The sequence below is a fragment of the Streptomyces sp. NPDC038280 genome, assembly GCF_055600045.1.
Map to the genome: position 1 here is coordinate 351,661 of NZ_JBVJYZ010000001.1, position 113,151 is coordinate 464,811.

General features: G+C 71.1%; 98 protein-coding genes and 1 tRNA gene (1 of these 99 only partly in view). 57 read left to right on the forward strand and 42 right to left on the reverse strand.

What is annotated here, in order from left to right:
- Positions 1-243: 243 nt before the first annotated feature.
- From ACZ7J0_RS01565 to idi, 3 genes are all read left to right on the forward strand, one after another.
- The gene (locus ACZ7J0_RS01565) at positions 244-1,185 is read left to right on the forward strand and encodes a cation diffusion facilitator family transporter (protein ID WP_470882957.1); all 942 of its coding nucleotides are present in this window, start codon (positions 244-246) and stop codon (positions 1,183-1,185) included.
- Between the two features lie 180 nt (positions 1,186-1,365).
- A complete protein-coding gene (locus ACZ7J0_RS01570; RefSeq protein ID WP_470882958.1) occupies positions 1,366-2,640 on the forward strand; it encodes a GNAT family N-acetyltransferase in 1,275 nt (424 codons plus the stop codon).
- Between the two features lie 133 nt (positions 2,641-2,773).
- Positions 2,774-3,367, forward strand: coding sequence for an isopentenyl-diphosphate Delta-isomerase (idi, locus tag ACZ7J0_RS01575; protein ID WP_470882959.1), 594 nt, complete (start codon positions 2,774-2,776; stop codon positions 3,365-3,367).
- On the opposite strand, the gene ACZ7J0_RS01580 is transcribed toward idi, so the two are convergent.
- On the reverse strand, positions 3,342-3,839 hold the full coding sequence (locus tag ACZ7J0_RS01580) for an ATP-binding protein (protein ID WP_470882960.1): 498 nt from the start codon (positions 3,837-3,839) through the stop codon (positions 3,342-3,344). The two genes, idi and ACZ7J0_RS01580, sit on opposite strands and share 26 nt — an antisense overlap.
- Positions 3,840-4,082: 243 nt before the next feature.
- Between ACZ7J0_RS01580 and ACZ7J0_RS01585 the strand changes: the two genes are divergently transcribed.
- Positions 4,083-4,826 carry an enoyl-CoA hydratase/isomerase family protein gene (locus ACZ7J0_RS01585; RefSeq protein ID WP_470882961.1) on the forward strand — a complete coding sequence of 248 codons (744 nt, stop codon included), beginning with the start codon at positions 4,083-4,085 and terminating at the stop codon, positions 4,824-4,826.
- Positions 4,827-4,871: 45 nt separating this feature from the next.
- Here the strand turns inward: ACZ7J0_RS01585 and ACZ7J0_RS01590 are convergent, their stop codons facing one another.
- A complete protein-coding gene (locus tag ACZ7J0_RS01590; RefSeq protein WP_470882962.1) occupies positions 4,872-5,510 on the reverse strand; it encodes a DJ-1/PfpI family protein in 639 nt (212 codons plus the stop codon).
- Between the two features lie 35 nt (positions 5,511-5,545).
- Positions 5,546-6,517: a GlxA family transcriptional regulator gene (locus ACZ7J0_RS01595; protein ID WP_470882963.1), complete on the reverse strand. Its 972-nt coding sequence runs from the start codon at positions 6,515-6,517 to the stop codon at positions 5,546-5,548.
- Between the two features lie 112 nt (positions 6,518-6,629).
- Here ACZ7J0_RS01595 and ACZ7J0_RS01600 point away from each other — a divergent pair, with 112 nt between their 5' ends.
- A complete protein-coding gene (locus tag ACZ7J0_RS01600) occupies positions 6,630-7,490 on the forward strand; it encodes an SCO6745 family protein (protein WP_470882964.1) in 861 nt (286 codons plus the stop codon).
- A gap of 92 nt (positions 7,491-7,582) precedes the next feature.
- On the forward strand, positions 7,583-9,979 hold the full coding sequence (locus tag ACZ7J0_RS01605; protein ID WP_470884089.1) for a Tex family protein: 2,397 nt from the start codon (positions 7,583-7,585) through the stop codon (positions 9,977-9,979).
- 439 nt (positions 9,980-10,418) lie between these two features.
- On the opposite strand, the gene ACZ7J0_RS01610 is transcribed toward ACZ7J0_RS01605, so the two are convergent.
- The 6 genes from ACZ7J0_RS01610 to ACZ7J0_RS01635 all read right to left on the reverse strand — a co-directional run bounded on the left by ACZ7J0_RS01610 (position 10,419) and on the right by ACZ7J0_RS01635 (position 18,316).
- Positions 10,419-10,817: a hypothetical protein gene (locus ACZ7J0_RS01610; protein ID WP_470882965.1), complete on the reverse strand. Its 399-nt coding sequence runs from the start codon at positions 10,815-10,817 to the stop codon at positions 10,419-10,421.
- Positions 10,814-11,548, reverse strand: coding sequence for a 2-phosphosulfolactate phosphatase (locus tag ACZ7J0_RS01615; RefSeq protein WP_470882966.1), 735 nt, complete (start codon positions 11,546-11,548; stop codon positions 10,814-10,816). Before ACZ7J0_RS01615 ends, ACZ7J0_RS01610 begins: the two co-directional genes overlap by 4 nt.
- Positions 11,548-13,185 (reverse strand): ABC-F family ATP-binding cassette domain-containing protein, encoded by a 1,638-nt coding sequence (locus ACZ7J0_RS01620; protein ID WP_470882967.1) that lies wholly within the window; start codon positions 13,183-13,185, stop codon positions 11,548-11,550. Before ACZ7J0_RS01620 ends, ACZ7J0_RS01615 begins: the two co-directional genes overlap by 1 nt.
- A gap of 67 nt (positions 13,186-13,252) precedes the next feature.
- Positions 13,253-14,977 (reverse strand): BCCT family transporter, encoded by a 1,725-nt coding sequence (locus ACZ7J0_RS01625; protein ID WP_470882968.1) that lies wholly within the window; start codon positions 14,975-14,977, stop codon positions 13,253-13,255.
- A gap of 70 nt (positions 14,978-15,047) precedes the next feature.
- Entirely contained in the window at positions 15,048-16,331 is a 1,284-nt protein-coding gene (locus ACZ7J0_RS01630) for a M14 family metallopeptidase (protein WP_470882969.1), read from the reverse strand.
- Positions 16,328-18,316, reverse strand: a complete 1,989-nt coding sequence (locus tag ACZ7J0_RS01635) for a Xaa-Pro dipeptidyl-peptidase (protein ID WP_470882970.1) — start codon at positions 18,314-18,316, stop codon at positions 16,328-16,330. The genes ACZ7J0_RS01630 and ACZ7J0_RS01635 overlap by 4 nt, the downstream gene beginning before the upstream one ends.
- Before the next feature lie 201 nt (positions 18,317-18,517).
- Here ACZ7J0_RS01635 and ACZ7J0_RS01640 point away from each other — a divergent pair, with 201 nt between their 5' ends.
- The gene (locus tag ACZ7J0_RS01640) at positions 18,518-20,056 is read left to right on the forward strand and encodes a M1 family metallopeptidase (protein WP_470882971.1); all 1,539 of its coding nucleotides are present in this window, start codon (positions 18,518-18,520) and stop codon (positions 20,054-20,056) included.
- A 197-nt stretch (positions 20,057-20,253) separates the two neighbouring features.
- A complete protein-coding gene (locus ACZ7J0_RS01645; RefSeq protein ID WP_470882972.1) occupies positions 20,254-21,300 on the forward strand; it encodes a LacI family DNA-binding transcriptional regulator in 1,047 nt (348 codons plus the stop codon).
- Positions 21,301-21,405: 105 nt separating this feature from the next.
- On the opposite strand, the gene ACZ7J0_RS01650 is transcribed toward ACZ7J0_RS01645, so the two are convergent.
- Complete coding sequence (locus tag ACZ7J0_RS01650) at positions 21,406-24,201, reverse strand: glycosyl hydrolase (protein ID WP_470882973.1); 2,796 nt, start codon at positions 24,199-24,201, stop codon at positions 21,406-21,408.
- Between the two features lie 263 nt (positions 24,202-24,464).
- On the opposite strand from ACZ7J0_RS01650, the gene ACZ7J0_RS01655 reads away from it, so the two are divergent.
- The 4 genes from ACZ7J0_RS01655 to ACZ7J0_RS01670 all read left to right on the forward strand — a co-directional run bounded on the left by ACZ7J0_RS01655 (position 24,465) and on the right by ACZ7J0_RS01670 (position 29,155).
- Positions 24,465-25,784 (forward strand): ABC transporter substrate-binding protein, encoded by a 1,320-nt coding sequence (locus ACZ7J0_RS01655; RefSeq protein WP_470882974.1) that lies wholly within the window; start codon positions 24,465-24,467, stop codon positions 25,782-25,784.
- 101 nt (positions 25,785-25,885) lie between these two features.
- Positions 25,886-26,875, forward strand: a complete 990-nt coding sequence (locus ACZ7J0_RS01660) for a carbohydrate ABC transporter permease (RefSeq protein WP_470882975.1) — start codon at positions 25,886-25,888, stop codon at positions 26,873-26,875.
- The gene (locus tag ACZ7J0_RS01665; protein WP_470882976.1) at positions 26,872-27,708 is read left to right on the forward strand and encodes a carbohydrate ABC transporter permease; all 837 of its coding nucleotides are present in this window, start codon (positions 26,872-26,874) and stop codon (positions 27,706-27,708) included. The genes ACZ7J0_RS01660 and ACZ7J0_RS01665 overlap by 4 nt, the downstream gene beginning before the upstream one ends.
- A gap of 49 nt (positions 27,709-27,757) precedes the next feature.
- On the forward strand, positions 27,758-29,155 hold the full coding sequence (locus ACZ7J0_RS01670; RefSeq protein ID WP_470882977.1) for a GH1 family beta-glucosidase: 1,398 nt from the start codon (positions 27,758-27,760) through the stop codon (positions 29,153-29,155).
- On the opposite strand, the gene ACZ7J0_RS01675 is transcribed toward ACZ7J0_RS01670, so the two are convergent.
- The gene (locus ACZ7J0_RS01675) at positions 29,127-29,999 is read right to left on the reverse strand and encodes an oxygenase MpaB family protein (RefSeq protein ID WP_470882978.1); all 873 of its coding nucleotides are present in this window, start codon (positions 29,997-29,999) and stop codon (positions 29,127-29,129) included. The genes ACZ7J0_RS01670 and ACZ7J0_RS01675 overlap by 29 nt on opposite strands.
- A 213-nt stretch (positions 30,000-30,212) precedes the next feature.
- On the opposite strand from ACZ7J0_RS01675, the gene sph reads away from it, so the two are divergent.
- From sph to ACZ7J0_RS01705, 6 genes are all read left to right on the forward strand, one after another.
- A complete protein-coding gene (gene sph, locus ACZ7J0_RS01680) occupies positions 30,213-31,175 on the forward strand; it encodes a sphingomyelin phosphodiesterase (protein ID WP_470882979.1) in 963 nt (320 codons plus the stop codon).
- Between the two features lie 78 nt (positions 31,176-31,253).
- The gene (locus ACZ7J0_RS01685; RefSeq protein ID WP_470882980.1) at positions 31,254-32,228 is read left to right on the forward strand and encodes a cation diffusion facilitator family transporter; all 975 of its coding nucleotides are present in this window, start codon (positions 31,254-31,256) and stop codon (positions 32,226-32,228) included.
- A 103-nt stretch (positions 32,229-32,331) separates the two neighbouring features.
- Positions 32,332-34,578, forward strand: coding sequence for an MMPL family transporter (locus ACZ7J0_RS01690; RefSeq protein ID WP_470882981.1), 2,247 nt, complete (start codon positions 32,332-32,334; stop codon positions 34,576-34,578).
- Between the two features lie 139 nt (positions 34,579-34,717).
- Positions 34,718-35,599 (forward strand): PP2C family protein-serine/threonine phosphatase, encoded by an 882-nt coding sequence (locus tag ACZ7J0_RS01695; RefSeq protein WP_470882982.1) that lies wholly within the window; start codon positions 34,718-34,720, stop codon positions 35,597-35,599.
- A 90-nt stretch (positions 35,600-35,689) separates the two neighbouring features.
- Positions 35,690-36,679 carry an MASE1 domain-containing protein gene (locus tag ACZ7J0_RS01700; RefSeq protein ID WP_470882983.1) on the forward strand — a complete coding sequence of 330 codons (990 nt, stop codon included), beginning with the start codon at positions 35,690-35,692 and terminating at the stop codon, positions 36,677-36,679.
- 83 nt (positions 36,680-36,762) lie between these two features.
- The gene (locus ACZ7J0_RS01705; protein ID WP_470882984.1) at positions 36,763-37,884 is read left to right on the forward strand and encodes an IS630 family transposase; all 1,122 of its coding nucleotides are present in this window, start codon (positions 36,763-36,765) and stop codon (positions 37,882-37,884) included.
- 23 nt (positions 37,885-37,907) lie between these two features.
- Here the strand turns inward: ACZ7J0_RS01705 and ACZ7J0_RS01710 are convergent, their stop codons facing one another.
- The 3 genes from ACZ7J0_RS01710 to ACZ7J0_RS01720 form a co-directional block, all read right to left on the reverse strand.
- Complete coding sequence (locus ACZ7J0_RS01710; protein ID WP_470882985.1) at positions 37,908-39,365, reverse strand: aldehyde dehydrogenase; 1,458 nt, start codon at positions 39,363-39,365, stop codon at positions 37,908-37,910.
- 294 nt (positions 39,366-39,659) lie between these two features.
- Entirely contained in the window at positions 39,660-40,118 is a 459-nt protein-coding gene (locus ACZ7J0_RS01715) for a hypothetical protein (RefSeq protein WP_470882986.1), read from the reverse strand.
- Positions 40,119-40,245: 127 nt separating this feature from the next.
- Positions 40,246-40,725 carry a macro domain-containing protein gene (locus ACZ7J0_RS01720; RefSeq protein WP_470882987.1) on the reverse strand — a complete coding sequence of 160 codons (480 nt, stop codon included), beginning with the start codon at positions 40,723-40,725 and terminating at the stop codon, positions 40,246-40,248.
- A 161-nt stretch (positions 40,726-40,886) separates the two neighbouring features.
- On the opposite strand from ACZ7J0_RS01720, the gene ACZ7J0_RS01725 reads away from it, so the two are divergent.
- Positions 40,887-41,627 (forward strand): MerR family transcriptional regulator, encoded by a 741-nt coding sequence (locus ACZ7J0_RS01725; RefSeq protein ID WP_470882988.1) that lies wholly within the window; start codon positions 40,887-40,889, stop codon positions 41,625-41,627.
- A 109-nt stretch (positions 41,628-41,736) separates the two neighbouring features.
- Here ACZ7J0_RS01725 and ACZ7J0_RS01730 read toward each other — a convergent pair whose 3' ends face one another.
- The 4 genes from ACZ7J0_RS01730 to ACZ7J0_RS01745 are packed head-to-tail and all read right to left on the reverse strand — an operon-like array spanning position 41,737 to position 47,542.
- Complete coding sequence (locus tag ACZ7J0_RS01730) at positions 41,737-43,914, reverse strand: 3-hydroxyacyl-CoA dehydrogenase NAD-binding domain-containing protein (protein WP_470882989.1); 2,178 nt, start codon at positions 43,912-43,914, stop codon at positions 41,737-41,739.
- A 44-nt stretch (positions 43,915-43,958) separates the two neighbouring features.
- Positions 43,959-45,173: an acetyl-CoA C-acetyltransferase gene (locus tag ACZ7J0_RS01735; protein ID WP_470882990.1), complete on the reverse strand. Its 1,215-nt coding sequence runs from the start codon at positions 45,171-45,173 to the stop codon at positions 43,959-43,961.
- A gap of 46 nt (positions 45,174-45,219) precedes the next feature.
- On the reverse strand, positions 45,220-46,362 hold the full coding sequence (locus ACZ7J0_RS01740) for an acyl-CoA dehydrogenase family protein (protein ID WP_470882991.1): 1,143 nt from the start codon (positions 46,360-46,362) through the stop codon (positions 45,220-45,222).
- 52 nt (positions 46,363-46,414) lie between these two features.
- A complete protein-coding gene (locus ACZ7J0_RS01745; protein ID WP_470882992.1) occupies positions 46,415-47,542 on the reverse strand; it encodes a CaiB/BaiF CoA transferase family protein in 1,128 nt (375 codons plus the stop codon).
- Between the two features lie 147 nt (positions 47,543-47,689).
- Here ACZ7J0_RS01745 and ACZ7J0_RS01750 point away from each other — a divergent pair, with 147 nt between their 5' ends.
- Positions 47,690-48,199, forward strand: coding sequence for a DinB family protein (locus ACZ7J0_RS01750; protein ID WP_470882993.1), 510 nt, complete (start codon positions 47,690-47,692; stop codon positions 48,197-48,199).
- An 85-nt stretch (positions 48,200-48,284) separates the two neighbouring features.
- Positions 48,285-49,463, forward strand: a complete 1,179-nt coding sequence (locus ACZ7J0_RS01755) for a saccharopine dehydrogenase family protein (protein WP_470882994.1) — start codon at positions 48,285-48,287, stop codon at positions 49,461-49,463.
- Between the two features lie 10 nt (positions 49,464-49,473).
- Here the strand turns inward: ACZ7J0_RS01755 and ACZ7J0_RS01760 are convergent, their stop codons facing one another.
- From ACZ7J0_RS01760 to ACZ7J0_RS01770, 3 genes are all read right to left on the reverse strand, one after another.
- Positions 49,474-49,851 (reverse strand): VOC family protein, encoded by a 378-nt coding sequence (locus ACZ7J0_RS01760; protein WP_470882995.1) that lies wholly within the window; start codon positions 49,849-49,851, stop codon positions 49,474-49,476.
- 90 nt (positions 49,852-49,941) lie between these two features.
- The gene (mmpA, locus tag ACZ7J0_RS01765) at positions 49,942-50,073 is read right to left on the reverse strand and encodes a morphogenic membrane protein MmpA (RefSeq protein ID WP_470882996.1); all 132 of its coding nucleotides are present in this window, start codon (positions 50,071-50,073) and stop codon (positions 49,942-49,944) included.
- 97 nt (positions 50,074-50,170) lie between these two features.
- Entirely contained in the window at positions 50,171-50,884 is a 714-nt protein-coding gene (locus ACZ7J0_RS01770; RefSeq protein ID WP_470882997.1) for an endonuclease V, read from the reverse strand.
- Between the two features lie 79 nt (positions 50,885-50,963).
- Between ACZ7J0_RS01770 and ACZ7J0_RS01775 the strand changes: the two genes are divergently transcribed.
- Entirely contained in the window at positions 50,964-51,263 is a 300-nt protein-coding gene (locus ACZ7J0_RS01775) for a YciI family protein (RefSeq protein WP_470882998.1), read from the forward strand.
- A 34-nt stretch (positions 51,264-51,297) separates the two neighbouring features.
- Here ACZ7J0_RS01775 and ACZ7J0_RS01780 read toward each other — a convergent pair whose 3' ends face one another.
- The gene (locus ACZ7J0_RS01780; RefSeq protein ID WP_470882999.1) at positions 51,298-52,398 is read right to left on the reverse strand and encodes a WD40/YVTN/BNR-like repeat-containing protein; all 1,101 of its coding nucleotides are present in this window, start codon (positions 52,396-52,398) and stop codon (positions 51,298-51,300) included.
- A gap of 226 nt (positions 52,399-52,624) precedes the next feature.
- Between ACZ7J0_RS01780 and ssgD the strand changes: the two genes are divergently transcribed.
- From ssgD to ACZ7J0_RS01820, 8 genes are all read left to right on the forward strand, one after another.
- The gene (ssgD, locus tag ACZ7J0_RS01785) at positions 52,625-53,041 is read left to right on the forward strand and encodes a spore wall synthesis regulator SsgD (protein ID WP_470883000.1); all 417 of its coding nucleotides are present in this window, start codon (positions 52,625-52,627) and stop codon (positions 53,039-53,041) included.
- A gap of 308 nt (positions 53,042-53,349) precedes the next feature.
- A complete protein-coding gene (locus ACZ7J0_RS01790) occupies positions 53,350-54,990 on the forward strand; it encodes an ABC-F family ATP-binding cassette domain-containing protein (protein WP_470883001.1) in 1,641 nt (546 codons plus the stop codon).
- A gap of 174 nt (positions 54,991-55,164) precedes the next feature.
- Positions 55,165-55,941 (forward strand): dimethylargininase, encoded by a 777-nt coding sequence (ddaH, locus tag ACZ7J0_RS01795; RefSeq protein WP_470883002.1) that lies wholly within the window; start codon positions 55,165-55,167, stop codon positions 55,939-55,941.
- 124 nt (positions 55,942-56,065) lie between these two features.
- Positions 56,066-57,040 carry an acyl-ACP desaturase gene (locus tag ACZ7J0_RS01800; protein WP_470883003.1) on the forward strand — a complete coding sequence of 325 codons (975 nt, stop codon included), beginning with the start codon at positions 56,066-56,068 and terminating at the stop codon, positions 57,038-57,040.
- Between the two features lie 129 nt (positions 57,041-57,169).
- Positions 57,170-57,580: a hypothetical protein gene (locus ACZ7J0_RS01805; RefSeq protein WP_470883004.1), complete on the forward strand. Its 411-nt coding sequence runs from the start codon at positions 57,170-57,172 to the stop codon at positions 57,578-57,580.
- Positions 57,573-58,799, forward strand: coding sequence for a hypothetical protein (locus ACZ7J0_RS01810; protein WP_470883005.1), 1,227 nt, complete (start codon positions 57,573-57,575; stop codon positions 58,797-58,799). The genes ACZ7J0_RS01805 and ACZ7J0_RS01810 overlap by 8 nt, the downstream gene beginning before the upstream one ends.
- An 8-nt stretch (positions 58,800-58,807) precedes the next feature.
- A complete protein-coding gene (locus tag ACZ7J0_RS01815; RefSeq protein WP_470883006.1) occupies positions 58,808-59,554 on the forward strand; it encodes a hypothetical protein in 747 nt (248 codons plus the stop codon).
- A 56-nt stretch (positions 59,555-59,610) separates the two neighbouring features.
- On the forward strand, positions 59,611-59,865 hold the full coding sequence (locus tag ACZ7J0_RS01820) for a WhiB family transcriptional regulator (protein WP_470883007.1): 255 nt from the start codon (positions 59,611-59,613) through the stop codon (positions 59,863-59,865).
- Between the two features lie 62 nt (positions 59,866-59,927).
- Here ACZ7J0_RS01820 and ACZ7J0_RS01825 read toward each other — a convergent pair whose 3' ends face one another.
- Entirely contained in the window at positions 59,928-60,725 is a 798-nt protein-coding gene (locus ACZ7J0_RS01825; protein ID WP_470883008.1) for a VOC family protein, read from the reverse strand.
- 234 nt (positions 60,726-60,959) lie between these two features.
- On the opposite strand from ACZ7J0_RS01825, the gene ACZ7J0_RS01830 reads away from it, so the two are divergent.
- Both ACZ7J0_RS01830 and ACZ7J0_RS01835 read left to right on the forward strand, forming a co-directional pair.
- Positions 60,960-61,892 (forward strand): hypothetical protein, encoded by a 933-nt coding sequence (locus ACZ7J0_RS01830; protein ID WP_470883009.1) that lies wholly within the window; start codon positions 60,960-60,962, stop codon positions 61,890-61,892.
- A 180-nt stretch (positions 61,893-62,072) separates the two neighbouring features.
- Positions 62,073-62,354 (forward strand): hypothetical protein, encoded by a 282-nt coding sequence (locus tag ACZ7J0_RS01835; protein ID WP_470883010.1) that lies wholly within the window; start codon positions 62,073-62,075, stop codon positions 62,352-62,354.
- A 141-nt stretch (positions 62,355-62,495) separates the two neighbouring features.
- On the opposite strand, the gene ACZ7J0_RS01840 is transcribed toward ACZ7J0_RS01835, so the two are convergent.
- Positions 62,496-63,506, reverse strand: a complete 1,011-nt coding sequence (locus ACZ7J0_RS01840; protein ID WP_470883011.1) for a multicopper oxidase domain-containing protein — start codon at positions 63,504-63,506, stop codon at positions 62,496-62,498.
- Positions 63,507-63,705: 199 nt separating this feature from the next.
- Between ACZ7J0_RS01840 and ACZ7J0_RS01845 the strand changes: the two genes are divergently transcribed.
- Together ACZ7J0_RS01845 and ACZ7J0_RS01850 are read left to right on the forward strand one after the other, a co-directional pair.
- Positions 63,706-66,201 (forward strand): ThuA domain-containing protein, encoded by a 2,496-nt coding sequence (locus tag ACZ7J0_RS01845; protein ID WP_470883012.1) that lies wholly within the window; start codon positions 63,706-63,708, stop codon positions 66,199-66,201.
- Positions 66,198-68,423 (forward strand): OmpL47-type beta-barrel domain-containing protein, encoded by a 2,226-nt coding sequence (locus ACZ7J0_RS01850; RefSeq protein ID WP_470883013.1) that lies wholly within the window; start codon positions 66,198-66,200, stop codon positions 68,421-68,423. The genes ACZ7J0_RS01845 and ACZ7J0_RS01850 overlap by 4 nt, the downstream gene beginning before the upstream one ends.
- Before the next feature lie 27 nt (positions 68,424-68,450).
- On the opposite strand, the gene ligD is transcribed toward ACZ7J0_RS01850, so the two are convergent.
- Entirely contained in the window at positions 68,451-69,470 is a 1,020-nt protein-coding gene (ligD, locus tag ACZ7J0_RS01855; protein ID WP_470883014.1) for a non-homologous end-joining DNA ligase, read from the reverse strand.
- A 52-nt stretch (positions 69,471-69,522) separates the two neighbouring features.
- Between ligD and ACZ7J0_RS01860 the strand changes: the two genes are divergently transcribed.
- Together ACZ7J0_RS01860 and ACZ7J0_RS01865 are read left to right on the forward strand one after the other, a co-directional pair.
- Positions 69,523-70,593, forward strand: a complete 1,071-nt coding sequence (locus ACZ7J0_RS01860; protein WP_470883015.1) for an ATP-dependent DNA ligase — start codon at positions 69,523-69,525, stop codon at positions 70,591-70,593.
- A gap of 393 nt (positions 70,594-70,986) precedes the next feature.
- Positions 70,987-71,268, forward strand: a complete 282-nt coding sequence (locus ACZ7J0_RS01865) for a hypothetical protein (RefSeq protein WP_470883016.1) — start codon at positions 70,987-70,989, stop codon at positions 71,266-71,268.
- A gap of 10 nt (positions 71,269-71,278) precedes the next feature.
- Here the strand turns inward: ACZ7J0_RS01865 and ACZ7J0_RS01870 are convergent, their stop codons facing one another.
- Positions 71,279-71,716, reverse strand: a complete 438-nt coding sequence (locus tag ACZ7J0_RS01870; protein ID WP_470883017.1) for a YchJ family protein — start codon at positions 71,714-71,716, stop codon at positions 71,279-71,281.
- Positions 71,717-71,923: 207 nt separating this feature from the next.
- On the opposite strand from ACZ7J0_RS01870, the gene ACZ7J0_RS01875 reads away from it, so the two are divergent.
- A complete protein-coding gene (locus tag ACZ7J0_RS01875) occupies positions 71,924-73,705 on the forward strand; it encodes a hydroxysqualene dehydroxylase (RefSeq protein WP_470883018.1) in 1,782 nt (593 codons plus the stop codon).
- Between the two features lie 45 nt (positions 73,706-73,750).
- Complete coding sequence (locus tag ACZ7J0_RS01880; protein ID WP_470883019.1) at positions 73,751-75,097, forward strand: 6-phospho-beta-glucosidase; 1,347 nt, start codon at positions 73,751-73,753, stop codon at positions 75,095-75,097.
- Between the two features lie 32 nt (positions 75,098-75,129).
- Here the strand turns inward: ACZ7J0_RS01880 and ACZ7J0_RS01885 are convergent, their stop codons facing one another.
- From ACZ7J0_RS01885 to ACZ7J0_RS01895, 3 genes are all read right to left on the reverse strand, one after another.
- Positions 75,130-75,936: an SAM-dependent methyltransferase gene (locus ACZ7J0_RS01885; protein ID WP_470883020.1), complete on the reverse strand. Its 807-nt coding sequence runs from the start codon at positions 75,934-75,936 to the stop codon at positions 75,130-75,132.
- Positions 75,937-76,013: 77 nt separating this feature from the next.
- A complete protein-coding gene (locus ACZ7J0_RS01890) occupies positions 76,014-76,250 on the reverse strand; it encodes a DUF397 domain-containing protein (protein WP_470883021.1) in 237 nt (78 codons plus the stop codon).
- A complete protein-coding gene (locus tag ACZ7J0_RS01895) occupies positions 76,251-77,114 on the reverse strand; it encodes a helix-turn-helix domain-containing protein (RefSeq protein ID WP_470883022.1) in 864 nt (287 codons plus the stop codon).
- A 253-nt stretch (positions 77,115-77,367) separates the two neighbouring features.
- Here ACZ7J0_RS01895 and ACZ7J0_RS01900 point away from each other — a divergent pair, with 253 nt between their 5' ends.
- The 4 genes from ACZ7J0_RS01900 (at position 77,368) to ACZ7J0_RS01915 (ending at position 80,090) form a co-directional block, all read left to right on the forward strand.
- Positions 77,368-77,856 carry an ATP-binding protein gene (locus tag ACZ7J0_RS01900; protein WP_470883024.1) on the forward strand — a complete coding sequence of 163 codons (489 nt, stop codon included), beginning with the start codon at positions 77,368-77,370 and terminating at the stop codon, positions 77,854-77,856.
- A gap of 38 nt (positions 77,857-77,894) precedes the next feature.
- The gene (locus ACZ7J0_RS01905) at positions 77,895-78,311 is read left to right on the forward strand and encodes a hypothetical protein (protein WP_470884091.1); all 417 of its coding nucleotides are present in this window, start codon (positions 77,895-77,897) and stop codon (positions 78,309-78,311) included.
- Between the two features lie 134 nt (positions 78,312-78,445).
- Positions 78,446-79,288 (forward strand): metallophosphoesterase family protein, encoded by an 843-nt coding sequence (locus ACZ7J0_RS01910; RefSeq protein WP_470883026.1) that lies wholly within the window; start codon positions 78,446-78,448, stop codon positions 79,286-79,288.
- Between the two features lie 88 nt (positions 79,289-79,376).
- On the forward strand, positions 79,377-80,090 hold the full coding sequence (locus tag ACZ7J0_RS01915) for a class I SAM-dependent methyltransferase (RefSeq protein WP_470883028.1): 714 nt from the start codon (positions 79,377-79,379) through the stop codon (positions 80,088-80,090).
- A 41-nt stretch (positions 80,091-80,131) separates the two neighbouring features.
- On the opposite strand, the gene ACZ7J0_RS01920 is transcribed toward ACZ7J0_RS01915, so the two are convergent.
- Together ACZ7J0_RS01920 and ACZ7J0_RS01925 are read right to left on the reverse strand one after the other, a co-directional pair.
- The gene (locus ACZ7J0_RS01920; RefSeq protein ID WP_470883029.1) at positions 80,132-80,980 is read right to left on the reverse strand and encodes an SMP-30/gluconolactonase/LRE family protein; all 849 of its coding nucleotides are present in this window, start codon (positions 80,978-80,980) and stop codon (positions 80,132-80,134) included.
- Between the two features lie 28 nt (positions 80,981-81,008).
- Positions 81,009-81,779 carry an IclR family transcriptional regulator gene (locus tag ACZ7J0_RS01925; protein WP_470883030.1) on the reverse strand — a complete coding sequence of 257 codons (771 nt, stop codon included), beginning with the start codon at positions 81,777-81,779 and terminating at the stop codon, positions 81,009-81,011.
- Positions 81,780-82,043: 264 nt separating this feature from the next.
- Here ACZ7J0_RS01925 and ACZ7J0_RS01930 point away from each other — a divergent pair, with 264 nt between their 5' ends.
- The 7 genes from ACZ7J0_RS01930 (at position 82,044) to ACZ7J0_RS01960 (ending at position 90,520) form a co-directional block, all read left to right on the forward strand.
- The gene (locus ACZ7J0_RS01930; protein WP_470883032.1) at positions 82,044-83,198 is read left to right on the forward strand and encodes a mandelate racemase/muconate lactonizing enzyme family protein; all 1,155 of its coding nucleotides are present in this window, start codon (positions 82,044-82,046) and stop codon (positions 83,196-83,198) included.
- Positions 83,195-84,205 (forward strand): zinc-dependent alcohol dehydrogenase, encoded by a 1,011-nt coding sequence (locus ACZ7J0_RS01935; RefSeq protein ID WP_470883034.1) that lies wholly within the window; start codon positions 83,195-83,197, stop codon positions 84,203-84,205. The genes ACZ7J0_RS01930 and ACZ7J0_RS01935 overlap by 4 nt, the downstream gene beginning before the upstream one ends.
- Before the next feature lie 57 nt (positions 84,206-84,262).
- Positions 84,263-85,240, forward strand: coding sequence for a hypothetical protein (locus tag ACZ7J0_RS01940; protein ID WP_470883036.1), 978 nt, complete (start codon positions 84,263-84,265; stop codon positions 85,238-85,240).
- A gap of 3 nt (positions 85,241-85,243) precedes the next feature.
- Positions 85,244-86,353, forward strand: coding sequence for a multiple monosaccharide ABC transporter substrate-binding protein (gene chvE / locus ACZ7J0_RS01945; protein WP_470883038.1), 1,110 nt, complete (start codon positions 85,244-85,246; stop codon positions 86,351-86,353).
- Positions 86,354-86,373: 20 nt separating this feature from the next.
- Positions 86,374-87,909 (forward strand): multiple monosaccharide ABC transporter ATP-binding protein, encoded by a 1,536-nt coding sequence (mmsA, locus tag ACZ7J0_RS01950; RefSeq protein WP_470883040.1) that lies wholly within the window; start codon positions 86,374-86,376, stop codon positions 87,907-87,909.
- Positions 87,910-87,919: 10 nt separating this feature from the next.
- Entirely contained in the window at positions 87,920-89,152 is a 1,233-nt protein-coding gene (gene mmsB / locus ACZ7J0_RS01955; protein WP_470883042.1) for a multiple monosaccharide ABC transporter permease, read from the forward strand.
- 129 nt (positions 89,153-89,281) lie between these two features.
- Positions 89,282-90,520, forward strand: a complete 1,239-nt coding sequence (locus ACZ7J0_RS01960; RefSeq protein ID WP_470883044.1) for an ROK family transcriptional regulator — start codon at positions 89,282-89,284, stop codon at positions 90,518-90,520.
- Positions 90,521-90,529: 9 nt separating this feature from the next.
- Here ACZ7J0_RS01960 and xylA read toward each other — a convergent pair whose 3' ends face one another.
- Positions 90,530-91,699, reverse strand: coding sequence for a xylose isomerase (gene xylA / locus ACZ7J0_RS01965; RefSeq protein WP_470883046.1), 1,170 nt, complete (start codon positions 91,697-91,699; stop codon positions 90,530-90,532).
- Positions 91,700-91,843: 144 nt separating this feature from the next.
- Here xylA and xylB point away from each other — a divergent pair, with 144 nt between their 5' ends.
- The gene (xylB, locus tag ACZ7J0_RS01970; protein ID WP_470884093.1) at positions 91,844-93,337 is read left to right on the forward strand and encodes a xylulokinase; all 1,494 of its coding nucleotides are present in this window, start codon (positions 91,844-91,846) and stop codon (positions 93,335-93,337) included.
- Positions 93,338-93,482: 145 nt separating this feature from the next.
- The gene (locus ACZ7J0_RS01975) at positions 93,483-93,896 is read left to right on the forward strand and encodes an SRPBCC family protein (RefSeq protein WP_470883048.1); all 414 of its coding nucleotides are present in this window, start codon (positions 93,483-93,485) and stop codon (positions 93,894-93,896) included.
- Positions 93,897-94,029: 133 nt separating this feature from the next.
- On the opposite strand, the gene ACZ7J0_RS01980 is transcribed toward ACZ7J0_RS01975, so the two are convergent.
- Positions 94,030-95,262, reverse strand: coding sequence for an FUSC family protein (locus tag ACZ7J0_RS01980; protein WP_470883050.1), 1,233 nt, complete (start codon positions 95,260-95,262; stop codon positions 94,030-94,032).
- 143 nt (positions 95,263-95,405) lie between these two features.
- On the reverse strand, positions 95,406-95,897 hold the full coding sequence (locus ACZ7J0_RS01985; protein ID WP_470883052.1) for an ATP-binding protein: 492 nt from the start codon (positions 95,895-95,897) through the stop codon (positions 95,406-95,408).
- Between the two features lie 154 nt (positions 95,898-96,051).
- On the opposite strand from ACZ7J0_RS01985, the gene ACZ7J0_RS01990 reads away from it, so the two are divergent.
- A complete protein-coding gene (locus ACZ7J0_RS01990; protein WP_470883054.1) occupies positions 96,052-96,873 on the forward strand; it encodes a helix-turn-helix domain-containing protein in 822 nt (273 codons plus the stop codon).
- On the forward strand, positions 96,870-97,118 hold the full coding sequence (locus ACZ7J0_RS01995) for a DUF397 domain-containing protein (protein ID WP_470883056.1): 249 nt from the start codon (positions 96,870-96,872) through the stop codon (positions 97,116-97,118). The genes ACZ7J0_RS01990 and ACZ7J0_RS01995 overlap by 4 nt, the downstream gene beginning before the upstream one ends.
- Positions 97,119-97,209: 91 nt before the next feature.
- Here ACZ7J0_RS01995 and ACZ7J0_RS02000 read toward each other — a convergent pair whose 3' ends face one another.
- The 5 genes from ACZ7J0_RS02000 to sucC form a co-directional block, all read right to left on the reverse strand.
- Positions 97,210-98,538 (reverse strand): autotransporter outer membrane beta-barrel domain-containing protein, encoded by a 1,329-nt coding sequence (locus ACZ7J0_RS02000; protein ID WP_470883058.1) that lies wholly within the window; start codon positions 98,536-98,538, stop codon positions 97,210-97,212.
- 185 nt (positions 98,539-98,723) lie between these two features.
- A tRNA-Leu gene (locus tag ACZ7J0_RS02005) sits at positions 98,724-98,811 on the reverse strand.
- A 169-nt stretch (positions 98,812-98,980) separates the two neighbouring features.
- Positions 98,981-100,549: an aldehyde dehydrogenase family protein gene (locus tag ACZ7J0_RS02010; RefSeq protein ID WP_470883060.1), complete on the reverse strand. Its 1,569-nt coding sequence runs from the start codon at positions 100,547-100,549 to the stop codon at positions 98,981-98,983.
- A gap of 118 nt (positions 100,550-100,667) precedes the next feature.
- On the reverse strand, positions 100,668-101,585 hold the full coding sequence (gene sucD, locus ACZ7J0_RS02015; RefSeq protein ID WP_470883062.1) for a succinate--CoA ligase subunit alpha: 918 nt from the start codon (positions 101,583-101,585) through the stop codon (positions 100,668-100,670).
- 14 nt (positions 101,586-101,599) lie between these two features.
- Positions 101,600-102,730 (reverse strand): ADP-forming succinate--CoA ligase subunit beta, encoded by a 1,131-nt coding sequence (sucC, locus tag ACZ7J0_RS02020; protein WP_470883064.1) that lies wholly within the window; start codon positions 102,728-102,730, stop codon positions 101,600-101,602.
- Positions 102,731-102,920: 190 nt separating this feature from the next.
- On the opposite strand from sucC, the gene ACZ7J0_RS02025 reads away from it, so the two are divergent.
- The 4 genes from ACZ7J0_RS02025 to ACZ7J0_RS02040 all read left to right on the forward strand — a co-directional run bounded on the left by ACZ7J0_RS02025 (position 102,921) and on the right by ACZ7J0_RS02040 (position 109,494).
- Positions 102,921-104,603 (forward strand): thiamine pyrophosphate-binding protein, encoded by a 1,683-nt coding sequence (locus ACZ7J0_RS02025; RefSeq protein WP_470883065.1) that lies wholly within the window; start codon positions 102,921-102,923, stop codon positions 104,601-104,603.
- 12 nt (positions 104,604-104,615) lie between these two features.
- Positions 104,616-105,845, forward strand: a complete 1,230-nt coding sequence (frc, locus tag ACZ7J0_RS02030) for a formyl-CoA transferase (RefSeq protein WP_470883067.1) — start codon at positions 104,616-104,618, stop codon at positions 105,843-105,845.
- Complete coding sequence (locus tag ACZ7J0_RS02035; RefSeq protein WP_470883069.1) at positions 105,845-107,986, forward strand: acetate--CoA ligase family protein; 2,142 nt, start codon at positions 105,845-105,847, stop codon at positions 107,984-107,986. Before frc ends, ACZ7J0_RS02035 begins: the two co-directional genes overlap by 1 nt.
- A 119-nt stretch (positions 107,987-108,105) precedes the next feature.
- Positions 108,106-109,494, forward strand: a complete 1,389-nt coding sequence (locus ACZ7J0_RS02040) for an OFA family MFS transporter (protein ID WP_470883071.1) — start codon at positions 108,106-108,108, stop codon at positions 109,492-109,494.
- A 79-nt stretch (positions 109,495-109,573) separates the two neighbouring features.
- Here ACZ7J0_RS02040 and ACZ7J0_RS02045 read toward each other — a convergent pair whose 3' ends face one another.
- The 3 genes in view from ACZ7J0_RS02045 to eboE are tightly spaced (at most 49 nt apart) and all read right to left on the reverse strand, a layout consistent with a single transcriptional unit that may run on beyond the window.
- On the reverse strand, positions 109,574-110,635 hold the full coding sequence (locus tag ACZ7J0_RS02045) for a sugar phosphate isomerase/epimerase family protein (RefSeq protein WP_470883073.1): 1,062 nt from the start codon (positions 110,633-110,635) through the stop codon (positions 109,574-109,576).
- 49 nt (positions 110,636-110,684) lie between these two features.
- On the reverse strand, positions 110,685-112,079 hold the full coding sequence (locus tag ACZ7J0_RS02050) for a nucleotide pyrophosphatase/phosphodiesterase family protein (RefSeq protein WP_470883075.1): 1,395 nt from the start codon (positions 112,077-112,079) through the stop codon (positions 110,685-110,687).
- A protein-coding gene (gene eboE / locus ACZ7J0_RS02055; protein WP_470883076.1) for a metabolite traffic protein EboE crosses the window boundary here: on the reverse strand, positions 112,076-113,151 show its 3' portion. 118 nt of this gene lie beyond the right edge of the window; the window shows 1,076 of its 1,194 coding nt (coding positions 119-1,194); its start codon lies beyond the right edge, outside the window; its stop codon occupies positions 112,076-112,078. Before eboE ends, ACZ7J0_RS02050 begins: the two co-directional genes overlap by 4 nt.

Genomic DNA, 113,151 nt, shown 5'->3' on the forward strand with positions numbered 1-113,151 from the left:
CCGAGAGGGAGAACGCGCGGAGGTCCCGAGGAACGAGGGACCGAGCACGATCGACCATCGGCGCACGCTCACGGCGCCCCGGAGGCGAACCGAGCCACAAACGAGCCGAAGGGGCGCGCGGGCGCCGAGAGGGAGAACGCGCGGAGGTCCCGAGGAACGAGGGACCGAGCACGATCGACCATCGGCGCACGCTCACGGCGCCCCGGAGGCGAACCGAGGCACGAGAATCCGGGAGGCGTCCTCATGGGGGCTGGGCACGATCACGGGCATACGCATGGCGGGCCGCTGCCGACCGGCACCGCGGCCCACGCCTATCGGGTGCGGCTGCGGGTCGCACTGGCCATCACGCTCTCCGTGATGGTCGTGGAGATCGTCGGCGGTGTCGTCGCCGACTCTCTCGCTCTGATCGCCGACGCCGCCCACATGGCCACCGACGCCGTGGGCCTCGCGATGGCCCTGCTCGCCATCCACTTCGCCAACCGCCCGGCGTCCGCGAACCGTACTTTCGGATTCGCCCGGGCCGAGATCCTCGCCGCGCTCGCGAACTGTCTGCTGCTCCTCGGAGTGGGCGGCTACGTGCTCTACGAGGCGGTGCAGCGGTTCATCGAGCCGGCCGCGACCAAGGGCGGTCCGGCCATCGTCTTCGCCCTGATCGGTCTGGCGGCGAACATGGTCTCCCTCTCGCTGCTGATGCGCGGCCAGAAGGAGAGCCTCAATGTGCGCGGCGCCTATCTGGAGGTCCTCGCGGACGCCCTGGGCTCGGTGACCGTGCTGATCGCCGCGGGCATCATCCTCGCCACCGGCTGGCAGGCGGCCGACCCGATCGCCTCACTGGTCATCGGCCTGATGATCGTGCCGCGTACGGTGAAGCTGCTGCGCGAGACGCTCGACGTGCTCCTGGAGGCGGCCCCCAAGGGCGTCGACATGGCGGAGATGCGGGCCCACATACTGGCGCTGCCGGGTGTGGAGGACGTCCATGACCTCCACGCCTGGACGATCACGTCCGGGATGCCGGTGCTCTCCGCGCATGTGGTCGTCGCCCAGGACGTACTGGACTCGATCGGGCACGAGAAGATGCTGCACGACCTCCAGGGGTGCCTCGGCGACCACTTCGACGTGGAGCACTGCACGTTCCAGCTGGAGCCGAGCGGCCATGCCGCGCATGAGGCCCATCTCTGTCACTGATCGCTGCTACGTTTTCCGCGGAGACATTCGCGTCTCGGATGTGTGGAGAGGAGCTGGCTCGATGACCGTCGCGATGGAGGCTGCCCCCAGCAGCGCCCGGTCCGGCTTCAGCTTCCCGGGTCCGCGGTCGACCTGATCCCAGACGTCGGCCGGGACCCTCTCACTCAAGGGTCTCCCACGTTGTCCGACAACACCTCTTCCTCTCCTTCCTCCTCGTCCTCCTCCGTCGACGCCTTCTTCACGCTGCACCACGGTCTTCCACGGCAGGGCCCCGGTTCCGACGACACCACCCGCCGGCTGCTCTCCCTGGCCGGGCCGCTGCCGTCGCGTCCGCGCGTCCTCGACCTGGGTTGCGGCCCGGGCCGTGCCTCGTTGCTGCTGGCCGCCGAGGCCGGCGCGGAGGTGACGGCGGTGGACCGCCACGAGCCGTTCCTGGACGAGCTGCGGTGCGCCGCCGACGCTCGCGGGCTTGGTGACGCCATCAGGACCATGAACGCGGACATGGCTGACCTTCCCTTCCCGGACGGGTCCTTCGACCTCGTCTGGGCGGAGAGCTCCGCGTACTGCATCGGTTTCGACACCGCCCTGCGCTCCTGGCGCCGGTTGCTCGCCCCCGGGGGGACGCTGGTGCTCACCGAGTGCGAGTGGACGGTGGACGAGCCGAGCCCGGACGCGCGCGCGTTCTGGGAACAGCACTGTCCTCTGCGTACCTCCGCCGCCGACATGGCGGCGGCGACCGCGGCCGGTTACCACGTCCTCGCCGTGCTGCCCCAGCCGGAGAGCGACTGGGAGGAGTACTACGGGCCGCTCGGCGAGCGTGCGGACGCCGCCGACCCGTCGCTTCCCGGCATGGCCGAGGTGGTCGCCGCCACCCGGGCGGAGATCGCCATGCGCCGTGACCACGGCTGGGAGTACGGCTACACCGGCTATGTGCTGCGGCCGGCGGACCACCGCTGGCGCACCCGGCCGGAGTCCGAGGCGGACATCCCGTCCGTCCGGGCGGTCAACGCCGCCGGCTTCGAGACGGCTCAGGAGGCGGCTCTCGTCGACGCCCTGCGCGCCGACGCGACCGCCTGGTTGCCTGGCCTGTCGTATGTCGCCGAGGCTCCGGACGGCACGGTCGCGGCGTACGCCCTGATCACCCGGTGCCATGTCGGGGGCGTGCCCGCCGCGGCGCTGGCGCCCGTCGTGGTCGCCCCCGCCCATCAGCGCGCCGGCGCGGGGCAGGCGGTCGTCCGGGCGGTGCTGGACGCCGCCCGACTCGCCGGTGAGCGGCTGGTCCTGGTACTCGGTCATCCGGAGTACTACCCGAGGTTCGGTTTCGTACCGGCTTCGACGTACGGCATCCGGGCGCCGTTCGAGGTGCCGGACGAGGCCATGATGGCGCTGTTCCTCGACGGTTCCGGGCCTGGGCCGCGGGGCACGATCCTCTATCCGGACGCCTTCGGAGTCTGATCCGACGTCCGCTCCCGCCGCGCTCCGGCGCGACGGGAGCGGACATGCCCGGCGGGCGAAGTACGGACAAGCCGGGTTTGTACGGCAGACTGAGGTGGCCCCACAGGGCCGAGGACCGATGCGAAGGATGGTTATGCCGACCACACCAGCCACCGCGGCGCACAGCTCGTCGAACGGAATCCAGCCGTCGATCATGCTTGAACTGGTCGATGAGGACGGCAATACCATCGGCACCGCGGAGAAGCTGTCCGCCCATCAGGCGCCGGGGCAGTTGCACCGGGCGTTCTCCGTGTTCCTCTTCGACGAGTCGGGCAGGTTGCTGCTCCAGCGCCGCGCGCTGGGCAAGTACCACTCCCCCGGGGTCTGGTCGAACACCTGCTGCGGCCACCCGTACCCCGGCGAGGCGCCGTTCGCGGCCGCCGCCCGGCGTACGCAGGAGGAGCTGGGGATCTCGCCGTCGCTGCTCGCCGAGGCGGGGACCGTGCGCTACAACCACCCGGACCCGGCGTCGGGCCTGGTGGAGCAGGAGTTCAACCATCTCTTCGTGGGCATGGTCCAGGCCCCGCTGCGGCCGGATCCGGACGAGGTCGGCGAGACGGCGTTCGTGACGGCTCAGGAGCTGGCCGAGCGGCACGCCGCGGCGCCGTTCTCGGCCTGGTTCATGACCGTGCTGGACGCCGCGCGCCCCGCCATCAAGGAGCTCACGGGGCCGGCCGGGGGCTGGTGACCAGCTGCGGAGGGGGCGGCCCGGCGGCCTTGAGCGGCAGCGCCGCCCAGATGATCTTGCCGCCGCTCGCGGTGTGCTCGACATCGCACGTGCCGCCCGCCTCCAGAGTGATCTCCCGCACCAGCAGCAGTCCGCGGCCGCCCGTCTGGGCGTCGTCCGCCTCGAGCGCCTTCGGCCGGTACGGGTGGTTGTCCTCGACGGACACCCTGATCCACTCCGCGCCGATCGCCACCTCGACCGCGATCTCCGGGGAGAGCACGGCCGCGTGCCGTACGGCGTTGGTCACCAGCTCGGAGACGATCAGCAGCAGCCCTTGGACGAGGTCGTCGTGGGCCGGCACCCCCTGGCGGTTCAACAGGTCCCGTACGGCGTGCCGGGCCTGCGGCACCGAGACGTCGACCGCGGGAGCGGTGAAGCGCCAGACCCCTTCGTACGACGGCGGCCGTGCGGGGACGCTCCCGCCGCTCTCCATAGTCCGGCTCCCACCCTCGTGCTCGATTGTCGCCACGGACCGAGTGTTGGGAATGGGCTGGTCCGTACCGACCTACTGACCAGAAGTCGACACGTATCGATGGATTCTGACCGAGTACGCACAAGAGAATCAGTTAGGCGACTGGTTCTGCCCCTCCGTTGACGGCTTCGCGGCCTGTTCGCCGCACTGCACGCCGACGCCCCGACCGGCCCCCGCTCGACGTGCCCGGATAGCATCCGGCGCATGGAGCCGCAGCTGGAGCACACCGTCGCGGACGGCGTCGCCACCCTAGTGATCAGCAACCCCGCCAAGCGCAACGCCATGACGGCGGGCATGTGGCGGGCGCTGCCCGACCTGCTCGCCGTGCTCGCCTCCGACCGTGGCGTACGGGCCCTCGTTCTCACCGGCGCGGGCGACACCTTCTGCGCCGGGGCCGACATCTCCACGCTCCGCGAACCCGGCGACGAGCAGCAGTCCCTGGCGGTGCGGGCCGAGGAGGCGCTCGCCGCCTTCCCGAAGCCGACACTCGCCGCGGTGCGCGGCTACTGCGTGGGCGGCGGCAGCCAGCTGGCGGCGGCCTGCGACCTCCGCTTCGCCGAGGAAGGTTCACTCTTCGGGGTCACTCCGGCGAAGCTCGGCATCGTCTACCCGTCCTCCTCCACACGGCGGCTCGTGTCGCTGGTGGGGCCGTCGGCCGCCAAGTACCTGCTCTTCTCCGGGGAGTTGATCGACAGCGAGCGGGCGCTGCGCACCGGTCTGCTGGACGAGGTGCTGCCCGCGGGTGGACTGGACAAGCGGGTGGCCGAGTTCGTCCGGGTCCTGGTGTCGCGCTCGCTGCTGACGCAGGCCGCTGCGAAGGAGTTCGCGTCGGGCCGCACGGACCGGGACGCCTACTGGTCGGAGCGGGCACGCGGCAGCGGCGACACCGCCGAGGGTGTCGCCGCCTTCCTGGAGCGCCGGGCTCCGCGCTTCACGTACGACGGCTGACGCGCCGGGACCGTCCCAGGTCGTGTCCGGAATGCCGGACACTCCCTAGTCGGCGAGGACCTGCTCCGCCTGCCCCCGCCACTGGGCGACGATCTCGGCCGGGGCCTTCTCCGGCGAGCCCGCGTCGTACGGCGGCTGCGGGTCGTACTCGGTGAGCAGCTGGACCGTCTGGGCGACCGCGTCGCCGCCGATCCGGCCGAGCAGGTGGAGCGCCATGTCGATGCCGGAGGACACCCCGGCGGCCGTGACGTACTTGCTGTCGAAGACCACGCGCTCGCCGGTCGGCTCGGCCCCGTGGGGCACCAGTTCATCGAGGGCGAGCCAGTGGGTGGTGGCCCGGCGGCCCTTGAGGAGTCCCGCCCCGGCGAGGATCAGGGACCCGGTGCACACCGAGGTGGTCCAGGTGCTGGTGGCATCGGCCGCGCGGACCCAGTCGAGGATCGCCGCGTCCTTCATGGCCTCGCGGGAGCCGGGACCCCCGGGGATCAGCAGGATGTCCGGAGCAGGCACCTCGGCGAGGGTCTTGTCCGCGACGAGGGCGAGGCTCCCCTGGTCGCCGCGCACCGGGCCGGTCTCCTTCGCGACGAAGACGGTCTCGGCTCCGGGGAGCCGGGCGATCAGCTCGTACGGGCCGACGGCGTCAAGGGTGGTGAAGCGGTCGTAGAGCAGGACGGCGATCTGCATGGGATCCCTTTTCGTTCCGGTGGATGGATGGCGGGTCAGTGCGTGCGTTGCAGGGGTGCGTGGAAGCGGCGGCGGTACTCGGCGGGCGCGGTGCCCAGCGCCTTCGCGAAGGCCCGGCGCATCGCCTCCGGGGTGCCGTAGCCGGCCGCTCTGGCGACCTCCTGGACTCCGTCGGTGGTCTCCTCCAGGAGACGGCGGGCGTGTTCCAGTCGGACGCGGTCGACGTACCGGCCCGGCGTGGTGCCGGTCTCCGCCTGGAAGGCGCGGGCGAAGTGGCGCGGTGAGAGCCGGGCGCGGGCCGCCAGGGCGTCGACGGAGAGATCGCCGTCGGGATGTTCGGTGATCCACGCCTGGAGCTCACGCAGCGGCTCGCGCCGGGCGGTCTGGGCGGCGAGCTGGGCGCTGAACTGGGCCTGGTTGCCCGGCCTGCGCAGAAAGACGACCAGGTGACGGGCGATGGTGAGGGCCGCCTCCCGGCCCATGTCCTCCTCGACCAGGGCGAGCGCGAGGTCGATGCCGGCGGTCACGCCGGCAGATGTCGAGAGCTTTCCGTCCCGCACGAAGATGGGGTCGGGGTCCACGTCGACCTCGGGGTAGCAGCGGGCGAGGTGGTCGCAGACCACCCAGTGGGTGGTCGCCCGGTGACCGTCGAGGAGTCCCGCCTCGGCGAGCAGCAGGGCGCCGGTGCACACCGACACGAGCCGTTCGGCGCGCGGGGCGTGCTCCCGCAGCCAGTCGATCAGCCGGGGGTCGGGGTGCCGCGTGCCGTGGCCGCCCGGGACGAGCAGGGTGTGCGGTTCCTCCGCGTCGGCGACTGCGGAGTCCGGCAGCAGACGAAGGCCGCTCTGGGTGCGCACGGGCGCGCCGTCCAGGGAGGCGGTGCGGATCGGGTACGCGGCGAGGTCCCCGCCGAGCCTGCCCGCGCCGGCGAACACCTCCACCGGGCCGGTCACATCAAGGCTCTGGACGCCGTCGAAGAGGACGACGAGCACGGGTCGCTGCGTCATGCCTCTCATCCTTCGCCGGACGGCGGATGGCCGCAACGACGAGGACCCCACCTTTTCTGCCATGGGGGCTCCGGGGCTTTCCGCCGTACCGACCAGTCGGTAACGTGCGGTCATGACTTCTCTGCCCGCGCGCGCCGCACGTCGCTGTCACCACGTCCTGAACCCGTTCCACTCGACGCACTACTTCTCGCCCGACTGCGAGCGCGAGTTCGCCGCGATCGGCGTCGAGGACATCGCCGCCGGCCGGATCGCCGCCCGCAGCGCCGCGCTGGGGGCGGTCGGGCCCGGCACGGTCGCCGCCGCCTTCTACAACTACAACCACGAGCTCCTCTCCCGTTATCTGCCGGCCGTGTGGGAGGCGGCCTCGCCCGCGACGGTCCTGGAGGCGCGGCTGCGGGTCGTCGACACCACCCTGCGGCGGCTCCTCGGCGACGCCGTGGAGTCGGCGGAGATGAAGGAGGCGGCCGGACTCGCCCTGCGCGCCACCGAGGCGTGCACCCGCCACGCCAGGCCGCTGTACTCCGCGCACGCCGACCTGCCCGTGCCGGAAGCCCCGCACCTCGCCTACTGGCACGCCACCACACTGCTGCGCGAGCACCGCGGCGACGGCCACCTGGTCGCCCTGCTGTCCGCCGGGCTCGACCCGGTGGAGGCGCTGGCCAGCCACACCGCGACGGGCAAGGGCATGGCGCCGCGCTGGATCCTGGGCACCCGCGGCTGGCGACGCGCCGACTGGGAGGCGGCGGTGGAGCGGCTGCGCGAGCGCGGACTCCTGGACACCGAGGGCGAGTTGACGCCCGAGGGCGCCGCCCTGCGCGACGAGGTCGAGGAGCACACGGACCGGCTGGACTCCGCCCCGTACGAGCACCTGGGCGCCGCCGGCGTCGAGCGGCTCACCGAGCTGGGCCGCGGCTTCCTGGGCGCCGCGGTGGCCGCCGGTGCCTTCCCGGCAGACCTCATCGGCAAGGGCTGAGCGCCGCGCGGTGGGGGGCTTGCGGCACTTCCGGCGCCGAACCGGCAGAATGCAGGCTCATGCTTGAGGCACGAGAAGGCGAGTCGGGACACGTGACGACGTCCATCGAAGGCAGGATCGCCGAGGAGCTCGGCGTACGGGAGCGGCAGGTGAAGGCGGCCGTCGAGCTGCTCGACGGCGGTTCGACCGTGCCGTTCATCGCGCGCTACCGCAAGGAAGCGACCGAGATGCTCGACGACGCGCAGCTGCGCACGCTCGAGGAGCGGCTGCGCTATCTGCGGGAGCTGGAGGAGCGCCGGGCGGCGGTCCTCGACTCCGTGCGCGAGCAGGGGAAGCTGACCGACGATCTGGCGGCGCGGATCCGGGCCGCCGACACCAAGGCGCGACTGGAGGACATCTACCTGCCCTTCAAGCCCAAGCGCCGCACGAAGGCGCAGATCGCGCGCGAGGCGGGGCTGGAACCGCTGGCCGAGGGCCTGCTCACCGATCCGTCGGTGGACCCGCTCGCGGCGGCCACCGCCTTCGTGGACGCCGACCGGGGCGTCGCGGACGCCCAGGCCGCGCTGGACGGCGCCCGGGCCATCCTCACCGAGCGGTTCTCGGAGGACGCCGACCTGATCGGCGAGCTCCGCGAGCGGATGTGGACACGGGGACGGCTCGTCGCCAAGGTGCGCGAGGGCAAGGACGACGCCAAGGAGGGGCCGGGCGCGAAGTTCGCCGACTACTTCGACTTCGCCGAGCCGTTCACCGCGCTGCCCTCGCACCGCGTCCTCGCGATGCTGCGCGGCGAGAAGGAGGACGTCCTCACCCTCGAGCTGGAGCCCGAGGAGCCCTCGGACACCCCCGGGCCCTCGACGTACGAGGGCATGGTCGCCCGGCGCTTCGGCGTGGCGGACCGGGGCAGGCCCGGCGACAAGTGGCTCGCCGACACGGTCCGCTGGGCCTGGCGGACACGGATCCTCGTCCACCTCGGCATCGATCTGCGGCTGCGGCTGCGGACGGCCGCCGAGGACGAGGCGGTCCGGGTCTTCGCGGCGAACCTGCGCGATCTGCTGCTGGCGGCGCCGGCCGGGACCCGGGCGACCCTTGGGCTCGACCCCGGTTTCCGCACGGGTGTGAAGGTCGCCGTGGTCGACGCGACGGGCAAGGTCGTCGCCACCGACACCATCTACCCGCACGTCCCGGCGAACAAGTGGGACGAGGCACTCGCGAAGCTGGCGCGGCTCGCCAAGGAGCACGCGGTCGAGCTGATCGCCATCGGCAACGGCACGGCGTCCCGGGAGACCGACCGTCTCGCGGCCGAACTCTGCGAGAAGCACCCGGAGTTGAAGCTCACCAAGGTGATGGTGTCGGAGGCGGGCGCCTCGGTGTACTCCGCGTCCGCGTTCGCCTCGCAGGAGCTTCCCGACCTCGATGTGTCCATCCGCGGAGCGGTGTCCATCGCGCGGCGGCTGCAGGACCCGCTCGCGGAGCTGGTGAAGATCGACCCCAAGTCGATCGGTGTCGGCCAGTACCAGCACGACCTGTCCGAGGTGAAGCTCTCGCGCTCCCTGGACGCGGTCGTCGAGGACTGTGTGAACGGTGTCGGCGTCGACGTCAACACCGCGTCCGCGCCGCTGCTGGCGCGGGTGTCGGGCATCGGGGCAGGACTCGCCGAGAACATCGTGTCCCACCGCGACGCGAACGGGCCCTTCCGCTCGCGCCGGGCGCTGAAGGACGTGGCGCGGCTCGGGCCGAAGGCGTACGAGCAGTGCGCGGGGTTCCTGCGGATCCGCGGCGGCGACGATCCGCTGGACGCGTCCTCCGTCCACCCGGAGGCGTACCCGGTGGTGCGACGGATGGTGAAGACGGTGGGCGGTGAGGTCGCCGCCCTCATCGGCAACACGGCGGTCCTGCGGTCGCTGCGGCCCGACACCTTCGTGGACGAGACGTTCGGCCTGCCCACCGTCACGGACATCCTGCGCGAACTGGAGAAGCCGGGGCGGGACCCGCGTCCGGCGTTCAGGACCGCCACCTTCAAGGAGGGCGTCGAGAAGATCGGCGACCTGGCGGCGGGGATGATCCTGGAAGGCGTCGTCACGAACGTGGCGGCGTTCGGCGCGTTCGTGGACATCGGCGTCCACCAGGACGGCCTGGTGCACGTCTCGGCCATGTCGAAGACGTTCGTCAAGGACCCGCGGGACGTGGTGAAGCCCGGTGACGTGGTGCGGGTGAAGGTCCAGGACGTCGACATCCCGCGCAAGCGGATCTCGCTGACGCTGCGCCTCGACGACGAGGCGGCGGACGCCGCCCCGAAGCGGGAACGGGAGCGCGGGGGCCGGCCTCCGCAGCAGCGTCAGGGCGGCGGCGGCCGTGAGCGCCGGGGCGGTGGCGGTCAGGGCGGCGGCCGCGAGCGCGCCCCCCAGACGCCCGCCCCCTCGAACAGCGCGATGGCCGACGCCCTGCGCAAGGCGGGCCTGCTGAACGAGAAGGGGCGCGGCGGGCGGTAGCCCCAGCCGGGTGCTGGGTGGGCCCTCTCAGGGGCCCACCCGGCGGGCGGCGGCGGGCCCGTCGCGTTCGCCTTGCCGAGACCGACGCACCGGCCTCGGAAGGATCGCCTCCTGCATCCCCCGGCGGGAAGGCCCGACCCCGCCAGCACCGGGCATGGTGGCCGGGCCCCGCACGGCGACACCCCCGGGAGGAAGGGACACGCCTGCCACCCCCGCAGGAAGGCCCGACCCAGCGCCAGCACCAGTCCTCGCCGGCCCGACCCTGGGCGGCGACACCCCCGCGCGGCCGAGACCCGCGCGGCTGAGACACGTCTGCCACCCCGCAGGAAGGCCCCACCCGGCCGCGGGCGGCCCGGGCGGCGGCGTTCGTTGGGCGGGCCGCGTCGGGGAGGGGCGTCGTGGCTGGGCGCCTGGAAGGTCCGCGCGGGGGCCCAGGGGATTACGGCGTCGGCAGGAAGCGCAGGGCCCATTCGGCGCGGGACGCCGTCGCGAAGTCGGGGTCCTTCGTCAGCGGCTGGAGCTGGGCGCGGGCCTCGGTGGGGTTCGACTGGACCAGGTCGACGATTTCGGCGGCCAGGGCGTCCTGGTCGTCGCCGAGGTCGACCGCCGAGGCCCGGATCAGCACGGGCAGCGCCTCCGCCCCGGCGATGGCGGCGAGCACTCCCCCGAGCAGCTCCCGCGCGTAGGCGTTCCGTTCGCTGAGGGCGCGGTCCAGTTCGGCTTCGAGCCGCGGGACGAGGGCGCGGTCGCCCGATGCCGCGATCTCGTCGGCGAGGTCGATCGTCTCGTCGACGTCGGCGTCGACGTCGTCCAGCAGCCGGATCAGCCGGTCGATCATGCGTGCTCCCTGAAGGCGCCGTCCCGCAGGACGGGGACGGTGGTCGAGGTGTCGAGTTCGGCCGCGACGGCGACGTCCTGCGGGAAGCCGTACTCGTGCAGTTCGCGGCCCGACTCGCAGGCGTGCAGGACGGACACCGGATCCGCGGTGGAGTCCCAGGCCGCGGCGGCCGCGGCCGCCTCCGGCGAGAGGTCGTACGGACCGCCTTCCCGGCGCAGTGCCGAGAGGACCGCGCCCGCGCCGAGAAGGTCCTCCAGCGCCGGGCGCAGCGAACCGTCGGGCCACCGTTCCCCGGAGGCGACGACGGCCAGGGGGCGCTCCTTCGAGCCGTACCCCTGCCGCGTGAGCCACCGGGCGACGGCCGCGCTGTTGCGCAGCGAGGCGGCGACGACGGTCGCGTTCCCCGCCTCCGCCGCGATCGTGGAACCGTTCGGGGAGGGCAGGACGAGGCGCGGGGTGTACGGGGCGGCGCGCAGGGCGGCCGGCGAGAGCGTCCACGGCGTGCCGGGACCGGCCTCGCTTCGGCCCACGGCCAGGGCCGCGCCCATCCGCTCGGCGTGGGCGGCGGCGCGGGCGTCCCGCCAGCGGTGGGGGAAGACCTCGGTGCCGGCCTCCACGGCCACGCCCACGGACGTGGTGAAGGAGAGCACGTCGACGACGACGAGACAGCTCACCTCCCCCGCCAGGTGCCGGGCGCCGACCGGGCCCCACGCGAAGTGGACCGTCGGCATCAGTGCTCGGTGACCTTGCCCGCCGCGACCTCGACGCGACGGGTCGTGTGGACCGCGTCGAGCATCCGGCGGTCGTGGGTGACCAGGAGCAGTGTGCCGGTGTACGTGTCGAGGGCCGACTCCAGCTGTTCGATCGCCGGAAGGTCGAGGTGGTTGGTGGGCTCGTCCAGGACGAGGAGGTTCACGCCCCGGCCCTGGAGGAGCGCGAGCGCGGCGCGGGTGCGTTCGCCCGGGGACAGGGTGGTGGCCGGGCGCAGCACGTGCTCCGCCTTCAGGCCGAACTTGGCGAGCAGCGTACGGACCTCGGCCGGTTCGGTCTCGGGCACGGCCGCGCAGAACGCGTCGAGCAGCGTCTGCGAGCCGTGGAACAGCTTGCGGGCCTGGTCCACCTCGCCGACGACGACGCCCGATCCGAGCGTGGCGTGGCCCGCGCCGAGCGGGACCCGGCCGAGCAGGGCGCCGAGGAGCGTGGACTTGCCCGCGCCGTTCGCGCCGGTGATCGCGACCCGGTCGGCCCAGTCGATCTGCAGCGAGGCCGGGCCGAAGTGGAAGTCGCCCCGGTGGATCTCGGCGTCCCGGAGCGTGGCGACGACCGAGCCGGAGCGCGGGGCGGCGGCGATCTCCATCCGCAGCTCCCACTCCTTGCGGGGCTCGTCGACCACGTCGAGGCGTTCGATCATGCGCTGCGTCTGGCGGGCCTTGGCGGCCTGCTTCTCGCTCGCCTCGCTGCGTGCGTTGCGGCCCAGCTTGTCGTTGTCGCCGGCCTTGCGGCGGGCGTTCTTGACGCCCTTGTCCATCCACGAGCGCTGCATGTGGCCGCGGGCCTCGAGCGCGGCCTTCTTGCCCGCGAACTCCTCGAAGTCCTCGCGGGCGTGCCGGCGGGCGGTGTCGCGCTCCTCCAGATAGGCGTCGTAACCGCCGCCGTAGAGGGTGATCTGCTGCTGCGCGAGGTCGAGTTCCAGGACCTTGGTGACGGTACGGGTGAGGAACTCGCGGTCGTGGCTGATGACCACGGTGCCGGCGCGCAGCCCCTGGACGAAGGTCTCCAGCCGCTCCAGGCCGTCCAGGTCGAGGTCGTTGGTCGGCTCGTCGAGGAGGAAGACGTCGTAGCGGGAGAGGAGGAGGGAGGCGAGCCCCGCGCGGGCCGCCTGGCCGCCGGAGAGCGAGCTCATCGGCTGGTCGAGGCCGACGGTGAGACCGAGGGTGCCGGCGACCTCCTCCGCACGCTCGTCGAGGTCGGCGCCGCCGAGGGCGAGCCAGCGCTCGAGGGTCGTGGAGTAGGCGTCGTCGGCCCCCGGGGTGCCGTCGACGAGGCCCTGGGTGGCCTCGTCCATCGCGCGCTGCGCGGCGGCCACGCCGGTACGCCGGGCCAGGAAGTCCCGTACCGTCTCGCCCTCCCGGCGCTCCGGCTCCTGGGGGAGGTGGCCGACGGTGGCGGCGGGCGGGGAGAGCCGCAGCTCGCCCTCCTCGGGGGTGTCGAGTCCGGCCAGCAGCCGCAGCAGGGTCGACTTGCCGGCGCCGTTGACGCCGACGAGGCCGATCACGTCTCCGGGCGCGACGACGAGGTCGAGCCCGGAGAAGAGGGAGCGCTCGCCGTGGCCGGCGGCGAGGTTCTTCGCGACGAGGGTTGCAGTCATCAGGAGACGAATTCTAGGCGGCGGTGGGGTGGGGGTTGCGCCGGGAGGGTGGGCGCGGTCCACCGGCTCACTCGCCCTTCGGCTCCTGGTCCGGCGACGCCGGCTCGATCCGCAGCTGGAAGTCGCCCTCGTACTTCTCGTGGCCCGCGATCACGGCCAGTTCGACTGCCTCCTCCGCGCGCTCGCCCCGCACGATCAGCGGGTCGTCCCGCAGGTCCCGCATCAGCGCGACGCACATGGCGGCCATCACGATCACGAACGGGGCCGCGGCCAGGATGGTCAGGTTCTGGAGGCCGGCCAGGGCGTCGCCCTTGCCGTTGCCGATGAGCAGCATGACGGCGGCGACGGCGCCGGTGACCACGCCCCAGAAGACGACGACGGCCCGGGTCGGCTCGAACGCGCCCTTCTGGGAGAGCGTCCCCATCACGATGGACGCGGCGTCCGCGCCGGAGACGAAGAAGATGCCGACCAGGATCATCACCAGCAGGCTCATGACGGTGGAGATCGGGAACTCCTGGAGCAGGCCGAAGAGCTGGCCCTCCGGTGTCGTCTCCTTGGCGAGCTCGCCCCGCTCGGCCAGCTTCATCGACGTGCCGCCGAAGATGGCGAACCAGACGAGGCTGACGGTGCTGGGGACGAGGATGACGCCGCCCACGAACTGGCGGATCGTCCGTCCACGGCTGATCCGGGCGATGAACATGCCGACGAAGGGCGTCCAGGAGATCCACCAGGCCCAGTAGAAGACGGTCCAGGTGCCGAGCCAGTCGGCGACGGCCTTGCCGCCGGTGGCCTCCGTGCGCCCGACGAGCTGGGGCAGGTCTGCCAGGTAGGCGCCGATCGACGTCGGCAGCAGGTCGAGCACGATGATCGTCGGGCCGGCGATGAAGACGAAGAGGGCGAGCACGACCGCCAGCACCATGTTGGTGTTGGACAGCCACTGGATGCCCTTCTCGACGCCGGAGACGGCGGACAGGACGAAGCAGACGGTGAGGACGGCGATGATGGCGACGAGCAGGCCCGTGCTCGCCTTCTCCATCCAGTTCAGTTCGTGGAATCCGCTGCCGATCTGCAGGGCACCGAGGCCCAGGGAGCACGCGGAGCCGAAGAGCGTGGCGAAGATGGCCAGGATGTCGATGACACGGCCCGGGACGCCGTACGCGTGCTTCTCGCCCATGAGGGGGACGAAGACGGCACTGATCGTCTGGCGCCTGCGGCGCCTGAAGGTGGAGTAGGCGATCGCCAGTCCGACCACCGCGTAGATGGCCCAGGGGTGCAGGGTCCAGTGGAACAGGGTGGTGGCCATGGCGGTCTGCATCCGGTCCGCCGCGTCGGCGGGGTGGGTGCCGGGCGGCGGGGTGCCGAAGTGCGCGAGCGGTTCGCTGACTCCGTAGAACATGAGGCCGATGCCCATGCCGGCGCTGAACATCATCGCGACCCAGGACACCGTGTGGAACTCGGGCGCCTCGGACTCCTGGCCGAGGGTGATCCGTCCGTAACGGCTGATCGCCAGCCAGAGCGCGAAGACGACGAAGCCGGAGGCGGCCAGCATGAACGCCCAGCCGCCGTTGTGGATCAGGCCGTGCAGCATGGAGCTGGAGACGCTCTCCAGCGAGTCGGTGGCGACCGCGCCCCAGACGACGAAGGCCACGGTGAGCACCGCCGTGACGCCGAACACGATCCGGTCGGTCGCGGGGCGCTTGGTCTCATGCGGGTGACGCCCCGGAAGAGAGGCCGTCACCGGCAGCTTTCCCCGGTCGGCCGGCTGCTGTTCCTCCTGCGACACGAGCGGCACCTTTCACATGAGGAGGGAAGCGGAGTTTTCCACTCCACTCCCCTACCACATGTGACCTACCTCACTCGCCTCAACAGGCGGTGACCGGCTGACCAGTGGTGAGACGGTAGGCCGCGCGCTCGTCGAGCAGCAGCGCCACGAGGTCGCGCCGTGACTGCCGAAGCGGTACGAACGCCCCGTCCCCCGCGGGCCGGGAGATCACACCGTGCAGCGCGAGTTCGTCCCTGACGTCGGCGTACTGCGTGGCGTCCAGCCGGTATCCGCAGGGCGGGTCCTGGAGGATCTCGGCGGGTTCCGCCGGGTCGTTGTCGGCGCCGCCGAGATAGACCGGGCCGCTGTCGGTGAACCCGGCGCGCCAGGCGGCCGAGGTGGCCGCCTCGATCCCGGCCCGCCGCTCGTCGACGTACGAGAACGCGCCGTCCAGGGCGGCCAGTTGGGAGCCGACCCGGCGCCGGTTGTTGTGCGCCGGGTCCTTCTTGTCCGCCTCCGTCAGGGGCTCGACCCGGGTTTCGACGAGCAGGCCGACGGAGTGCTTGACGCCGGCCGTGTTGCGCAGGATGCGCTCCTGGCCGTCGCCCGCGACCTGCTTGAGGGGTTCGCCGGTGACCGGGTCGGTCCAGATTCCGTAGATGCCGCTGCTGAAGCCCGCCTCCCCCGCCGCGGGGCGCACATGGCTCTCGGAGAGTGTGCGGGCCTCGGCATGGACACGGTCGTCGGTGTTGAGGTTGCGCGGCCAGAGCGCGAGCAGGTCCTTGTCGTAGTACGGCGTGGTGCCTCCGTACTCGTGGAGGTCGTAGATCACGTCGGGCCGGCGGTCGCGGATGACGGCGGCCAGGGCCCGGCCCTCGGCGGTCTTGAGGGCGATGTGGTCGCGGTTGATGTCGACGCCGTCGGCGTTGCCGCGGGTGTCCGCCGCCCGGCCGTCGGGGTTGGCGGTGGGGACGACGAGGACGGTCGTACGGGAGAGGAAGCGGCGCGTCTCCCTGTCCTCGGCGTAGCCGAGGTCGCGGACGGTGGTGAGACAGGCTTCGCGGCCGGACGGTTCGTCACCGTGCTGGCTGCAGATCAGCAGGAGGATGTTCTCGGTGCGGGCGGTGCCGATGGTGACCAGCTGGAGCGGCCTGCCCTGGCCGGTGGAGCCGATGGTCCGCGTCGAAACGCGGTCGCTCCCACGGTCGACGGCGGCGAGGAAGGCCTGCTCCTCGGGCTGGGTGGTCCAGCGGGCGCCCGCGGTGCTCTCGAAGCCGGTGCGCGGAGGGGCGGAGCCGGCCGCCTGGGCGGGGGCGGTGACCAGCGGCAGGGCGAGCGCGGCGGCGGTGACGGCGAGCGCGAGCGTGCGGGCGAGGGGCCTCATCGCGTTCCTCCGGGGATCGGGCGGTGGGAGCGCGGCGCGGCCACACCGCTGTCGAGATGGCCGGGGCGCGGGGCCGCGGCGCCGGAAGTGGCGCGTACGAAGGAGGCCGCACCACCGACCAGCGGCACCCGCGCCGTGGTGCGGGCGAGGTCCAGCGTCAGCGTGGGGGTGGAGGCGGGCGGGTCGATGAGGTCCTTGTCCGTGCCGCCGATGATCAGGGCGAGCCGGTGCCCGGCCGGGACGACATGGTCGCTCGCCGCGAGGTCGATGGTGAGCGTGTACGCCCTGCCGGGGGTCAGCGGGCGGCCCTTGCGGGGGTCGGCCCACGTGCCGAGGTCGGCCCAGCCGCGGCTGAAGACGGTGTGGCCGACGGCGGCGGCCGCGGCCCTCGTCTCCTTGAAGCAGGCACTGTCTCCGGTCGTGCTCGCCCCCCAGCAGGTGCGTTCGGGGAGCGTCGTGATGCCTTCGCCGGTGGCCGTGTAGTCCCGGATCGTGTCGGGGCCCAGGTCGACGAGGACGGCGGAGAGGTGGGCGCTGGTGGTGGTCGGGGTCGCGGTGACCGTGACCTTCGAGGACCCGGAAAGACGCAGGTCCTTCGTCAGCGAGCGGGTGATGAACCCGGCCTTCGAGGAGGTCGGCTGATCGATGTGGGCCGCCCAGTCGGTCTCACCCAGCTTCGGGTCGTCCGTGAAGGTCTCGGCGGCGCCGGGCTTCGCCGGGGCCAGGCCGAGCGTGCCGACACCGGCGGCGGCTCCCGTACCGGGTCGCAGGGTGGTGGCCGCGGTGGTCCTCGGCGGCCAGGAACGGTCGGTGGTCCACCGGTCGGGGGACCTCTCGATGTCGGCCATCGGCTCGCGGTCGATGCCGTTGTCGTAGCCGAGGAGGTAGTGGTCGAACCAGCGGTGGAGGGTCGGGACCCACACGGCGCGGCGGAAGTCGAACGGGTCGACGTGCCCCGTCTGGGAGAGCCAGATCTTGCGTGCGACGCCCTGTCCGGCGAGGGCGTCCCACCACTGACCGAAGTGCTTGGTACGGACGTTGAGGTCCTGCATGCCGTGGACGACGAAGACGCTGGCCCGGACCTTGGCGGCGTGGCGCACATAGTCGCGCGTGTCCCACAGCGGGGTCCGGTCGCCCGTGCGCGGGGCGCCCTCGATCAGGCGCTGCTGGACGGCCGCGCAACGCCCCCGTGCCTCGGGGGTGTCGACGTAGTCGGAGAGCCACTCGGGGCCGGAGTCGTAGAGCGGGGCGCCCTGGGCGAAGTAGTAGTCGTACCAGGAGGAGATGGCGCCGATCGGGACGATCGTCTCCAGGCCTTCGACCCCGGTCGCGGCGACGCCGTTGGCGATGGTGCCGTCCCAGCTCTTCCCGATCATGCCGGTCCTGCCCGTGGACCAGCTCGTGGCCCGCGCGCGGTCGGAGCCCGTACGGGTGGTGTAGCCGCGTGCGCGGCCGTTCAGCCAGTCGACGACGGCCTTGGCGGACTGGATGTCCGAGGGTCCTCCGACGTCGTCGCAGCCGTCGGAGCGACTGGTTCCGGCCAGATCCACGGCGACGAAGGCATAACCGCGCGGGACGAAGTAGTTGTCGTAGAAGAGCGGGAACTGCACCGGATCGCCGTTGCTGTCGTAGGTCTTCTTCTGGCTCTCGTTGCCTCGTCCGCAGCAGGCGTAGTACGGACTCGCATCCATGATCACGGGTACCTTGCGGCCGCTCGCGGAGGCTTCCCGCGGGCGCACGATGTCGACGGCGACCCGGTCGGCGCGGCCGTCGGCGTCCCCGTCGAGACCGGTGTCCACCCAGACGGACTCACGGATGGCGTCGTCGTAGGAGTAGACGGGCCTGGATTCCCCGGCGTGGCCCCGGGGGACACCGGTCGCGGCGAGCGCGCCGGACGACGGGGCCAGTGCGGTCATCAGGGCGGCCACGGCCGCCACCACCAGCGTTCTGCACGACAACGGGGTTCTCCGCGCGGATATCGGCATGGGCGGACCGTACTGGAGTGAACTCCCGTGCAAAAGAGGGCAGTCGGCGGACCATCGCGACTGAAGGGGCACCCGGGTCGATGGCGGTTCATGTCCGCCAAATGGCGATCGTGTGACAGAAGGGGCCATGGACATGACTGCGCGCGAAGGGGCTGAATAGTCTTCAAGAGATCTTCCGGTCCTACCACTTGGAGAGCTTCCGTGCACCGCAGACTGATCGTCCCGAGCGCTCTCGCGGCCTCCCTGCTGCTGGCGATCCCGGCATCGGCCGCCGACTACGTTCCGGGCACCCCGGGAATCGGCGACCCCTATTACCCGGCCAGCGGCAACGGCGGATACGACGTATCCCACTACGACCTCCGGCTGACGTACCAGCCGGAGACCGATCTGCTGGAGGGCACGGCAACGATCGTCGCCACCACCAAGCAGAACCTCTCCCGCTTCAACCTCGACCTCGGCCTGAAGGTCAGCGAGGTGCGGGTGAACGGCAAGAAGGCGGGGTTCACCGCCTCCGGGGCCCATGAGCTGGAGGTCACCCCGGTCACGCCGCTCGACAAGGGCAGGACCGTCTCGGTCGTCGTCCGCTACGCGGGCAAGCCCTCCGAGCTGAAGATCGACGGCTGGACGGCGTGGCACCGCACCCCGGACGGCGGCGTCGCCGCCCAGGAGCCGGACTCGGCCGTCTGGTGGTTCCCGTCCAACGACCACCCGCTGGACAAGGCCACCTTCGACGTCTCGGTCTCGGTGCCGGACGGTACGCAGGCGATCAGCAACGGCACCCTGCAGTCGCAGTCGTCGAAGCTCGGCCGGACCCGCTACAACTGGCGCTCCAACAAGCCCCAGGCCACGTATCTCGCCACACTCGCCATCGGCAAGTTCGACATCACCACCGACAAGACCGCGAGCGGTCTGCCCGTGCTCAACGCGTACAGCAGGGACCTCGGCGACAACGCGGGCGCGGCGCGTGCCTCCATCGAGCGCACCACCGAGGTGGCGGAGTGGCTGGAGGAGGTCTTCGGGCCGTACCCGTTCAACGCGCTCGGCGGTTACGTTCCCAATGTGACCAGCGGCTTCGCGCTGGAGACGCAGACCAGGCCGTTCTACAGCCCGCGCCAGTTCGCCAATGGCGCGAACGTCTCCGTGGTGGTCCATGAGCTAGCCCACCAGTGGTACGGCGACAGCGTCTCCGTCGACGGCTGGAAGGACATCTGGGTCAACGAGGGCTTCGCCCGCTACAGCCAGTGGCTGTGGTCGGAGAAGGAGGGCGAGGGCACGGCCCAGGAGCTCGCCGACTACGTGTACGCGCAGCGGGCGGCGGACGACCCGTTCTGGACGGTCAAGCCGGGGGACCCGGGCCCGGACAAGCAGTTCGACATCGCCGTCTACGACCGCGGAGCGCTCGCCCTCCAGGCGCTGCGCAACGAGATCGGGGACGAGGACTTCTTCGCGATCCTCAAGGGCTGGCCGGCCGAGCGCGCCTACGGCAACGCGAAGGTCTCCGACTTCGTGACGTACGCGGAGAAGGTGTCGGGCAAGCCGCTCGCCGGACTCTTCGACACCTGGCTGTACCAGCCGGAGAAGCCGGCGGCGTCGGCTGCCGCCGGGGCGAGGATCGCCGGGTCGGGGGCGGCGACGCGCTCCGGCCCGTCGGCCGGGTCGGCGGCGAAGCCCGTCCAGCCGAAGTCGTGGAAGAAGATCGCCGCGACGAACACGGTGCACGAGCACGGCCACGGTCACTGAGGTCCGCGCGGCGTCCGGACCGACGCCGCCGGCGCCGTCCGCCCCACGGAGGGGCGGGCGGCGCTTGTGCGCGCGGGCCAGGCGGGCCATCGTCATGAGAGCGCTCTCACCGCTCGCGGAACCGGATACCCTCTCTGGTGTACGGAGGTCCCGACCTCCCGTACGGTCCGCCCGCCGCGCCCGACGAGGAGCATCCGTTGTCCGATCCGACCTCTGGGTCCCGTCCCACCCTGGAAGCCGTCGCGGCGCGCGCCGGAGTCTCCCGGGCGACGGCCTCCCGTGTCGTGAACGGCGGCGCGGGTGTCCGCCGGCCCCTGGTGGAGAAGGTCAGCCGGGCCGTCGAGGAACTCGGCTACGTCCCGAACCACGCGGCCCGCTCCCTCGTCACGCGACGGAACGGCGCGGTCGCCGTGATCATCGCGGAGCCCGAGTTCCGGATCTTCTCCGACCCGTTCTTCGAGCAGCAGGTCCGTGGCATCAGCCGTGAGCTGACCGCTCACGACGCCCAGTTGGTGCTGCTCTGGGTGGAGGGCTCGGGCGACTACGACCGGATCGCCCGCTATCTCGGCGGCGGCCACGTCGACGGCGCGCTCGCCTTCTCCCTCCACAACGACGACGAACTGCCCTCGATCATCCGCCGGGTCAACGTGCCCACGGTCTTCGGTGGCCGGCCGGGGTGGCCCGGAGCCGACGCCGAGCTCGCGGTGCCGTACGTCGACTGCGACAACCGGGGAGGCGCCCGGCAAGCGGTGCGCCATCTGCTCTCCCTGGGGCGTGAGCGCATCGCGCACATCGCGGGCCCGCGCGACCAGACCTCCGCGATCGACCGGATCGACGGCTACCGCGACGTCCTCCTGGACGCCGGTTCCGCCCTGATCGCCCATGGCGACTTCACCGAGGAGAGCGGCGCGCGGGCGATGGCGGAGCTGCTGGACCGCGGTCCCGCGCCGGACGCGGTCTTCGCCTCCAACGACCTGATGGCGTGCGGAGCCCTGCGGGTGCTCCGCGAGCGCGGTCTGCGCGTGCCGGAGGACGTCGCGGTGGTCGGCTTCGACGACATGGTGCCGGTCGCCGAGTCGGCCCTGCCGCCGTTGACGACGGTCCGTCAGGACATCGAGGGGATGGGCCGGTTGATGGTGCGACTGCTGATGCGTGTGCTGAACGGCGACGAGGACGAGCCCGGGGCGGGCGCCCCGGGCTCGGTGATCACTCCGACGGAACTGGTCCGCCGGGCCTCGGCCTGAAGCCGGAGACCGTTGTCACCCGGCCACCACTCCGGGCCGCGGCTCCTGGTCACTGCTCGCGGTCACTGCCGGCCGGCCGCCGCTCCTGACCGCTGCCGCTTCCGGCTACTCGTACGGAATGACGAGGACGGACCGGTCCGTGCCGGTCCGGAGCTTCGCCGTGCCGTTGCCGATGGCGTGCCACACCTCGAGGCGTACGGTGCCACCCCGCAGGTCGCCCAGCGCACCGGTCGCCGACTTCAGGCCGCGGGACTGGTCGTACTCCTCCCATCCCGTCACCGGGTCGGTCGCGAAGTAGTGGTACGTCTCGGTCCGGTCGAAGGTGCCGTCGCCGGTGAGGTCGTAGCTGATCCTGGCCTGCTGTCCGAGACCGACCGTGGCGCCCGCGTCGACCTGGAGGCGGAAGGCGGTGACGGCACCGGCCTTCAGGGTGCCGTTGACGTTCTTCGCCTCGTAGACGAGGGGCTGGTGCGGTGTGCCGTCGTAGTTGGCCCCTCCGGCGGAAGCGAGGGTGTCGCTGCCGGCCGTGGCGCCGGTGGCGGTGGTGAGGACACCGCCGGTGCGCAGCTGGAAGGTGTTGCCGGTGGACGGGCCGGGGTCCGGGTCGGGATCGCCGCCGGTTCCGGTGCCGGTGGCCGTGGAGCGCGCCGGCACGGTGAGCTTGGCGCCGTCGGAGAAGGTGACCGTGCGCGCGGTCGAGCCGTGGTTGTGCGCCGCGTACGTCCGTACCGTGCCCTTGGTGAACACCGCCGAGGTGGCGAGGTCACCGGTCACGGTCGCGTCGGGTGCGCCCAGCGCGTCCAGGGTCGAGATCCAGTGGTAGGTATGGGCCTTGGACTCGCCCTGCTCGGGGGTGTATCCGGCGTTGCCCGCGTCCCACTTCGCCTTCGCCGCCGCCGGGTCGGCGAGCGCCTGGAACTCCCAGAGGATGTCGCGCCACTCGACGGCCGGGCCGCCGTTCTCCCGTTCCATCTCGGCGAGATTGCGCCGGATGGCGGCCTTCTCCCCGGCCAGATGGAGCGAACCTCCCGTCACCGGGAGCACGTTGATGCCGTGGATCTCTTCGGGATTGGCCGTCCACCAGGTGGCGTACGCGGCGCCGCTTCCCCACACCATGCCGGCCGTGTCATGCCCGAAGGACGACGGGAAGACCTGCTGGTCGGCGTCGAACCAGTACTGGGCGATCGCCTCGGACTCGGTGGTCAGCAGATAGACGCCGAGATCCCGCAGTGTGGCGTCACCGGTGGCCGAGCCCCAGAGCACCAGGCCCGCGCTGAGGTTGGTGGACTCCGACGAGGACTCCTGGTTGTTGCCCGCGGCGAAGCCCTGGTGGCCCGAGGCCCAGCTGTGGCCGGCGTACACGTCGAAGCCGCGCAGGAACGGGAAGGCGGTGTCGGTGCGGCTGGGGTTGGCGGCGTCCCGCACGAGCGCCTTCACCATGCCGCCCCAGGCGGATTCGGCGGCCCACGCCGGGTCGTACTGGGCGACGATCGCCGCCGCGTAGACGTAGTACGAGTAGTGGAAGTGGTGGTCGTTGAGTTCGGTGTCGCTGCCGTAGGACGCGGGGTAGCCGGTGAGCGTCTTCCAGTTCCTGTCGTAGGAGAACTCGTTCGCGCCGCCCGCCGTGAACCAGTCCTGCAGCCGGCCCTTGAGAAGTCCGAGCAGCTTGTCGCGGGTCGCGCTCTCGCCGATCTGGTCGGCGGCCGGGACGAGCTGCGCGAGGCGGCCGAGCGCCTTGCCGGTCCAGTAGGTGTCGGTGGCGCCGGAGAAGGGGTCGGCGGCGTTCGCGGCCTCGTTCAGATGGCCCCTGAGCCTGGCCGCGTCCGTGCCCGCCGACCTGGGCAGCCCCGGCAGCACGGCCGCGGCCTTCTGCGTGGTGGTGAAGGTGGTGGAGGCGCGGACCTTCATGGCGCCGCGCGGTGAGACATAGGTGTACGGCGTGAGCGGATCGGTGCTGTGCAGCCACTGGTGGCGGTAGAGCGCCTGGAGCGTACCGGTCTCACCACCCTCCTGGGCCTGGGTGGTGAGGGTGTAGGTGGCGCCGACCTGCCCGCCGCCGTAGCTCCAGGTCGCCTTCGACCCGGTGACGAAGCTGAAGGCGTACTTCCGGTAGGTGGCGAGGGCGTCCGTGGAGGGCAGCACGGCCAGCGAGAAGTAGTCCTTGGCACCCAGGCCGGCGGTGAGGGTGGAGCCGGAGATGTTCCAGTCGCTGCCGGTCGGGGCGAACAGGGCGTAGTGGTGGCCGGCCACCGTGATGCCGAGGACGTTGCCCTGGTCGGCGAAGACGGTGGGCGCGGTGGCGGTCGTGATCTGGGCGCTGCCACCGGTGCCCTTGGCGTATACGAAGGGCAGGCCGTGGCCGATGGTGGTGCGCAGGGTGCGGGTGCCGTCGGACCAGTACGGCGTGACGGTCCAGTCGGACCAGGCGTCGGCCTTGGTGTCCGGGGAGTTGAGCCCGCTCAGGCCGAGGGTGAGATCGCGCTTGTGGGCGAACTCGTACTGGCGGCCGTCGCCGACGATGGCGGCGGCTGTCGGGTAGCCGATGTCCAGGCCGGCGGCGGTGGCCTGGTAGGTGAGGGGGTGGCCGTACATCGGGGTGGAGTAGGGGTTGTCGCCGTAGCGCTGGAAGGCCAGTGACGACCACCAGTCGTTGGTGGGCACGGGCTTGCCCTGGGCGGCGGGGGTGACCTTGGGGAGGACGGGCGCGCCGGTGTTGGTGGTGGGGCCCGAGGTTCCCGCGGGGCGGGTGTCGGAGTAGCTGCCGGAGCCGACGGGGACGGTGGCGGCGGCGGCCGGGGCCGCGGCGGGGCCGGCCAGGCCGGCGGTGGCCAGGGCGGTGACCAGGAGGATCGCGGCGGTGGCTCTGCCGCGGGCGGCTGATGGGGCGCGATGGGCTGGCATGGACGGCACCTCGAAGTGGTGGGGGAAAGGGCGTCCGAGAGCGCTCTCAGATGGCGAGGAACGTAAAACTCCTGAAACGCGCCTGTCAATACACCCGGCAGCAGGGGGACTTGGGTCGAAGGCCAAGCCGTTATGCGTTCGACTCTTGACGGGAGGGGGCTGGAAGGGGCACGCTCCAGACGCATTCCTGAGAGCGCTCTCAGACCCTGTTTGGCCGGTCAGGACGCGCTTTCGCTCCCGCACGAAGCCAAGGGAGGCTTCCCATGCCCATCGCCCGAGCCGCCAAGAGAGCCGCCGTCAAGAGGGCCGCCGTGCGCCTCGGCGCGGTCGCCCTCAGCGGGGCCCTGCTCGCCGCCTGTGGATCCGGCTCATCGGACAGCGCGTCCGACGGCGCGGGCGGCAAGGTCACGCTCACCGTCGACCTCTTCGGCTCGTTCGGCTACAAGGAGGCCGGGCTCTACGCGCAGTACGAGAAGCTCCACCCCGGCGTCACCATCAAGCAGACCGACACCGAGGACGAACAGGACTACTGGAAGTCGCTGCAGACCCGGCTCGCGGGCGGCGGCGGCCTCGCCGACGTCCAGGCCGTCGAGGTCGGCCGGATCGCCTCGGTCACCCAGCAGCAGGCCGACAAGTTCGAGGACCTGAAGAAGTACGGCGCCGACAAGCTCAAGGGGGAGTTCGCCGAGGCCAAGTGGTCCGCGGCGACCACCAAGGACGGCCGCGTCCTCGGGCTCGGCACGGACGTCGGCCCCGAGGCCATGTGCTACCGCAGCGATCTGTTCAAGCAGGCCGGGCTGCCCACCGATCGCGCGCAGCTGGCCGCCAAGTGGTCCACCTGGGACGGCTATCTGGAACTCGGCAAGCAGTACAAGGCGAAGGCTCCGGCCAAGAGCGCGTGGCTGGACAGCGTGGGCAGCCTCTTCACGATCATGATCGGCCAGGAGAAGGAGCGGTACTACGACGCCTCCGGCGCGCTGGTCTACGAGAACAATCCGGCGGTCCAGGCCGCCTGGGACGCCTCCACCGAGGCGGCGAAGGAAGGGCTGAGCGCCAAGCTCGACCAGTGGTCCCCGCAGTGGAACCAGGCCTTCTCCTCCGGCTCCTTCGCCACCCTCCCCTGCCCCGCATGGATGCTCGGGTACATCAAGGGCCAGGCCGGCGACGCGGGCAAGGGCAAGTGGGACATCGCCAAGCTGCCCGGCGGCGCCGGAAACTGGGGTGGCTCGTATCTGACCGTCCCGCGCGCGGCCAAGCACAAGAAGGAGGCGTACGAGCTGATCCAGTGGCTCACCGCCCCCGAACAGCAGGCCGCGCTCTTCCGCAAGCAGGGGAACTTCCCCTCGTCGACCGGTGCCATCGCCGAGGTCGCCGACGCGAAGGACCCGTACTTCTCGGGCGCGCCGATCGGGCAGATCTTCGGAGACGCGGCGAAGGCCGCCCCGGTGCAGGTCCTCGGCATCCACGACAAGAACGTCGCCGACCAGATCACCAACGCGCTCAGCGAGGTCGAGCGGAAGGGCACCTCGCCGGAGAAGGCCTGGTCGAACGCGAAGAAGGGTGTCGAGAACGCCACCGGCTGACCCGGGTACCGGGGGCCGGCCTTCCCCCTCCCCCGCCGGCCGGTCCCCGGTTCCCGACTCCGGTCCCGACACCCCCGTACCGACTCCCGAAGGGCCGCACGATGACCCTCACCGCACCGGCCGGAACGGCGACCTCGCCGCCTCCGCGCCCCGTGCGCCCCGTGCCCGCCGCACGCCGCGCCTGGCGCACGCTCTCGCCGTACGCCTACATCGCCCCCTTCTTCACCCTGTTCGCCGCCTTCGGCCTCTTCCCGCTGATCTACACCGCGTTCGTCTCGCTCCACCGGGTCGAGCTCCAGACGCCCGGTGACATGCGGTGGCGGGGACTCGGCAACTACGCCGCGCTCTTCACCGACGAGTTCTTCTGGATCGCGCTGCGCAACACCTTCACCATCGGGGTGATTTCGACCGTCCCCCAGCTGGTGATGGCCCTGGGCCTCGCGCATCTGCTCAACTACAAGCTGCGCGGGCGGACCTTTTTCCGTACGGCGATGCTGCTGCCGTACGCCACGTCGGTCGCCGCCGCGACGCTCGTCTTCGCCCAGCTCTTCGGCCGCGACTTCGGACTGATCAACTACTCCCTGGGGCTCCTGGGGTTCGGCCCGGTGGACTGGCAGACGGGCACGGTCGCCTCGCAGATCGCCGTCTCCTCGATCGTCGTCTGGCGCTGGACGGGCTACAACGCGCTGATCTATCTGGCGGGGATGCAGTCGATCCCGTCCGAGCTGTACGAGGCGGCGGAGATGGACGGGGCCTCGCGTTGGCGGCAGTTCCTCCATGTCACCCTGCCCGGGCTGCGTCCCACGATCGTCTTCACCACCGTCGTCTCCACCATCGGCGCGACCCAGCTCTTCGGTGAACCCCTGCTCTTCGAGGGGTCGATATCGGGCGGCATCTCGCACCAGTACCAGACGCTCGGCCTCTACATGTACGAACAGGGGTGGGGCTTCTTCCACCTGGGACGGGCCGCCGCCATCGCCTGGGTGATGTTCCTGCTGATCCTGCTACTGGTCGGCGTCAACGCCCTGATCGCGCGCCGCCGTTCCCTCAGGGACAGCGCGCCCAAGGACCGCGGGGAGGGTTCCCGATGACCTCGCGCGCAGGACGCACCCTGCACGGCGGGAAGCTCGCGTACGCGTTCCTCGCCGTCGCCGTACTCGTCTCGGCGTTCCCCTTCTACTGGACGATCGTCGCCGCCAGCCGCTCCAACGCCGATCTGGCGAAGGTGCCGCCGACACTGCTGCCCGGACCGAACCTGATCCGCAACGTCGAGGCGGTGATGGAGGAGGCGGACATCGGCAAGGCCCTGCTCAACTCCCTCATCGTCTCCGGCTCCATCACCGTCGGGACGGTGCTGTGCTGCACGCTCGCGGGCTTCGCCTTCGCCAAGCTGCGTTTCCGCGGCAGGGGCGCGCTGCTCGCGGTCACCGTGGGGACGATGATGATCCCGCCGCAGCTCGGGGTGATCCCGCTCTTCATGCTGATCGCGAAGCTGGAGTGGGTGAACCAGCTCCAGTCGGTCATCCTGCCCGGTCTGGTGTCGGCGTTCGGTGTCTTCTTCATGCGGCAGTTCCTGGTGCAGTCGCTGCCCGACGAGCTGATCGAGGCGGCGCGGGTGGACGGCGCGTCCACGGCACGGATCTTCTGGTCGATCGTCGTGCCGATCGCCCGTCCCGGGATGGCCGTGCTGGGACTGCTGACCTTCATGGCGGCCTGGAACGACTTCTTCTGGCCCATCGTGGCGCTCTCGTCGCAGGAGCCGACCGTTCAGGTCGCGCTGCGCCAGCTGGGCGGCGGTTATGTCCACGACCAGTCCGTGATCATGGCGGGCACTCTGCTGGGCACCCTGCCGGTGCTGCTGGTCTTCGGTCTCCTGGGCCGGCAGATCGTCGGCGGCATCATGCAGGGCGCCGTCAAGGGCTGACCCTTCCTCACCTTCTCTCCTTCACACGCCTGTTGGGAGCCTCCACCTGATGACAGCGCTCGACGCACGCCCCGCGGCCCCCACCCTGGCTTTTCCCGCCGGGTTCCGCTGGGGCACGGCCACCGCCGCGTACCAGATCGAGGGCGCGGCCGCCGAGGACGGCCGCACCCCGTCCATCTGGGACACCTTCAGCCGCACACCGGGCCGGGTCCGCAACGGCGACACCGGTGACATCGCCGCCGACCACTATCACCGGATGCGCGAGGACGTCGCGCTGATGAGGGAGCTCGGCGTCACCGACTACCGCTTCTCGGTCGCGTGGCCACGCGTCCAGCCGACGGGGCGCGGGCCGGCCGTCCAGAAGGGCCTGGACTTCTACCGAAGGCTTGTGGACGAGCTGCTGGGCTGCGGCATCCGGCCGGTCGCGACGCTCTACCACTGGGACCTCCCCCAGGAGCTGGAGGACGCGGGAGGCTGGCCGCACCGGGAGACCGCCGAGCGGTTCGCCGCCTACGCGGGGATCGTGGCGGAGGCACTGGGTGACCGCGTCGCGACCTGGACGACGCTCAACGAGCCGTGGTGCGCGGCCTTCCTGGGCTACGGCTCGGGTGTCCACGCCCCGGGCCGCACGGAGCCCGCGGCCGCCCTGCGCGCGGCCCACCACTTCAATCTCGCGCACGGCCGCGCCGCCCAGGTGCTGCGGGCGGCCCTGCCGTCGTCCGCCGAGATCTCACTGACGCTCAACCTCCATGCGGTGCGGGCCCGTTCGGACTCCGACGCGGACCGGGACGCGGCCCGCCGGATCGACGCGGTCGGCAACCGGATCTTCCTCGACCCCGTCTTCCACGGCCGGCTGCCCGCCGATCTGGTGGCGGACACCTCGTCCCTCACCGACTGGTCCTTCGTCCGGGACGGCGACCTGGAGGTGATCTCCACGCCGATCGACTCGCTCGGCATCAACTACTACTCCCCCACGGTCGTCGGGGCCGGAAGCTGCGAGACCCCGTCGCCGTGGCCGGCCGCCGAGGACCATGTCCGCTTCCTTCCCGCCCCCGGTCCGCGCACGGCGATGGACTGGCCGGTGGACGCCGACGGGCTGTACGAGCTGCTGACCCGGCTGCGGGACGAGCTGCCCGGCACTCCGCTGGTGATCACGGAGAACGGCGCGGCCTACGACGACTACGCCGACCCGTCCGGCGCGGTGCACGACCCGGAGCGGGTCGCCTATCTCCACGCCCATCTCGCGGCCGTGCACCGGGCCATTGGGGACGGCGCCGATGTCCGGGGCTACTTCCTGTGGTCGCTGCTCGACAACTTCGAGTGGGCCTACGGGTACGGCAAGCGGTTCGGGATCGTCCATGTGGATTTCGCGACCCAGCGCCGCACCCCGAAGGACAGCGCGCGGTGGTACGCGGACGTCATCGCCCGGGGCGGCCCGACCGGCTGAGCCGGTCGCGGCGGCGCGCCTCACGGGCGAGCGGCAGGTAGCGCAGGCGCTCGGGGAGTACGGGAACCACGGCCCGTACGACCCGGGCGAACCGGCGCAGTCTGCGTTCCTGCCCGTCCGTCCAGGGCAGCCCGATCGCCTCACGTGCGTCGGGCGGCATGAGGCCGACGGTGACGAAGGCGCGGAAGCGGGCGAGCGGTGGCAGGATCAGCGGCCACAGCGCCTTCAGCAGGAGCCTCACGGGCAGGGGCCCCCCGTTGGGCGGGGGCACGGGCTGGTCGGTCGCGGTCAGCTCCCGCACCACCGCGGTCGGCTCCAGTTCGTCGGCGAGGACCTTGCGGTAGTACGGCCAGAACTCCTCGATCGTCTGGGGCATGTCGCGGTCGTGGATGCCCAGGACGCGACCGACCTGGAGCCACTCCGCGTACAGCTGCCGCTCCTGTGCCGGGGTGAGGGGCCGGGCCAGGTAGCGCAGGCCGTGCTGGTAGACGGGGAAGCCGGTGGCGTGGACCCAGGCGTAGTTCGCGGGGGTGAGCGCGTGGTAGGGGCGGCCACGGGTGTCGGTGCCCTGGATCGTCCGGTGCAGCCTTCGCAGGCGGCGCCCCTCCTCGGCCGCGGCCTCGCCCCCGTACACCCAGAGCTGCGCCGACCTCAGGGAGCGCTCTCCACGGCCCCAGGGGTCGGTGCGGAAGACGGAGTGTTCGTCGACACCGGCGCCGACGGCGGGATGGGCGACCTGCATGGTGAGGGCGGCCGGCAGCATCAGCAGGGCGCGGACGTCTCCGGCGACGCTCCACAGCACCCCGCCGGTCGGCGGAGGTACGGGGTCTTCGGCCCTGGTCATCGGTGCTCACCTCGCTCGTGCCCCTCCAGTATGCGAGGGGCCGGCCAGGAAGAGTTCCCGGGTCGGACGCGACCCGGCAAGATTCCCGGCATCCGGAGGCTACCGGAAGGTAACCGTGGCTGATTTGATGTGCGGCGCCGGTCCAACCCCCCACCAGAAACGGGAGTTCCTGTGCCGCATGCCCCGCTCCACCGCCGGATATCCGGTGCGGTCGTGTCCACGGCCCTGTCCACCGTGCTCGCCGCCGCCGGCCTGGCCGCGGCCGCGCCGTCGGCTTCGGCCGCCCCCGCCGCGGAGACCCCGCGGCTGAAGGTGCTCACGTACAACGTGTTTCTTTTCAGCAAGACCCTGTACCCGAACTGGGGCCAGGACCACCGGGCCACCGAGATCCCGAAGACGTCGTTCTACCAGGGCAATGACGTGGTCGTGCTCCAGGAGGCGTTCGACAACGCCGCGTCGGACGCGCTGAAGCGGAACTCCTCGGCCCAGTACCCGTACCAGACCCCCGTGGTGGGGCGCAGCAAGGACGGGTGGGACGCGACCGGCGGTTCCTACTCGGCGACCACTCCGGAGGACGGCGGGGTCACGGTCCTGAGCAAGTGGCCGATCCTGCGCAAGGAGCAGTACGTCTACAAGGACGCCTGCGGCTCCGACTGGTACTCCAACAAGGGCTTCGCGTATGTGGTCCTGAACGTCAATGGCGTCAGGGTCCATGTGGTCGGGACACACGCGCAGTCGACCGACCCGGGCTGTTCGGCGGGCGAGGCGGCGCAGATGCGCAGCCGCCAGTTCAAGGCGATCGACGCGTTCCTGGACGCCAAGAACATTCCCGCGTCCGAGCAGGTGCTGGTGGCGGGCGACTTCAATGTGGACTCGCGCACGCCGGAGTACGCCTCGATGCTGTCGGACGGCGGACTGACGGGCGCCGACGCGCGCACCGGGCACCCGTACTCCTTCGACACCGACCAGAACTCGATCGCATCCGAGCGCTACCCGGACGACCCCCGCGAGGATCTGGACTACGTCCTTCACCGCGCCGGCCACGCCAGGCCCGCCGGATGGACCAACACCGTGATCAAGGAGCAGAGCGCGCCCTGGACGGTCTCCAGCTGGGGCACGAAGTACACATACACGAACCTCTCCGACCACTACCCGGTTGTCGCCTCGGGGCAGTAGTCGCAACCCCTTCGCAGCTGGTCACAGGCCGTATCTCGGCAATAGCCGCAAGGGGGTTGGAGTGCCATGGTGGTGTCCATGACGGGTCATGGACACCACCATCGCCATCCTCATCATCACCACACGCACGACCGGATCGACCGGGCCCTCGAGGGGTCGGCGCGGGGACTGCGGACCCTGTGGTTCTCGTTCGCGGTACTCGCCGCGACCACCGTCGTCCAGGCGGTCGTCGCCGGTCTCTCGGGGTCCGTGGCACTGCTCGGTGACACCGTGCACAACGCCACGGACGCCCTGACCGCGCTGCCGCTGGCGCTCGCCTTCGTCCTGGGCCGGCGGGCGGCAACCCGCCGGTACACCTACGGCTTCGGACGGGCCGAGGACCTGGCCGGGGTCTTCGTGGTCCTGGTGATCGCCGCGTCGGCGGCCTTCGCCGGGTACGAGGCGGTGCGGCGGCTCGTCGAACCCAGGGACGTCGGGCATCTGGGCGCCGTCGCGGCGGCGGCGCTGGTGGGCTTCGCCGGGAACGAGTGGGTGGCCCGGGCCCGGATCCGCACGGGGCGGCGCATCGGCTCCGCGGCCCTGGTCGCGGACGGCCTGCACGCCCGCACCGACGGCTTCACCTCGCTCGCGGTGCTCCTGGGCGCCGGCGGCGCCGCCCTGGGGTGGCGGTGGGCCGACCCGGCCGTCGGTCTAGGGATCACCGCCGCGATCCTGCTGGTGCTGCGCGGCGCGGCACGTGACATGTGGCACCGGCTGATGGATGCCGTCGATCCTTCCCTTGTGGACGCCGCCGAGCACGCACTGTCACACGTCGAGGGCGTACGGGGCGTCGGAAGCGTACGGATGCGCTGGCTCGGGCACACGCTGCGCGCGGAGACCGCCGTCGTGGTCGACCCGGGGCTGACGGTGGTCCAGGCCCACGCCGTGGCCGTGGCGGCGGAGCACGCGCTGCTGCACTCCGTGCCGAGGCTCGCCGGAGCGACCGTCCATGTGGACCACGTCCACGCGGCGGACCAGGATCCGCACAGCGCCCTGGCCCATCACTCTTCCTGAGGGCTGCCCGCGTCACCCGTTTCCCCCGTGTGGAAATGCCGCGGCGGCCGGATCCTCCTTCAATGGCGTTGATCGGGTGCGTCGTCGGCCGTCGGGAGAACGCATGACAGTGCCCAGGCCCGCAGCCGAGCGCGCGAGCGCGCCGCGACCCAAGGGAGCGCTCCGGCGCCTCGGAGAGTGGTGCGGCCGCCACTTCGTGACCGTCATCGTCCTCTGGCTGGCCGCCGTCGTCGGCCTGCAGGTGCTGGACCGTACGTACGGCGGCGAGTACTCGGACGACTTCGCCCTGCCCGGCTCCCAGTCGCAGGACGGGCTCGACGTCCTCAAGGCCCACGAGCCCGTCGCCGGGGGATACGGCGCGCAGATCGTGCTCCACGACACCGCGAAGCCGCTCACCGGCGTCGGCGGCCAGATGGCGACCGCGGTGGCGAACCTGCAGAAGCTGCCCCATGTGCTCAGCGCGCAGAACCCGCTCGCCGCACCCGCGCCCCCGGCCGGGACCCAGAACGTCGGTCCGCTCTCCACCGACAAGAAGAGGGCCTACATCACCGTCCGGTTCGACGTGCAGCCCGCCACGCTGGAGCCGGACTACCTGCACGGGGTGGACACGGCCGTCCAGCCCCTGCGTGCCGCCGACGTGACGGTCGAGTACGGCGGGCCCCTCGGCGAGCTGGCCCGTCCCGAGGCCGACGACCGGACCAGCGAGGCGATCGGCTTCGGGGTGGCGATCCTCGTGCTGCTGCTCGGCTTCGGCAGCGTCGTGGCGGCGGTCCTGCCCCTGGTCACCGCGCTCGTCGCGGTGATCTGCGGGCTGGGCCTCCTCGGACTGCTGGCAGCGGCCTTCACCTTCGCGACGGTCTCCCCGACGCTCGCCACGATGATCGGTCTCGGCGTCGGCATCGACTACGCGCTCTTCCTGATCACCCGGCACCGCCAGAACCTCATGAACGGCCAGGACCCGGTGACCGCGGCCGGCCTCGCGACGGCCACCAGCGGCCGCGCCGTGCTGGTCTCCGGCTGCACGGTCGTCATCGCCCTGTCGGGGCTGTGGGTCTCCGGCATCAGCTTCATCGGCAAGCTGGGGCTGGCCGCCGCCGTCACCGTGGTCACGGCGGTGCTCGGCGCGCTCACCCTGGTCCCGGCGGTCCTCGCGATGATCGGCCGGCGGATCGACAGACTGCGGGTCCGCAGGCCCATCGCCGAGACCGACGCCGAGCCGGGCCAGGAGGCGCACGGCACCTGGCACCAGTACGCCCTGCGCGTGGAGCGCCGCCCCTGGTGGTTCATGGCGTCCGGCGTGGTGGTCCTGGCCGTCCTCGCCATCCCGCTGTTCTTCATTCAGCTCGGCCACATCGGCGACGGCGCCGATCCGAAGTCCTTCACGGACCGCCGGGCCTACGACCTGATGTCCACCGCCTTCGGGCCCGGCTCCAACGGCCCGATGACCCTCGTGATCGACCAGACCGCCGTCCCGCAGGCCGACCGCGCCGCACTCGCGACCTCGGTGCGCAACGCCCTGGCCAAAGTGCCGGACGCGGCGGTCATCACCCCGCCCAACCCCACGTCGGACGGCGATGTGCTCCTCTCGACGGCGTACTCCGTGGCCAGCCCCCAGGACGAGAGGACGACCCGGCTGGTCAACCGTCTCGTGGACGACGTCCTGCCCCAGGCGGTGTCCGGCACCGAGGCCCGTACCTATGTGACGGGCACGACCGCCGCCCAGGTCGACTTCCTGGACATCGTCTCCAGCAGACTGCTGCTCATCATCGCGGTCGTCGTCGGACTCGCCTTCCTCGTCATCCTCATCGTCTTCCGCGGCGTTCTCGTCGCCCTCAAGGCGGCCGTGCTCAACGTGCTGTCGATCGCCGCCTCGTACGGCGTCGTCGTGGCCGTCTTCCAGTGGGGCTGGGGCGGCCCGGCACTGGGCGTCTCCGGCGACGTACCGATCGAGAGCTATGTACCGATGATGATGTTCGCCATCGTCTTCGGGCTGAGCATGGACTACGAGATCTTCCTGCTCTCCCGGGTCCACGAGGCATGGCTGCGCACCGGCGACCCGAAGGCCGCCGTGGCGCACGCGCTGGAGATCACCGCGCGGGTGATCACCTGTGCGGCGCTGATCATGGTCAGCGTCTTCGCGGCCTTCATCCTCAGCGACAACATCGTGGTCAAGATGCTGGGCCTGGGGCTCGCCGCCAGCGTCCTCATCGACGCGACGATCGTCCGGCTGCTGCTCGTCCCGGCGGCCATGACCCTTCTCGGCAGGTCCGCGTGGTGGACGCCGCGCTGGCTGGACCGGATCCTTCCGCATGTGGACACCGAGGGGGAGGCCGAGACCGCCTCCGCCTAGCGACGCGGCCCGCGCCGCCGGCCGAGACCGTCGGGGAGCGCCGAGCCGTCTCGCGAGGCGGCGGGCGCGCCCCGGAAATACGATGAGTCGTGGAACCTCACGCAGCGGCCCCCGGAACAGCCATTGCTCGGAGCGGCCCATGACCTGGCGTCGTGCCCTACGACCCGAGAGCGCGGACGACCTCCTGACCAGACTGGGGTCGCTTACCGCCCAGGCGCGGCAAGGGGCCGCGCTGCAGCGGGCTCGGGTCGAGCTGGCCGAGGCGCTCCAGCGCGAGATGCTCCCGGCTTCGCTGCCGGGTCTGCCGGGCTTCCGGACCGCCGCCCGGTACGCGCCCGCCCGTCACGGCCTGGACGTCGGAGGCGACTGGTACGACGGCTTCCCCCTGCCCGGAGGTGCTCTGGCGTTCTCCATCGGCGACGTGCAGGGCCATGACGTGGAGGCGGCCGCCTTCATGGGCCAGGTACGCATCGGTCTGCGCGCCGTGGCCCCCACCGCCGGTGACCCGGGCGATGTCCTGAGCCTGGCCAATGACCTGTTGCTGTCGGTGGACCGCGATCTCTTCGCGACGTGCAGTTTTCTCCGTTTCGATCCGGCCACCCGGGAGCTCGCGAGCGCGCGTGCCGGCCATGTTCCCTCGGTCTGGGCCACCGCCGACGGGGACCACGGCATCGAGGAGGACGACGGCGGTCCGCCGCTCGGGATGGTGCCCGGGGCGGCCTTCCCGGTGACCCGGCGACGGCTCACGAAGTCGGGGGCGTTCGTCCTGGTCACCGATGGTGTCGTCGAGGGGCCGTCCTTCCCGATCGAGGTGGGGCTGGAACGGGTGGCGCGCGTGGTCGCGGCGGGCGTGGACGCCGCGCCCGGCGAACTGGCCGCCGAGGTGATCAAGGTGGCCGATTCCACCGGCCACGCGGACGACGCCGCGGTCCTCGTGCTGCGCCACGGAGGGACGGACGGAGAGTGGGACGGGCGAGGGGGCGGGGCTACGGACGGTGACGTCGGGGAAGCGCACGGATGAGGGTCGGGTGGGGGTCGGGCGAGGGGGCGAAGGCGGGCGAATGGCGCGTGTCGGCCACTCACCGAGCGAGCCCTGTTGTCTGATGGCGAGGTGCGCACCGAGGATTTCCGACGTCTCTCCGGAGCCTTGCTGCGGATCCTCGCCGTCACCGCCGCGTACTACGCGACCGGACGGCTCGGTCTCCTGCGGCGGGTGGTGGTCGAGGGTGCGATCGTCACGCCGCTGTGGCCGTCCACGGGCATCGCCCTGAGCTGTCTGCTGTGGATGGGCCTGCGCGTCTGGCCCGGCATCGCTCTCGGCGCCTTCTTCGTCATCATGACGCTCGGTTCGTTCAGCTTCTCCGGTCTGGCGATCGTCGCGGGAAACACCCTCGCGCCGATGGCGGCCTGCCTGTTGCTCCGCGCGGTGGGCTTCCGCACCGAACTGGACCGGCTGCGGGACGGGCTGTCGCTCGTCTTTCTGGGCGGCCTGGTGCCGATGCTGATCAGCGCGACCGTCGGAACGGGTGTGCTGGTGATGACCGGCAGCCTCGCGGCGAACGCGTTCTGGCCGGTCTGGTCCGCGTGGTGGGCCGGCGACGCTATGGGCGTCATCGTGGTGACCCCGCTGCTCCTGGTCCTGCGCAGGGCGCGGCCGCCGCGGGACATGTCGCGGGCGGCGGAGGCCGCGGTGCTGGCGGTCGTCGCGGTCCCTGTCACCCTGCTGGCCACGAGGAGCTCCCTCGCCCTGCTGTTCCTCTGCTTCCCGCTGGTGATCTGGGCGGCCCTGCGATTCCAGCTCGGCGGCAGCGCGCCCTGTGCGCTGCTCGTCTCCGTCCTTGCGATCTGGGCGGCGACCGACCGCATCGGGGCGTTCGCGCATCACACGCTGCTGGAGGTCATGGTCAATCTGCAGGCGCTCAACGGGTCCGTGGCGTTGACGGGTCTGCTGCTGGCGGCCGTGGTGACCGAGCAGCAGAACATCCGGCTGAGGATCGAGCGGGTGTGCCAGGAGCTGGCGGAGGTGGTGGACCAGATCGCGCCGGGGAGTACGGCGGACCGGTGGCCCCCTCCGGAGGAGCAGGAGCGGCGCGGCGGCTAGTGCTGTGACCGCATAGGTTCGCCGGGTCGGTGGTCGTGGCGGTTGGATGTGCGGTGACATCCGATCCGATCGCTGGAGGCGCGGTGGCTGATCCTGTCCGTGTGCGCAGACTGACCGACCATGAGGGGCAGAAGCTGCAGCAGATCGTGCGCCGGGGCAGCACCAGCACGGTGCGTTACCGGCGGACGATGATGCTGCTGACCTCGGCCGGCGGGAACCGGGTGCCGGTGATCGCCCAGCTCGTGCAGGCCGACGAGGACACCGTCCGGGACGTGATCCACCGCTTCAACGAGATCGGCCTGGCCTGCCTGGACCCTCAGTGGGTGGGAGGCCGTCCCCGCCAACTCAGCGATGACGACGAGGATTTCGTCATCGCGACGGCCACTACCCGACCGGTCAAGCTCGGCCAGCCGTTCACCCGCTGGTCGCTGCGCAAGCTGGTCGCCTACCTGCGCAAAGTGCACGGCCGGGTGATCCGCATTGGCCGCGAGGCGTTACGGTGCCTGCTCGCCCGCCGCGGCATCACCTTCCAGCGCACCAAGACCTGGAAGGAGTCCCGGGACCCCGAGCGCGACGCCAAGCTCGACCGCATCGAGGAAGTCCTTCACCGCTTCCCGGACCGGGTCTTTGCGTTCGACGAGTTCGGCCCGCTCGGGATCCGGCCCACCGCGGGCTCGTGCTGGGCCGGACAAGGGCGTCCCGACCGGCTGCCGGCCACTTACCACCGCACTCATGGAGTCCGGTACTTCCACGGCTGCTACTCGGTCGGCGACGACACGTTGTGGGGCGTGAACCGCCGCAAGAAGGGCGCCATGAACACGCTGGCCGCGCTGAAGTCGATCCGTGCCGCCCGCCCGGACGGCGCCCCGATCTACGTGATCCTGGACAACCTGTCCGCCCACAAGGGCACCGACATCCGACGCTGGGCGAAGAAGCACAAGGTCGAGCTGTGTTTCACGCCGACCTACGCCTCGTGGGCGAACCCGATCGAGGCCCACTTCGGGCCGCTGCGGCAGTTCACCATCGCCAACTCGAACTACCCCAACCACACGGTTCAGACCCAGGCCCTGCACGCCTACCTGCGCTGGCGCAACGCCAACGCCCGCCATCGCGACGTCCTGGCCGCCGAACGCAAGGAACGCGCCCGCATCCGCAGCGAGAAAGGCATCCGCTGGGGCGGACGCCCCCTCAAGACTTCAGCCTGACCCAACGCGGCGAACCTATGCGGTCACAGCAGCAGGTCGGCCGGCAAATTGATCGTCTTGTACTCCAGGAACGAGCTGAGGCCCTCGGGCCCGAACTCGCGGCCGATCCCGGATTCCTTGTATCCGCCGAAGGGGGCGGCGAACTCGATCCGGTACCCGTTCAGCGTCAAGGTCCCTGTGCGCACTTGACGAGCGATGCGCATGGCTCGGTGCAGGTCGTCGGTCCAGATGCTTCCCGACAGGCCGTACTTCGAGTCGTTCGCGATACGGACCGCGTCGTTGTCGTCGTCGAATGGGATGACGACGAGCACGGGGCCAAAGATCTCCTCCTGCGCGATGCGCATGGAGCTGTCTACGTCTGCGAAGACCGTCGGGTCGACGTACCAGCCCTTCGACTGGCTCGCGGGCCGGCCGCCGCCGACCGTGATCGTCGCGCCGTCCTTCCGTCCGCCGGCGATGTAGTCCTCGACCCGCCGCCGCTGGCGCTCGGCCACCAGGGGGCCGACCTCGGTCGAGGGATCATCCGGATCGCCGATCCGCAGCGCAGCAGCTGACTGTGAGATCGCATCCACGACCTGCTGGTAGCGGCTGCGGTGAGCGAGGATCCGGGTCTGCGCCAGGCAGTGCTGGCCGGACATCATGATCGCGTACGGCATGAGGGCGGGTACGACGCTGTCGATGTCGGCGTCCTCGAGGATGATGGCGGGCGACTTCCCGCCGCACTCGAGAGTGACGCGCTTGAACTGCTCGCCGCACAGTGCCCCGATCCGTCGCCCTACGGCGGAGCTGCCCGTGAAGCTGATCTTGTCTACCAGCGGGTGCCGCACGAGCGCCTCACTGTTCTCCCGGTCGGCAGGCACGATGTTGAGGACACCGGGGGGCAGACGGGCCTCCATGGCAGCGTCGGCGAGCAGGTACGGGTGCAGCGGGGTCTCCGGCGCGGGCTTCAGCACGACGGTGCAGCCGGCGATGAGGGCGGGAGCAAGGTTCACCATCGTCAGGATGAGCGGCGCGTTCCACGGCACGATCTGCCCCACGACGCCCACAGGCTCCCGAAGGATCCGCGCGGGACCGCTGAGACCTGCTCGATCCTGTTCGAAGGGGAACGTCGCGGCAAGTTCCCGGTAGTAGTCCAGAACCATCACGGGAACCGGTGCCTGAAGCTGATTTGAGAAGCTGATCGGTGAGCCCATCTCTGTGGTGATGAGCTGTGCGATCTCGGGGACACGTGCGCGCAGGTACTCGCCGAACGGACCCAGCGCGTCTGCGCGCTCCTGTGGAGACATGCGGGGCCAGGGGCCGTCGTCGAAGGCGGCGCGCGCCGCGCGTACTGCTCGGTCGATATCGGCAGGCGTCGATGAGGGAGCGGTACCGACCCGCTCCTCCGTGACCGGAGAGATGACCTCGATCACGTCTTCCGAGGCAGGCGTGACCATGTCCCCGCCAATGAACAGCCGGTCCTGCACTGTGCGGCTGGTCATGGCCGCTCCTCTCGCCGTGCCAAGACGCGCCCACGTGGACGTCCGTCGGTGAGCGAAGCCAAGCCGTCATAGTGGGCTGCTGTCTTCAGCCGACCACGTCCGGGCCTCGGCCGCGCGCGGGCTTCCCCCAGACGGAGGACCGATGCCGTGGCGACCCACTACCACCAACCCGGCGAACCTATGCGGTCACAGCACTAGGTGCTCCCTTCCCCCCCGTACGGAGCGATCCGCAAGCCCCTGGGAAGTACCCCACGTCATGGGCGGAACAGGCGGCTTCGGAGGGCGGCGGCCCGGTCAGTAGCCGGCCGTGGCGACGCCGTAGGCGTAGAGGCCGACGAGTGCGACGACGCAGCCGATCACGAGCCACGAGCCCAGGCCGGTGTGCCTGCCCTTGCCACGCACCGGCCGCGCGGACCCCTGACGCCTCTTCGCCCCTACGGGTCCCGGTGTGCGCGGCTCCGCGTCGACGGCGGCGTCGGCGAGCAGTCGCCGGCAGATCGCAGCGAGTTCGTTCGTCCCGGCGGAGAGGCTCACGATCATTTCCGAGCGCGCGGGGGCCGTCGTCCCTCCTTCGAGGATGCGTCCGGCCCGGACCAGGGCCTCGTCGCGTCCCCCCGTGGGCGCGAGGCTGATCCAGCGCTGGACGTGCTCGCCGCGTATCACCACGCCCCCGCCGCGTTCCCGGTACACGGTGTGCTCCCGCCACAGCACATCGGCCAACTCGGCGGCTCTCTCCCGGAGTTGTGCGTACATGCCCCTCCCCTTCACAGCGCCCGGATTCGAACAAGCACATGACTGTAGCGGCAGTCACAGGGCTTCGGGACCGCGGGGCCCTGAAGGAGGGTCACCTTCCGCTGTCGACGCCGAATGGCCCGGCCCGCTAGTCCGCGTAGTCGTACACCGTCACGGGTATGCCCGTCGCCACCAGCCGTTCGGTCACCAACGGCTCGATCCGCGACCACTTCCCCCCGGCCAGCCCGCAGCCGATGCGCGGCATGTGAACGGAGGCGCCGAGCTCGGCGGCCTTGCCGGCGAGTGACGCGAGGGCGGTGTCGATCGCTTCGTACCGCACGGGAACCCCCTTGCTGCCCGTGCGCATGCCCCGCTGACCCACCATGTTGGCCACCCACACGTACGGCCCCGCCTGGACGTACTGCACGGCACCGAGGCCGAAGTCGTTGGCGGCCCGCTCCCGGTGCCAGCGCCGGTAGGCCTTCTCCGGTTCCGCCCAGCGGCGTGAGAGGGCCAGGACGAAGCCCTTGCCCCAGCCGCCCAGGTCGTTGCAGACATGCGCGATGATCTTGACGCCCTTGCCCAGCGGCGCGGTGGCGTCCCCCTGTACGTACACGATCCCCGTCATGCGAACTACCGTACGACCCACCACTGACAGCCGCACCGGACCCGAGCCGTCCCGCTCGCGGTGATCGGGCACTTTCACAACAATGGTGAGACAGCAATACTGTTCTACTGGAAACCCGCACGGCAGCAAGCGAGCAGAGCGACAGGAAGCGAGCCACCGACATGGCGACCGAGACAGCCGAGCCGGCGGAGCGGACGCTCACCGTCGACGAACTGGCCGCCCGCGCCGGGGTGACCGTGCGGACGGTCCGCTTCTACAGCACCCGCGGCCTGCTTCCTCCCCCGGTGATCGGGCCGCGCCGCGTGGGCCGCTACGGCCCCGAGCACCTGTCCCGGCTCGCTCTGATCGAGGAACTGCAGCACCAGGGGATGACCCTCGCCGCGATCGAACGGTACCTGGAGCAGCTCCCGCCCGGTCTCAGCGCCCACGACCTGGCCATCCACCGCGCGCTCGTCGCCTCCTGGGCACCCGAGTCGGCCGAGGAGATCACCGGCAAGGAACTGGAACGCCGGGCGGGTCGGCCGCTCGCCGAGGAGGACATCGACCGGCTGGCCGCGATGGGCGTCCTGGACCGGGGGCCGGACCCGGAGGTTTTCCGGCTCGACGGCACGCTGCTGCGGCTCGGGGTCGAGCTGCTCGACGTGCCGATCGCCCACGAGACGATCCTCGCCTCCCGTACGGTCCTGCTGGAGCACGCCCGGGCCGCCGCGCACGAGTTGTCGCGGCTGTTCCGGGACGAGGTGTGGAACCCGTACCGGGAGCGCGAGTCGGACCCGGACCATGTCGCCGCGATGAAGTCGCTCTCGGCGCACATGCAGCCGATGGTGATCCAGGCCCTGGTCACGGCGTTCCAGCGGTCGCTGCGGGAGGAGCTGCGGGCCGCGTTCGGCCAGGAGGACTGAACGCGACCCGCGAGCGGGCAAGGGCAAGGCCTCGGGCTGCCGGTGAAGCCCCCGACCCCGCCCCTCCCGGCGGCCCTCACGCGTCGGTGAAGGCCCCGCCCCTCCGGCCTCACGCGTCGGTGAAGACCTCGCCCCTCTCCGCCTTCTCCACCAGCAGCGCGGGCGGCGTGAACCGCTCCCCGTACGTCCGGGCGAGCTCACGCGCCCGCGCGACGAAGCCGGGCAGCCCGCCCTCGTAGCCGTTGATGTACTGGAGGACACCACCGGTCCAGGCCGGGAAGCCGATACCCATGATCGAACCGATGTTGGCGTCGGCGACCGAGGTCAGGACGTTCTCCTCCAGGCAGCGGACCGAGTCCAGCGCCTCCGAGAACAGCATCCGCTCCTTCATGTCCTCGAACGGGATCGAGACCTCCGGGCGCGTGAAGTGCTCGCGCAGCCCCGGCCACAGCCCCGCCCGCTTGCCCTCCTCGTCGTACGCGTAGAAGCCGCCTCCGCCGCTGCGGCCCGTCCGCCCGAACTCGTCGACCATCCGGTCGATGACCGCGTCCGAGGGGTGTCCGGCCCAGGTGCCGCCGGCCTCCTCGATCGCCCGCCGGGTCTCGTTGCGGATCTTCCTCGGCAGGGTCAGCGTCAGCTCGTCCATCAGCGAGAGGACCTTCGCCGGATAACCCGCCTGCGCGGCGGCCTGCTCGACCGACGCCGGGTCCGCGCCCTCCCCGACCATGGCGACGCCTTCGTTGATGAACTGGCCGATGACCCGCGAGGTGAAGAAGCCGCGCGAGTCGTTGACGACGATCGGGGTCTTCTTGATCTGCCGGACCAGGTCGAACGCGCGGGCCAGCGCCTCGTCGCTCGTCCGCTCGCCCTTGATGATCTCGACGAGCGGCATCTTGTCGACGGGCGAGAAGAAGTGCAGCCCGATGAAGTCCTCGGGCCGCTCGACACCCTCCGCCAGCACCGTGATCGGCAGTGTCGAGGTGTTGGAGCAGAGCAGCGCGTCCGGGTCGATGACGCCTTCGATCTCCTGGAACACCTTGTGCTTGAGCGCGGTGTCCTCGAAGACGGCCTCGATGACCGCGTCACAGCCGGCGAGGTCGGCCGGGTCGGCGGTCGGGGTGATGCGGGCGAGCAGTTCGTCGCGCTTCGCCTCGGTCGTCCGGCCCCGGGAGAGCGCCTTGGCGAGGATCTTCTCGGAGTACTCCTTGCCGCGCTCGGCGGCCTCGGCGGAGACGTCCTTGAGGACGACGTCCATGCCGGCCCGGGCGCAGGAGTAGGCGATGCCGGCGCCCATCATGCCCGCGCCGAGGACGGCGACCTTGCGGACCGGGCGCGGTGCGATGCCCTGGGGGCGGTTGGCGCCGGAGTTGACGGCCTGGAGGTCGAAGAAGAACGCCTGGATCATGTTCTTCGCGGTCTGGCCGGTGACCAGCTCGGTGAAGTACCGGGCCTCGATGGTCAGCGCGGTCTCGAAGTCGACCTGTGAGCCCTCGACGGCCGCGGCGAGGATGTTGCGCGGGGCCGGGTACGGCGCGCCGTTCAGCTGCTTCTTCAGGTTGGCCGGGAAGGCGGGCAGGTTGGCGGCGAACCGCGGGTTGGACGGGGTGCCGCCGGGGATCTTGTAGCCCTTGACGTCCCAGGGCTGCTGCGACTCGGGGTTGGCGTCGATGAAGGCGCGCGCCTTGGCGAGCATCTCCTCGGGGGTCGCGGCGATCTCGTGGACGAGACCGTTCTCGAGCGCCCGCTGCGGGGAGTACTGCGTGCCCTGGAGCAGCACCTTGAGCAGCGCGTCCGCGATGCCCATCAGCCGTACGGTGCGGGTCACTCCGCCGCCGGCCGGGAGCAGGCCGAGGGTGACCTCGGGCAGGCCGATCTTGGAGCCGGGCGCGTCGAGCGCGACCCGGTGGTGGCTGGCGAGGGCGATCTCGTAACCGCCGCCGAGGGCCGCGCCGTTGATGGCCGCGACGACCGGCTTGCCGAGGGTCTCGATCCGGCGCAGGGAGCTCTTGATGGCCGTACCGGTGTCGAAGGCGAGCTGGGCGTCCTCGGGGCGGAGCCGGATCATGTCCTTGAGGTCGCCGCCCGCGAAGAAGGTCTTCTTGGCGGAGGTGTAGATGATGCCCCGGATCGACTCCTTCTCGGCCTCGGCGCGGTCGGCGATCGCCGCGATGGAGTCCTTGAACGCCTGGTTCATGGTGTTCGCGGACTGGTTGGGGTCGTCGAGGACGAGGGTGACGATCCCGGTCTCGTCCTGTTCCCAGCGGATGGTGGTGCTCGTGACTGACATTGCTGCTTCTCCGTAAAGAGGAAGAGGAGGGGGAACGGACGGGATCAGAGACGCTCGACGATCGTGGCGATGCCCATGCCGCCGCCGACGCAGAGGGTGGCGAGGCCGTACCGCTTGTCCTGCCGTTCCAGCTCGTCGATGAGCGTGCCGAGGATCATCGCGCCGGTCGCGCCGAGCGGGTGGCCCAGGGCGATGGCGCCACCGTTCACGTTGACCTTGTCCAGCGAGAGGCCCATGTCCTTGACGAAGCGCAGGACGACTCCGGCGAACGCCTCGTTGATCTCGACGAGGTCGATGTCGTCGATGGTCAGTCCGGCCTTGGCGAGCGCCTTGTGGCTCGCGGGCGCGGGACCGGTGAGCATGATGGTCGGCTCGGAGCCGGAGACCGCGGCGGCCACGATCCGGGCGCGGGGGGTGAGTCCGTAGCGCTCGCCCACCGTCTTCGATCCGATGGCGACGAGCGAGGCGCCGTCGACGATTCCGGAGGAGTTGCCCGCGTGGTGGACGTGGTCGATCTTCTCGACCCAGTGGTACTTCTGCAGCGCGACCGCGTCGAAGCCGCCCATGTCGCCGATGGCGGCGAAGGAGGGCTTGAGGGAGGCGAGCGAGTCGGCGGTGGTGCCCGGACGCATGTGCTCGTCGTGGTCGAGGACGACCAGGCCGTTGCGGTCGCGCACGGGGACGACGGACCGGTCGAAGCGGCCGTCCTTCCAGGCCGCCGCGGCCCGCTCCTGGGAGAGCGCGGCGTACTCGTCGACATCGCGGCGGGAGTATCCCTCCAGCGTGGCGATGAGGTCGGCGCCGATGCCCTGGGGGACGAAGCCGGTGTCGTAGTTGGTCATGGGGTCGGCGAACCAGGCGCCGCCGTCGGAGGCCATCGGGACCCGGGACATCGACTCGACACCGCCGGCGAGGACGAGGTCCTCCCAGCCGGAACGGATCTTCATCGCGGCCATGTTGACGGCTTCGAGGCCGGAGGCACAGAAGCGGTTCTCCTGGACGCCGGCGACGGTGTCGGGCAGGCCCGCGGCGATCGCCGAGATCCGGGCGATGTCGGAGCCCTGGTCGCCGACGGGGCCGACGACGCCGAGGACGATGTCGTCGATGGCGGCCGGGTCGAGGCCGGGGAAGCGGTCGCGGATCTCATGGATGAGGCCGACCACCAGGTCGATCGGCTTGGTGCCGTGCAGGGCGCCATTGGCCTTTCCGCGCCCGCGCGGGGTGCGGATCGCGTCGTACACGTACGCTTCGGTGCTCACTGGTCTGGAGCCTTTCTGACAACGCAGCGGGAGGGTGAGGTGAGGGTCAGCCGAGCAGGGAACGGCCGATGATCTCCTTCATGATCTCGGTCGTGCCGCCGTAGATGGTCTGGATGCGGCCGTCCGTGAAGGCCCGGGCCACGCGGTATTCGGTCATGTAGCCGTATCCGCCGTGCAATTGCAGACAGCGGTCGGCCACGCGCTTCTGCAGTTCCGTGGCCCACCATTTCGCCATCGAGGCGTGGACCGCGTCGAGTTCCCCGTTCGAGTGATCCACGATGCAGCGGTCGAGGAAGGTCCGGGTGACGGCGCACTCGGTGGCCATCTCCGCGATCTCGAAGCGGATGTGCTGGAGCTTGGAGAGCGGCCGCCCGAAGGCCTCGCGCTCCTTCACGTACTGGGTGGTGATCTCCAGGAGATGCTCGGCCGCGGCGATCCCGGCGACCGCGATGCCCATCCGCTCCTGGGCGAGGTTGGTCATCAGATGGACGAAGGCGCCGTTGAGCTCGCCGAGGAGGTTCTCCTTGGGCACGCGGACGTCGTGGAAGAACAGCTCCGCGGTGTCCTGGGACTTCTGGCCGATCTTGTCCAGGTTGCGGCCGCGTTCGAAGCCCTCCGCCCCCCGCTCGACCACGAGCAGCGACAGTCCGTGCGCCCCGCCCTCGGGGGTGGTCTTCGCGACGACGACCACCAGGTCGGCGAGGATGCCGTTGGAGATGAAGGTCTTGGAGCCGTTGAGCAGCCAGTGGTCGCCCCGGTCCTCGGCGGAGGTCCGTATCCCCTGCAGGTCGGAGCCCGCGCCCGGCTCGGTCATGGCGATGGCGGTGATGATCTCGCCGCTGCAGAAGCCGGGCAGCCAGCGCCGCTTCTGCTCGTCGGTGGCGAGCCCGGTCAGATAGGGCCCGATGATGTCGTTGTGCAGACCGAGGGCGAGCCCGGCGGCGCCTGCCCGGGTGAACTCCTCGGCGAGCACGGCGCTGTAGCGGAAGTCCGCGTTCCCGCCACCTCCGTACTCCTCCGGGACGGCGAAACCGAGCAGCCCCTGTCGCCCGGCGGCCCGCCAGGCGTCGCGCGAGACGATGCCGTCCTTCTCCCACTGGTCGTAGTGCGGGAGCACTTCCTTGTCGAGGAAGGTACGGACGGTCTCCCGGAACGCGTCGTGCTCGGCGGTGAAGATCTGGCGCTTCAACTCGTCCTCCTGTAAGCGGTGTGCGGCCTCACCCTGTGTCCCCTGTCCCCTTCTACGGCGCGATGCCCGGGACGTCCCAGTCCCGGGCGACGTCGTCCATGTCGGCGCCGGGCAGCGCGGGTCCGCTCCGCACGGCGGCAGGGGTCGCCGAGAAGCGGGGCGCGGGGGCGGGCTGGGTGAAACCGGCGTGGTCGACGAAGGTCGAGCGTGCGGCGAGATGCGGATGCGCGGGCGCCTCGCTCAGCGACAGGACGGGGGCGACGCAGGCGTCCGAGCCCTCGAAGACGGCGGTCCACTCGTCCCGGGTCCTGGTGCGGAAGCGGGCGGCCACGGCGGCCCGCAGCTCCTCCCAGCGCCCGAAGTCCTTACGGGCCGGCGCCTCGTCGGTCAGTCCCATCAGGGCGATGAACTCGTCGTAGAACTGCTGCTCCAGCGCCCCGACCGCCATGTACTGGCCGTCGGAGGTCTCGTAGTTCCCGTAGAAGGGGCAGCCGCCGTCCAGCAGGTTGGAGCCGCGCCGGTCCTGCCAGCCGCCGGCCGCCATCATGCCGTGGATCATGGTCGCGAGGTGGGCGGCCCCGTCGACGATCGCCGCGTCGACGACCTGGCCCTCCCCGTGGGCGCGGGCGTGCTGGAGGGCGGCGAGCACGCCGACGACCAGGTAGAGCGAGCCGCCGGCGTAGTCCCCGACGAGGTTGGCGGGCACGGTCGGAGGCTCGTCCGCCTTACCGATCATGGAGAGGGTGCCGGTGATGGCGATGTACGCGATGTCGTGCCCGGCCCGCTGGGCGAGCGGCCCGTCCTGGCCCCAGCCGGTCATTCGCCCGTAGACCAGCCCGGGGTTGCGGGCGAGGCACGCGTCGGGGCCGACCCCGAGCCGCTCGGCGACGCCGGGCCGGTATCCCTCGATGAGGATGTCGGCGCGTTCCACCAGGTCGAGGACGCGCGCGGCCCCGCCGTCACCCTTGAGGTCGATCAGTACGGACCGCTTGTTGCGGTTGGTGAGGTCGTACGCCGGGTCGATGCCGAGGCCGGAGCCGCCGGGCCGGTCGACCCGTACGACGTCGGCGCCGAGATCGGCCAGGAGCATGGCGGCGAACGGCCCGGGCCCGATGCCCGCCAGCTCGACCACGCGCACTCCGGCCAGCGGGCCGCCGCCACCGTTCCCTGTCGCTGCCATCAAGCCCCCAGCACTGTGACACTACTGATGTAACAGCAGTGATGCTAAGAACACGTTCCACTCGGCACAAGCCCCTGGGCCGAGCAAGCGCTTGATCCCGGACGGAAAATCCCGGTGGGCCGGTCCGGCGGTCGGCATGATGAGCCGATGCGACACGATCACACGCGCACCGAGCCCCCGCACTCCGGCGACGAGCTCGCCACCCTGACCGGGATCCTCGAGTTCCAGCGCTCCACGCTGCTCATGAAGTGCGCCGGGCTCAGTGCCGAACAGCTCACGCGGCGGGCCGTCCCGCCGTCGGACCTCTCCCTTCTCGGCCTGGTCAGGCACCTCGCCGAGGTGGAGCGGAGCTGGTTCCGGCGCACCCTCAAGGACGAGGTGGCCCCCGCCCACTGGCCGGGCCCGGAGCCCGGCTCGTTCGCCGAGTTCGACGTCGAGGGGGCCGATCCGGACGAGGCGTTCCGGATATGGCGCGAGGAGTGCGCGCGGTCCCGGGCCACCGTGGAGGCGGCCGAGTCCCTCGACATCACCGGCCTCCACGGCGACGAGCCGTACTCGCTGCGCTACGTCCTCACGCACCTGATCGAGGAGTACGCGCGCCACAACGGCCATGCCGACCTGCTCCGGGAGAGCATCGACGGCTCCACCGGGGAGTGACTCACGCCCGCTCCGGGACGACCGCTAGGCTCCGCCTCCGACAGCAGCGGGTCCACGGGCCCGCGGGGTGAACGCGGAGGGCTGGATGGACACAGGGCGGGCGTACGACGTGGTGCTCTTCGGGGCAACCGGTTTCGTCGGGGAGCTGACCGCGGAGTACCTCGCCGCGCAAGCTCCGGACGAGTGCCGGTGGGCCCTCGCCGGGCGCAGCCCCGAGAAGCTGGAGCGCCTGCGCGACCGGCTCGCGGCGACCTGGCCGGGGTGTGCGGACCTCCCGCTGCTGACGGCCGACGCGGAGGACCCCGACTCGCTGCGGGAGATCGCCGAGTCGGCCCGGGTGGTGGCCACCACCGTGGGGCCGTACGTCTGGTACGGCGAGGCCCTGGTCGCCGCCTGCGCGGAGGCGGGAACGGACTATGTGGACCTGACCGGCGAGGCGGAGTTCGTCGACCTGATGTACGTACGGCACGACGCGCGCGCCCGGGAGACCGGCGCGCGGATCGTGCACGCCTGCGGCTTCGACTCCGTCCCGTGCGATCTGGGCGTGTACTACACCGTCCAGCAGCTGCCGCAGGACGTGCCGCTGCGGATCGAGGGCTTCGTGCGGGCGGGCGCGGTCTTCTCCGGCGGCACGTTCGCCTCAGCGCTGACCGCGATGGGGCGCGGGCGGCAGATACTGCGGGCCGCCCACGAGCGCCGGCTGCACGAGCCCCGTCTGGTGGGACGGCGGGCCCGGGCCCCGCTGGGCACCCCGCGCTTCAGCCGGGAGACCGGCACCTGGGCCCTGCCGCTGCCGGTGCTCGACCCGCAGGTCGTCGCCCGCTCGGCGGCCGCGCTCGGCCGGTACGGTCCGGACTTCCGCTACCGCCATTACGCGTCGGTGCGGACGCTCCCGATGGCACTCGGCGGCGCGGCAGCCGCCGGCGCGGGCGTGGCGCTCGCCCAACTCGCGCCCGTGCGCAAATGGCTGATGGACCGTTACGAACCGGGCCAGGGGCCGAGCGAGGAGCGCAGGAAGCGCAGCTGGTTCTCCCTGCGCTTCGTCGGCGAGGGGGGCGGGCGCCGGGTCTTCACCGAGGTGTCGGGCGGCGATCCGGGCTATGACGAGACGGCGAAGATGCTCGCCGAGTCGGCGCTCAGTCTCGCCTTCGACGACTTGCCCAAGACCGCCGGCCAGGTCACCACGGCCGTCGCGATGGGCGACGCGCTGCTGGGGCGGCTGCGGGCGGCGGGCATCCGCTTCCGGGTCGCGGACGCGCGCTGAGTCCTCCGCGTCAGTGGCGTACGAGACAGAAGGGGTGGCCCGCGGGGTCGGCGTAGACACGCCAGCTCCGCGTGCCGCCCCCGTCGTCGAGCAACGCCGCACCCAGGGCGATCACTTCGCGCTGGGCCCGCTCCACATCGTCGACGCGGACGTCCAGATGGAACTGCTGGGGCCGTGCCGGCTTCCCGTGGACCGGCGGCCGGTGATCCTCCACCCGCTGGAACGCCAGCACCGGCCCGGCGTCCGGATGCAGCGTCGCCCAGCCCTCACCGACGGCCCACTGGGGGTCGGGGCGGTTCACCTCACCGCCGAGCAGCCCCTGATAGAAGCGGGCGAGTACCTGAACATCGGCACAGTCCAGAACCACACACTGCAAGCTGCCGATCATGCGCCATTCCCCCCATTGGGCCTCCCGGACCCGCCGGGCCGGCCGGATCCTTCCGACCCCCGGATACTCTCAGCACGCCCCCGGCACCGGTCAGAGGGCCGCCGCCCAGACGGCGATGGTGTAGGCCATGGACCCCACCCAGCCGAGCCCGACGAGCCCGGCCACGATGAGAACGGTCATGACGCCGCGTTCAACGGGGCGCGGAGGCGTGGGTGTTGTCATGGGTCCCAGCCTGTCGGCCGTGATCGGCCGGGGATATCCGTACGCGTACTCAGCTTGTGGAACGGAGTGACGAGGTGGGACGCCTCGCCCGCGCCGCTCAGCCCTCGGTCGTGCCCGTCGCCTCCCGCAGCGCCCGGCGGCACAGTGCGTCGGCCAGGCGTGTGGTCTGCGGGAGTCGGTAGCGGGGCGTCAGCAGGAGCGTGTGGGCGCAGGCCGTCTCCAGGGTGACGCGGTGGCCCGCGGAGACGAAGACGGGCTTGACGCCGTGCTGGGTCCGCAGGGCCCGGCCGACCTCCTCGTGGCCTTCGGGGTCGTCGGCGACGAGGGGGCTGAAGTCGCCGCGCCGCTCGCCCGGTTGCTCGTACGAGAAGGTGAAGGGATTCTTCGCGACTCCGATGACGGGCAGGCCGGTGAGGACACCGAGGTGGCTGGCGAGGCCGAAGCGGCGCGGGTGGGCGCGTCCGTAGCCGTCGCAGACGACGAGGCCGGGGCCCGTGGTCAGGGACTGCAGCGCGGCGAGCACGGTCGGGATCTCCCGGAAGGCGAGCAGCCCCGGGACATAGGGGAAGGAGATGCGGCCGACGGCGGTGGCTTCCTCGACCACGTCGAGCGTCCGGGCGTCGAGGACGACGGCGGCCGCGGCGACGACGTCCCGCTCGTCGTCGTACGCCACGTCGACGCCGGTCACCACTCCGGTGCCGGGCGCCGGGCCGGGCTCGTCGAGGACGACACGCTCGCGCAGGTCGTCCTGTACGCGCCGGGCGGTCGCCTCGTCGGCCGGCCAGTCCTCGGGAGTTGCGATGATCGTCATGATGACGGCCACCTTACGGGCCGGCCCACCCTTCGGACCGGCCCGATCGGCTCCCCGCCCGCCCGGTAACCTGCTGATCATGTTCGTACTGGAATTGACCTACACCGCCCCCGTCGAGCAGGTCGACGAGCTGCTCGCCGCCCACGTCGAGTGGCTGGACGCGCAGTACGCCGAGGGCGTGTTCATCGCTTCGGGGCGGAAGAACCCGCGGGACGGCGGTGTGATCCTGGCTGTCGGGGACGACCGCGCGCGGATCGAGAAGATCACGGCGGCCGACCCCTTCACCATCGGCGGCGTCTGCGCGTACCGGATCACCGAGTTCTACGCGACCAAGACCGCGCCGGAGCTCGCCCCGTACCGCGAGCAGCTGCCCGGCTAGAGCGCCGCACCGGCCGCACCGGCGGATCGCGTGATCACGAAGACGCCTTGAGCGTCAGCCGCGCGACCCTCCCCCGCTCTCCCGACGCCCAGCACCCGAAGTCCGCCGCGCAGTCGACCGTGTCGTACGAGCCGGTGTCGACCGTCCGCCAGGTGCGGCCGCCGTCGGTGGTCAGGTCGGTCCCGGTGGGACCGACGGCGAGTGCGGCGGCACGGGTGTGAGGCAGCCAGGTGACGCCCGACCGGTAGGCGGGCGGCGGCGTGGTGGACGGCTGCCAGGTGCGGCCGCCGTCGCGGCTCACCGATCCGGCGTGCGGCGACGGCTGGTCCTTGCGGTAGTCGCCGCCGACCGCGATGCCGTGGCCCCGGTCCCGGAAGGCGAGGGCGAAGACCCCACGGGCCGGGTCGCCGGCCGGGATGCCCGCGTCGGAGGCGGTCCAGTGCAGGCCCCGGTCCGAGGAGTGCAGGACCCGGGCGGTCGCGCCGCCGCCGGTCGCCAGCCACACGTCCTTCGGACCGGAACTCACCAGGCACTGCCCGCTCGCCGCGAACCCCGCCTCGCCGGGCTGCGCGTCGGGCATTCCCTCGCTCGGCAGCACCTTCCACGACCTTCCGCCGTCGCCGGTGGACAGGATGCGGTACTTGCCGTCGACGGGGTCGCTCATCGCCAGCCCGTGGCGGCGGTCGAAGAACGTCACGCAGTCGTAGAAGGCCTTCGGATCGCCGTTGCGGAAGGCCTCGGTCCAGGTCTCGCCGCCGTCCTCGGTGCGCAGGAGCCTCGAGGCCTCGCCCTCCCCGATCGCCAGGACGACGGCCCGCCTCGTGTCGAACGCCTCGATGTCACGGAACTCCAGGTCCGCCGCACCGGCCGGGGACACGTCGCGCCAGGTCCGGCCCCCGTCGGAGGTCCGCAGAACCGTGCCCTTCGATCCGGCGACCCAGGCGCTCTCGCGGTCGACGGCGGCGAGCCCCCGGAAGCGCGCGTCGGTCCCCGTGTCGGTCAGCTTCCACCCCGGCCCTCCGCTCTCCGGCACCGTTCCCTCGGCCTGCGCCGGAGTGGCCGCAAGGGCCGCGGCGAGCGCCACCCCGCACAGTCCCACCGACATCATTCGTCTCGTCTTCCCCTTGGACGTCATGGCGCCGGAAGCTAGCCCACCGGGCAGAACCCGTCCAGGGTGCCTCCCTCGGCCCAGGCCGGAGCCGACGGGTCCGGCCCGGGCGCCGGCCGCCCCGCCTCGCCCCGCGATGACAACGATGGCGGTGACACAGGTCACGCTCCCCTCCAATGCACGCCGCGACCGATTTCGTCGTCCTCCCCGGTGTAGGGAGGCGTCAGCCGAAGCCGCGCGCGAGGAGCAGGCCGTGTCCATCGTCATCGAGCAGGCCGTCCAGGCCCGCATGGTCGCATCCGCTCCCCGGATGGAGACCGTCTTCGCCATGCTGCGGTACGACCGCGAGGACCCGTTCGCGGTGAGCATGGCGTTCCCGCCGCCGGCGACGCTGGAGGGCGTCGAGGTGTCCTGGGCGTTCTCCCGCGAGCTGCTGGCGGCCGGCATGGACCGGCCGGCGGGGGTCGGGGACGTACGGGTACGGCCGTACGGCTACGACCGCACGGTCCTGGAGTTCCACGCGCCCGAGGGAGTGGCCATGGTCCACATCCGCACCTCCGAGGTGCGCGATTTCCTCGAGCGCGCCCAGCACCTGGTGCCGTCGGGACGCGAGCACCACTATCTGGACCTGGACCACGAACTGGCGGAGCTGCTGCGCGACGCGCGGTGACGCGCCGGCTCGCGTCCCCTTGATTCGCCCGCTTCCCCCTCCCCTTGGTTCGCCGCCTTCCCGCTCCCCTTAATTCGCTGGCTTCCCGCTCCGCCCCAGGGGTAGCGTCTTCCTCGTTGCCCTGTTGTCGTCGGATCGGAGTAGGACGTTGCTCGTCTGAGGTCTGAGACACCGTGCCGCACAGCCGCCCCTCGCGCCGCTGTGTGTGCCGTGCGACCTCGGCGTACGAGCCGTTCCCGCTACTCCCCGACCGGTCGCCCGGTGTCTCACCCGTTGCCCCAGCCCTCATCAGCAACCGGGAGACCCGTATGTCAACCCACCCCACCTTCATCACCTGCTCCGACCTCTCCTTCTCCTGGCCCGACGGCAGCGAGGTCCTCGACGGCTTCCGGCTGACGGTCGGCCCCGGCAGGACCGGACTCGTCGGCCTCAACGGCTCGGGAAAGTCGACCCTGTTGAAGCTGATCGCCGGAGAGCTCACCCCGACCGGCGGTACGGTCCGCACGGCGGGCGAGGTCGGGCATCTGCCACAGAACCTGGTCCTCGACACCACGCTGCGGGTCGACCAGGTCCTCGGAATCGCCGCGACCCGCGCGGCACTGCACGCCATTGAGGCGGGTGATGTCCGCGAGAGCCACTTCACCGCCGTCGGCGACGACTGGGACGTGGAGGAGCGGGCCCTGGCCGCGCTCGACCAGCTCGGTCTCGGGCACATCGGCCTCGACCGCTCCATCGGCGAGCTGTCGGGAGGCGAGTCGGTCCTGCTGCGGCTGGCCGCCCTGCTGCTGGCCCGCCCGGATGTGCTGTTGCTCGACGAGCCCACCAACAACCTCGACCTGTACGCCCGTCGGCGGCTGTACGCGGCGGTGGAGGCCTGGTCCGGCGTACTCGTCATGGTCAGTCACGACCGTGAACTGCTGGAGCGCGTCGATCAGATCGCCGATCTGCGCGACGGGGAGGTGACGTGGTACGGCGGCTCCTTCTCCGCGTACGAGCGGGCACTCGCCGCCGAACAGGAGGCGGCCGAACGCATGGTGCGGGTCGCCGAGGCCGACGTACAGCGCCAGAAGCGCGAACTGTCCGACGCCCAGATGAAGTTGGCCCGCCGCAAGCGCTATGCGCAGAAGAGCTTCGACAACAAGGTCGTACCCAAGATCGTCGCCAACGGCCGCAAGAGCGAGGCGCAGGTGTCGGCCGGCAAGCACCGCGCCCTGCACACCGAGCGACTCGCCGAAGCCCGGGAGCGCCTCGGCGAGGCGGTGGAGGCGGTGCGCGACGACGACGAGATCCGCGTCGAGCTGCCGTACACCACGGTGCACCCGGGGCGGGGCGTCCTGCTCCTGAAGGACCTCGAACTGCGCTACGGGGCCACCGTCCGCGGTGAGTGGGAGCTGCGCGGCCCGGAGCGGATCGCGCTCGTCGGGCGGAACGGAGCGGGCAAGACGACGCTCCTGCGCACCATCGCCGGCGACATGGAGCCCGTCGCGGGTGAAGCGGTCGCGCACGTGCCGCTGCGCTTCCTTCCCCAGCGGCTCGATGTGCTGGACGACGACCTGAGCGTGGTGGAGAACGTCGCCCGGTTCGCGCCGGAGGCGACCGGCAACGCGATCAGGGCGCGGCTGGCGCGGTTCCTCTTCAAGGGGGCGCGCGCGGACCAGCCGGCCGGGACACTGTCCGGCGGGGAGCGATTCCGGGCCGCGCTCGCCGCCCAGCTGCTCGCCGAACCGGCGCCACAGCTCCTGATGCTGGACGAGCCGACGAACAACCTCGACATGGCGAGCGTTCGGAAGCTCACCGCGGCCCTGGAGGCGTACGAGGGCGCGCTGATCGTGGCGAGTCACGATGTGCCGTTCCTGGAGTCCTTGGGTATCACCCGGTGGCTGCTGCTCGACGGCGAGCTGCGCCCCACGACGGCGGAGGAGGTACGGGAGGGGTACGCGACGGCCTGAGGGGTCGGCCCCGAGTGGGCGGCCCCGCGTCGACGGCGCCACGCGGGCGGCCCTGATCGTGAGGCCGCCCCGCGGCCGCCCCGGACAGTCGGCCCCCGAGTGGACGGGCCGGGCCTGGGCAGCAGACAACCCGGGAACCCCGGCTGATCCGGGGACTTCAGGAGGTGGACGACCGTGCCCAGCCCAATCGCCCTGATCCGGCGCCCCGGCCCGCGCCTCGCCGAGGGACTGGTGACACACATCGAGCGCTCCCCCGCCGATCCGGCCCGCGCGCTCGCGCAGTGGGAGGCCTACACCGCGGCGCTGCGCGCGCACGGCTGGCGGACGGTCGAGGTGGACCCGGCCGACGACTGCCCGGACGCGGTGTTCGTCGAGGACGCCGTCGTGATGTTCCGGAACGTCGCCCTGATCGCCCGCCCCGGCGCCCCCTCCCGCAGAGCGGAGACGCCGGCCGTCGAGGAGGCCCTGACCGGGCTCGGCTGCTCGGTGAACCGAGTCAGGGCGCCGGGCACCCTCGACGGCGGCGACATTCTCAAGATCGGCGACACGGTGTACGCCGGGCGCGGCGGGCGGACGAACGCGGAAGGCGCACGGCAGCTGCGGGCCGCGTTCGAGCCGCTGGGCGCCCGGGTGGTCTCCGTACCGGTGAGCCGGGTCCTGCACCTGAAGTCGGCCGTGACGGCGCTGCCGGACGGCACGGTCATCGGTCATGAGCCGCTCGTCGACCAGCCGTCGCTGTTCCCCCGCTTCCTGCCGGTTCCGGAGGAGGCGGGGTCCCACGTCGTCCTGCTGGGCGGCGGAAAGCTCCTCATGGCGGCGAGCGCACCCAAGTCGGCGGAGCTCTTCGCGGATCTGGGTTACGAGCCCGTCGTGGTCGACATCGAGGAGTTCGAGAAGCTCGAAGGCTGCGTGACGTGTCTCTCCGTGCGCGTCCGTGAGCTGCACGCATAACGGAACGTAACCGGACATCGAGCCGAGAGGGCTTGGCCGACCCCTTATCGTCCCCTTAACCTACGGTCTCGTAACCTACGAAGCCGTAGGTATTTCCCCTTGCCCCCGTCCCCCTGGAGCCCCCGTGACGCTCGCCTCTCCCCACCTCGGCAGTTCGGAAGCGTGGACAGACGCCCGGCTGCTGTTCGCGCTGGAGGAGGTGGTGGAGAAGGAACTCAACCGCCATCTCAAGGTCACCAAGGACTGGATGCCGCACGAGTACGTGCCGTGGTCCGACGGCCGGAACTTCCCCGGCTTCTTCGAGGACGGTGAAGCCTGGGACCCCTCGCAGTCCAAGGTCACCGACATCGGCAAGATCGCTCTGGTGGTCAACCTCCTCACCGAGGACAACCTCCCCAGCTACCACCACGAGATCGCCACCCTCTTCGGCCGCGAGGGCGCCTGGGGCACCTGGGTGCACCGCTGGACCGCCGAGGAGGGCCGCCACGGCATCGTGATGCGCGACTACCTCCTCGCCTCGCGCGCGGTCGATCCGGACAAGCTCGAGCAGTTCCGCATGTCGCACATGAGCGAGGGCTTCGAGTCGGACAACCGGCACTCGATGCTGCACTCGATCGCGTACGTCGCCTTCCAGGAGCTCGCGACCCGCATCTCGCACCGCAACACCGGTCACCAGTCCGGCGACCCGGTCTGCGACCGGATGCTCGCCCGCATCGCGACCGACGAGAACCTGCACATGGTCTTCTACCGCAACCTGCTGGGCGCGGCCTTCGAGCTCGCCCCCGACCTGACGATGCAGGCGGTACGGGACGTGGTCGTCGAGTTCCGCATGCCCGGGCACGGCATGCCGGGCTTCGAGCGGGCCGCCGCGCAGATGGCGATCGGCGAGATCTACAACCTGCGCATCCACCACGACGACGTCCTGCAGCCGGTGCTGCGCTACCTGAAGGTGCTGGAGATCGGCGGGCTGGGCCCGCAGGGTCTCAAGGCGCAGGAGGAGCTCGGCCTGTACATGGGCGGGCTCGACTCGGAGGCGAGCAAGTTCGACGCGAAGCTCGCGGCGCGCAAGGCGCGCATGGCGGCGCGCGCGGCCGGCTGAGGCCGCCGCGGCACGAGGTGACGACCCGGGCCGTGACGGGGGCCCGGGTGTCAGCGCCCGTTGCCCCCGCCACCCGGCCGAGTGACGGCATTTCTCCGCTTTGGCGATGATCTGCAAGTGTGGTCCGCCATGCATCGCGATCTCCAGGTGGACACCGATCAACTGGGCCGATTCTCCCGCGCGCTCGGGGAATCCCTCACCTCGCTCACCGAGGCGAGACGCGCGCTGGAGCACGCCCGCGCCGACCGGCTGGGCACGCCCGAGCTCGACGAGGCCTGCGACGGCTTCCAGAAGCGCTGGAAGTACGGCGCGGAGCAGCTGGGCGTCCGGATCAAGGCCGTGCGCGAGGGCGTCCACCTCAGCCGCGAGGGGTACGTCCAGCTCAACCGCTCGATCGAGGCGGCGTTCCGGGCGGTGACCCCTCACGACGGCGGCGGCCGCCATGACAGCGGCGCCTCGCCGGAGGGCGGCGTCCCGCACGACAGAGGGCTCTCGCGTGACGGCGGCGCCCCGCACGACGGAGGGGCCGGCCGTGGCTGAGGTCCCCTACCCCCACCTGGGCTGGGACCCCGCCCCCGGCAGCCCCGCCGAGATCGCCGCCCTGCGCGTCAAACTCACCGCTTCGGCCACCTCGCTCGGCACCGCCCACCGCTTGGTGGCCCAGCTGCTCGGCGAATCCTCGTACTGGCAGGGAGAGGCCGCGGACGCCTTCCGTGAAGCCCTCGACGGCGATCTGCCCCGTTTTCTGAAGAACGCGCATCACTCGCTGTCCAAGGCGGCCGGCCGCCTGGGCGCGTGGCACGACGACCTGGTGGGTTACCAGGCCACGGCGCGGGCGTACGAGACGCGGGCGGCCCTCGAAGCGGCCGCCGTCCGCAAGGCCGAGGCCACGGACTCCACAGTGCGCGGCACGCCCGGCGTTCCGGCCGCCGATCTCACGGCGGCGGCGGACGGGGTGACCCGGGCGAGGGCGGCCCTCGAGGACGTGCGGCGGCTGGCCCGCGAGCTGGAGGAGACCCACCGGGTGCGGGCCGGGCGGGTCGCGAAGTCCCTCAACGAGGCAACGGACCGGCTGGCGCCGAAGGAGCCGGGACGGACGGGCGGACTGCTGGACTGGGTGGACGGGGATCTGGGGGACGGCCTCAGCTTCCTGTCGGCCGTGGCCGGCCTGGCCGCGTTCCTGCTCTCCGGACCTCTCCTGGTGCCCGTACTGTTCCTCGCCGCCGGTCTGAGCCTCGCGGCCTTCGTCGCGCACGCGCGAGATCCCCAGCTGCGGGCCGCCCTCAGGGGCGGGGTGGTCGACGGCCGGCTCGACGCGAAGTTCTGGGGAGCGACCGTCACCCTCGCCGGAGACGCCGTCGGCGCCCTGCCGGGCGTGGGGGCGGTCGCCCAGGGGGCCAAGGGCATGGCGGCGGCCGTCCGGACCGGCCGCGCCGCGGGCGGGGGCATGGCGGCGGGACTCCGCGGCGGGGCCGAAACGTTCGCCACCGGCTCCGGTACGGCGATGCGGCACATCGACGAAGCCCCGAAGCCGCTGACCGACTGGGTGGTGCGCCGGACCGGACCTCGCGCCGAGCGGCCCGTCCTCGTCGGCGTCTCCGCCACCGGTGTCGCCACCTCCGGAACGGGGCTGGTCACCTCGGAGGAGAACGGGACCGCGAGGAACACGGCGAGCGCCGTCGACGGCGCCCGGCTGGCAGGGTCCGACGGCCCGAATCTCACGAGCGCGGCGCGGGCGTGGGTCCGCGCCGCACGCTAGGGGGCTCCATGAACGACTTCTGGTTCCGGCTGCCGCCGGGGTACGTCGACCTCGACCTCGACACGGGCCTCGACCTCGGCACGGACGACCTCGACACGGACGACCTCGACACGGACGACCTCGACACGGACGACCTCGGCACGGACGACCTCGGCACCGACGTCCATACCCACGCCGACACGCAGGTCGAGTGCACCACCGCGCCCGGGCTCGGCGAGGCCCGCACCCTGCTGAGTCTCCTCGGCGGCCTCGCCCGCCATGACGTCATGCACACCGCCGTCGGCCTGCACGACAGCGGCGACAGCGGCGTCGGCGGGGGCGGGATCTGCGTGTCGGTCGTGTGCCTCTCGGACTTCGACACCGGCTCCCCGCACGCGAACGTCGCCGCGGCCCGGTGCGCTCTGGGGATGGCGACCGACGCGATGGGCGCCCTGCGGACCCGTGAACTCGTCACGCTCGCCTGCGGACGCCCGGCCGCGCTCGCCACCCATGTACTGGCCGCGCCGCCCGAGGACCTCCTGCGCGCCGCCCGCCTGCCCGCCGCCGGGCGGGACGTCTTCCAGGCCCGGCTGGCCATCGCCCGGCCCCACGGCTCCCGTGTCATCGTCATCGACCTGACCACGACCGAACTGGCCCTCGCCGAGGCCTACACCGACATCCTGCTCGGCATCGGGCAGACCGTGGCCTTCGAGGACCCCACGGCCCCGAGCAGCGCACCGCCGCGACCGAGCCGCCTCCTGGAGGTGCTGCTGTGACCCGCGTTGATGGTTCGTTGACGGCCCGTTTATGAGCGCCGGGCAGCGTGTCCCGCATGCAGATCGACACCACCATCTACGCCGACCCCGAACTGTCCTGGCAGGAGGACGCGCTGTGCGCGCAGGCCGGGCCCGAGTTCTTCTTCCCCGCCCCCGGAGCCTCCACGCGTGAGGCCAAGCAGCTCTGCGGCGCCTGCGACGGACGGGTGGCCTGCCTGGAGTACGCGCTCGCCAACGACGAACGTTTCGGTGTGTGGGGCGGCCTCTCGGAGAAGGAGCGGCACAGGCTGAGGCGCGACAACCGGGCCTGACCGCGACCCGCCTGCCGCGTCCCACGCCCCACGACGTCACACGCCCCGAGTCCCGCCCGCCCTCAGTCCTCCCTGGGGGCGGTCCTGATCACCGCGAAACGCGCGCCGTACGGGTCGGTGAGCTTGGCGATCCGGCCCACGCCGTCCATGTCCAGCGGCGCGAGCCGGACCGAGCCGCCGAGCCGCTCGGCCTCGCCGACGACCCGGTCCACGTCCTCGACCTCGAAGTACGGCAGCCACGAGGGGCCGTCGGCCGCCTCGACCGGGTCGGCGTCGAGGGGTACGACTCCGCCGAACATGGCCTCCGCGCCCTGCCCGGCCGGGTTGAGCATCGTGTAGGCGCCGGCGTCGTCGGGCACCTCGGTGGTGGTGGTCTCCGTACCGAAGACGGACCGGTAGAAGGCGATCGCGGCGTCGGGGTCCGGGGTGTACAGCTCGACCCAGCAGAGCGAACCCGGGGCGTTGACCATGTCGAGGCCCGCGTTCGTACCGGGTTGCCAGACCGCGAAGCCGACGCCCTCGGGGTCGGTGAAGACGGCCATGCGGCCCATGTCGAAGACGTCCATGGGTGCGAGGGCGACCGCACCGCCGGCCGCCCGGACGGCCGCCGCGGTGGCGTCCGCGTCGGACGTACGGAAGTAGAGCGTCCAGGCCGGTGGTCCCTGCTCCGGCGCGACGGTCATCCCGCCGGCCACGGTCCCGCCGTCGAGCTGGAACATGCCGTACCCGCCGGCCTCCGGTCCCGCCGACCGGAAGCCCCAGCCGAGGACGCCCCGGTAGAAGGCCTCGGCCCCCTCGATGTCGGGGGTCGCGAGGTCGAGCCAGTTCGGGGAGCCGGTGGCAAAGGGCGAGGTGAGCACGGACACTCCTTCGACGGGTCCCTGGGTGCGCTCCCGAGTCTGCGCCGGATCCCACCGGGGCGCATCAGGAACCCTTGCGTACGATCCGCCGTCTCGGCGAAGATCGACACCATGACGACCAGAAAGGCTCATGCCGCGTAGGCGCCACTCGCTGCCACCCTCGGCCAACGCGCCGCCGGGTCCCGGGAACACCCACGGATCCGTCCAGCCCTCGCCGAGTTCTCCAGGAGCAGCATGAAGCCCAGCCTGAAGCCCACACCCCTGACCCCGTACGCCCGCCTGCCGCGTGGCTACCGGACGTTGCGGACCATCACGAGCACGGTCGACGCGTACGGACGCGTCCACTGGCTGCTCGTCGATCCGCGGATCCTGGTCAGCTCCGAGTGGTACGACAGCCGCCCCTTCGGCGGCCTCGTGGCACTGGAGCACGGGCCGTACGACGCCGTGGTGGTGACGGTCGACGACGGCGACACGCAGGAGACGCGGCTCAGCGCGGTCACTCCGCGCTCTCCCCGCGTCGACGCCTTGCCGGACGGCGGCTTCGTGCTGGCCGACGCCCGCAGTGCGCCCGACGAACAGCATGTGCAGGTGTTCGACGCCTTGGGACGCCCCTCGTGGACGTTCCGCGTGGGGGACGGCATCGAGTATCTGCTCGCCGACGAGTCCGGGGACCTGTGGGCGGGTTACTTCGACGAGGGCGTCTTCGGCGAGGATGCGCTCAGTTGGCCGGGGCTGCGGCGGTGGAGCAGCACCGGCGAGGCTCTGTGGAGGTACGTGCCCGCCCCGGGCACCGGGGGCATCAGTGACATCTACGCCCTCAACGTCGGCAAGGGCGCGGCTTGGGCGTGCCCCTACCACGAGTTTCCCCTGCTGGAGATCGTCGACGACGAGGTACGGACCCGGACGTCGCCGGTCCGGGGCGCACATGGACTCGCCGTGCACGGCGACCGGATCGTCTTCGTCGGAGGCCGTACGTTCGGCGCGCTCACCGAGTGCCGGCTGACGGAGGACGCGGCGGTGCCGGCGGGCGAGGGGCTCCTGGTCCGTGAGGACGGGAGCCCGCTCGGGCGCCACCGGCGGGTCTGCCGCGGCCCACGCGTGTACATCCAGGACGAGTCCACGGGAGAGTGGTCGGTGCTCGACATCAGTGGTGATCTCACGGCGTAGGACCAGGGCGGCGCAGGACCGGACCCGTACGCCGCGGTCGCGGCGGTCGCCGTCGCACGGCCGGGCCCGGCCGTGCGACAACCACAGGATTGCTGCGATCCGGTGGTGTGCGCGGGAGGTCGGAACCGGCCGGGGCCGTCCGCGCCTCTCCGGTGACATCAACTCCCCCTGGAGGTCCTCATGATGCACACCGAGATCAGTGAGTGGCGGTACACCGACGAGCTGGACGACTTCCTGCTGCCGGCGCCCGACGCCAGGACCCGGCTCTCGTACACCCTGGCGCCCGCCGACCAGCGCCGCGTCGACCTGCACGCGGCGCTGACGGCGGCGGGGATCCCGCCCGGCGCGGGGGACGCCTCCGCGATCGACGCGCTGTCGCTGCTGGACACGACCTCGGTCTCCGCCGTCATCCGCTGGATCAACTGCGGTGCGGGGACGGGCATCGGCCGCACTGAGTGGTGAGGGCCGAACGGAGCCGGGGACCGGCCTGGCCGGGCGGGTGGTGGTGACACCGCACGCCACCGCCGAGGCCGGTGGCACCGCACCCGGTCGCCGAGGCCGGTGACACCGCCCGTCGTCGCCGCAGGGTGACCGTGCACGCGGTCAGTGCACGTGGGCGCCTGAGACGGAGGCCGACGGTTTCGCCGCCCCATGGTGCGGTTCGTACCCGGGGACGGTGCCGTCCGTCTTGGCCACCAGGAACAGGCCCGCCATTCCCATGTCCGAGTGACTCTGGACATGGCAGTGGTACATCCACGCGCCCGCGCCCACATGCTCGCCCGCGATGATCTGGAAGCCGAAGGAGTCGGCCGGGCCGGTGATCTTGTTGTCGATGATCCGGCTGGGGTCGTCCGGGCCGGTCAGGAGACCCGTGCGGTTGTCCGCCCAGCGGTGACCGTGGATATGGAACGTGTGGTAGTACTCGCCGTGCGTGATCATCACGATCTCGACGCGCTCCCCCACGGTCGCCCGGAAGTCCGGACTCTGATGGCCGGGCCTGTTGTTGATCGTCATGTCGTTGAAGACGATGGTGAACTGCTTGTCGGGGAGGATGTCGCCCTTCCTGCGGACGACCACGGGTCCGTACATGCCTTTCCGAATGCCGCCGGTGCCGTGGTCCGTGCCCACGACATGGTCGTGGTAGTGCCAGTAACCGGCGCTGCCCGGGCGCCAGGTGCCGTCCTTGCGGCGGCCGGGAGCGTGCGTGCGCCAGGTGTACGTACGGGTCCCGCCGGGTTCCACATGGCTCTTGTTCATCCGGGTGCCGTCACTCGCCACGTCGTAGTCCACGCCGTGGACATGGAGGCTGGCCGGGACGTCCATGGTGTTCTCGAACTCGATGTGGAGGGTGTCGCCCTCGACGAGCTCGATCACCGGGCCGGGGATCGACGCCTTGCCCTTCTCCAGGCCGTATCCCATCTGACCGTCCGCCAGTTTCTCGGCGTACAGCCTCATATGGCGCACCTGGCCGCCCGCAGGAGCCGTCGGCGGTGGGGTCTCGGCCGAAGCCGCTGACGCCGCGTCGGGCGCGGCCGCGAGCGACAACGATGTCACGCCCGTCACGGCGACCGCGCTCCCGGCCAGCAGGCGTCGGTTGAAGCTCCGTCGGTCCATGCCGAACTCCCAGATCGTGTACGGGGGTTGAAGGGGCGCGAGGGACCCCGGGGACGCGTCACACCGTAGCGGGACGGCCCTCGTTCATCCACACCCAGGACAAAGTTCGCATGGTTACTGCCGTACCTATTGGCGCGCCATCGAAAGAGGTCTAGCTTCGTCGTCGTTTGCTGTGACCTGAGAGGGGTGGGTGAACCACATGCACCGCGCACCACATCATCGGTCGAGATCACGGCGTGGGATGGCAGCGGCACTGGCCGCCGGCGCGATGACGGCGTCCTTGCTCGGCGGTAACGCCGCCAGGGCCATGCCCTATCCGGAGCCGGGCGGTCACGACTCCGCCAGGACAACGTTGTCTCTCACGTCCCCGCCGGGCGGCGCGAATGTACGGGTGCTGGTCTTCCACGCCTCGGCCACCGCCGAGTCGCCGACCGTCGACGCCGGAATCGCGGCGATCGAGGCCATCGGCCAGTCGGGGCCGGCCGCTCAGCGCTTCCGCACCGAGGCGACCGACGACGCCTCCGTCTTCACCAACGGGACCAAGCTCGGCCGCTACAACGCGATCGTCTTCCTGACCGGCGGCGGCGACGTCCTCGACCCCGAGCAGGAGGCCGGTCTCGAGGCGTACATGGAGGCCGGCGGCGGCTTCCTGGGCATCCACGACGCGGCGCGCACGGAGCCGTACTCGGACTGGTTCACCGGGCTCGTCGGCGCACGTCCGGCCGCCGGCGGCCCGACGGCCGCGCAGCGCGCGACCGTCGAGGTCGGTGACCGCCGGCACCCCGCCACCCAGCAACTGCCGCTGAACTGGAAGCGACCGGACAAGTGGCTCAACTGGCAGGTGAATCCGTCGGGTTCGGTGCACACCGTGGCCCGGGTGAAGGAGAGCACGTACCAGCCCGGTACGAGCGCCAACGGCTGGGATCACCCGATCTCCTGGTGCCGTGACTACGACGGCGGCCGGTCCTTCTACACCGGCATGGGCGGTACGGTCGACTCCTTCGCGGAGACCGACTTCCGCGACCATCTGCGCGGCGCCCTGAACTGGGCGAGCCGCATCTCCCGGGCCGACTGCAAGGCCACCATCAACGCCAACTACACGAGCGAGCGCCTGACCCGGCCCAACCAGCCGGGCAGGAACGACCAGATCGGCGAACCGCACGGCCTGGTCACCGCGCCCGACGGGCGGGTGCTCTACATCGGGCGGGGAGGCGCCGACTCCTCGCAGCCGGTCGTCACCGACTGGAACAACCCCGACATCGGCAAGGGCCGGGGCGAGATCCACGTCTACGACCCCAGGACGAAGACCGTGAAGCTCGCGGGCGCCCTGACCGTCTTCGGCAACAAGGGCGGAGGGGACGAGCTGGTCAAGGTCGAGGAGGGCCTTCTGGGCATCGAGCTGGACCCGGACTTCCTGACCAACGGCTGGGTGTACCTGCACTACACACCGCACTCCCGGATCAACCGTGACACTCATATGGCCGAGCGTTACGTGTCACGTTTCACCCTTGACCTCGCCAGTAACACTCTCGACCCGGCGAGCGAGAAGGTGCTGCTGAAGTGGCCGGTGCAGATCCACAGTTGTTGCCACGCGGGCGGTGGCATGGCGTGGGATTCCCAGCAGAACCTGTACATCGCCACCGGTGACAACAACTCCTCCCGCTTCAGCGACGGTTACTCGGGCAACAACCCGGAGCCCGACTTCAAGGGCGTCTCCTTCGCGGACGCCCGGCGCACGGCGGGCAACACCAACAACCTCAACGGCAAGATCCTGCGCGTCCACCCGGAGGACGACGGGACCTACACCCTCCCCGAGGGGAATCTCTTCACGGGCCGGGAGCAGGACGAGGGCGGAGGCAGAACCCGCGGCGAGATCTATGTGATGGGGGTGCGCAACCCCGCCCGGATCTTCGTCGACAAGACCACCGACATCCTCTACGCGGGCTGGGTCGGCCCGGACGCCGGCGCGCCCTCGACGACCTGGGGGCCGGCCAAGTACGACACGTTCGCCGCCATCACCGGGCCGGGCAACCACGGGTGGCCGTACTGCATGGGCAACAACCAGCCCTACCGTGACCGCAATCTGCCCGACCCGGCCAAGCCGCTCGGCTGGTACGACTGCGCCAAGCCCAAGAACGAGTCCCCCAACAACGACGGTCTGGTGAATCTGCCGCCCGTCACCCCGAACACCATCTGGTACTCGCCGCAGGGCGGCGGGGTGGACTACCCGCGGGACGCCAACGGCGTGCCGAGCTACAAGCAGGAGGAGGAGAAGCTGTTGCTGCCGTGGCTCAAGGGCGGCGGGCAGGCGACCATGAACGGTCCGGTGTACCGGTACGACGGGTCGAGCCCGAGCACGGTGAAGTGGCCGGAGTACTGGGACGGCAAGTGGTTCGTCGGTGACTTCTACGACGGCGACCAGCCGCGCCACGCCGTGCTCACCGATCCGAGGACCGTCGGCAAGGGTGGTCTGCCGGTGCACGCCGAGTCGCTCAAGAAGATCATTCCGGTCGGCGCCGACGGCATCCGCAATCTCATGGACTGGAAGTTCGCACCGGACGGTTCGCTGTACGTCCTGGACTACGGACGCGGCTTCTTCACGTCCGACGCCAAGTCCGCGCTGTGGCGGATCACTTACAAGGGCGGCCAGCCGACCCCGGCCGCCGATCAGCTCGCGAGGAAGGCGGCGCGGTGAGACACCGTTCTTCACGGCATTCCCCTGGACGTTCCCTCACCCGGTGGACGGCTCTGCTCGGTTCGCTGCTGCTCGTCCTGGGCCTGACGTCGACCGCCGCGTACGGTCGCACGGACGACTCGGTGGCGGCCGAGGCCCAGGTCCTGACCTGGACCGCCGGCGATCCGATCGACCGGTACCTGTCGTTCCCGACCACCGCGGTGGCGGGCGCGGCGACGATCGTCTTCGAGAACAGCAGGGCGACCGGCAACACCACCGGTATGCCGCACACGCTGACCTTCGACGTCTCGGACCCCGAGTACAACAACGACGTACCACTCAACATCCTCGCCAACCCCGGCGACGACCAGGGCGGTCGGCACTCCGTCGAGGTCACCCTGACCCCGGGGCGGTACTTCTACCACTGCACCATCCCCGGTCATGGCTCCATGCAGGGCATCCTGACCGTCACCGAGCCGGGAGGCGGCGAGGACACGACCGCGCCCGAGACCTCGGCGAAGGTGGAGGGCGAGAAGAACGCCGACGGCGCGTACATCGGCCACGCCAATGTCACCGTCTCGGCGACCGACTCCGGTTCGGGCGTCGACCGGATCGAGTACGCGGTGGGCGCGGCCGGTGCCTGGCAGCCGTACACCGCGCCGGTCACGGTCCATGAGGTCGGCACGCACCAGATCCGCTACCGGGCCACCGACAAGGTGGGCAACACGGCCGTGGAGAAAGCCGTCGACTTCACCGTCGTCACTCCGCCGACGGACGACACGACCCCGCCGGAGACATCGGCGACGGTCAGCGGCGAGAAGGACGAACAGGGCCAGTACGTGGACATGGCGACGGTCACGGTCACCGCGTCCGACACCGGCTCGGGCGTCAACACCATCGAGTACGCGCTCGGTTCGGCGGCGTGGCAGCCCTACACGGCCCCGGTGATGACCCACCAGGCCGGGACGCACCATGTGCGCTACCGGGCCACCGACCGGGCCGGGAACGCCGCCGCCGAGAAGGCCGTCGACTTCACCGTCGTCACTCCACCGGCGCAGGACACCACGCCGCCGGAGGTCACCGCGACGGTGACGGGCTCGAAGAACTCGGACGGCGCCTTCATCACCAGCGCCAAAGTGACGGTCACGGCGACCGACTCCGGCACGGGAGTGGAGAAGATCGAGTACTCCCTCGACGGCGGGCCGTACCTCGCCTACACCGCTCCCGTTCTCGTCGACCGCGTCGGGGCGCACACGGTGCTGTACCGGGCCACCGACAAGGCCGGCAACACCTCGACGGCCAAGCGGGCCACCTTCACCGTCGCCGAGGGGGGCGGCGTTCCGGCACCCGACTGCCCGGAGTACGACGAGCGGCTGACGGTGATCGTCGGCACGGTCGACACCGGCCTGCCGAACCGCATGACGCGCAGCCGGTGCACCATCAACGAACTGATCGAGGACGAGAAGGCCTGGACCTCCCACGCGCTCTTCCTCAAGCACGTCGACACGGTGCTGGACAAGCTCCTCACGGACGGTGTCGTCGACACCCGGGAGCACAAGGCGATCTACCGGGCGGCGAAGCAGTCCGGCATCGGCAGGCCGGGCCAGACGTCCGGGTACCGGGACCTCTTCGACGGCACGGCCGCGTCGTTCGCCATGTGGCAGCACGTGGGCGGCGGTTCGTTCGGTCTGAACGCGGACGGGACGATGACGAGCGGCACCACCAGGGGCGGTCTCGGGATGCTGTGGTTCCCGCAGCGCGCGTACGGTGACTTCTCGCTGAAGCTGCGGTGGCGGGACGACGCGCCGGGCACCGGCAACGCAAACAGCGGTGTGTTCGTCCGTTTCCCGTACGTCCACGACAACCCGGAGGAGTCCCGGCCCGAGTGGGTCGCCATCAAGTACGGCCATGAGATCCAGGTGCTGGACCGGCCGGACGGCGACATGTACAAGACGGGCTCGGTCTACGGCTTCGACCGGGTCGGCCTCGGCGGTGCCGGGGTGACGCCCAAGGGCACCTGGAACGACTACGAGATCCGGGTGGAGGGCCAGCACTACTCGGTCTTCCGCAACGGTGTGCTGATCAATGAGTTCGACAACGTGGGCGGGCAGGACTTCTACCCGGCGCGCGCGGACGACCCGGGCACCGACGGCCGGCGGTACGCCTCCGGCTACATCGGCCTCCAGGTCCACGGCACCACCGATGTGATCTCGTACCGCGACATCCGCATCAAGGAGCTGTAGGCGCGCCGCGGGGCCCGGCAGGGACGCTCAGTCGTCGTGCCGGGCCCTGCTGGGCTGGACCCGCTTCGGCTCGCCCGGCATCTTGGGGTACTCCGGCGGGTAGGGCAGATCGCCGAGGCCGTGCTCCGCCTCGTCCCGGCGGGCCACTTCCAGCAGGGTCTCCAGGCTGAAGCGGTGGTCGTCCATGTCCGCGTGGACGTCGCCGACCCGCGCGTACCGTTCGATCATCGTCCTGATGTCGAAGTCCCGTGGTTCCGCGTCGTCGATCTCCTCCCAGCGCAGCGGGGCCGAGACGGGAGCGTGCGGGCGGGGGCGGACGGAGTAGGCGGAGGCGATCGTGCGGTCCCGGGCGGTCTGGTTGTAGTCGACGAAGATCTTCTCGCCGCGTTCCTCCTTCCACCACTTGATGGTCACCCGGTCCGGCATCCGGCGCTCCAGCTGCCGGCCACAGGCGATCGCGGCGCGCCGGACCTGGGTGAAGGTCCAGCGGGGCTCGATCGGCACGAAGACATGGAGGCCGCGCCCGCCGGAGGTCTTGGGCCAGCCGCGCAGCCCCGCCTCGTCGAGTACCGCCCGCAGTTCGTGGGCGGCGCGGACGGCGTCGGCGTAGTCCGTTCCCGGCTGCGGATCGAGGTCGATGCGCAGCTCGTCGGGGTGGTCGGTGTCGTCGCGGCGGACGGGCCAGGGGTGGAAGGTGACGGCTCCGAGGTTGGCGGCCCACAGCACGGCGGCGGGTTCGGTGGGGCACATCTCGTCGGCTGTTCTGCCGCTGGGGAAGGTGATGTGCGCGGTGGGGATCCAGTCGGGGAGGTATTTGGGGGCGCGCTTCTGGAAGAAGGATTCGCCGGTCACCCCGTCGGGGTAGCGCTCCAGGGTGGTGGGGCGGTCGCGCAGGGCGCGGGTGATCCCGTCGCCGACTACCAGGTAGTAGCTGACCATGTCCAGCTTGGTGTAGCCGGCCTCGGGGAAGTACACCTTGTCCGGGTTGGACACGCGTACGGTCCGGTCCCCGACCTCCAGCTCCAGCGCTGCTGCCTTGGCTGCCATGCCTGTCAGCGTAGGACGCGCCGACATTCCCCGCATACCAGACAATCAGCATATGGATCTGCCGGTGATGCCGCCTGTGAAGCCGATGCTGGCCAAGGCCGTGAAGAAGATCCCGCCCGGGATGCAGTACGAGGCGAAGTGGGACGGCTTTCGCGCGATCGTCCACCGGGACGGGCCCGAGCTGGTGATCGGCAGCCGGACGGGCAAGCCGCTGACCCGCTACTTCCCCGAGCTGGCCACCGCGCTGCTGGAGCGGCTGCCGGACCGGTGCGTGGTGGACGGGGAGATCGTGATCGCGTACGAGGGGCGGCTGGACTTCGACCGGCTGACCGAGCGCATTCACCCCGCGGCGTCACGTGTGACCATGCTGTCGGAACGGACACCGGCGAGTTTCATCGCCTTCGACCTTCTGGCGCTCGGCGACATGTCCTTGCTCGACACACCGATGACCGAGCGGCGGGCCGCTCTCGTCGAAGCGCTCGAAGGGGTCGACCCGCCGGTCCACCTGGCACCGGCGACCACCGATGCCGAACTGGCCCACCAGTGGTTCGAGGAGTACGAAGGAGCCGGCCTCGACGGAGTGATCGCCAAGCCCCTCGATCTTCCCTACCGGCCCGACGCCCGGTTGATGTACAAGATCAAGCACGAGCGGACGGCCGACGTCGTGGTCGCCGGCTACCGCTTCCACAAGAGCGGCCCGGTCGTCGGCTCGCTCCTCCTCGGTCTGTACGACGGCCAGGGCCGGCTCCAGCATGTCGGCGTGTGCGCCGCGTTCACCGCCAAGCGCCGCGAGGAGCTGGTGGCGGAGCTGGAGCCGCTGCGGATGGATCCGCCGGACGGTCACCCCTGGGCCGCCTGGGCGGAGGAGGTCGCCCATGAGAGCGACCGGCTGCCCGGGGCCACGAGCCGCTGGACCGGGAAGAAGGACCTCTCGTGGGTGGCGCTGCGTCCGGAGCGGGTGTGCGAGGTCGCCTACGACCACATGGAGGGCGACCGCTTCCGGCACACCGCGCAGTTCCGCCGGTGGCGCGAGGACCGGGAGCCGGAGAGCTGCGGCTACGACCAGCTGGAGGAGCCGGTCTCGTACGACCTCGCCCAGGTTCTGACGCCGCCCGGGGCCTGATGTTCGGGGGCTCCACGGGTCGTGAGGTGAGGGCGAGCGCGCCGGAGCGAGCGGCTCACCGAGCCGCGCGAAGGGGGCGCACGGAGGGGGCGCACTCCCCCGAACCGGTCGGTCTGGGGGTGAGATGCTTCACATTCGGCGGCCGGGTGGGAGTCGGTGAATCACGCGATCCCGACAGGCTGTTCGGCGAACGTCTGGGCGATCCCGAGGGCCGGCCGACCACGAAGATCGCGCCACGCGGCCCGCACCTGCGGGAATGTGACGGACCGTTCTTGATCCCCTTCGGCGGCCGGGGCGCGGCCGGAGCCCGGCGCCCGGACGATCATCCTGCACGGTTGCGGCGCGGAGACATCCCTGTCGAGGAACACGGAAGCGCGTCCGGTAGGTATGTAGATGACGCCCACCCCCAGACAAGGACTCCACGTGTACGCCTCCTCCCTCGTTCCCGTACCGATCCCCGACAGCGTGGCCGCGCTGATCGGCTCCTGCATGCCGCTGTCCGTCCTGCAGGCCGAGGTCGACGCGGAGTGCGCCGCGCGGGAGGTCCACCGGTTCCGGGGGCCGCTGTGCGCCGAGGATCAGGCGGACCGAGAGCAGGCCCTCTCCGTACTGGCCCGGGCGAACAAGGTACTGGCGGCCCATCACCCGCTGCTGACGGTCCGGCCCAGCCGCTAGGCCGCGGGCGTCACGGCTCGATGAACGTACCGTCCACGTACACCCAGGCGCCGTCGTGGCGCTCGAAGCTGCTGCGCTCATGGAGCGCGCCCGGCACGCCGCCGTGGCTGTAGCGGGCGACGAAGGTGACCGTCCCCGTCCGGTGGAAGGCACTGCCGTCCGTCGCCTGCTCGATCTCCAGCCCGGTCCAGCGCATGGCCCGATCGAAGTCGACGTCATCGGGACGGGTGGCGGGGGCCCAGGTGCGCAGCAGATACGCCTCGTCCCGCACGACGAAGGCGCTGTAGCGCGACCGCATCAGCAGCTCGGCGGTGGGCGCGGCGGCCTCGCCGGAATGGAAGCGCCCACAGCACGCACCGTACGTACCGGGCAGCCCGCAGGGGCAGTCCGATCCAGCGGTGACGGCGGGGCTCCGGGGAGGGGCGGGGCGTTTGATGCGACGGGCCATGGGGCCATTGTCCCGCGCGGGCAGGGGGAGGGCGGCCGGGGCGCTGGGTACGAGCCCGGCAGTCCCCAGCCGGCAGCCCACTGGATCGCGCCATCGCACGATCGCGCCAATGTGCAATGGGGCCCGCGCACGTCTTCCGGGGTAGGGGTGGCGTCCGTATATTCCTGCGCCGGATGGGAGAGTTACCGCCGGTAAAGGGGTTGGGGCATGGACCGTACAGGCAGTACGCGACGCACCTTCGTCACAAGCGCCGCCGCCGTCACCGGCGCGATCGCCTCCGGGGCGGTCACCCTGGGAGCCGCTTCGTCGGCCGTCGCGGCCGAGCCGGGGCGGGCGCCGTCGGTCGCCGTGCTCGGGGGCGGGGTGGCCGGTCTGACCGCCGCCCATGAGCTCGCGGAGCGCGGGTACGACGTCACCGTGTACGAACGCCGCGCACTCGGCGGCAAGGCGCGCAGTATGGACGTGCCCAACAGCGCCAAGGGCGGCCGCAGAGCGCTCCCGGCCGAGCACGGCTTCCGCTTCATCCCGGGCATCTATCACAACCTCCCCGACACCATGCGGCGCATTCCCTTCCCGGGCAACGCCAACGGGGTGTGGGACAACCTGGTGGCACCGGCCGAGATGTCGTTCGCCCGCACCGGCCGCGAGGATCTGCGGATTCCGCTGCCCTGGCCCGGACACAAGCCGGCCGACCTCACGCTCGACGAGATCCGCCGGGCCCTGACCGCCCTCCTGGACACCGCCCTCGGCATCCCTCCGCACGAGACCGCCTACTTCGTCAACCGGGGACTCGTCTTCCTCACCAGCTGCGACGAACGACGGGACGACACCTGGGAGCGCACACCCTGGTGGGACTTCATCCGCGCCGAGCGGATGAGCTACGACTACCAGCGCGTCCTGGCCATCGGGCTCACCCGGAACATCGTGGCCACCAAGGCCGAGGAGGCCAGCACGCGCACCGTCGCCACCCTCCTGGAGGCCTTCGCCTTCAACGCTCTCGGCCGCGGCGCCGACGGACCGCTCGACCGGATCCTCAACCTGCCCACCAATGAGGCCTGGATCGACCCCTGGGTGGCCCATCTGGAGTCACTGGGCGTCGAGTTCCGCGTCGGCTGGACGGTACGGGAGATGGCCTACGGCTCCGGACGGATCAGCGCGGCCGTGATCGACGACCCGCAGGGCGTACGGCACGAGGTCACCGCCGACCACTACATCTCCGCGATGCCGGTGGAACACGCCCGGCGCACCTGGGGCGCCGGTCTGCGCGCGGCCGACCCGCAGCTGGCCCGCTGCGACAAACTGGAGACTGACTGGATGACGGGCATCCAGTTCTATCTGACCGAGCGCGCGCCGCTGCTCGCTGGGCACGCCAACTGCATCGACTCCCCATGGTCGCTGACGGCCATTCAGCAGGCCCGGCACTGGCCCTCCCGCTCCTTCTCCTCCGACTACGGCGACGGCGTCGCCGTGGACTGCCTCTCGGTGGACATCTCCGAATGGGACAGGCCCGGGATGCTCTACGGCAAGACGGCCAAGCAGTGCACCCGCACCGAGGTCGCCCGGGAGGTGTGGGCGCAGCTCAAGGCCGCGTTCAACGACACCGGCCGTACGGTCCTGAAGGACAGCACCCTGCACTCCTGGTTCCTCGACCCGGGAGTGGACGGCATCGGCACGCCGAACCCGACCAACCAGGACCAGCTCCTCATCCACCCGGTCGGCACCCTCCACAACCGGCCGCAGGCCGCCACGACGATCCCCAACTTCTATCTCGCAGGCGACTATGTCTCCGTCGACATCGACCTGGCGACGATGGAGGGGGCGAACGCCTCGGCCCGCCAGGCGGTCAACGCCCTTCTCGACCGCACCGGCTCACCCGCCCCGCGCTGCACGGTCCAGCCCCTCTTCCGCGCCCCCGCGCTGGAGCCCCTCAAACGCCATGACCGCCTGCGCTACCGCCTCGGTCTGCGCAACGCACTCGACCTGGGGTGATCCACTCCCGTCCGGGCGGGCGCCCCGCCGAGTAGCGTGACGGGCATGAAGCTGACGATTCTCGGCGGCGGTGGATTCCGGGTGCCGCTGGTGTACGGAGCGCTGCTCGGCGATCACCGGGAGGGCCGGGTCACCCATGTGACCTTGCACGATCTGGACGCGGGCCGGCTCGGGGCGATCGCCAAGGTGCTGCACGAGCAGGCGGAGGGGGTGCCGGACGCGCCCGGGGTGTCGGCGACCACCGATCTCGACGAGGCACTGCGCGGGGCCGACTTCGTGTTCTCGGCGATCCGGGTCGGCGGGCTGGAGGGGCGGGCGGCCGACGAGCGGGTGGCGCTGGCCGAGGGAGTGCTCGGGCAGGAGACGGTGGGCGCGGGTGGGATCGCGTACGGGCTGCGGACCGTGCCGGTGGCGGTACGGATCGCCCGGCGCGTCGCCGAGCTCGCTCCCGACGCCTGGGTCATCAACTTCACCAACCCGGCCGGGATGGTCACCGAGGCCATGTCCCGGATCCTCGGCGACCGGGTCATCGGCATCTGCGACTCGCCGGTCGGCCTTGGCCGGCGGGTCGCGCGGGTCCTCGGCGCGAACCCGGACGAGGCCTGGATCGACTACGTCGGCCTGAACCACCTCGGCTGGCTGCGCGGTCTGCGGATCGCCGGCCGGGACGAGCTGCCTCGGCTGCTCGCGGACCCGGAGGCGCTGGGCTCGTTCGAGGAGGGAAAGCTCTTCGGCCCGGAGTGGCTGCGCTCGCTGGGCGCGATCCCCAACGAGTACCTGCACTACTACTACTTCAACCGCGAGGCGGTGAGCGCCTACCAGCATGCCGAGAAGACCCGGGGGGCGTACCTGCGCGACCAACAGGCCGGCTTCTACGGCGAGATGGCCCGCCCGGGCACGCCCGCTCTCGACACCTGGCACCGGACGCTCGCCGACCGCGAGGCGACCTACATGGCGGCCAACCGGGAGGCGTCCGGGGTCGGGGAGCGGGACGAGGAGGACCTGGAGTCGGGCGGGTACGAGAAGGTCGCCCTGGCCCTGATGCGGGCCATCGCCCGCAATGAGCGCGCCACTCTCATTCTCAACGTCCCCAACCGGACGACGCTTTCGGTCCTCGACGCGGAGGCGGTCATCGAGGTGCCGTGCTTCGTGGACGCGGGGGGCGCCCACCCCGTCTCGGTCGCCCCGCTCCCCTCTCACGCGGTCGGCCTGGTGACCTCGGTCAAGGCGGTCGAGCGTGAGGTCCTCGCGGCGGCCGAGAGCGGGTCGCGGGCGACGGCGGTGAAGGCGTTCGCGCTGCATCCGCTCGTGGACTCGGTGTCGGTGGCTCGCCGCCTCCTCGACGGATACCTGAGCGAACACCCCCAACTGGCCTATCTGGAAAAGCCGTAGGGCGAGCGCCGAACCCGGCGCACCGCCCGTCGTCAGGGCTTGCGGGCCACTCCGGCCCAGCCGGGGATCGGGGCGTCGCCGGCGACCGGTACGGGCTCGCCGAGCTCAGGATGCCACTCGGCCGTCAGCGAGACTCCGGGTTCGGCGAGCTCCAGGCCGTCGAAGAAACGGGCGAGCTCGTCGCGGGACCGGGGCCGGAGGGTGAGCCCGCGCGCCCGGTACATCGCGGCGGCCTTCTCCGCGTTCTCCGGGTCGAAGTCACCGGTGACCTGGGACAGGACGAGGTAACTGCCCGAAGGGAGCTGGTCCACCAGCCGGCCGACGAGTTCGTACGCGCCGTCCTCGTCGTTCACGAAGTGCAGCAGGGCGAGCATGGACAGGGCGATGGGCTTGCTGAAGTCAAGGACCTTTCCGGCCCTCTCCAGGATCGCCTCGGGGTTCCGGGCGTCCGCCTGGATGTACTCGGTGGCGCCCTCGGGCGTGGACCGCAGCAGCGCGGCGGCGTGTGCCAGCACGATCGGGTCGTTGTCGCAGTAGACGATCCGCGACTCGGGTGCGACCTGCTGGGCTATCTGGTGAAGGTTCGGCTCGGTCGGGATGCCCGTGCCGACGTCGAGGTACTGGCGCACCCCGTTGGCACCGAGCCAGCGGATGGCCCGGTGCATGAACGCCCGGTTGACCCGCGCCATGTCGCGGCCCCGGGCGTCCAGGGTGAGCAGCTGACGGGCCATCTCCTCGTCGACCGGGTAGTTGTCCTTGCCGCCGAGGAACCAGTCGTACATCCGCGCCGGGTGCGGCTTGCTGGTGTCGATCCGTACGGCTGGGTCCTGCCCGGTCATCTCACACTCCAGGGTCTGCGGAAGGGACTGCTGTTACATGTAGATGCGTACGTGACGGCGGGTACCCAGGGGAAGGGTCAGGTGAGGAGGAAGTCCGCCTGTCCGGATTTGGCTCCCTCGATGAACGCCGCGATCTCGCCGTGCGTGTAGATCAGCGCGGGGCCGTCGGGGTCGGCCGACTGCCGCACGGCGACCCTGCCGTCGGCCAGCTTCATGGCCTCGACGCAGCTGCCGCCGTTGCCGCCGCTCCACGGCTTGTGCCAGCCCTCGGCACCGAGCTCCGCGGCCGGCATGCCGTTGTATATGCGATCCATTCACAGCTCCTCGCGGAGACCCCTGAGGATCTCCTTCGTGCGTTGTGCGGTCGCGGCCTGGGCCGCCATCCGGTCCATCACCTCGAGGTGGGAGGCGACCTCCGGGCGCGCGTCGAGGTAGACGGCGCCGGTGAGGTACTCGCTGTAGACCATGTCCGGGAGTTCGGGCATGGCGAAGCGGAAGAGGACGAACGGTCCGTAGGTGCCGGGATGGTGTCCCGTGGCGAACTCCGCGATCTGCAGCGTGACATGGGGAAGCTCGGCCGCCTCGATCAGGCGGTCGAGCTGACCGCGCATGACGTCCGGGCCGCGGCCGACCGGGCGGCGCAGCACCGTCTCGTCCATGATGACCCAGAGCTTCGGCGCGTCGTCCCTGGTCAGCAGGGACTGCCGAGCCATTCGCAGCGCGACGTGCTTCTCGATGTCCTCGGCCCGGCTGTCGCCGACGGCACCGCTGCGCAGGATGGCGCGGGCATAGTCCTCGGTCTGCAGGAGACCGGGAACGAAGTGCGGTTCGTACGCCCGAATGAGGCTCGCGGCCCCCTCCAGGCTGACGTACATGGAGAACCAGCCCGGCAGGACGTCGTGAAAGCGCTGCCACCAGCCGGGCCGGTTGGCGTCCTCCGCGAGGGCGACGAAGCCGTCGGCCTCGTCGTCCGTGATGCCGTACGCCTTGAGCAGGAGCTGGACGTAGGGAATCTTCAGCGCGACTTCCGCGGTCTCCATGCGGCGGATGGTGGCCGGGGCCACCCGGAGGACCTTCGCGGCCTCTTCCCGCCTCAGGCCGGCCCGCTCCCGCAGGTCCTGCAAACGTTTGCCGAGGACGACCTGTCCCACGGTGGGGGCGGACCGCGGCTCGCTCACTCCAGACCTCCCCGACGCCCTGTTCTCGTTGTCCTCGACGGAGTCTGCCATGCGCGCGCCACTGAGGACACCGCACTCTGCAATTTTCACAGTGCTACTTGCCAAGTGTCCGTGACGGGAGGAAAGTGTTCCGGTGAACCAGTACACGCGGCTGCCGCGCACTGTCACACGAGAGGCGACGCGACGTACGGCACTGCTTCCCCACTGTTAGGAATCGGTCGTGGCTTCTGGTAATGCCCTCACACCCTGGCTCATGGACGCTCGGGCACAGGACGGCGACGACCGGGCTACCGACCGGAACACCGACACACGGGATGTCGTCGGGCGCATCGAGCACCACCGCCGCCGGCACTTCGCCTTCGATCTGCCCGCCCGCGCCGACGCGGTCGCCCGGGCCCGGCATCTCGCACACGAGCGGGTCACCCTCTGGGGAGTCGTCGAGGACGTCCGCGACACCGTCACCCTGGTCGTCTCCGAACTCTTCACCAACGCCGTGATGCACACCGCCAGTCGGCGCGTGATCTGTGAACTCCTCTCCGGTGCCGAGCAGTTGCGCATAGCGGTACGGGACGAGGGCGGGCCGGCCGGTCCGCATCTGCGTCTCGGCGGCGAGGAGGAGCGGGGCCGCGGACTGCTGCTCGTCGACGCACTGTGCAGCGCCTGGGGAGCGCACCACACCGGCCACGGAGCGGGCCGCACCGTCTGGGCCGAGCTGGCCCACGGGCTGGAGGAGCCGTGCTGAGGTCCATGGCGACCCTGCTGTCGCCCCGGGCCCGCCGGATGCACGAGGCGCCCGACCGACCGTCCGGACGGGGCCTTGATCACGCATCCGACCTGGGCGAAGTCCGCCTCGCGCTGCCCCCGGGCCTGACGGCCTCGCTCGGGGCCGACGCGGTCGGCGTGCCCGCGCGGCACGGATTCCGGGTGCTCTCGCGGCTGCCCGCCAACGGCTGCGTCTACGCGGACAGCGACTGGTGGTGGTGGATCGTCCCGGCGGGCTCCGACGCCGACCTGATCTGGCCACTGCCCGCCTGCTACGCCCCCGGCGCGTACGTCCCGGACCGCCGCCCCCGCCTGATCCACCGGCCCGACGGCGCCTCGCCGTACACCCCGCCGATCCCGCTCTATCTCCTGACCTGCCAGCTCACCGGCATCGCCCCGGCCTGGACCGTGCCCCCGGTACGCACCTCGCTCTGAGCCCCGTCGGCGCGCGCCCGCCTCCGCGGCCCCCTCCCCCGTCCCGCTCGGGGACAGCGAGTGACCGGGCGTCGCTAGTGTGAGGTCCCATGGCTCCGCGCGGGCCGAGCCGGGCAAGGAGGGGGACGGCAGACATGGGCAGCCTGCTCGCGGTGAGTGACCTGCACATCGGACACCCGGACAACCGGCGGATCGTCGAGTCCATGAGGCCCACGGAGGACACCGACTGGCTGCTGGTCGCCGGTGATGTCGGTGAGCTCATGGAGGACATCGAATGGGCCCTGCGCACGCTCGCCTCCCGGTTCGCCACGGTGGTCTGGGCGCCCGGCAACCATGAGCTCTGGACGCACCCGAGCGACCCGGTGACCCTGCGCGGCGAGGAGCGCTACCGCCGTCTCGTGGAGCTGTGCCGTGGCCTCGGGGTGGTCACACCGGAGGACCCTTACCCGGTGTGGAAGCGTCCGGACGGTCCGCCGGTCACGGTCGCTCCCCTGTTCCTCCTCTACGACTACTCCTTCCGTCCGGACGGAACGGCGACGAAGGAGGAGGCGCTGGCCCTCGCGCACACCAACGGCATCGTCTGCACCGACGAGTACCTGCTCCACCCGAACCCGCTGCCGACCCGCGACGACTGGTGCCGCGCCAGGGTCGCCGCGACCGAACAACGGCTCGCCGCATTGGAGTTGGGACCGGACGAGCGTCTGGTCCTGGTCAACCACTATCCGCTGGTACGGGAGCCGACGCGCGTCCTGCGCCATCCCGAGTTCGCCCAGTGGTGCGGCACCGAGCTGACGGCGGACTGGCACCGCCGGTTCCCCGTCGAGGTGATGGTGTACGGGCACCTGCACATTCCCCGTACGACATGGCACGACGGGGTGCGCTTCGAGGAGGTGTCGGTCGGCTATCCGCGCGAGTGGCGGGCGCGGCCGTATCCCGGGCCGTGGCCGAGGGCGGTACTGCCGGCCGTCCGCCGGTGACGCACTGTCGGCTGTCCCGCGAGGCCATCGCGACGACTGGGGCCGGAGCTGCGGCCGACTGTCCCCGTGCACGGTTACGCTGACACCGATGTTCACCCCACAGGGCCCCACCGTCCGCGAGCTCGCCGTCCAGGCGCTGTCGTCGATCGAGCACGGCTACGACCTGCTCGCCCCGAAGTTCGACGAGACTCCCTTCCGCACTCCGGACCGCGTCCTCGACGCGGTGGAGAACGGGCTACGCCCGCTCGGACCGTTCGGCAACGGCCTTGACGTCTGCTGCGGCACCGGTGCCGGCGTCGGGATGCTGCGACGGGTGTGCGACGGCCAGGTCACGGGCGTCGACTTCAGCGCGGGCATGCTGGCGCGCGCCCGCGCCTCGAACCCCGGGGCCGCTTGGGTGCGGGCCGACGCGCGGGCGCTGCCCTTCGGTCCGGTCTTCGATCTGGCCGTGAGCTTCGGCGCGTTCGGGCACTTCCTGCCCCGGGAGCAGCCCGGCCTGTTCGCCCAGGTCCACGCTGCGCTGCGCCCCGGCGGGGTGTTCGTCTTCCCGCTGCCCGCGCCCCCGCCGGTCGGCTCGCTGCCGTACTGGGCCCTCCTCGGCTTCGACGCGGCGATGCGGGTGCGCAACGCGCTGTGGCGGCCGCGATTCGTCATGTACTACCGCACGTTCCGCCTCTCGCAGGTGCGCGCCGGGCTCACCGGCGCGGGCTTCGACGTGCGCCTGCTGCCACTGCCCGACCTCGGCACGCGCCCGGACGGCAGCCCGCGCTGCCGTCTGGTCGTGGCACGCAAGAGCGCCTGAGCGGGGCTCTGGGCGGGGCAGGGGCAGGAGCGGCCGGTCTCTCAGCCGCCGAACGGGGTCCCCGCGACTCCTTGGCCGATGCCTGGAAGCACCAGCAGGGAGCCGGACAGCGGGTGCGGGCGGGCCTGGCCCGTACGGGCCGTGGTGATGTACAGGTCGCGCAGCCCCGGTCCGCCGAAGGCGCAGGCGGTGGGGCGGCGTACGGGCAGGTCGACGACCCGGTCCAGCTCACCGCGCGGGGTGTAGCGGCGGATCTGCGCACCGTCCCAGAGCGCGACCCACACACAGCCGTCGGCGTCGACGGTGAGCCCGTCGGGAAAGCCGGCTCCCGGCTCGACGGCCGCGAACTCGCGCCTCTCCACGACGCGTTGACCCTCGACGCGGAGTGCGTCCACCCTCCCGGTGGGGCTGTCGACGTAGTACGTGACAGTGCCATCGGGGCTCCAGCCGATGCCGTTGCTCACGGTGACCGCGCCGAGCAGCTCGGTGGCGGCGCCGTCCGGCGCGATCCGTGTGAGGCTGCCGCCGCTGGGCTGTTCGTCGTCGCGCATGGTTCCAGCCCAGAGGGACCCGTCGGGGGCGACGGCCGCGTCGTTCCCGCGTCGCCCCGGGGAGGGGTCGCGCCGCAGCCAGGAGAACGATCCGTCCGGACCGTACAGCCCGATGCCGTCCCTGAGGTTGGCCACGAGCCCACCTCCGAGGCGGGGTTTGGCCGCGCCGATGTGCTGTTCGGTGGCCATGACCGTACGCCGGCCGCTGCCGGGGGCGTACGTGTGGATCCGCGAGCCGTGAATGTCGACCCAGATCAGCCGCTCACCGGCCGGGTCCCAGGTGGGGCCCTCCCCGAGCGAGGCGTACGCGCGCACGGCGACCTCGATCGCGGCGCTCACCTGCCGGCCCCCGCGGGCTGGGGGCGGCTCACCGCGCGGCCCGGTGGCCGAGCCGCTGGGAGAGGTCGGCCGCGCCCTTGGTGGCGAGTTCGGTGAGCTCGCTCTGGCGGTCCTCGCTCCAGCGGACCTTGGGGACGGAGATGGACAGCGCGGCGACGACCCGTCCGGCGCTGTCCCGCACGGGGGCGGCGACACAGCTGACGTCCGGGTTGGACTCGCTGTGCTCGACGGCGCTGCCCCGCGCCCGTATCTCGGCGAGGGCGGCGCGCAGGGCGTCCGGGGAGGTGAGGGTGTTCGGGGTCATGGCGACCAGTTCGCGGGCCTCGATCCGTGCGTTCGACTCCGCCTCGGGGAGCGAGGCGAGCAGCATCTTGCCGACCGCGGTGCAGTGGGCGGGCAGCCTGCGGCCCGCCGCGGAGACCATCCGGACGGCGTGGGTCGAGTCCACCTTGGCGATGTAGATGACGTCCGCGTCCTCGAGGATCGCCACATGCACCGTCTCGCCGCAGGTGTCGGCGACCTCCCGGGCGACGGTCTGCCCCTCGGCGGCGAGATCGAGGTCTTCCGCGTACCGGCTGCCGAGTTGATAGGTGCGCACACCGAGGCGATAGCGGCCGGGCTGGCCGGTGACGGGCACGACATAGGAGCGGGCCGCGAGAGTGGAGAGCAGTTCGTGCACGGTGGTGCGCGGGAGCTGGAGCTTGCGGGTGATCTCGGGCGCGGAGAGGGACGCGTCACCGTGCAGGAACAACTCCAATATGTCGAACGCCCTGGCCACCGCTGGAACAAGTCGCCCCATGATCCGTCCCCCACCCTCGCTGTTCGATATTCCGGCCAGTGACCGGTATGGCGAACACAGGGTAATCACAGGTGCGTTCGACGGGCAATGGACGTACGCGACCGACCCGACGAGCGGAAGACCCTTGGACACGCCGCGGGGCTTTCCACTGGCCCGCAAACCAGTTCACGCGTGAACCATTGACACCCCGGAACCCTCTGATTACGGTCTCGCCAAGATTTCGAACGTGTGACGAAATTTCGAACACACCGAGGGGCAACTGCCGTGCGCATCACGGGAATCAGCACACATGTCGTCGGGACTCCCTGGCGCAATCTCACCTACGTGGTCGTCCACACCGACGAGGGGCTCACCGGTGTCGGCGAGACCCGGATGCTCGGTCGCACCGACGCACTCCTCGGCTATCTGCGCGAGGCCGCCTCGCACCACATCACCGGATCGGACCCCTTCGCCGTCGAGGACCTCGTGCGGCGGATGAAGTACGGCGACTACGGCCGCGCCGGCGAGATCGTCATGTCGGGGATCGCCGTGGTGGAGATGGCCTGTTGGGACATCAAGGGCAAGGCGCTGGGCGTGCCGGTGTGGCAACTGCTCGGCGGCCGGGTGACGGACCGCGTCAAGGCGTACGCGAACGGCTGGTACACGACCGAGCGCACCCCGGAGGCGTACCACAAGGCGGCCCGAGAAGTGGTGGCGCGCGGGTACCGGGCCTTGAAGATCGACCCCTTCGGGACCGGTCACTTCGAGCTGGACGCCGAGCAGTCACGGTACGCGGTGTCGCTGATCGAGGCCGTCCGCGACGCGATCGGGCCCGACACGGAGCTCATGCTGGAGATGCACGGCCGCTTCAGCCCCTCCACGGCGGTACGTCTCGCGAAGGAACTGGCGCCCTTCCGTCCGGCGTGGCTGGAGGAGCCGGTCCCTCCGGAGAATCTGAAGGCGCTGAAGAAGGTCGCGGAGAAGGTGGACCTGCCGATCGCGACGGGCGAGCGGATCCACGACCGGATCGAGTTCCGTGAGCTCTTCGAGTCGCAGGCCGCCGACATCATCCAGCCGGACCTCGGGCACATCGGAGGCATCCTGGAGACCAGGAAGCTCGCCGCGACCGCCGAGACCCATTACACGCTGGTCGCCCCGCACAATGTCGGCGGCTCGGTGCTCACCGCCGCCTCGCTCCAACTGGCGGCGTGCACACCCAACTTCAAGATCCTGGAACACTTCAACGACTTCGCGGACGCCGAGATCAAGAAGGTGGTCCGGGGCGCTCCCCAGGTCGATCCGGAGACCGGCTGCTTCGAGGTGTCGCACGCGCCGGGGCTCGGCGTCGAGCTCGATGTGGACGCCGCGGCCGAGTTCCCGCAGCAGCGCGCCCGCTTCGATCTGTGGGCCGAGGGCTGGGAGCGGAGGGCGCCGAAGTGAGCCGCGCCGTGGTGGTCGACGCCCCGGGCCGGCACCGCCTGGTACAGCGTGACATCACGCCTCCCGGCCCGGGCGAGGTACGGGTGCGGGTCGCCGCCGCCGGCATCTGCATGAGCGACCGCGAGGTGTACGACGGGCACCGCGACGCCGCCTATGTGCGCTATCCGGTCACACCGGGCCATGAGTGGTCCGGGACGGTGGAAGCGGTCGGCGCGGGCGTGGACGCCGACCTGATCGGCCGCAAGGCCGTCGCCGAGGGCTTTCGCTCCTGCGGCTTCTGCGAGCGGTGCCGGTACGGCGAGACGAATCTCTGCACCGGCGGCTACGCCGAGACGGGGTTCACGGAACCGGGCGCCTTCGCGGACCATGTGACCGTACCCGCCCGGTTGTTGCACCTCCTGAACGACGACGCCGATCTGCGGGCCGCCGCGCTCATCGAGCCGGCCGCGGTGATCTCCTCGGCGGTACGCGCCGGGCGGCCCCGCCCCCGCGAGCGGATCGCCGTCGTCGGCGCGGGCACCCTGGGGCTGCTCGCCGTCCAGCTGCTGGCCGCCGCCTCACCGGCCGAGCTGACCGTCGTCGACCCGAGGACCGCCCGGGGGAAGCAGGCGCTGCGGTTCGGGGCGGCCGAGGCGCTCACCCCGGACGAGGCGCGGTCGGCGGCCGGCCGCTTCGATCTGGTGGTGGAGACGGCGGGCGCGCCGAGCACCGCCGCCTCGTCGTGTCTCCTGGCCCGCAGGGGCGGCAGAGTCGTCCTCACCGGGATGTTCGCCCCGGGCGCGACCGGCATCGATCCGGTGCGCCTGTCGCTGAGCGCGCTGGAGGTGCGCAGCGTCTTCGGGGCGCCGTCGTCGGCCTGGAGCGACGCGGTGCGCGCCTTCAGTATCGGTCTGCTCGATCCGGCCCCCCTGATCACCCATGAGTTTCCGCTGGAACGGTTCCGTGAGGCGGTCGCGCTGGTGGGCGGCGGAGATCCGACGACCGGGAAGGTCCTCTTGCGCCCCTAGGGCGCTCTCACCCCTCATGGTCCGAACACCGTCCGACCCGCCGAACAGAGGAGTCCAGTGACCACCCCGCCCCTATCGGCCGTACCGCGCCGGCCCGGAGCCGACGCGCTCCGCCGCATCGGTCATCCCTCCCCGGGGCTCGATCCCGGTGACATGTCACCGTACGCGTTCCCGGACGGCGGCACCTGGCGCACCGAGATCCCCTCCGTGGAGGGCCCCGAGGCCCTGGGCGTCGTCCTGAAGGAGAGCGCCCGGCTGGAGGTGCCCGTCCACCGGATCAGTCAGGGCAGCGGCGTCTGGATGCTCACCGACGACGAGATCGCCGAGATGGTGGCGGCCTGTACCGACCGCGCCATCGAGCTGTGCCTGTTCACCGGGCCGCGCGGCACCTGGGACATCGGCGCCGGAACCCGTACCGAGTCCAAGGGCGCGGGCCTGCGCGCCCGGGGCCACGACGGACTCGCCGGAAGCGTCGAAGACGCCCTGCGCGCGACCCAGTTGGGCGTGCGCTGTCTGCTCGTCGCCGATGAGGGCGTGCTGTGGACACTGCACCGGATGCGCGCCGCCGGAGAGCTTCCCGCGGACACCACGTTCAAGCTGTCCGCGCTCATCGGCCCGGTCAACCCCGCTTCGTACGCCGTGTACGAGCGTCTGGGCGCCGACTCCCTCAATGTCCCCTCCGACCTCACCCTCGCCCATCTCACGGAGATCCGCCGGGTCAGCGGCGCCCCGATGGACCTCTATGTCGAGGCGCCGGACGACCTCGGCGGCTATGTCCGCATGTACGAGGCCGCCGAGCTGATCCGGCGCGGCGCCCCCCTCTATCTGAAGTTCGGCCTCAGCAAGTCCCCCGGCATCTATCCGTACGGCGCCCACCTGCGCGACCAGACGCTGGCCACCGCCCGCGAGCGCGTACGGCGCGGGCGTCTCGTCCTCGACCTGCTGGCCCGGCACGGCGCCGACGGAGGCATGTCACCGCTCGGCTCCCGGCTCCCGGGCGAGCTCCGGCGCTTCCCCCTCCCGGAAGGGAACTGACCCATGCCCACCCGCATCCCACGCCTCACCACGGCGGCCGTGGTCGCCGCTCTGCTCACCGTCTCCCTCACCGCCTGTGGCCAGGAGGCCAGGGGCGGCAGCCGCTACAAACCCGAGGGCGGCAAGGGCGGCACCGTCGGTATCGCCATGCCCACCAAGTCGTCGGAGCGATGGATAGCCGACGGCGGCAACATGGCCTCGCTGTTCCGGAAGGCCGGCTACAAGACCGATCTGCAGTACGGCGACGACAAGGTGGAGAACCAGGTCGCCCAGCTCGAGAACATGATCACCAAGGGCCACCGGCTCCTGGTCGTCGCCGCGATCGACGGCTCCGCGCTCACCGACGTACTGCACCGGGCGAAGGAGGCCGGCATCCCCGTCATCTCGTACGACCGGCTCATCATGGGCACGAAGGACGTCGACTACTACGCCTCCTTCGACAACGAGCGGGTCGGCGAGCTCCAGGGCCAGTACATCGTCGACGCGCTGAGGCTGAAGGAGCGCAAGGGCGAGAAGTTCAGCGTCGAGCTCTTCGCCGGCTCCCCGGACGACAACAACACCACTTACTTCTGGAACGGCGCCGTCAAGGTTCTCCAGCCGTACCTCACGAGCGGACAGCTGGTCGTCCGCAGCGGCCAGACCCGGTTGAACCAGGCCACCACGCTGCGCTGGGACGGCGGCACCGCGCAGAAGCGGATGGACGACCTGATCAGCAAGAACTACGGCGAGGAGTCCGTCGACGCGGTCCTCTCGCCGTACGACGGCATCTCGATCGGCATCATCTCCGCGCTGCGGAGCGCCGGTTACGGCACGTCGAGTCAACCGCTGCCGGTGGTCACCGGTCAGGACGCGGAGCTGGCCTCGGTCAAGTCGATCCTCCGGGGCGAGCAGACCCAGACCGTCTTCAAGGACACCCGCAAGCTGGCCGCGCGGGCGGTGGCCATGGGCGACGCCGTACTCAACGGCAGGAAGCCGGAGGTGAACAACGTGACCGACTACGACAACGGCAAGAAGACCGTGCCGTCCTACTTGCTGAACCCCGTCAGTATCGACAAGTCGAACACGCGACTCCTGGTCACCGAGGGTTACTTCACCGCAGGGCAGCTGAAGTGACCGGGCGGCCGATTCTCGAGATGCGCGGGATCACGAAGACGTTCCCCGGCGTCAAGGCGCTCTCCGAGGTGACCCTGACCGTGCGCCCCGGGGAGATCCACGCGATCTGCGGGGAGAACGGCGCCGGGAAGTCCACGCTGATGAAGGTGCTCAGCGGCGTCCATGCCCACGGTTCCTACGACGGCGAGATCCTCTTCGAGGGCGCGCCGGTGGCCTTCAAGGACATCCGGGACGGCGAGCGCCACGGGGTGGTGATCATCCATCAGGAACTGGCGCTCATCCCCCATTTGTCGATCGCCGAGAACATCTTCCTCGGCAATGAGCACACCAGGCACGGCGTGATCGACTGGAACGACACCCTGCGCAGCGCGAGCCGGCTGCTGAAGCGGGTGGGTCTGGGCGAGAAGCCGCACACGCCGGTCGCCGACCTCGGCGTGGGCAAGCAGCAACTCGTCGAGATCGCCAAGGCGTTGTCGAAGGAGGTGAAGCTGCTCATCCTCGACGAGCCGACGGCGGCGCTCAACGACGAGGACAGCGCGGGGCTCCTCGCCCTGATCCTGGAGCTCCGCGACCAGGGCATCGCGAGCATCCTCATCTCCCACAAGCTGAACGAGATCCGGCGGATCGCCGACTCGGTGACCGTGCTGCGCGACGGCCGCACGATCGAGACGCTGCCGGTGCGTCGATCGGCCGACGCGCAACCGGAATTGTCGGAGGACCGGATCATCCGGGGCATGGTCGGCCGCGATCTCGACAGCCGCTTTCCGGACCGTACGGCCTACGACGGCGAGGACGCGGGCCGGGTCGCGCTCCGGGTGCGCGGCTGGACCGTGCGCCACCCGGTCGACCACCAGCGCACGGTCGTCGACGATGTGTCGCTGACCGTCCGGCGCGGCGAGATCGTCGGCGTCGCCGGCCTGATGGGCGCGGGCCGTACCGAACTGGCGATGTCGGTCTTCGGCCGCTCGTACGGACAGTACGTGGCCGGGACCGTGGAGGTCGACGGCCGCGAGGTGAGCACCAGGACCGTACCGGCGGCCATCGACGCGGGGATCGCGTACGTCACGGAGGACCGCAAGCGGTACGGCCTCAATCTGATCGACACCATCAACCGCAATGTCTCGCTGCCCTCCCTGGCCGGGATGCGGCGGCGCGGTGTCGTCGACGAGCACCACGAGCGCCGGGTCGCCGAGGGCTATCGCACCAGCATGAACATCAAGACACCCAGCGTCTTCGAGCAGGTGGGGAGGTTGTCGGGCGGCAATCAGCAGAAGGTCGTCCTCAGCAAGTGGATCCACGCCGATCCCGAGGTGCTGATCCTCGACGAGCCGACGCGCGGCATCGACGTCGGCGCGAAGTACGAGATCTACACCGTCATCGACCGGCTGGCGGCACAGGGCAAGGCGGTGCTGCTCATCTCCTCCGAACTCCCGGAGTTGCTGGGGATGTGCGACCGGATCTACACGATGGCCGAGGGCCGGCTGACCGGTGAGGTCGCACGCGCCGACGCCACCCAGGAAGTCCTGATGCGCCAGATGACCCTGAACAGAAGCTGAGGCTCCCGCCATGACGACCACGACCTCCACCTCTCCCAAGGACGCGTCCGCCGCGCCGCCCTCCCAGCCGTCGGCCGGGGCGGTCCTCCTCCAGGGTCTGCGCACGAACATGCGCCAGTACGGCATGCTCGTCGCGCTCGCCTTCATCGTCGTGCTGTTCCAGATCTGGACCGACGGCACCCTGCTGCTGCCGAACAACGTCTCCAATCTGATCCAGCAGAACGGCTACATCCTCATCCTTGCCATGGGCATGATGATCGTCATCATCGCCGGCCACATCGACCTCTCCGTCGGCTCGCTGGTCGCCTTCGTCGGCGCCATGTCGGCGGTGATGATGGTCAAGCACGACATGCCCTGGGTGCTCGCTCTCGTCCTGTCACTGCTGATCGGCGCCGTCGCGGGCGCCTGGCAGGGGTACTTCATCGCGTACGTCGGCATTCCGTCGTTCATCGTGACGCTCGCCGGGATGCTGCTGTTCCGGGGTCTGACGCAGATCGTGCTCGAAGGCCAGTCCCTCGCGCCCTTCCCGGACGGCTTCCAGAACATCGCCAAGGGATTCATCCCGGAGATGGGCCCCTACACGCAGTACCACAACCCGACGCTCGTCCTCGGGCTCGTCGCGATCGTCTTCCTGCTCCTGCGCGAGTGGCGCGACCGGCGGCGTCAGCAGGCGTACGAGCTCGATGTGCTGCCCACCTCCGTCTGGGCCCTGAAGTGCGTGGCGATCGTCGCCGCGCTCGTCGCGTTCACCCTGACCCTGGCGAGCTTCCACGGTGTGCCGGTGGTCATGCTGATCATGTGCGTGCTGCTGGTCGGACTCGGTTACGTGATGCGCAACGCGGTGATCGGGCGGCATGTGTACGCGCTGGGCGGCAACAAGGCGGCCGCGAAGCTGTCGGGCGTGAAGGACCGGCGCGTCACGTTCCTGGTCTTCGTCAACATGGGCGTCCTCGCCGCCCTGGCGGGCTGCGTGTACGCGGCGCGGCTCAACGCCGGCACACCGCAGGCCGGGCTCAACTTCGAGCTGGAGGCGATCGCGGCGTCGTTCATCGGCGGTGCTTCGATGAGCGGCGGCGTCGGCACGGTGATGGGCGCGGTGATCGGCGGCCTGGTGCTGGGCGTCCTCAACAACGGAATGTCGCTCGTCGGCATCGGCACCGACTACCAGCAGGTGATCAAGGGGCTGGTGCTGCTGGCGGCGGTCGGCTTCGACGTCTGGAACAAGCGCAAGGTCGGTACGTAGAAGAGGGCGCCCGGGCCGGAACGCGGGCGGCACGGACGAAGGCGCCCGGGCCGGGGCAGGTGGTCCCGGGCCCGGGCGCCGCCTCCGTGATGCGGTGGCGCGCGGCGACGACATAGGCTCGGCGCCGACATGAACAGCAACCTCACCCCGCTCGGGCCCAAGGCCGACCGGGACTCCGTCAGACGCCACAACCTGAGCCTGGTCCTGCGCGCCGTGCACGACGAGGGCGAGGCGACACGCGCGGGCGTCGCCGGGCGGGTCGGTCTGACGCGGGCGGCCGTGTCGTCGCTGGTCGAGCAGTTGCTGGAGAGCGGATTCCTCACCGAGTCCGGAAAGACGTTCAGTGGACAGGCGGGCCGCCCCGGCACCGTGCTCAAGGTCGCCCGCACCGGGCCGGCGGGCATCGGCGTCGAGATCAACATCGACTATGTGTCCGTATGCGTCGTCGATCTGGCCGGCACCGACCGGGTGCGGCTGACCGAGCACCGCGACAACCGGGGCACACCGGCGGCCGAGGTGCTCGGCCGTGCCGCGCGCATCGCCGCCCGGGCGACCGCCTCGGCAGCCGAGCAGGAGCTGCGGCCCGTGGGCGTGGAACTGGCCCTTCCGGGGCTCGTCTCGGCGGGCGTCGTCCGACAGGCGCCCAATCTGGGCTGGAGCCGGGTCCCGGCCGAGGGCGACTTCGGGCAGGCCTTCGCGGCGCTCCGCCCCGGCCACCGGCCGCTGCCGGTGAGCGCGGGAAACGAGGCGAACCTCGCCGCGCTGGCCGAGCTCTGGTTCGGCGGCCTCCACGGCGTCCGCAGCTTCCTCTATCTGACCGGCGAGATCGGCGTCGGCGGAGCGGTCGTCCTGGACGGTGAACTTCTGCGCGGCGCCCATGGGTTCGCGGGGGAGATAGGCCACACGGTCGTGGATCCCGAGGGCCCCGCCTGCCGCTGCGGGTCGCGGGGCTGCCTGGAGCAGTACGCGGGCCAGGCGGCGCTGCTGCGGTCCGCCGGCCTCGACGAGAACGCGGGCGTCCCCGGGGTCGCCGCCCTGCGCCGCCGGGCCGAGGACGGTGATCCGCGCGCGCTGTCCGCGCTGGAGGGGGCGGGCGCGGTACTGGGCCGGGTCCTGTCCGGAGCCGTGAACCTGCTGGACCCGGACGCGGTCGTCCTCGGCGGCGTCTACCGCACCCTGACCCCCTGGCTCGCGGCCGGCGCCGGCCGCGAGCTGTCCGACCGGGTCGTGTCGGGCCTGTGGGCGCCGCCCTCCGGCCGGCTCCGCGCCTCCTCCCGGACGGCGGACGCGGCCCGGGGCGCGGCGGCGCTGGTGGTGCGGGACGTCCTGGCGGACCCGGTGGCCTTCACGGAGCCGGCGGGAGCCTGATCGGTCCGCCTACGCCACGCCCAGCAGGTGGTCCATCGCCAGCTGGTCGAGGTGCTCGAACGCCATGCCCCGCTCGGCCGCCGCGTCGACGTCGAAGTCCTCGTACGACGCCCGGTCGGCGAGGAGCGCCGCGAGACCGTCCTCGGCGGTCGTGCGGGCCAGCTCGTCGAGGCGGGCCGCGCGCAGTGCCTCCCGGACGCGCGGGTCGGCGCGGAAGGCGGCCGCCCGGTCGCGCAGGATCAGGTAGGTGCGCATGCAGCCGGCGGCCGAGGCCCACACCCCCTCGGAGTCCTCCGTCCGCGGCGGCTTGAAGTCGAAGTGCCGGGGCCCTTCGTATCCGGCGCTCTCCAGCAGGTCGACCAGCCAGAACGCGGAGCGCAGATCCCCGGCGCCGAACCGCAGGTCCTGGTCGTACTTGATACCGCTCTGGCCGTTGAGGTCGATGTGGAAGAGCTTGCCCGCCCACAGGGCCTGGGCGACCGAGTGCGTGACGTTCAGCCCCGCCATCTGTTCGTGGCCGACCTCCGGGTTCACTCCGAACAGCTCGGGCCGTTCCAGGCGCTCGATGAAGGCGAGGGCATGGCCGACCGTGGGCAGCAGGATGTCGCCGCGCGGCTCGTTGGGCTTGGGCTCGAGGGCGAAGCGCAGCTCGTAGCCCTGCTCGGTGACGTACTGGCCCAGCAGGTCGAAGGCCTCCTTCATCCTGTCGAGCGCGGTCCGCACGTCCTTGGCGGCGCCGGACTCGGCTCCTTCGCGGCCGCCCCAGGCGACGTAGGTACGGGCGCCCAGCTCGGCCGCGAGGTCGATGGTGCGCAGCGTCTTGCGCAGCGCGTAGCGGCGGACGTCCCGGTCGTTGGCGGTGAAGCCGCCGTCCTTGAACACGGGATGGGTGAAGAGGTTGGTGGTGGCCATCGGGACGATCAGGCCGGTGGTGTCCAGGGCCTGCCGGAAGCGCTTGACGTGCGCCGCCCGCTCGCTGTCGGACGCGCCGAAGGGGATGAGGTCGTCGTCGTGGAAGGTCACGCCGTACGCGCCGAGCTCGGCGAGGCGCTCGATGGACTCGACGGGGTCGAGCGGGTCCCTGGTGGCGTCGCCGAAGGGGTCCCGGCCCTGCCAGCCGACGGTCCAGAGGCCGAAGCTGAAGCGGTCGGCCGGGGTGGGGGTGAAGCTCTGGGTCATCGGGGGCCTCCATTTGTTTTGTCTGTTAACTAATCACGCGGACCCGGCACACACAAGAGAGACAGCCCGGATCTACCCCACCCCCCTTCCATCCCGTAATTTGTTCGAAGCATGTCCAAAATGCAGCGGAGGAAGAGGGTCGTCATGCCGTCGAACGCGGTCGTCATCGGCGTGGACAGCTCCACCCAGTCCACCAAGGCCGTCCTCACCGACGTCACGACCGGCCGGACCCTGGCCGTCGGCCGCTCCCCGCACCGGGTCACCGGCGACACGGGCGCGCGCGAGAGCGACCCGGAGGAGTGGTGGAGCGCGCTCTGCGACGCCGTCGCCACCGGCCTCAAGGACGCCGGGCTCCCCGGCGCCTCCGTCATCGGCATCGCGGTCGCCGGCCAGCAGCACGGCCTGGTCGTCCTCGACCGGTCCGGGCGGCCGCTGCGCCCCGCGCTCCTCTGGAACGACACCCGCTCCGCCCCGCAGGCGGCCGCCCTCACCGACGCGCTGGGCGGTCCCGCCGCCTGGGCCGCCCGCACCGGCTCCGTACCGGTCGCGGCGCTGACCGCCGCCAAGTGGCGCTGGCTGTACGAGAACGAGCCCGCCACCGCCGAGGCCGCGGCCGCCGTCCGCCTTCCCCACGACTTCCTCACCGAGCGCCTCACCGGGACGCCCGCGACCGATCCGGGCGACGCGTCGGGCACTGGCTGGTACGCGACCGCGACCGGGGCCTATGACCCCGAGATCCTCCAACTTCTCGGTCTGGACGTCGCGTTGCTCCCGCCGGTCGCGGCCACCGGCGGCGCCCGCGTCGGCCCCCTCTGCCGTACCGCCGCCGATGAGCTCGGCCTGCCCGAGGGCATCGCCGTCGCCGCGGGCACCGGCGACAACATGGCCGCCGCCGTCGGCCTGGGCCTGGGCGCGGCGGGCCTCCTCGACCACCCGGTCCTCAGCCTCGGCACCTCCGGCACGGTCTACGCCGCCACCCGCACCCGGCCCGTCTCCCCCGCGCTGTCCGGCTTCGCCGCCGCCGACGGTACGTACCTCCCGCTGGCCTGCACCCTCAACTGCACGCTCGCCGTCGACACGATGGCCGCCCTGCTGGGCCTGCACCGCGACGACACGGCCCCCGGCGGCGAGGCCGTCCTCCTCCCCTATCTCGACGGCGAGCGCACCCCCGACCTCCCCACCGCATCCGGCCTCCTCACCGGCCTGCGGCACACCACCACTCCGCAGCAGCTCCTCGGAGCCGCCTACGAAGGCGCCACCGTCACCGTCCTGCGCGCGCTCGACGAGCTCCTGCGCGCCTGCGGCCTGGACGACTCCACCGCCGCCGCCCGCCCACTGCGTCTCATCGGAGGCGGCACGCGCGGGCGCACCTGGGTGGAGACGGTCCGCCGGCTCTCCGGGCGTCACCTGATCCTGCCCACGGCCGACGAGCCGGTCGCCCTCGGCGCGGCCGCGCTCGCCGCCTCGGCCGCGACGGGCGAGGACCCGGTGGCCGTCGCGACCAGCTGGCGGACCGACGCGGGCGTCGGCAAGGACCGTGAACTCCCGGCGCTCGAGCGGGACATGGAGACCTGGGACCGGGTCACCTCGGTGCTCACCCGGGCCACCCCCGCCCTCCTGACCGCGCCGAACGGGTGATTCCACGGCCGCACGGCTTCATGTCGGCCGCGCCGGGCAAGCGTTCGTCCGAACGACTCCGTGCCGAACGAGCCGGTGCCGGACGACTCCGTGCGGCCCGAACGGCTTCGCGCCCAGACCGAGGATTGGTGTGGTGAGGACCCGCATGACCGAGTACGAACGCTCACGCACAATGCCCGCCCTGCCCGAGCACGTCTTCGACCAGGCCGCCAACGTCGACCAGATGGACCAGTGGCTGCCCCGGGAACTGCATGTGCGTGCCGAGGAACTCCCCGCCGTGACCGTCCACGAGGACCGCTCCTCCGAGGACACGTCCGCGCTGCTGCGCGCGCAGAAGGACCAGATGCGTCTGGAGTGGGGCACGAGGGACGACGGCAGTTACGCCGGCTGGCTCCAGGTGTCGGGCATGGACAGCGGCCCCGCCGAGGTGACCGTGCACCTCTCGTTCTTCGACGCGGCCCACGACCCGGGCGAGCGGGCGGTGAACGACGCGCTCGACCACAGCCTCTCCCGGCTGGAGGATCTGGTACGGCTCCGCGTCGACGGCACCGCCGGCTGAAACCCGGCCCCGACACCCGGCCCGGGCACCTGAAGCCCGGTTTCTGCACCCGGTTTTCGCGCCCGGCCCACGCGCCCGGCCCGGAAACCCGGGCCGGAGGCCCTGTCCCGGCCCGAAGGCCCGGCACACGGATTCACGTCTCGACGCCGGGGCGGGGATCGCGCTCGCTCCCGCGCAGGCGCCGCGCGACGGCCACGAGCCTCGGATGCGCCTCGCCCAGCTCCGCCGCCCGCCGGTCCAGCTCCTGAGTGAGGCGCTCGGTCCGCTTGTCGACGTCCAGCTCGTCCAGGATCCGGTCGATCTCACTCAGCAGCGCGCCGTGCAGCTGCCACTGACGGGGATGTTCCTGTACGTCCTCCAGAAGCAGGTCCGCCACCCGGTCACGGGTGACATGGCCGGCCTCCAGCGCCTCGGTCAGCCGCGCCTCGGCGAGCTCCGCGCCGGTCGCGATCGGTGTGGTGATGAGCGTCGCGAAGCTCTCGATGGCCTCGGCCATGTGACCGAAGAGCTCTTTCAGCCCGGCCGCCACGTCCTCGGGGAACATGGTCTCCTCGGTACGCGCCTTCGCGAGGTCGGTGAGCGTACGCATCAGCACCCGCAGCACGACGGCGCAGATCTCCAGGGTGTCCAGGCCCGTCCGCAGCACCACCCGGTTGAGCAGGCCCTGCCGCACGCGCGGATTGAGCATCAGACTCTCCTCCGCCTGCCGCAGGGAGGCGTCGACCTCCACGATGTCGTGGTCGAGCCGCCGGGCCTCGTGCAGCCGGGCCGCCGCGTGGGCGACCGGGATGTGGCCGCCGATCTCCTCGCCCATCGCCCGCAGCATCCGGCCCATGTCGCGTGACAGCGCGCCGATGGAGGCTCCGGCCGACTGCACCCACACGGGCGGCGCGAACAGCAGGTTGAACAGCAGGCCGACTCCGGCGCCGATCAGGGTCTCGAGCACCCGGTGCCAGGCGATGGAGGCGGCCTGGGAGACACCGAGGACCAGCATCGCGCTGATCGCCACCTCCGGGACGAACTCGTCGACCCGCACCATGCGGCCGATGATCAGCGAGGTGAAGATCGTCAGTCCCAGGCTCCACCAGTTCAGACCGACCAGGGCGCTGAAGCCGATGGCGATGAGGACCCCGACGATCACCGAGTTCACCCGTCGTACGCCGGTGGTGAGGGTGGCGTACAGCGTCACCTGGACGACGAGCAGTGCGGTGAGGGGAGCGGTCAGCGGTGGAGGTTCGGCGGGCAGGACGAACAGGGCGACGACATAGGAGATGACGGCGGCGGCCGTGGAGCGCAGGGTCTGCGCCCCCACGGGCTCGGTGGTCCGCCTCACCAGCTTGATCACGGGTGCTGATACTTCCGGCATCCCATTCCCCTGCCCGATCATGGCCACTCTCTACCTGCGAGAACCTCGGCCAGCTTGCCGCACGGGGGAGCCGGGTCCGCTGCGCGACACGTCCCGGCCCTCCCGGCGCGGGAGCCCGCGGCGAGGCTCACGGCCTGTACGGATCAGCCGCGCGGGACCGTCGCTTCCGGCGCGCCAGGCACTCCCGGCGCCTCCGGCGCCTCCGGGGTGGACACCTCGGCCCAGACCGTCTTCCCGGGCCCGTCCGGCCGGGGTGTCACACCCCACTGGTCGGCCAGAGCTTCGACCAGGAGCAGTCCGCGGCCGGACTCGGCGTCGCCGGCCGGCCCGCCGAGGGCCGGAAGCCGTTCGCCCCTGGTGTCCGCCACCTCGATCCGTACCGCCCGCGGCCCGGCCGACAGGGTCAACCGGAAATCGCGCCCGGGTACGCGGCCGTGGCGCACCGCGTTCGCGGCGAGCTCGGCGGCGATGAGCGTGGCGGCCTCGTTCAGCTCGGAGGCGTAGGACCATCCCCAGTCGTCCAGCCGGTGGGCGACGAGCCGGCGCGCCAGGCGCGCGCCCCGGGGGGTCGAGCTGAAACGGAGGGAGAACATACGTACGGTGACAGCCGTTTGGGGCTGCGTATCGGTCGGCATGGGCCAACCGTGTCGGCCTGGAGGGCGGTTCACCAGGCACAGAACTCGTACGCTGAGTCAGCGTACGAGTACAAAGGGTGGACAGGACGCGTAACGGACCGTGAGCATGGGCCACTTGCGGGGTTACTGCGCCAGACCACCGGGGGTTCCCGAGATGACCGACAACAACGAGCCCGAACCGTCCGACAGCCTGCGGGCCTTCGGCGCCGCCTTCAAGGCCTTCCGCAAGCACGCGGGACTCACCCAGGAGGCGCTGGCCCCGAAGCTGCGGTACTCGGCCCACTTCCTCGGGTCGGTGGAGCAGGGCAGGCGTTTCCCGCCGAAGGCCCTGATCGACCGGGCCGAGATCGAGCTGGAGGCGTTCGGGACGCTGCGGGCGATGGCCCAGCACCTGTCGCGCAACCCGGGGCTGGCGTCCTGGTTCCGGCAGTGGGCCGGCCTGGAGCGGCTGGCGGTCAGCCTATACACCTACGAATGCCGACTGATTCCGGGCCTGTTGCAGACGGAGGCGTACGCGCGGACGCTGTTCGACAATCAGCTGCCGCCGCTGTCGGACGCGAAGATCGACGCGCAGCTGGTGGCGCGGCAGGAGCGCCAGCAGTTGCTGTACGAGCGCCCCAACACCGCGTACAGCTTCATCCTCGAGGAACAGCTTTTCCGGCGGTGTACGGGCGGGGTGGAGGTGACCCGGGAGCTCATCGGTCATGTCCTCGAGCTGGCGAGGCGCCGGAACATCGAGATCCAGGTGATGCCTTTGGTGCGGGAGACGCATGCGGGTCTGGACGGCCCCATTCAGCTCCTTGAGACCCCGGACCACCAGTGGTTCGGCTACTCCGAGGGGCAGCGCAGCGGTCAGTTCATCTCTGCACCGCAAGAGATCAGCGTGCTCCAGATGCGGTATGCCAGGATGCGTTCACAGGCTCTCACCCTGGACGACTCCCTGAGCCTGCTGGAACATCTGCGAGGAGCGCTATGAGCGACACCACCGAACTGGTCTGGTTCAAGAGCAGCTACAGCAGCGGCTCCGGCGACGACTGCGTCGAAGTGGCCCTGTCCTGGCACAAGTCGAGCCACAGCAGCGGTGGTGACGGCGACTGCGTCGAGGTGGCCGCCTGCCCCACCACCGTCCACATCCGCGACTCCAAGGACAAGCAGGGCCCCCAGCTCGCCCTCTCCCCCGCCGCCTGGGCACCCTTCGTGGACTTCGCCGCTCGCGCCTGAGGGGGCACGCGGACGATCACGCACGTCCGGGGCAGTCCGCACGGCCGCGGACTGGCCCCGGAAGGCGGCCGGGTCACGGTCGACCCGTGGGTCAGCCGGTCCGGTCGTCCGCCCAGCTCGCCCGGGCCGGCACCTTCCCCGCGGGCGGGTAGTCGTTGGGCGCGTTGTCCACGACATCCGTCCCGGCCACCGTCAGAGCGGCGGTCTCGGCTTCGTTGAAGACGCCGCCGCCCGCGGCGGTGCCGTGGGGCGCCATCGCCACATTGCTGGTGACCGAGCTGTTCTCGATCGTGGTGGTGCTGCCCACGCCGTTGAACATCCCGGCGCCGACGGAGACCCCGTCCTTGGCGTTGATCGTGTTGTCCCTCAGCGCGCTGGAGTCCAGCGAGAGCTTTCCGCCGCGCGCGTTGCGGATTCCGCCGCCCAGGACCGATCCGCTGGGCGCGCTCGCCTCGTTGGCGCGGACGGCGGTCATGTGCACCTTCAGTCCTCCCCGGTTGAGAATGCCGCCGCCGCCCGCCTCGCCCCCCGCCGAGCTGACCGTGTTCTCGCGTACGTCGACGCGGGAGAGGGTGAGGGTGCCCGTGTTCGCCACGCCGCCCCCGCGAGCGAAGCCCTTGGCCGTGTTCCTCGCCGTGTTGCCGACGATCGACGAGGTGGACACCTCGGCCTTGCCGACGTTGTCGAAGCCGCCCCCGACCGCCTGCCTGCCGCCCGTGGTGGCGATGTTGCCCGTGATCACACTGCTACTCAGGGTGAGAGTTCCGGTGTTGTTCACCCCTCCGGAGCCGGATTGTCCTTCACCGGTGTTGGTGGAGCTGTTGCCGTCGAACCGCGTAGTGGTGACGGTCGCGGTCCCTTCGTTGTGCAGGCCACCGCCGGCCACGGCGCCCTGATCGCGGGTGCTGCCCACCGCGCTGTTGCCCGTCACCCGGCTCGCGCTCAGGGTGAGGACACCCCTGTTGTAGATGCCTCCACCGCAGACCAGGGTGCGCCTGGTCGGACAGTCGGCCATGTCGGTGGTCCTGCCGCCGGCGATCGTGACGGCTTCCAGGGTGAGGTTGCCCTCGGCTCCCACGGAGATGACGCGGAAGTCCGGCGTCCCGGCCTCGACGGAGCGCCTGATGATGCTTTCGTTGCCCCGCACGGTGATCTCGCTGGTGATCACCGGCAGTCCGTTGCCGTCGTTGTCCGGCTGGGCCAGCGTGTACGTACACCCCCCGGCCAGCTCGAGCGTCTCCGCACCGGGCGTGCTGTTGGCGGCCTTGATCGCGTCCACCAGCTCCGCGTCCGAGCAGCCCACGGGGACGGCGGCGGCGTACGCGAGCGGCGCGGGGAGCCCCACGGCTCCCGCGACGGCGATCCCGGTGGCGGCGGACAGGAGGACCGGGCGTTTCATCCCAGGGGTGCGCCAGTACATCGGGGGGCTCCTCATCGGCAGTGGCGCGGTCCGTACCGGCCCGGCCGTGCGACATGACATGTGGCATCAGCCGACCACGGTCCGCGACCGCCGACCCCTCGGCGGACCCGTTCGGGGGACGCGTACGCCCACCCGGGGCCCTGGGCCCCATAATGCAAAAAACCCCAGATCAACTGGGGTTTTGCTGGTGTCCGAGGGGGGACTTGAACCCCCACGCCCGATAAAGGGCACTAGCACCTCAAGCTAGCGCGTCTGCCATTCCGCCACCCGGACAAGGTGTCTGTCGCTCGCGTGTGTTCCCCGCGGCGACATGGACAACTCTACCAGGGGTTCGACGCGCCCCTCACCCACATATCCGGTGGTCAGTGGGGTGTGGCCGCCTCGTGATCCCTGATGGCCCGACGTCGCGCCGCTGCCGGACCACCAGGAGATCGGCCGAGGATCAGGGCATGAGGTGGTAGTCGGGGAAGTTGCCGGGTGCCCGCTCCCCCGCGGGGCCTTCGGTGACCGCCTTCACCAGCAGCTCGCCGCCGACGAACGCGCCGCGCCACGAGCCGCCGAAGCCCCCGAAGAGCTCGTCGCGGTCGCCGCGCGAGCGGGGCTTTCCGCGCCCGACCTTGAAGGCGCGGATCTGGGGCGCGAGGCGCTCGTAGGTGGCGTCGTCGTCAGTGGCGAGGGTGGCCACCAGGGCTCCGTTGGACGCGTTCATCGCGGCCAGGAGCTCGGCCTCCGTGTCGACCAGGACGATCGTGTCGACCGGGCCGAAGGGTTCCGCGTGGTGGAGCGGGGAGGACGGCGGCGGACCGAGGAGGGTGACGGGCGGGAGGTAGGCGGAGGTGTCCTGGCCGGGGAGGAAGTGGCCGTCGGCGAGGGAGCCCCGGTGCAGGGGGACGGCGCCGCGGTCGATGGCCTCCGCCACCTGGTCGCCCAGCTCCTTGGCCTTGGCCGCGTTGATGAGCGGGCCGAAGTCGAGCTCGGGCAGGGCGTCGGCCGGACGCTCGACGGCGAGGGGGTGGCCCAGGCGGATCGAGCGTACGGCGGGGAGGTAGGCGGCGAGGAAGTCGGCGAACAGCTCGCGCTGGACGACGAAGCGCGGATAGGCCGTGCACCGCTGTTTGCCGTAGTCGAACAGCTTGGGGATGACGGAGGTGAGCGAGGACCAGTCGCTGTGGTTCCAGATGCCCCAGGTGTTGAGACCCTCCTGTTCGAGGATGTGGCGTTTGCCGAGGTCGGCGACGGCGGTGGCGATCCGGGCACCGGTGTCGCGGCCGCCGACGAAGGAGACACAGCCGATCTCGGGTGAGCGGACGAGGGCTTCGGACAGCTCGCCGCCGCTGCCGCTGACGAGGGTGACCGGGATCCCCTCGCGGGCGGCGAGGGCCGAGGCCAGGGTGAGGCAGGCGAGGCCGCCGTCGGTGGGGGTCTTGGCGATGACCGCGTTCCCGGCCAGCGCCTGGACGAGCATGGCGTGGACGAGGACGGACATCGGGTAGTTCCAGCTGGCGATGTTGGAGACCGGGCCCGGGAGGGGCGCACGGTCCTGGAGCATCGGGCCGATGCCGTCGACGTACCAGCGGACGCCGTCGATGGCGCGGTCCACGTCGGCCTGGGCCAGCCGCCAGGGCTTTCCGATCTCCCAGACGAGCAGGAGGGCGAGCAGCTCGCGGTGTTCGGTGAGGGCGTCGAGGGTGGCGGCGACGCGGGCGCGCCGTTCGGGCAGCGGGATGTGCCGCCAGGCGCGGTGCTGGTCGAGGGAGGCGCGTACCGCCTGCTGGGCGGTGGGCGCGTCGAGACGCGGCGGGCCCGCGATGGGGCTGCCGTCGACGGGGCTGGTGGCGGGGAGGGTGCGTCCGTCGGCGCGCCAGCCGGCGGCCCAGAGGTTGAGGACGTGGTCGTCCCGGAAGGCTTCGGGGGCGACGGTGAGGCAGCGCTGCCAGGCGTCCGACCAGGCGGTTCCTGGCTTGAGGACGAGGCCGGGAGGCGTGGTGGGTGGGGTGAGGGTGGGTGCCATGAGGGGTCTCCGCTCTCGATGCACAGACGGGGCGGGGTAATGGCTCGTTTCTCGTACGGGGACAGTAGTGAGCCGGGGCCGCTCGGCGGCACCGACACGGTGGGAAGTGTGGGTGACGTCACGCGCCGCGGGCGAGGTGGTCGAGGACGAGCCGGGCGGTCTCGGTGGGGGTGGAACCGACCGGTACTCCTGCGGCTTCCAGAGCCTTCCTCTTGGCTTCGGCTGTGCCCAAGGAGCCGGAGACGATCGCGCCCGCGTGGCCCATGGTCTTGCCCTCGGGGGCGGTGAAGCCGGCGATGTAGCCGACGACGGGTTTGGTGATGTGGGCGGCGACATGGGCCGCCGCGCGTTCCTCGGCGTCTCCGCCGATCTCGCCGATGAGGACGATGAGTTCGGTGTCGGGGTCGTTCTCGAAGGCGGTCAGGCAGTCGATGTGGGTGGTGCCGATGACCGGGTCGCCGCCGATGCCGACGGCCGTGGAGAAGCCGATGTCCCGGAGCTCGTACATGAGTTGGTAGGTGAGGGTGCCCGACTTGGAGACCAGGCCGATGGGCCCGGGACGGGTGGCGATGTCGGCGGGGATGATGCCGGCGTTGGCCAGGCCGGGGCTGATGAGGCCGGGGCAGTTGGGACCGATGACACGGGTGCCGCGGGCAGCGGCGTGGGCGTGGAAGGCGACGGCGTCATGGACGGGTATGCCCTCGGTGATGACGACGACGAGGCCCACGCCGGCGTCGGCGGCCTCCGTGACAGCGGCCTTCGCGAAGGGCGGCGGGACGAACACGACGGTGACGTCGGCGCCGGTGGCGGCGACGCCCTCGCGGACGGAGCCGAAGACGGGGACCGTCCGGGGGGCGCCGGCCGGGCCCGAGAGCGGGGCACTCTCGAACGTGACGGTGTGGCCCGCCTTGCGGGGGTTGACGCCGCCGACGACGTCGGTGCCGGCGGCGAGCATCCGGCGGGTGTGCCTCATGCCCTCGGCGCCGGTCATGCCCTGGACGAGGACCTTGCTCTCCTTGGTGAGGAAGACGGCCATGGTGGGGAGTCCCTTCAGGTCGTGGCGAGTTCGGCGGCGCGACGGGCGGCGCCGTCCATGGTGGTGGCCTGCAGGACGAGCGGGTGGGCGCGGCTGTCGAGGATGGCGCGGCCGCGGGCGGCGTTGTTGCCGTCGAGGCGGACCACGAGCGGCTTGGTCAGGCGTACGGATTCGAGGGCCTGGACGATGCCGTCGGCGACGGCGTCGCAGGCGGTGATGCCGCCGAAGACATTGACGAGAACGGCCTTCACGTCCGGGTCGGAGAGGATGATGTCGAGCCCGTCGGCCATGATCCGGGCGGAGGCTCCGCCGCCGATGTCGAGGAAGTTGGCGGGGCGGGCGCCGCAGCCGGCGACGACGTCGAGGGTGGACATGACGAGGCCCGCGCCGTTGCCGATGATGCCGACCTCGCCGTCCAGCTTGACGTAGTTGAGACCCTTCGCGGCGGCCGCCGCTTCGAGCCGGTCGGGGTGGGGGTCGCTCCGGCCGTCGCCCCAACGCTCTTGTCGGAAACGGGCGTTGTCGTCGATGGTGACTTTGCCGTCGAGGGCGAGGAGCGCGCCGGCGGTGGTACGGACGAGCGGGTTGACCTCGACGAGGAGGGCGTCCTCGCGGACCAGGACGTGCCAGAGCCGGTGGAGGACGTCGGCGGCCTCGCCGGGGAGTCCCGCGGCCTCGGCGATCTCGGCGGCCTTGGCGGGGGAGACGCCCCGGGCGGGATCGACGGGGACACGGGCGACGGCTTCGGGGCGAGTGGCGGCGACCTCCTCGATCTCCATCCCGCCCTCGGCGGAGGCGATGGCGAGGAAGCGGCCGGCGGCCCGGTCGAGGACGTAGCCGACGTAGTACTCGGCGTCGATGTCGACGGGCTGGGCGAGCATCACCCTGCGCACCTCATGGCCCTTGATGTCCATGCCGAGGATCTGGCGCGCCGTCAGCTCGGCCGCGGCCGGGTCCTGGGCCATTTTGACGCCGCCGGCCTTGCCCCGGCCGCCCGTCTTGACCTGGGCTTTGACGACGACGCGGCCGCCGAGGAGTTCTGCGGCGTGCCGGGCCTCGCGGGGATGGTCGACGACCGCCGCGTCGGGCACCGGGATGCCGTAGTCCTTGAAGAGTTCCCTTGCCTGGTACTCGTACAGGTCCATGTCGGCTCCTGACTGTGGCCGGTGGACGAAAGTGCCGCACACCTCTGGACACCCGCCCACCGGATGCGGGATAACAAGGTTCATACAGTATTCGTCGACTGTATGCAATGTACTGCGACGCGGTGCGTCGACACCGCGCCAGACGGCGCGCGAGCACCTCAACTCCCCTACGAAGGGACAGGACTTCGCCATGTCCGATGACACGCAGGACCGCATCTCGGGCGGACATCTGGTCGCCAAGGCCCTCAAGGCCGAGGGGGTCGACGTCATCTACACGCTCTGCGGCGGCCACATCATCGACATCTACGACGGCTGCGTCGACGAGGGCATCGAAGTCGTCGACGTACGGCACGAACAGGTCGCCGCCCACGCGGCCGACGGCTACGCCCGCATCACCGGCAAGCCCGGCTGCGCCGTCGTCACCGCGGGCCCCGGCACCACCGACGCGGTCACCGGCGTCGCCAACGCCTTCCGCGCCGAGTCACCGATGCTGCTCATCGGCGGCCAGGGAGCCCACTCGCAGCACAAGATGGGCTCGCTCCAGGACCTGCCGCACGTGGACATGATGACGCCGATCACCAAGTTCGCGGCGACCGTCCCGGACACCGCGCGGGCCGCGGACATGGTCTCCATGGCGTTTCGCGAGTGCTACCACGGCGCACCCGGACCGTCGTTCCTGGAGATCCCGCGCGACGTCCTCGACGCGACCGTGCCGGTGGAGAAGGCACGGGTGCCCAAGGCCGGGCAGTACCGGGCGTCAACCCGCGGCGGCGGCGACCCCGAGGCGGTCGAGAAGCTCGCCGATCTGCTGGTGCACGCCGAGAAGCCGGCGATCCTGCTGGGCAGCCAGGTGTGGACGACCCGGGCGACGGACTCGGCCATCGAGCTCGTGCGCACCCTCAACATCCCCGCCTATATGAACGGGGCCGGCCGCGGCACCCTGCCGCCCGGGGACCCGCACCACTTCCAGCTGTCCCGGCGCTATGCCTTCTCCAACGCCGATGTGATCGTGATCGTCGGCACTCCCTTCGACTTCCGGATGGGGTACGGCAAGCGGCTGTCGCCGGACGCGACCGTCGTCCAGATCGACCTGGACTACCGGACGGTCGGCAAGAACCGTGACATCGACCTCGGGATCGTCGGCGACGCGGGGCTGATCCTGAAGTCGGTGACCGAGTCGGCGTCGGGCCGGCTCAACGGCGGGTCGGTCAAGCGCAAGACCTGGCTGGAGGAGCTGCGGGCGGCCGAACAGATCGCACTGGACAAGCGGTTGCCGCAGCTCAGGTCGGACGCCTCTCCCATCCACCCGTACCGGCTCGTGAGCGAGATCAACGACTTCCTCACCGAGGACTCCATCTACATCGGTGACGGCGGCGACATCGTCACCTTCTCCGGGCAGGTGGTGCAGCCAAAGTCCCCCGGGCACTGGATGGACCCGGGGCCGCTGGGCACGCTCGGTGTCGGCATCCCCTTCGTCCTCGCCGCGAAGCAGGCCAGGCCCGACAAGGAGGTCGTCGCCCTCTTCGGCGACGGCGCCTTCTCCCTCACCGGCTGGGACTTCGAGACCCTCGTCCGCTACAACCTCCCCTTCGTCGGCATCGTCGGCAACAACTCCTCGATGAACCAGATCCGTTACGGCCAGGCCCAGAAGTACGGCCCGGAGCGCGAACGGGTCGGCAACACGCTGGGCGATGTGCACTACGACGAGTTCGCCCGGATGCTGGGCGGCTACGGCGAGGAGGTGCGCGACCCCGCCGACATCGCCCCGGCCCTGCGGCGCGCCCGCGAGTCCGGGCTGCCCTCGCTCATCAACGTCTGGGTCGACCCGGACGCGTACGCCCCCGGAACCATGAACCAGACCATGTACAAGTGAGGGGTCCCGTCCATGACCAAGGCACTTGAGGGCATTCGCGTCCTCGACATGACCCACGTCCAGTCAGGGCCCTCCGCCACCCAGCTGCTCGCCTGGCTCGGCGCGGATGTGGTGAAGCTGGAGGCACCGTCCGGAGACATCACCCGCAAGCAACTGCGGGACATCCCGGACGTCGACTCGCTCTACTTCACGATGCTCAACTGCAACAAGCGGAGCATCACCCTCAACACCAAGACCGAGCGCGGCAAGGAGATCCTGACCGAGCTGATCCGGCGCAGTGACGTCATGGTCGAGAACTTCGGCCCGGGGGCCGTCGACCGGATGGGCTTCGCCTGGGACCGCGTCCAGGAGATCAATCCACGGATCGTCTACGCCTCCATCAAGGGGTTCGGGGACGGCCCGTACACCGACTTCAAGGCGTACGAGGTCGTCGCTCAGGCCATGGGCGGCTCGATGTCCACCACCGGTTTCGAGGACGGGCCGCCGCTGGCGACCGGCGCGCAGATAGGGGACTCGGGCACCGGCGTCCACGCCGTCGCCGGCATCCTCGCCGCGCTCTTCCAGCGCGAGCACACCGGGCGGGGGCAGCGGGTGAACGTCGCGATGCAGCACGCGGTGCTCAACCTGTGCCGGGTCAAGCTCCGGGACCAGCAGCGCCTGGCGCAGGGCCCGCTGGCTGAATATCCGAACGAGGACTTCGGCACGGAAGTTCCCCGCTCCGGAAACGCGTCCGGTGGAGGCCAGCCCGGCTGGGCGGTCAGGTGCGCGCCCGGGGGTCCCAACGACTATGTGTACGTCATCGTCCAGCCGGTCGGCTGGCGGCCGCTCTCCGGGCTGATCGGCAGGCCCGAACTGGCCGACGACCCCGAGTGGGCCACGCCGGAGGCACGGCTGCCCAAGCTCTCCAAGATGTTCCAGCTCATCGAGGAGTGGTCCTCGACTCTCCCCAAGTGGGACGTGCTGGAGAAGCTCAACGCCCACAACATCCCGTGCGGCCCGATCCTTTCCACGAAGGAGATCATCGAGGACGCGTCCCTGGTGGCCAACGAGATGGTGGTCGAGGTCGATCATCCGCTGCGTGGAACCTTCACCACGGTCGGCTCGCCGCTCAAGCTCTCCGACTCCCCGGTGGACGTGGTCACTTCGCCCCTGCTCGGGGAGCACAACGAAGAGGTGTACGTCGGCGAGCTGGGCCTCGGCGACGAGGAACTGCGGCTGCTGAAGACGAGCGGAGTGATCTAGTGACGTACGACAAAGGTGCCGTCCGCCGTCTGCTCGAACGCGTAAGGGCCGAGGGCCGCACCGCGCTCACCGCGCCCGAGGGGAAGATCGTCGCCGAGGCGTACGGAATCGCCGTCCCGGGCGAGGAGCTCGCGCACGACGTGGACGCGGCGGTGGCGTTCGCCGACCGGCTCGGCGGCAGGGTCGTCCTCAAGATCGTCTCGCCGGACATCCTGCACAAGACCGACGCCGGTGGAGTGATCGTCGGAGTGGAGGGGGCCGCCGAGGTGCGGGCCGCCTTCCGCACGATCGTCGAGAACGCCAGGGCGTACGCGCCGGACGCCCGCATCGACGGGGTCCAGGTGCAACAGATGCTGCCCCCGGGCCAGGAGGTCATCGTCGGCGCGGTCACCGACCCCACCTTCGGGAAGGTCGTCGCGTTCGGCCTCGGCGGGGTGCTCGTCGAGGTGCTCAAGGACGTCACGTTCCGGCTGGCCCCGGTGAGCGCGGACGAGGCGGGATCGATGCTCGACTCGATCCGCGCGGCCGAGATCCTGCGCGGGGTGCGGGGCGCCCCGCCGGTGGACCGGTGGGCGGTCGCCGAACAGATCCGGCGGGTCTCCCAGCTGGTCACCGACTTCCCCGACATCGCCGAAGTGGACCTCAACCCGGTGATCGCCACGCCCGAGGGGGCGATGGCGGCGGACATCCGGGTGATCCTCGCCGAGAGCGCCCCGAAGCCGCGCCGCACCTACGGCCGGGAGGAGATCCTCCGGTCGATGCGGCGGCTGATGCAGCCCACCGCCGTCGCTGTGATCGGCGCCTCCAACGAGCAGGGCAAGATCGGCAATTCGGTGATGCGCAACCTCATCGACGGAGGCTTCCCGGGCGAGATCCATCCGGTGAACCCCAAGCCCGATGACATTCTGGGCCGCAAGGCGTACAAGAGTGTCACGGATGTGCCCGGTGATGTGGATGTGGCGGTCTTCGCGATCCCCGCGAAGTTCGTCGCGGCGGCGCTGGAGGAGGTGGGACGCAAGAAGATCCCCAACGCCGTACTGATCCCCTCCGGCTTCGCGGAGACCGGCGAACACGCCCTGCAGGACGAGATCGTGGCGATCGCCGAACGGCACGGCATCCGGCTCCTCGGCCCCAACATCTACGGCTACTACTCGACATGGCAGGACCTGTGCGCCACGTTCTGCACTCCGTACGACGTGAAGGGGGGTGTGGCGCTGACCTCGCAGTCCGGCGGAATCGGCATGGCGATCCTGGGCTTCGCCCGGACCACGCGCACGGGCGTGTCGGCGATCGTCGGGCTCGGCAACAAGTCGGACATCGACGAGGACGACCTCCTCACCTGGTTCGGCGAGGACCCCCACACCACCTGCGTCGCGATGCACCTCGAAGACCTCAAGGACGGCCGGGGGTTCGTGGAGGCGGCGCGGGCGACCATCCCCAGAAAGCCGGTCGTGGTACTCAAGGCGGGCCGTACGAGCGCGGGGGCGAAGGCCGCCGGCTCGCACACCGGGGCACTGGCCGGTGACGACGCGGTCTACGACGACATCCTCAGGCAGTCGGGCGTGATCCGCGCGCCCGGTCTGAACGAGATGCTGGAGTACGCCCGCGCCCTTCCCGTCCTGCCCACACCGCGCGGCGACAACGTCGTGATCATCACCGGGGCGGGCGGCTCGGGGGTGCTCCTGTCCGACGCGATCGTCGACAACGGACTCACCCTGATGGAGATCCCGGACGACCTGGACGCCGCGTTCAAGGCCTTCATCCCGCCCTTCGGGGCGGCCGGGAACCCGATCGACATCACCGGCGGAGAACCGCCGTCGACCTACGAGGCGACGATCCGCCTCGGCCTCGAGGACCCGCGCATCCACGCGCTCGTCCTGGGCTACTGGCACACCATCGTCACTCCCCCGATGGTCTTCGCGGAGCTGACCGCGCGCGTGGTGGCCGAATACCGCGCCAAGGGCGTCGAAAAGCCGGTCGTCGCGTCGCTCGCCGGCGACGTCGAGGTCGAGGACGCCTGCCAGTACCTCTTCGAACGGGGCGTGGTGGCCTACCCGTACACCACGGAGAAGCCGGTGGCGGCGCTCGGCGCCAAGTACCGGTGGGCGCGCGCCGCGGGGCTGCTGGGCGGTGATCGATGACGTGACCGACGAGGGGGGGCCGCCGCGAGGCGGCGGCCACCCCCGGCCTGCGGCGAACGAAAGGTGTGGGACAGGGGGCGCTGGCCAGCTCTTTTCGACGCAAGGGGTGCTTTCGCGACATGACAACCACCGACATGACCTCGTCCGTCCCGTATCGGGAGGTGACGGACCGCAACGGCCGTACGTACCGCGTCGGAGAGACCGACCGGGACATCATGGGACGGCCACGCTGGACGATGGTGCTCCTCCCCTGGATCGGGATGCTGGGCATCAGCTCGTCCGAGTACGCCTTCACGTCCGCCGAGGAGACCCTCCACGAAGCACATCTCTGGTCGAGCGGACACATCTTCTGGCTGATGGGTGTCTGGGTGTTCTTCCAGGCGGCCGTGGCCTTCCCGGCCGGTCAGCTGCGCGAGAGCGGCAGACTCCCGGCGCGCAGCGCGATGCTGCTGGGCGCGTCGGGCACCGTGCTGGGCTACCTGTCCCTCGCCTACGCACCGCATGTGAGCGTCGCGTACCTCGGCTTCGGCATGTTCAGCGGCATCGGCGCCGGGCTGGTCTACGCGACCTGCGTGAACATGGTCGGCAAGTGGTACCCCGAGCGCAAGGGCGGCAAGACGGGCATGGTCAACGGCGGCTTCGCCTACGGCTCGGTGCCCTTCGTCTTCCTCTTCACCGTCTACATGGACCTGTCCAACTACCAGAACGTGCTGGTCCTCGTCGGTCTGGTCTGCTGCGCCGCCGTGGCGGTCTCGGGGTGGTTCTTCAAGGACCCGCCGAAGAACTGGTGGCCTCCGCACGTGGATCCGCTCCGGGTCTCCGACGACCCCCGGATCGCCCGGGCACTGGCGAAGAACCCGCCGGCGGTGAAGCAGTACACACCGCGTGAGGCGGCCCGGACGCCCGTGCTGTGGATGATGTGGTTCTGTCTGCTGTGCACGGCCGGCATCAACATCTTCGGCATCGCGATGCAGGTGCCCTTCGGGAAGGAGATGGGGTTCGCGGGAGGCATCGTGGCCACCGCGATGTCCCTGAAGGCGATCGTCAACGGCACCGGGCGCGGTGTGATCGGCTGGATCTCGGACCGCTACGGCCGCCGGAACACACTGATCATCGTCTGTCTCGTGCTGGGCAGCGCGCAGTTCGGGGTGTTCTTCTCAGGCGACATGGGCTCGATGCCGTTCTTCCTTCTCTGCTCGATGATCTCCGGATTCGGCGGGGGCGCGATCTTCCCGCTCTTCGCGGCCATGACGGCGGACTACTTCGGCGAGAACAACAACGCCTCCAACTACGGCATGGTCTACAGCTCGAAGCTGATTTCCGGCCTCGTCGGATCCGGGGTGGGCGCGCTGGTCGTCGGCAGCTGGGGGTACGGAGGCGCCTTCGCGCTGGCCGGAAGCGTCGGGCTCGCCTCGGCGGTGCTGGCGGTGTTCCTCCGGGCGCCGGGACGGCCGCGCAACCGGCACGTCGTACCCAATCCGCGGCCGATCAGCCGTGAGGTGATCTAGGTACCGGACCGCCTCTGGACGCGCGGGTGCCCCGGCCGACGCGGCCGGGGCACCCGCGCTCTGTCGCTTCGGGGCTCCCTCAGCAGTCCTTCTCACGCAGCGAGTGGAGGTGGGCGCCGGACTTGCGGGCGAACGTGAACGACTCGACGGGGTTGTCGTGTTCGGCCTGCCAGTGGTGGTCGCGACGGCCGCCGGGGGTCCTGTTCACCGCCGAGATGAACCGCTGGTAGTCGATGTCCCCGTCCCCGACGTCCGACATGCGGTAGCCGTCGCGGACGGACTCGTCGCGTTCACCGTCCTTGACGTGGAACAGCGGATAGCGGTGCGGCTGCCTGAGGACGTAGTCCAGCGGGTCGAACGGGGCCGGGGTCCCGTCGGTCCGCCTACCGAACCGGAACTGGGCCACATACGCCCAGTAGACGTCCATCTCCAGATGCACCAGCTCCGGGTCGGTCTCGGCGAGCAGCACGTCGTAGAGGCGCACATCGGGCCGGTCGGTGGCGAAGGAGAACTCTTCGGCGTGGTTGTGCTGGTAGAACTTCATGCCGCGCTTCCTGGCCTCGGCGCCGTAGTGGTTGAACTCCTCGGCGCAGCGCTTCCAGCCGTCGACCGTCGCGCCGTAGCGCCAGGGCCCGGACGCCGTGCCGATGTGCGGCAGTCCGAGTGCCTGGGCGTCGTCGAGGACCTTGTCGAGGTTCTGGGCGAAGGTGTAGGCGCCCGGGTCCGAGGAGTAGTAGCCGACATGGCTGCCTATGCCCCGCAGGCCGTGGTCGCGGGTGAGCCTCTTGAGCTGCGCGAGCGTGATCGCACCGGCCGAGCCCTGGCTGTAGCCGGCGAACTCGACTTCGTCGTAGCCATATCGCTGGAGCTCTTGGAAGACCTTGGCGAATCCGAAGGTGGAGACCTTGTCACGCAGCGAATAGAGCTGGATGCCGAGGCGGCCGGGGGGAAGGACGGGGCGGCCGCGACCCTTGCCGTCGTCCGCGGCGGGGGCTGTGCTGGTCTTCGTGGCGGCGGCCGCGCCGGGGGCGGCGACGCCGAGGAGCGCGGCGGCGGTGGCCCCGGCGGCGACGCCCAGCATGTTCCGTCTGCTGAGCCTGTGGACGAGTTCGGCGTCGGTGCGGTCTGGTGTGCGGCTCATTGTGGATAACTCCTCGTTGTCAGTGGCGTCTGCTTCACTTGGTCGCAGTTCAGTGAAGTCCCGCGAGTCGAAGCAGCAGGGACTTCACCTCGGTGGCCGCGAGGCGGCCGGACACGGCGCGGGGGGTGGAGCACAGAATGAGCGGACCTTCGGAGTCGCTCGTGGGGAGGCGGCCATGGCTGCCGCGAATAGGTGACGGATCGAGGGGCACGACCGCGAGCCGGTAGCGCATGCCGAGTTTCTTGCGGGCGATGGCCTTGACCGCCTTGAGGCGGACGTAGGGGTCGAGCGGGTCCATGAACAGCTCGACGGGGTCGTAGCCCGGTTTGCGGTGGATCTCGACGAGCTGCGCGAAGTCGGGCGCCCGGGCGTCGTCGAGCCAGTAGTAGTACGTGAACCAGGCGTCCGGCTCCGCGACGGCGACGAGCTCGCCCGAGCGGGGATGGTCGAGTCCATGGGCCTTCTTGCCCTCGTCGTCGAGGAGCTGTTCGAGGCCCGGGAGGTCCTGGAGTGCCTCGCGCACGGCCGCCATCTCCCCCGGGTCCTCCGGGCGGCGGACATACACGTGGGCGATCTGGTGGTCGGCGACCGCGAAGGCCCGGGAGGCCATCGGGTCCAGGTACTCCATGCCGTCCTGGGTGTGGACCTCCAGAAGGCCGGCGCGGCGCAGGGCTCGGTTAATGTCGACGGGCCGGTTCACCCGGGTGATGCCGTACTCGGACAGGGCGACGACGGTGCGGCCTTCGGCGCGGGCGTCGTCGAGGAGGGGTGCGACGGCCGCGTCGAGGTCGGCGGCGGCACGGTGGGAGCGGGGGTCGTCAGGGCCGAAGCGCTGCAGGTCGTAGTCGAGATGCGGGAGGTAGCAGAGGGCGAGATCGGGGTGGCGGGTGCGCAGGATGTGACGGGTGGCGTCGACGATCCACTGGCTGGAGACGATGTCGGCGCCCGGCCCCCAGAAGTGGAAGAGGGGGAAGGTACCGAATTCCTCCGTGAGTTCGTCGTGGAGGGCCGGGGGCCGCGTGTAGCAGTCGGGTTCCTTGCGGCCGTCCGCGTAATAGACGGGACGGGGGGTGACGGTGATGTCGGTGTCGGCGCCCATGGCGTACCACCAGCAGATGTTGGCGACGGTGTAACCAGGGTGGGCGCGGCGCGCCGCGTCCCAGAGTTTGTCGCCGGAGACGAGCCCGTTGTGCTGGCGCCACAGCAGGACGTCTCCGAGTTCGCGGAAATACCAGCCGTTGCCGACGATGCCGTGTTCGGAGGGAAGGGTGCCGGTGAGGAAGGTGGACTGGGCGGCGCAGGTCACGGCGGGCAGAACGGTACCGAGCGGGGCCTGCGATCCGTCCCTGGCGAGGGCCTTCAGCCGGGGCATGTGGTCGAGCAGTTGCGGGGTGAGACCGACGACGTCCAGGACCAGGAGGGGGGTGGGGCGCGTGTCGCTCATGGGAGTTCCTTGAGGCCGAGGTCGGACAGCAGGTCGCGGGCGAGGGCGAGTTCGGCGGCGATCTCCTCGGCGAGCCGGCCCCGGGTGCGGGGGCGCAGTTCGGGCGGGAGGGCCTGCCAGGTGTAGGTCTCGACCTCCAGGTGGCGGGTGCGCGGGTGCGGTTCGCCGACGAGCCGGGCCAGGGCGTCCTTCAGTACGGGAAGGGTGGAGGTGAGCGGCGGGGCGGGGGGCGCGTGCAGGGGGACGTGGAAGTGCGCGCGCCACGGAACGCTGTCGGGCAGGGCATCGCCCGCGAGGGCCTCGGGCAGGTCGTCGGTGCCGCGCAGGCCGACGGACGGCTCCCCTGCTCGTGGCGGGCGGGACAGGGCGCGGGTCTGGTGCAGGAATCGGGGTTCGGCGAAGGCGGAGAGAGCTTCGCGCACCTCGGGCCGGTGGGGGTGCTCGGCGTGCAGCGCGGCGGACAGTTGAGCCTTGGGAAGCGGGATTCCGGCCGCGGTGAGGGCGTCCAGAGCGGACGCGGGTTCTTCGAAGGAGGTGGCGAGATGGCAGGTGTCCACGCAGACGCCGATGCGGGGACTTGAGAGGGCGGTGAGTGGGCCGATGGCATCGGCGGTGGTCTCGATCGTGCAGCCGGGCTCCGGCTCAAGGGCGATTCGGATGGACTTGCCGGTGAGTTCCTCGAGGGCGTCGAGCCGATCGGCGAGCGTGCGGAGCGCGGTGTGGGCGGTCTTGGCCGCGGCGGTGTCGAAGGAGGTGCGCCAGGCGAGAGGAAGGGTGGAGATGGAGCCTTCGGTGACGTCGTCGGGGAGGATCGCGGCGAGGAGGCGGGCCAGGTCCGTGGTGTGGGCGAGGCGCTCGGGACGGGTCCAGTCCGGCTGGTAGACACGGTATTTGACCTCGTCGGCGCCGAAGCCCTCGTACGGGAAGCCGTTGAGGGTGACCACCTCCAGGCCCCGGCGGTCGAGTTCGGCACGCAGTCCGCGCAGCGCGGCCGGGTCGTTGGTCAGGGCGTGCGCGGCGTCCTTGGCGAGCCAGAGGCCGAGGCCGAGGCGGTCGCGCCCGAGGCGGCGGC

Coding starts and splice junctions, on each gene's coding strand:
- ACZ7J0_RS01770 (WP_470882997.1), bottom strand. CDS start 50,884: ATGACGATCATCGCAACTCCCGAGGACTGGCCGGCCGACGAGGCGACC.
- ACZ7J0_RS01620 (WP_470882967.1), bottom strand. CDS start 13,185: ATGACTGCAACCCTCGTCGCGAAGAACCTCGCCGCCGGCCACGGCGAG.
- ACZ7J0_RS01585 (WP_470882961.1), top strand. CDS start 4,083: ATGGAGCCGCAGCTGGAGCACACCGTCGCGGACGGCGTCGCCACCCTA.
- ACZ7J0_RS01885 (WP_470883020.1), bottom strand. CDS start 75,936: ATGACCGGGCAGGACCCAGCCGTACGGATCGACACCAGCAAGCCGCAC.
- ACZ7J0_RS01870 (WP_470883017.1), bottom strand. CDS start 71,716: ATGGCCCGTCGCATCAAACGCCCCGCCCCTCCCCGGAGCCCCGCCGTC.
- ACZ7J0_RS01915 (WP_470883028.1), top strand. CDS start 79,377: ATGTTCACCCCACAGGGCCCCACCGTCCGCGAGCTCGCCGTCCAGGCG.
- ACZ7J0_RS01980 (WP_470883050.1), bottom strand. CDS start 95,262: ATGCCGGAAGTATCAGCACCCGTGATCAAGCTGGTGAGGCGGACCACC.
- ACZ7J0_RS01715 (WP_470882986.1), bottom strand. CDS start 40,118: ATGTACGCACAACTCCGGGAGAGAGCCGCCGAGTTGGCCGATGTGCTG.
- sucC (WP_470883064.1), bottom strand. CDS start 102,730: ATGGACCTGTACGAGTACCAGGCAAGGGAACTCTTCAAGGACTACGGC.
- ACZ7J0_RS01650 (WP_470882973.1), bottom strand. CDS start 24,201: ATGCCAGCCCATCGCGCCCCATCAGCCGCCCGCGGCAGAGCCACCGCC.
- chvE (WP_470883038.1), top strand. CDS start 85,244: ATGCCCACCCGCATCCCACGCCTCACCACGGCGGCCGTGGTCGCCGCT.
- ACZ7J0_RS01790 (WP_470883001.1), top strand. CDS start 53,350: ATGTCAACCCACCCCACCTTCATCACCTGCTCCGACCTCTCCTTCTCC.
- idi (WP_470882959.1), top strand. CDS start 2,774: ATGCCGACCACACCAGCCACCGCGGCGCACAGCTCGTCGAACGGAATC.
- ACZ7J0_RS01720 (WP_470882987.1), bottom strand. CDS start 40,725: ATGACGGGGATCGTGTACGTACAGGGGGACGCCACCGCGCCGCTGGGC.
- ACZ7J0_RS01865 (WP_470883016.1), top strand. CDS start 70,987: ATGACGCCCACCCCCAGACAAGGACTCCACGTGTACGCCTCCTCCCTC.
- ACZ7J0_RS01890 (WP_470883021.1), bottom strand. CDS start 76,250: ATGGATCGCATATACAACGGCATGCCGGCCGCGGAGCTCGGTGCCGAG.
- sucD (WP_470883062.1), bottom strand. CDS start 101,585: ATGGCCGTCTTCCTCACCAAGGAGAGCAAGGTCCTCGTCCAGGGCATG.
- ACZ7J0_RS01990 (WP_470883054.1), top strand. CDS start 96,052: ATGACCGACAACAACGAGCCCGAACCGTCCGACAGCCTGCGGGCCTTC.
- mmsB (WP_470883042.1), top strand. CDS start 87,920: ATGACGACCACGACCTCCACCTCTCCCAAGGACGCGTCCGCCGCGCCG.
- ACZ7J0_RS01815 (WP_470883006.1), top strand. CDS start 58,808: ATGAACGACTTCTGGTTCCGGCTGCCGCCGGGGTACGTCGACCTCGAC.
- xylA (WP_470883046.1), bottom strand. CDS start 91,699: ATGACCCAGAGCTTCACCCCCACCCCGGCCGACCGCTTCAGCTTCGGC.
- ACZ7J0_RS01710 (WP_470882985.1), bottom strand. CDS start 39,365: ATGACCAGCCGCACAGTGCAGGACCGGCTGTTCATTGGCGGGGACATG.
- ACZ7J0_RS02050 (WP_470883075.1), bottom strand. CDS start 112,079: ATGAGCGACACGCGCCCCACCCCCCTCCTGGTCCTGGACGTCGTCGGT.
- ACZ7J0_RS01670 (WP_470882977.1), top strand. CDS start 27,758: ATGACAGCGCTCGACGCACGCCCCGCGGCCCCCACCCTGGCTTTTCCC.
- ACZ7J0_RS01840 (WP_470883011.1), bottom strand. CDS start 63,506: ATGGACCGACGGAGCTTCAACCGACGCCTGCTGGCCGGGAGCGCGGTC.
- ACZ7J0_RS01900 (WP_470883024.1), top strand. CDS start 77,368: ATGGACGCTCGGGCACAGGACGGCGACGACCGGGCTACCGACCGGAAC.
- ligD (WP_470883014.1), bottom strand. CDS start 69,470: ATGGCAGCCAAGGCAGCAGCGCTGGAGCTGGAGGTCGGGGACCGGACC.
- ACZ7J0_RS01615 (WP_470882966.1), bottom strand. CDS start 11,548: ATGCCGACGGTCCACTTCGCGTGGGGCCCGGTCGGCGCCCGGCACCTG.
- ACZ7J0_RS01590 (WP_470882962.1), bottom strand. CDS start 5,510: ATGCAGATCGCCGTCCTGCTCTACGACCGCTTCACCACCCTTGACGCC.
- ACZ7J0_RS01660 (WP_470882975.1), top strand. CDS start 25,886: ATGACCCTCACCGCACCGGCCGGAACGGCGACCTCGCCGCCTCCGCGC.
- ACZ7J0_RS01755 (WP_470882994.1), top strand. CDS start 48,285: ATGGACACAGGGCGGGCGTACGACGTGGTGCTCTTCGGGGCAACCGGT.
- ACZ7J0_RS01910 (WP_470883026.1), top strand. CDS start 78,446: ATGGGCAGCCTGCTCGCGGTGAGTGACCTGCACATCGGACACCCGGAC.
- ACZ7J0_RS01630 (WP_470882969.1), bottom strand. CDS start 16,331: ATGAGGCCCCTCGCCCGCACGCTCGCGCTCGCCGTCACCGCCGCCGCG.
- ACZ7J0_RS01880 (WP_470883019.1), top strand. CDS start 73,751: ATGAAGCTGACGATTCTCGGCGGCGGTGGATTCCGGGTGCCGCTGGTG.
- ACZ7J0_RS01610 (WP_470882965.1), bottom strand. CDS start 10,817: ATGATCGACCGGCTGATCCGGCTGCTGGACGACGTCGACGCCGACGTC.
- ACZ7J0_RS01860 (WP_470883015.1), top strand. CDS start 69,523: ATGGATCTGCCGGTGATGCCGCCTGTGAAGCCGATGCTGGCCAAGGCC.
- ACZ7J0_RS01875 (WP_470883018.1), top strand. CDS start 71,924: ATGGACCGTACAGGCAGTACGCGACGCACCTTCGTCACAAGCGCCGCC.
- ACZ7J0_RS01750 (WP_470882993.1), top strand. CDS start 47,690: ATGCGACACGATCACACGCGCACCGAGCCCCCGCACTCCGGCGACGAG.
- ACZ7J0_RS02010 (WP_470883060.1), bottom strand. CDS start 100,549: ATGGCACCCACCCTCACCCCACCCACCACGCCTCCCGGCCTCGTCCTC.
- ACZ7J0_RS02040 (WP_470883071.1), top strand. CDS start 108,106: ATGACAACCACCGACATGACCTCGTCCGTCCCGTATCGGGAGGTGACG.
- ACZ7J0_RS01925 (WP_470883030.1), bottom strand. CDS start 81,779: ATGGGGCGACTTGTTCCAGCGGTGGCCAGGGCGTTCGACATATTGGAG.
- ACZ7J0_RS01675 (WP_470882978.1), bottom strand. CDS start 29,999: ATGACCAGGGCCGAAGACCCCGTACCTCCGCCGACCGGCGGGGTGCTG.
- ACZ7J0_RS01725 (WP_470882988.1), top strand. CDS start 40,887: ATGGCGACCGAGACAGCCGAGCCGGCGGAGCGGACGCTCACCGTCGAC.
- ACZ7J0_RS01775 (WP_470882998.1), top strand. CDS start 50,964: ATGTTCGTACTGGAATTGACCTACACCGCCCCCGTCGAGCAGGTCGAC.
- ACZ7J0_RS01905 (WP_470884091.1), top strand. CDS start 77,895: ATGCACGAGGCGCCCGACCGACCGTCCGGACGGGGCCTTGATCACGCA.
- mmsA (WP_470883040.1), top strand. CDS start 86,374: ATGCGCGGGATCACGAAGACGTTCCCCGGCGTCAAGGCGCTCTCCGAG.
- ACZ7J0_RS01730 (WP_470882989.1), bottom strand. CDS start 43,914: ATGTCAGTCACGAGCACCACCATCCGCTGGGAACAGGACGAGACCGGG.
- ACZ7J0_RS01780 (WP_470882999.1), bottom strand. CDS start 52,398: ATGACGTCCAAGGGGAAGACGAGACGAATGATGTCGGTGGGACTGTGC.
- ACZ7J0_RS01820 (WP_470883007.1), top strand. CDS start 59,611: ATGCAGATCGACACCACCATCTACGCCGACCCCGAACTGTCCTGGCAG.
- ACZ7J0_RS01665 (WP_470882976.1), top strand. CDS start 26,872: ATGACCTCGCGCGCAGGACGCACCCTGCACGGCGGGAAGCTCGCGTAC.
- ACZ7J0_RS01565 (WP_470882957.1), top strand. CDS start 244: ATGGGGGCTGGGCACGATCACGGGCATACGCATGGCGGGCCGCTGCCG.
- ACZ7J0_RS01760 (WP_470882995.1), bottom strand. CDS start 49,851: ATGATCGGCAGCTTGCAGTGTGTGGTTCTGGACTGTGCCGATGTTCAG.
- ACZ7J0_RS01580 (WP_470882960.1), bottom strand. CDS start 3,839: ATGGAGAGCGGCGGGAGCGTCCCCGCACGGCCGCCGTCGTACGAAGGG.
- ACZ7J0_RS02025 (WP_470883065.1), top strand. CDS start 102,921: ATGTCCGATGACACGCAGGACCGCATCTCGGGCGGACATCTGGTCGCC.
- ACZ7J0_RS01845 (WP_470883012.1), top strand. CDS start 63,706: ATGCACCGCGCACCACATCATCGGTCGAGATCACGGCGTGGGATGGCA.
- frc (WP_470883067.1), top strand. CDS start 104,616: ATGACCAAGGCACTTGAGGGCATTCGCGTCCTCGACATGACCCACGTC.
- ACZ7J0_RS01695 (WP_470882982.1), top strand. CDS start 34,718: ATGACCTGGCGTCGTGCCCTACGACCCGAGAGCGCGGACGACCTCCTG.
- ACZ7J0_RS01600 (WP_470882964.1), top strand. CDS start 6,630: ATGACTTCTCTGCCCGCGCGCGCCGCACGTCGCTGTCACCACGTCCTG.
- ACZ7J0_RS01985 (WP_470883052.1), bottom strand. CDS start 95,897: ATGCCGACCGATACGCAGCCCCAAACGGCTGTCACCGTACGTATGTTC.
- ACZ7J0_RS01685 (WP_470882980.1), top strand. CDS start 31,254: ATGACGGGTCATGGACACCACCATCGCCATCCTCATCATCACCACACG.
- ACZ7J0_RS01830 (WP_470883009.1), top strand. CDS start 60,960: ATGAAGCCCAGCCTGAAGCCCACACCCCTGACCCCGTACGCCCGCCTG.
- ACZ7J0_RS01595 (WP_470882963.1), bottom strand. CDS start 6,517: ATGACGCAGCGACCCGTGCTCGTCGTCCTCTTCGACGGCGTCCAGAGC.
- ACZ7J0_RS01655 (WP_470882974.1), top strand. CDS start 24,465: ATGCCCATCGCCCGAGCCGCCAAGAGAGCCGCCGTCAAGAGGGCCGCC.
- ACZ7J0_RS01995 (WP_470883056.1), top strand. CDS start 96,870: ATGAGCGACACCACCGAACTGGTCTGGTTCAAGAGCAGCTACAGCAGC.
- mmpA (WP_470882996.1), bottom strand. CDS start 50,073: ATGACAACACCCACGCCTCCGCGCCCCGTTGAACGCGGCGTCATGACC.
- ACZ7J0_RS02045 (WP_470883073.1), bottom strand. CDS start 110,635: ATGAGCCGCACACCAGACCGCACCGACGCCGAACTCGTCCACAGGCTC.
- xylB (WP_470884093.1), top strand. CDS start 91,844: ATGCCGTCGAACGCGGTCGTCATCGGCGTGGACAGCTCCACCCAGTCC.
- ACZ7J0_RS02000 (WP_470883058.1), bottom strand. CDS start 98,538: ATGTACTGGCGCACCCCTGGGATGAAACGCCCGGTCCTCCTGTCCGCC.
- ACZ7J0_RS01960 (WP_470883044.1), top strand. CDS start 89,282: ATGAACAGCAACCTCACCCCGCTCGGGCCCAAGGCCGACCGGGACTCC.
- ACZ7J0_RS01690 (WP_470882981.1), top strand. CDS start 32,332: ATGACAGTGCCCAGGCCCGCAGCCGAGCGCGCGAGCGCGCCGCGACCC.
- ACZ7J0_RS01835 (WP_470883010.1), top strand. CDS start 62,073: ATGATGCACACCGAGATCAGTGAGTGGCGGTACACCGACGAGCTGGAC.
- ACZ7J0_RS01805 (WP_470883004.1), top strand. CDS start 57,170: ATGCATCGCGATCTCCAGGTGGACACCGATCAACTGGGCCGATTCTCC.
- ACZ7J0_RS01745 (WP_470882992.1), bottom strand. CDS start 47,542: ATGGCAGCGACAGGGAACGGTGGCGGCGGCCCGCTGGCCGGAGTGCGC.
- ACZ7J0_RS01635 (WP_470882970.1), bottom strand. CDS start 18,316: ATGCCGATATCCGCGCGGAGAACCCCGTTGTCGTGCAGAACGCTGGTG.
- ACZ7J0_RS01975 (WP_470883048.1), top strand. CDS start 93,483: ATGACCGAGTACGAACGCTCACGCACAATGCCCGCCCTGCCCGAGCAC.